This is a genomic window from Kribbella sindirgiensis, from assembly GCF_004331435.1.
Classification (GTDB): Bacteria; Actinomycetota; Actinomycetes; order Propionibacteriales; family Kribbellaceae; genus Kribbella; species Kribbella sindirgiensis.
Map to the genome: position 1 here is coordinate 560,867 of NZ_SJKA01000002.1, position 113,442 is coordinate 674,308.

The following is a 113,442-nucleotide window of genomic DNA, read 5'->3' on the forward strand; positions in this document are numbered from 1 at the left end:
GTGCTCGTGCTGTTCATCGTGATCAGCTTCGTGGTCCCGGGCAACGGGTGGATCGGGCTGACCGTGCAGATTCCGATGGCGGCCGGTGGGATCGCCGTCGCGTACTACGCGTGGCGCCGGGCCGCCGTCGGCACCGAGACCGTCTAGGCGCGGCCGTCGAACAGGCTGGTCACCGAGCCGTCCTCGAAGACCTCGCGGATGGCTCGGCTGATCAGCGGTGCGATCGAGAGTTCGGTGAGCTTGTCGAAGCGGCGTTCCTCGGCGATCGGCAGCGTGTTCGTGACGATCACCTCGCTGGCCTGGCAGTTCTTCAGCCGGTCCACCGCGGGACCGGACAGGATCGCGTGCGTCGCGGCGATCACCACGCCCGCGGCGCCCTCGGCGTACAGCGCGTCGGCGGCCTTGGTGATGGTGCCGGCGGTGTCGATCATGTCGTCGACCAGGATGCAGACCCGGCCCTTGACCTCACCGACGACCCGGTTCGCGACCGTCTCGTTCGGGCGGTCGATGTCGCGGGTCTTGTGGATGAAGGCCAGCGGCGCGTTGTTCAGCCGCGCCGACCACTGCTCGGCCACCTTGATCCGGCCGGCGTCCGGCGACACCACGGCCAGTTGCTGGTCGCCGTACTTCTCCCGGACGTAGTCGGTCAGGATCGGCAGCGCCATCAGGTGGTCCACCGGGCCGTCGAAGAAGCCCTGGATCTGCGAGGTGTGCAGGTCCACGCAGATCAGCCGGTTGGCGCCGGCGGTCTTGAACAGGTCGGCCATCAGCCGGGCCGAGATCGGCTCCCGGCCGCGGTGCTTCTTGTCCTGCCGCGCGTACCCGTAGAACGGGAGCACCACCGTGATCCGCTTGGCCGACGCCCGCTTCAGCGCGTCGACCATGATCAGCTGCTCCATGATCCACTCGTTGATCGGCGAGGTGTGGCTCTGGATCACGAACGCGTCGCTGCCCCGGACCGACTCCTCGAACCGGACGTAGATCTCGCCGTTGGCGAAGTCGTACGCCTGCGTCGGGACCAGACCGGACCCGAGTTCGGTGGCCACCTCCTCGGCGAGACCGGGATGCGCCCGGCCGGAGAAAACCATCAGGTTCTTCTCGGTGGTTCGTTTCATCCCGCTCATCGCCCGCGCCTCCCGTTGGTTCCGCTGCTCAGGACTGCTGTTCGTCCGGCTGGTCGGCCAGTGCCGCCTCGGCCGCCGCGGCGGTCTTGGTGCCGGCCCGCTTCCGCGCGACCCAGCCCTTGATGTTGCGCTGCCGGCCGCGAGCGACCGCGATCTCGCCCGGGCCGACGTCCTCGGTGAGCGCCGTACCGGCCGCCAGGTAGGCGCCGTCCGCGATCGTCCGCGGCGCCACGATCACCGAGTTGCTGCCGATGAACGAGTGCTTGCCGACGTGCGTCGGGTGCTTCGCGACCCCGTCGTAGTTGGCGAAGATCGTGCCGGCGCCGATGTTCGCGCCGTCGCCGATGGTCGCGTCGCCGGCGTACGTCAGGTGCGGGACCTTGGCGCCGTCGCCGATGGTGGAGTTCTTGGTCTCCACGAAGGTGCCGATCTTGCCCTTCACGCCGAGCTTGGTGCCCGGGCGCAGGTACGCGAACGGGCCGACGCCGGCGCCGTCGCCGATGATCGCGCTGGAACCGTGGGTGCGGATGATCGTGGCGCCGGCGCCGACCGTGACGTCGGTGAGCGTGGTGTCCGGGCCGATGGTGGCGCCTTCGTCGACCGTGGTCGCCCCGTGCAGCTGGGTGTTCGGCAGCAGCGTGACGTCGCGGGCGACCTGGACGGTCCGGTCGACCCAGGTGGTGTTCGGGTCGACGATCGTGACGCCCTCACGCATCAGGCGGGTGAGGGTACGGCGGTTCAGCTCGGCGCGCAGCGTGGCGAGCTGGACGCGGTCGTTGACGCCCTCGGTCTGCATCTCGTCGTCGGTGACGTGCGAACCGACCCGCTTGCCGTCGGTCCGGGCGATGCCGATCACGTCGGTCAGGTAGAGCTCGCCCTGCGCGTTGTCGGTGGTGAGCCGGCTGAGACCGTCCCGCAGGGTGGCCGCGTCGAACACGTAGATCCCGGCGTTGATCTCGTCGATCGCCCGCTGCTCGGCGGTGGCGTCCTTGTGCTCGACGATCGCCGCGACGGTGCCGTCCGGGCCCTGCACGATCCGCCCGTACCCGGTCGGGTCGGGGACTCGCGCGGTCAGGACGGTGACCGCGTTGCCGTGCTTGTCGTGCTCGGCGATCAGGTCGTGGAGCGTCTCCGCCTCGAGCAGCGGGACGTCGCCGGACGTGACGACCACCGAGCCGTCGAAGTCCTTGGGTACGGCGGTGAGCCCGGCTCGGACCGCGTCGCCGGTACCCAGCTGCTGCTCCTGGACGGCGGTGCGGGCCTCCGGGTCGACGGCCTTGAGGTGTTCCTCGACCAGTTCGCGGCCGTTGCCGACCACGACCACGAGGTGTTCGGGGCTGAGCGCCCGGGCGGTGAGCACAGCATGGCCGACGAGACTGCGCCCGCCGATCTCGTGCAACACCTTCGGGGTCGCCGATTTCATCCGGGTTCCGAGCCCGGCGGCCATGATGACGACCGCCGCGGGGCGATGGGAAGTCACGCGGTCTTCTCCTCGAGTTCCCTGCGAGTTCTTTCAACAAGTATCAGCACGGGCACCCGAAACAGCGCCCGCGCAAGCCTACTTGCTTCGCGGAGACCCGTTCGCACGGGGACGGCGAGACCGATGTCACCCCGGCCGGAACAACAACCGGTCAGGTTGGTGACTCTCAGTGATCTTCGTGGTCCGCCTCGCCGCGCTTCCAGTACCCGCGGATGACGGCGTCCGCCTTCGGCCAGGGGCGGAGCGGACGGAGCGCGTCGGCCTCGCCGGCCGCGAAGAGGAACGTCCGCGGCGGGACCGCGAGCGACAGGACGTGGGTGGCCAGCGAGCCGCGCGGGATCCAGTGGACCTTCGTGTTGGCGCGGGTGGCCAGCGGGTACGCCGACTCGTCCGGATGGTCGATCTCCACCACGACGTCGGCACTCAGGTGGCTCGGGGCCTCGTCGAGCCACCGGGCCGCCGCCGGCAGGCCGGTGGGATCGACCGCGAAGACGTAGTGCGGGTGCGTGTACGGGAACGCGCGGCCGCCGGGCGGACCGGCGATCGCGACCTTGTCCCCCGGGCGCAGCGCCTCGGCCCACGGCGAGGCGAGTCCGCTGTTGTGGACCACGAAGTCGAGGTCGAGATGCGTCCCGTCGTACCGCCGGACCGTGTAGCTCCGCGTCGGCGGGAACGGCCGGGGCCAGTCGAGCAGTTGACGGTCGTTCGGCACCGGCAGGCGGAGTGTGCCGTCGGGATCCGGGAACACGATCTTCACGTGGTCGTCGCAGTGGTACGAGTGGAAGCCGGCCAACCCCTCTCCGGTCAGCGTCACTCGCACCATGTGCGCCGTCAGGTACGTCGTCCGCGCGACGACCGCCGTACGGATGCCGATCGGGTACGGGATCCGCGTCACCCCTGCACCGGCCCGATGATGCGCCTCGACCCGCTCCCGCGGGTTGTCCCGGTTCACTGTGCATCCCGCAGCGGGGCGAGGGCCTCGTCGAGTGCGCCGAGGGTCTGCAGCGCCGTCTCGTACGTCGCCGCCTGCGTGTACCGCACGCCGATCGCGCGCCCCGCCTTCACTGCCGGCAGGCTCTTCCACAGCGGCGAGTCGAGCACGAACTGCACCGCCGGCCCCACGCTCCCGTCCGGCTCCAGCGTGTACGTGATCACGTCCGCGTCCTTGAACTCATCGGGCAGCAACTCGATCGACACCTGCTCGGCCACCGCCGCGCTGCCCTCCCCCGGATGCTTCGGCTGCCCCGGATACGTGACCCCGATGTCCTGCGCGATGTTCGTCCCCCACGACTTGTCGTACTCGCGCATGAAGCTGCCCTTCGCCACCTGCCCGTACCCGCCCACGTGCGCGAACTTCTTTCCCCGCAACACCTCGGCGTACTTCGTCTTCAACTCGGCAGCCCGCTGTTCGTACGCCGTCTTCGCCTTGCCGAAGTCCTCCGCCCGCCCGGCCGCGTCGGACTGCCGTTGCGACAAGGTCCGCCACGCGTCCGGCACCGTCGGACCGATCGCCGCCACCGGCGCGATCGCCGTCAGCCGCGCCAGGTCGATGTCCTTGAGCACCGGCTGCGGCACCCCGATCACGATCAGGTCCGGCTTCGCCAGCGCGATCTTCTCGTAGTCGGTCTCGGCGGCCGTCTCCCCGGCGATCTTGGTCAACCCGTCGTACGTCGCCTTGTCCGCGGCCGACATCATCGGCACGCTGCGGGCGAACAACGAGATCCCGACCAGCGGCGCCCCGGCCTCGATCAGCGCGGGGACGGCGTACCCGGTCGCGACCACCCGCTGCGGGGTCTTCGGGATCGTCACGTCACCGCCGTCGGCGCGGAAGACCCGCGTCTCGCCGGCCACCGGCCCCGGATCGGACGCACCGCACGCGACCAGCCCGATCGCCAGGAAGACCGCACCCAACGGGCGCAGGAACATGCCAACCTCCTCGTAACCCCAGTCATCGAAGTTAGGCTAGCCTTACCTGATACTGGCTGATAGCGCGCCGAGGACAGCGGATGTCGCGAGGAGGACACCTTGAGCCTGGTCACCGCGCGCGGCGCGGACCCCGACAACTGCGACGAGTTCGGCTACGGCATCGGCACTCCGGGCGGGATCCTGGTCCTGCGGTACGGCGCCGCGACGACGCTGGAGTTCGGCGGGATCCGGCAGGACTGGCTGCACCAGCTGTACTGGTCACCGGACGGGCTGATGGCAGTCTCGTACCAGGGCAACACCGAGTTCGTCGGCGCCGGCGAGGCGATCTGGGCGCAGCGGGCGGTCAGTCACTCGGTCCAGGCGAAACCCACCTCGATCCGGCCGACCCGTCACACGGTCTACCGGGTGTGCCTGCGGGAGGATCCGCCCGGGCTGGCCGGGTTGCGGATCGGGACGGCCCGCGTACCGGCGGAGGTGGCCGCCGCGATCCAAGGGCTCGCGGTGCGCGGGCTGCCCGAGCAGGACGGGCTGCGGCTGCGCGCTTCGGTGATGCACGGGCTCGCATCGCTCCGGGATCTGACCGAGCCGGCCGGCGACGGCAGCGGATTCGCGTTGCGGGTCGCGCGAGCCCTCACGAACGAGCCGGCCGACCCGACCAGTCTGGACGAATGGGCAGGCCGGCTGCATGTGAGTGCGAAAACGCTGCAACGGGACTTCCAGCGACAGTTCGGTCAGTCGTTCAGCACGTGGCGGGCGAGCCTCCGGTTGCGGGCGTCGCTGATCCTGCTCGACGCCTACCCGGTGTCGGAGGTCGCCCACCGGGTCGGCTACTCGAGCGCGTCGGCGTACATCGCGGCGTTCCGTCGTACCTTCGGCCGTACGCCGGGGCAGGTCAGCGACTGAACGCGGCCAGCGCGGCGAACGGGTCCTGCGCGGACGCCGCGGACATCCCGACCGTCCAGACGCGGTCCTTCGTCGTGGTGATGCCGGTGAGCGTGCCCGTCGCGGCCTTCGGAGCGGGGGCGGCAACGAGCTTCGAGCCGCTCAGCTGGAGGACGTACGGCGTCGCGGTCTGGCCGTCGGCGAAGCGTTCACCGACCACGACCGGCAGATTGTTGCGCAGAGCAACGTCGTACAGCTGGGCCATCCCGGCCGGTACGGCGACCTTGGTCCACTTGGCGCCGTTGTAGTGCAGGGCCAGCGGGGCGATACCGGACGCGTACTGGACGCCGACGAGCCAGATGTTGTCCGGGCCGGCGGACGCCATACCGGTCGGGATCTGGGAGCCGTCGGTCGGCAGGTCCTTGACCAGCGTCCAGCGTTCTCCGTCGAAGTGCGCGAGGCCGGCGTTCAGGCCGAGCCAGGCGTTCTTCGCGGACAGGACGGTCAGCACGTTGCCGTTGATCGATCCCTCCAGGCCAGTGTTGAGGGCCTGCCACTTGCCGGCGGCGTAGCGGTAGACGACGGCGCGTTCCTTGCCGCCGACGTTCGCCCAGCCCGTGACCCAGACCGAGGCGTCCGGCGCGATCACCACGTCGCCGAAGGAGCCCGTGGGTACGGCGGGAGTCTTCACGACCTGCCACTTGGTGCCGTTGTAGTGCAGGGCCAGCGGTTTCGGCTGGTCCGGGTTGGTGCGGTCCTCGCCTACCGCCCAGACGTTCTTCGCCGTACCGACCGCGACGCTTTCCAGGCTGGCGTTGGTCTTCACCGGTTGGGGTGTGGCTTTCCAGGTCTTGCCGTCCCAGCGCATCGCCAGCGGGCGCTGGTCCGCGAAGCCGTCCACCTGATCCCCGCCGACAGCCCAGGTCCCGCCCGCTCCGGTGGCCACGTCGTTGAACGTGGCCGGTTGCCGATGCGTCGCGGTTGTTGTCCACTGCAACGGTTCTTGGGCCGGCCGAGCGTCCGCCGTACCCGCCGTGATGGTGGCCGCCAGGGCTCCGGTCAGTGCTACCAGCATGCTTGTCTTCAGTCTCACAACGATCCCCTCCGAGTCAGCGTCTCCTACACCCCACCCGACGCTGCGGCACCCCTCCTGCGTTACACGCCGTTTTCTGTAACCCTGGAAGGCATGGCCCTCACACTCGGAGCAATCGTCCTCAACGTCCCCGACACCGGCCCAGCCGCCAACTTCTGGCGCGAGGCCCTCGGCCTCACCCCCGACCCCGACAACGGAGACTTCCTCGCCCCACCACCCGGAACACCGCCCACGCGCGTCCACCTGGACAGCACCGACCGCACCCACCTCGACCTCTGGGTGGACAAGGAAACCTCAACCCTGGAGGCCGAAGTGGCCCGCCTCACCACCCTCGGCGCCGAACAAGTAGAAGACTGGACCTACCCGCCCAACGCCGACTTCATAGTCCTCAAAGCCCCCGACGGCACCCTCTTCTGCCTCATCGGCTGAGCCGCCGTCGATCCGGCAGCCCAGCCGATCAGACGCTCAGCGGCAGCGAGTGAAGGTGCCCGACCAAACGGTCGCGCCCTCGACCTGGGCGATCTTGGCCGAGGCCTTGGCGCACTCCCCGCCGTTGGAGTCCAGATACTTCACCTTCCAACCGCGGCCCTCGCCGTAGCGGTCCCAGTCCGGGCTGGCGCCGTACGCTCCGTGCACCGTGACGAAGGAGATCGACTCATTCGCCTTCACCAGGAAGCACCAACGGGTCTGCACCGGGTTGTACTGGATATCCACGTACCCGAGGTTGACCGAACCACCCGGCCAGGTGGCCACAAGGTCCACCCGGCCCTTCCCGACGGAGTGGTAGTTCTCACCGCACAGCGTCGCGGCCTCGGCCGTCGAGACCTGGGTGGTGAGCAACACCGCAGGCAGCGCAAGGGCAGCCAGACCAACAGCAATTCGTTTGATATTCAACGCTTTTCCCCTCGTGGATGGTGCTTGGCGACGCCAAGATCCCATGCCTAGCGGGTCAGCAGCGTGGTGACTTGAGGGCTGTTGAACAGGCCGGCCGTGAGGGGTACGTGGGTGTCGCGGTTGTAGGGGTCTTCGTCGTGGGCGTTGGAGATGATGAGGGAGTAGGCGCAGCGGTAGGTGAGGAGGAGGTGAGGGTCGTAGCCGAGGTGGGTGGCGAAGGACTTGTCGAAGGCTGCTTCGATTTCGCGGGCTCGGGGCGACCACAGGTCGATGACGGTGGCGGTCGCGGCTGCTTCGAAAACCGGGTCGCCAGGCATGGTCAGGAGACCGAAGTCGAGGAGCGTGACAGGGCGGAGGTTCTCGTCGACCAGGATGTTGCCGGCGGTGACATCTCCATGGACCAGGCGGGTCTCCGGTTCCTTGAGGTCGGACAGCAGGACGAGGAGGTTCTCGATCTTCGCCTCGAAGTTGTCGATCACCGGGCTCAGCTGATCGCCGAAGCGCGCCACCCGTCGACGGACGAGACCCGACAGCGCGTCGCTCCACGACACCCCCTCCGGCCGGAACGGATCCGGTTCGTCGAGCACCGTCGTACGGCGAAGGACGGCCGGCGCCTCGACCTGCGCGACTGCCTCGACCACCTCGACAACGCAGTCCCGCATCCGCTCCCAGTCGACCTCACCGAACTGCGGCGCCACGGCATGCAGCGGAACCCCAGGCAGCTCTTCCTCGACCGACACCCAATAGGCCCCTGGGCGGTGCAGCTCCAGCACGCGAGGCGTCCGATAGGGCAGACGACCGTCGAGCGCGGCGTACAACTCCCCCAACGTTCGCAGCTCACCCTCGCCCGCGTGGAACCAGATCTTCGCGACCAAACCCCCACCGAGCCGGAACACCGCCCCCTGCATACCGATGGCAACCTGCTCCACCTCCCGATACCCCAGACCGTGAAGCTGTTCCCGCAGAAAAGCGTCCGACAACGACATGCCGCCAGACCCTAGCCGCCCTCCTCGCGGGGTGTCTGTCGATTTTGACCCGGATCGCACGTCATCGTTTCCGAAAGGAGATTCCATGGCTGATCTGACGCGGTACCTGATTCTGATGGCTGAGCCGGAGCACTTCGCGCGCTGGGACGCGGCCGACGAGGCGGAGCGGGAGCGGGTGTTCGCCGACTTCCGCGCCTTCACCGCCGCGGTGCGCGAGCGTGGGCGGTTCCGGGGCGGCGAGGCGCTGGTGCATCCACGGGACGCCCGCACGCTGCGGCCGGACGGCGACGGCCGCCGGCTCACCGAGGGCCCGTACGCCGAGACTGTCGAGCAGCTCGGTGGTTTCTATCTCGTCGAGCTGCCCGATCTCGCGACGGCGCTCGAGGTGGCGGCGCTCCTCCCTCGCGACTACGACATCGAAGTACGTGAGTGCCTCGACGTCGGCGTACCGGACGAGTGAACCCGCTCGAGACCGTCATGCGCGACGAGTGGGGCCGGCTCCTGGCCCTGCTCGCCGCGCAGTTCCGGCGTCTCGACCTGGCCGAGGACTCGCTCGCGGAGGCCTTCGAGTCCGCGGCACGGGCGTGGCCCGCGGACGGAGTGCCGGCCAACCCGCCGGCCTGGTTGCTGACCGCGGCGCGCCGCCGCGCGCTCGACCGACTGCGCGCCGAGGCCGTCGCCGCGAAATCCCTTCCGCTGCTCGCGGTCGAGGCCGAGATCACAGCGAACGCCCGCCGCGTACTCGTCGACGCGTCCGGCGAACTCGGTGCCGTCGACGAACGTCTCCGGCTGATCCTGCTCTGCGCGCATCCTTCGCTGCCCGCGGAATCGGCGGCCGCGCTAACGCTCCGGCTCGTGCTCGGCGTACCGACGGCCGACATCGCGCGGCTGTTCCTGGTGCCGACCGCGACGATGGCCGCGCGGGTGACCCGTGCGCGCAAACGGTTGTCCGGCGCGCGGTTCGACGTACCTGTCGGCCCGGCGCTGCAGGAGCGGGTCGAGGCAGTCGCTGATGTCGCGTACCTCGCGTTCACGGCGGCATACGCGCCCGGATCGGGTTCGGACGTCGTACGGGCGGCTGAGGCTGGGGAGGCGCTACGGCTGGTTCAGGTACTGCGTGAGGTCGCCCCGGCGGCGTACGAACTCGATGCCTTGCTGGCGTTGATGATGTTGCAGCACGCGCGGCGGGACGCACGAGTCGAGGACGGCAGGCTCGTGCTGCTTCCGGATCAGGACCGCTCCCGTTGGCGGATGCACGAGATCGCCGACGCGCTCACGCTCCTCACGCCGCTGATCCGAGATGCGCCGTCGACGCCGTACCTGCTCCAAGCACTCATCGCCGCGGAACACTCGACTGCGTTGCGGGCGGAGCACACGGATTGGGGGCGCATCAGCGAGTGGTACGACGAGCTTGAAGCGCTGACCGGATCGCCGGTCGTGCGTCTCAACCGCGCTGTCGCGGTCGCCGAGGCGGAGAGCCCTGAGGCCGGGCTCGAACTCTTGGATGGGTTGGACCTTCCGGGCCACCGGCTTCCCGCCGTACGAGCCGAGCTCCTGGTCCGTGCCGACCGCCTGCCGGAAGCCTTGGCTGCGTACGACACCGCGATCGCCGCTTGCGACAACGCTGCCGAGCGGGCGCATCTGACTCGCCGGTCAGCAAGTCTTAGGTGAATGAGCGTTCGGCGAAGCTGAGGCCGCCGCGTTCTGGTTGGGTCAGGTACTGGCCCTTGCTGTGGACGGGTGGTGTGCGGACGTACTGCGTGAAGCCGGGTGCGCGGAGGCGGAGGTCGAAGTTCTGGCCTTCGATATGCCAGAGCGGGTCGGGGCGGTCGTCGGGCGGGTCGAGTCGGTGCAGGTCGGCGATCTCGAGCAGGTCGTTCATCGGCTCGAGCGCACCCGAGATGTCCCACGCCTCGTCGAACACCAACGTCGCCGGCGCGACCCAGAACGTGAAGTGCCGCCGCGCGAACGCCGGATCGACCCACCGGACGATGTAGTCGAGATCCAGCAGTACGCGCTGCCAGGGAAACCCGTCGTCCTCGCGTAGGCCGATACTCACCGCGTGCACGCGGCAGTCGTGCCAGCCCATCACCTCGAAGTCGGCCGCCGTCCAGGTCGCCTTCTCCAGTTCCGTCATCGCATCAGTATTGTCGGAGGGGCCTGGAATCCTTCCGGTATGGGTGATTCGCTGGTGGATGTCGGGGGCGTCACGCTGTTCGTCCGGGAGCTCGGGCGGCGAAGCGATCGGCCTTCTGTGGTGGTGATGCACGGCGGGCCTGATGTCGGGCATGGGTATCTCGTGCCCGGGTTCGAGCCGCTGGCCAGGGACCATCACGTGGTGCTGTTCGACTTCCGCGGGTGCGGGCGGAGCAGTCGAGGGTTGCCCGCCGACGACCTGCAGCCGGAGTACGTCGTACAGGACACGCATCGGCTGATCGAGAGACTCGGGCTCGGGTCGGTCGACCTGGTCGGGTTCTCGACGGGTGGGCGAGCGGCGATGGAGTTCGTGCACCAGCATCCGGAGCAGGTACGGCGCTTGGTCCTCGCGTCGACGTCGGCGTACTCGTTGGCGGAGGGTGCGGTCTACCTCGCCGACTGGGACGAGTACCAGCGCCGTCAACGCGTCGAGGACGAGGCGAACGGTGCCCTGCGCAACTCGACGATCTTCGTGTGGGACCTCGCCCGCGCGCCGGCGTACCTGCAACTGCTCGAATCCCTCGACACCGACCTCGGCGACTGGTCGTACGAACGCGCGATGAACGGCCTCATGCACCCCTGGATCACCGGCGACCCCGAACAGATCCTCCGCACCTTCGCCAAACCCATCCTCATCCTGCACGGCGAAAAGGACATGGGCTTCCCTGTCCAGCTGGCCCACCGCCTCCACGCAGCCGTCCCCAGCCAACTGGCCGTCATCCCCAACACCGCCCACATGTGCCACTTCGAACAACCCGAAACCTGGTCCCAACACATCCGCGAATTCCTGGACAGCTGAAAACCCGCGTGCTGACCCGTCGCGGCGTCGGTACGATCGTCGGCTGAGTGTCAGGGCGTGGAGGAGGTGGTTGCTGTGCGCGTTTGCTGCGCGGTGCCGCCTCGGATCTTCTACTGGCGGCTCTGACTCTCACCGGGGCTCACCGCATCCGACCTCCATGCGACGGAGTCCCAAATGCCTTTCGAAGTATTGAACGCCGTGCGGGCGTTGTTCGCCGACTACCCCGGGCGCTACTGGATCGCCGGCGGGTGGGCGCTCGATCTGTTCGCCGATCGGGTACGGCGGCCGCACACCGATGTCGACGTACTCGTCCTGGCCCGCGACCTCGACCTGGTCGCCGCCACCTTCACCGACCCGCGGCCGACACTCGAGAACCCGAACACCGGCGCCCAACGCCCCTGGGAACCGGGCGAGACGTTGACGCCAGGCCCCGACGTACTGGCCTTCCCCGACGACCTGTTCCCGGCGCCGGTCCGCGTCATGCTCGCGGCCTCCGACGGCGACGACTGGGTCTACCACCGTGGCCGCGGCACCGTCCGCAAACCGCTCGACGAGATCACGCTCACGACCGCCGACGGTACGCCGTACCTCGCGCCGGAGCTCGTGCTCTTGTTCAAGTCCCGCAGCGACCGACCGAAGGACACCGAGGACTTCCACGATGTCGCCGCGGACCTCGACCCGACCCGTCGCGCGTGGCTGCACGACCGCATCGCCCCGCGCTTTCCCGACCACGAGTGGTTGCCTGCACTGACCTGACGTTGGCGGACCGGGAACACCCGGCGGGGTGTGTGAACAAGGTATTGCCTGTGCTCCGACCCCGCGGGGTGTTCCCAGTCCACGCACCCGCACGATTGCGTAAGCTGCGGTGCTGTGCAGGCGACGCGGCTCGACATGGATCGGATTCGTGCGGCTCGCGAGGTCGTCGATCCGGTGTTTCTCGACAGTCCCTTGTATCGCTGCGAGGCGCTGGAACCGGTGCTCGGCTGTGCGATCGACATCAAGCTCGAGACGGCGAACCCGGTCCGCAGCTTCAAGGGCCGCGGCACCGAGGTGGTCGCGAGTCAACTCGCCGGCAGCGACTCGAGAGCCGTGGTGTGCGCGAGCGCGGGCAACCTCGGCCAGGCCCTCGCGTGGTCCGGTCGCGATCGCGGCCTCGACGTCACGGTCGTCGCCTCGCGGTTCGCGACCACGGCCAAACTCGACCGGATCCGCGCCCTCGGCGCCAAGCTCGAACTCGTCGACGGCGACCACGAACTCGCCCGCGAACGAGCCGCCGCGATCGCCCGGTACGACGGAATTCGGCTACTCGAGGACAGCCTGGACCTCGAAACCTGCGAAGGCGCGGCCACCATCGCCCTCGAACTCGTACCGCGGATCCAGCTGAGCGATCGGCCCGTGGTGCTGATCGCGCTGGGTGGTGGTGCGCTGGCGACCGGGGTGGGGTACGTGCTGAAGGCCCTCACGCCGGCGGTCGAGGTGATCTGCGTTCAGCCGCTCGGCGCTCCGGCGTTGACGCGTTCCTGGCATCAGCGTCGCGTCGTCACCACCGACACGACCGACACGATCGCCGACGGCGTCGCGGGCCGCATCCCGATCCCGGAGGTCCTCGACGACCTGCTCGTCGTGGCCGACGACGCCGTACTGGTCCAGGAAGCATCGATCGTCACCGGCCTGCGCCTGCTGCTCGACCACGCCGGGCTGGTCGTCGAACCGTCGGCCGCGCTCGGTCTCGCCGCGGTCCTCGAAGACCGCGACCGCTTCGCCGGACGGCAGGTGTTCACGATCGTGTGCGGCAGCAATGTCGACCAGGACAAGTACCGGCGCTGGGTCGGCCTCTGATGGCGCGGCTCGTGGTGAAACTCCTGCTGCTGGACGAGAACGACCGCGTGCTCCTCATCCACGCCAAGGACCCGAAGAACCACGCCGAATGCTGGTACCCGGTCGGCGGCGGCGTCGAGCCCGACGAGTCCCTGCAGGCCGCCGCCGAGCGCGAGACGTACGAGGAGACCGGCCTGCGCAATCTGCCGACCGGCATCCACGTGTGGACCCGGGATCACACGCACGAGTTCAACGGCCAGAGCATCGACGTACGCGAGGAATGGCTCCTCCACCGCGTCGAACACTTCACGCCCGCGCCGGCACAACTGACCGAGTACGAAACCACCACAATCCTCGGCTTCCGCTGGTGGACAGCCGAAGAGCTGACCGAATCCACCGAAACAGTCTTCCCACCACAACTCCCCGACCTCATCACCGCGATATCCGTTCGCTAGTTCGCCGGATCCGACCGAGACTCGGTGCCATGGATGTGCGGTACGTCGAATACGCGCCCGGAGAGCTGCCGGCGGTACTGAAGGCTCAGGTCCTGTCGTTCCTGCGGATCGTCTGGCCGGAAGGATTCACCGGGGAACTCAGGTATCGCGACTGGATCACGAACCCGTCGTACGAACCGCATCACCTGCTGTACGTCGCCGGCGACCTGGTCGTCAGCCACCTGGAAATCGTCCACGTCGACCTGCCCCACCAAGGCACGACGTACAAGCTCGCCGCCCCAACAAGCGTCCTCACGTTTCCTTCGTTCCGCGGCGAAGGATGGGCAGGGCGACTGGTCGAATCAGCCTGCCGCCGGATCGAGGCAAGCAACGCCGACCTAGGCCTGATCTGCTGCGACCCGCACAACCAGCCCTTCTACGCGAAAACCTCCGGCTGGCCCACCGCACCCGAGGCAACAGTCGTCGCCGACGGCTTTCCCACAGGCCAAGCAGTCCTCATGCGCCTCTTAACCCCCAAGGCACAGCACCACCAGGCAGACTTCCGCCACTCCCCCATCCACCTCAAGGACGAGCTGTGACGTGCACGCTTGCCTGAACTGCGGTCAGGTCGGGCGGCGGCTGCCCCATTCGCGGTGCCAGTAGCGGGCGTCTTCGCTGCCGATGCGAAGGATCGCGTCGGGCTCAGCCGGGGCGGGCCACAGCTCGAGGAGATAGGCGTCGAACAGCCCGTCGGCGAACTCCCGATCCCGAGCAATGTCACGCCCGCGCGCGCTGACCCGCAACCGATAGCTCCCCGCCGCGACCCCATCGAGGTCGCCGCCGCTCTCACCGCCCCAGGACGTCCACCCGACGTCTTCCGACCGTACGTCGATCGACACCTCGACAACGTCCTCCCAGGACTCCTCGGGTACGCCGGGCGCCACGTCGGCCAGCACGATCCGCACCGGCGACCCACCGGACCGCCGACCGAAGTGCATGTAGACACCATCCCCGTGAGCGGCGCCCACCAGCCCATTCACCTGCCCGGCGAAGAACCGATCCGCATCCCCGTCGAATCCGAACCCACCGCCCCACACCAGATCAAACTGCCCGTAATCCGTCTCAACCACGTCATCCAGCAGAACCCGCTCCACCCCCGCACGCTAACGCCCACCAGGCCGACCGACCCGCAAGGCTGAACCGTCGTGAGTGATCAGGTGTCGTAGTCGAGGCCGTCCCAGGGGGCGTAGTAGGCGATGAAGTCGCCTGGTTCGATGTGGATCGAGTAGGTGCCTTCGAACTCGGTGCCCACCCAGCCGAAGGTCACGCCGTTCTTCTCGACGGCGAACGGCGCGACGTCGATCGGCTCGAGGACGTACTTTCCGAGTTCACCCAGCCGCGCGGCGATCAGCTGATCCGCACCGGCCGCAGCAGCCTGTCCGGGCGGCACGCCGTCAGGCCGACGTACCTCGTCGACCTTCACCTCGTCGAACGTCCCGTCCGCCTTCCACAGATACAACCCGACGTACGCCGCTCCGGGACCGAACAACTCGTCGCTGAGAAAGAACTTCCGTCCGTCCTCGGCCGTCCCGGCGTACGGCACGTGATAGTCGTCGGGAACGATCCGGAACCGCGCAGGCATCCGCTCAGCCTCCCCCGCAGACTCGACCGCACCCGCCCCACACCCACCCAAAGCAACCACCGCCCACACCGCAAACACCACACATAGCAGCCATCTCCCCCGCCCCATGCCGCACAACCTAGCTGCGACTGCCGGTTATGTCATCGCTGTCGGGTTACAAACGACCCGCTATCTCACACCTCGCGGGTGCGGGGGACGTACGACGGTTGCCGCTGAAGTCCGCGAGTGGGCGGAGAGCGCCGGGGAGAGGACCCGACCGACGCCCGCCTCGCCCGGGACTGGCTCAACGGCCCGCACCAGTCGAACCTGGATCAGGCTCGAAGCACCTAGAGCCAGGGCGGGTCGTACCGGCCGACGTACGCGCGTGCACGTTCTGTCGGATCTGCCCAGTACTGATGCGGTTGCCGGTGCACGTGCTTTTCACAGAACTCCCGAAGGTCGCTCGTGATCGTCTCCACCTCACGCACGGGACGGCCCTCGAAGTCGCTGTTGACCTGCAGGAGCTCGGCCTCAGGGTTCCAGCCCGACGCGTCGAACGCCCAGGTGCCCCACCTCGCGTACACGTGCAGCGGATGCTCGAAGTCCCCCAAGTACAACGCCGCCAAGGCGATCTCCTGCTCAGGATAGAAATCCCGGCACGTCCAGGCCAGCACATGACAAGCCCCACTCGAGAAGAACGCCTGATCCCCCCGTTCCCAGGAAACCCGCTGATCCGCCCGCTCAACCGCAGTACGCCGAAACACCCCAGAAGCCGTCACCGCCATGCCCAGATGCTAGCGAGCGAGACGGCAGAACCCCGGCTCAGAAACTCCCGAGCCGGGGTTGCGCTGCTCCCCCGCCAGGTTTCGATCCTGGTCTTCGAGATTCAAAGTCTCGCGGGCTGCCGATTACCCCACGGGGGATCGTGGTTGCCGGGACAGTTTGCCATGAGTGGGGTGGATGACACGCTGAGGGGTTCCTACCTACGGTCCCGTAGGTTACGGTTGCGTAGGTAAGGACACGCTGAGCTGAGGGAAAACAGATATGACTCCACCCGCCGTTGCCACTCCGGATGCGCCCACCCGTCCCGCGCCGGTCGACGAGGATGTGAACACCGGAACACTCGGCGGTGAGCAGAAGAAGCTCTGGGAGCAGGTCGCGCTGGCGCTGTTCATCGGTGTCCCGTTCCTGGCGGTGCTGGCGGCGGTGCCGATCGCGTGGGGCGGGTTCCTCGGCTGGCGGGACGTCGTTCTCGCGGTGGTCTTCTACACGGTCGCCGGTCACGGGATCTCGATCGGTTTCCACCGGCTGTTCACGCACAAGTCCTTCAAGCCGAACCGCCCGCTGAAGTACGCCCTCGCGATCGCCGGCTCGCTGGCGATCGAGGGCCCGGTGATCCGCTGGGTGGCCGATCACCGCAAGCACCACAAGTTCTCCGACCGGGACGGCGACCCGCACAGCCCGTGGAAGTACGGGAACACGCTGGGCGCGCTCACCAAGGGCTTCTTCCACGCCCACGTCGGCTGGTTGTTCGACACCGAGCAGACCCCGCAGCGGCAGTACGCGCCGGACCTGCTGAGGGACAAGGACATCGTCAGGGTGTCCCGTATGTTCCCGCTCCTGGTCGCCGTGAGCCTCCTCGCGCCGGCTGTCATCGGCGGCCTCTGGTCCTGGTCCTGGACCGGTGCGCTGACCGCGTTCTTCTGGGCCAGCCTGGTCCGGATCGCGCTGCTGCACCACGTCACCTGGTCGATCAACTCGATCTGCCACACGATCGGCGACCGGCCGTTCAAGAGCCGCGACAAGTCCGGCAACGTGTGGTGGCTGGCGATCCTGAGCCAGGGCGAGTCGTGGCACAACCTGCACCACTCCGACCCGACCTGCGCGCGGCACGGCGTACTCAAGGGTCAGCTCGACACGTCCGCCCGCTGCATCTGGTTCTTCGAGCAGCGCGGATGGGTCTCGGACGTCCGCTGGCCGGTCAAGGAACGCCTGGAAGCCCGTCGCGTGGACGCCTCGACGCGTACTCTGAAGGCTGCCTGAGACGGAAATCCTCCCCGTGCAACACCCCGAGTACGGCATGATGCTGACGTGATCACGACGTGACGGAACCCAAACCGCGGCGGTCCGGCCGGATCCGGATGACCAGTGCCGAACGTCGCGAGCAACTCATCACCATCGCCCGAGGCCTGTTCGCCCAGAAGGGGTACGAGGCCACCTCGGTCGAGGAGATCGCGCACCGTGCCGAGGTCTCCAAGCCGGTCGTGTACGAACACTTCGGCGGCAAGGAAGGCCTGTACGCCGTGGTTGTCGACCGCGAGGTACGGGCGTTGCTCGACGGTGTCACCGGCGCGCTGACGGCCGGCCGCGCGCACGAACTCGTCGAGCAGGCGGCGCTCGCGCTGCTCGACTACATCGAGAACAACTCCGACGGCTTCCGGATCCTGGTCCGCGACTCGCCGGTCGGGTCGTCGACCGGTTCGTTCATCTCGATCCTCAGCGACGTCGCGACCCGGGTCGAGCACATCCTGGCCGAGGAGTTCAAGCGCCGCGGGCTGGAGCCGAAGAACGCCCCGATGTACGCCCAGATGCTGGTCGGCATGGTCGCGCTCACCGGCCAGTGGTGGCTGGACGCCCGCAAGCCGAAGAAGCAGGACGTCGCCGCGCACCTCGTGAACCTCGCCTGGAACGGCCTGTCCGGCCTCGAGGTCAAGCCCGTTCTCGCGACCCGGCCGCACAAGTAACAGCCTCTGGTCGTACGCCGACATCCGACCGTGGAATGACCCCCGCCAGGACCGGGCCCCGTACCCTGGCCAGCATGACGGGGATGCTGACCGCGCGGCCGCTGCCTGCCCGGAGCAGGGCGTTCGACCTGTTCCTCGCCGGCGGTCTCTGCATGATCTTCGGCTTCCTGTCTCTCGCCCAGGCGCACTGGAGCGGCATCCTCGCGTTCGGCATGCTCGTCCCGCTGATCTGGCGCCGCACCCACCCCGAACTGGTGTTCGGCGCGGTCTGCTCGGTCGCGGTCCTGCAGTGGCTCGGCGGCTTCGAGCTGATGCCCGGCAACGTCGGCCTGCTGGTCGCGCTGTACGCGATCTCGGTGTACGGCGACGTACGGCTGAGCCGGATCGCGCTGGGGATCGGCGGTCTCGGCGTCCTGATGGCGACCTCGCGGTACTGGTCGAACTCGGACTGGAAGCAGCAGGTCACGATGATGGTCGCGCTCGGCGCGCTCGTCTTCGGCGTCTGGGCGTTCGGCGAGCGCCGCCGTACCCGCGGTCTGTACGTCGCTCAGCTCGAGGAGCGGGCCGCCCAGCTCGAAAGGGACCGTGACCGCGAGGCCAAACTGGCCGTGAGCAACGAGCGGACCCGGATCGCCCGCGAGATCCACGACGTGGTCGCGCACGGCCTGTCGATCATGATCGTCCAGGCCGACGGCGGGCTGTACGCCGCGGACCAGTCGCCCGAGGCGGCGAAGAAGGCGCTCGCGACGATCGGCGACACCGGCCGCGCGAGCCTGACCGAGATGCGCAAGATGCTCGGGCTGCTCAAGCAGGAGGAGCAGAACGAGCTCGACCCGAACCAGCCCCGCCCGCAGCCCGGCGTCTCCAGCCTGCCCGAGTTGATCGAGAACGTCCGCGAGGCGGGGCTCAGCGTCAGCTACGAGGTGACCGGAGTACCCCGCGATCTCCCGGCGCTGCTCGGTCTGACGGCGTACCGGATCGTGCAGGAGGGGCTGACGAACACGCTGAAACACGCCGGGCCGGGAGCGCGGACCTCCGTCAGCCTGGACTTCGGGCGCGAGATGCTGACCGTGGTGGTCACCGACGACGGCCACGGCGCCGGCGTCGCGCCGAGCACCGATCCGGGTCACGGCCTGGTCGGGATGCGGCAACGCGCCTCGGTCTCGGGCGGTACGGTGAGCGCCGGACCGAAGGCGGGCGGCGGGTACGAGGTGATCGCCAAACTGCCCTACAACTTGCCGACTGGAGAGTAATGGACGACGTGATCCGGGTGTTCCTGGTCGACGATCAGGAACTGGTCCGAGCGGGTTTCACGATGCTGGTCGACTCCCAGGCCGACATGCGGGTGGTCGGGCAGGCGGGTGACGGCGGCGAGGCGATCGAGAAGATCCAGGTGACCGCGTGCGACGTCGTGCTGATGGATGTCCGGATGCCCCGGCTGGACGGTGTCGAGGCCACCCGGCGACTCCAGTCGTTGCCGGAAGCACCTAAAGTTATCGTGCTGACCACGTTCGACCTGGACGAGTACGCGTTCGCCGCGATCAAGGCCGGCGCGGCCGGTTTTCTGCTCAAGAACACCCCGCCGGCCGACCTGCTGAACGCGATCCGCCAGGTGCACTCCGGGGACGCCGTCGTCTCCCCCAGTACGACGAAACGTCTGCTGGAGCACTTCGCCGGGGCCCTGCCCGACGAGCAGACCGAGCGCCCCGACCTCAAGGACCTGACCGCCCGCGAGCGCGAGGTGCTGGTCGAGGTCGCCCGCGGGCTGTCGAACACCGAGATCGCCAAGCTCTTCACGTTGTCCGAGGCAACGGTCAAGACGCATATCGGCCGGATCCTGGCCAAGACCGGCCTGCGGGACCGGGTCGCCCTCGTCGTCCTGGGGTACGAGACCGGGCTGGTCCGGCCGACCAAGTAATACCCAGGTAGTACGGGGAGTCCCGTCTGGAGTCCGACGAGATCGAGGGCTGCGCTCAATAAATTCTTCACCAACGTTCAGTTGAGTTGAGGAGTGACATGAGCTTGCAGACCGGAGAGCTTGCGGCGGGGCGGTTGCCGCAGGACGGGGAGCCGCGGACCGCGATCCGGGCGCACGAGTTGCGCAAGGTGTACGGACAGGGCGACACCGCGGTCGCCGCGCTCGACGGGGTCTCGGTCGACTTCGGGGTCGGCCAGTTCACCGCGATCATGGGCCCGTCGGGCTCCGGCAAGTCGACGCTGATGCACTGCCTGGCCGGGCTGGACACCCCGACCGAGGGCCAGGTACTGCTCGGCGAGACCGAGCTGACCCGGCTGCCGGACGCGGAGCTGACCAAGATCCGCAGGGACCGGGTCGGCTTCGTGTTCCAGTCGTTCAACCTGCTCCCGATGCTGTCGGCGAACGACAACATCCTGCTCCCGCTCGAGCTCGGCAACCGCAAGCCCGACCAGCAGTGGCTGAGCACGCTGATCGAGGTCCTCGGGCTGGCCGACCGGCTCACGCACCGCCCGTCGGAGCTGTCCGGCGGCCAGCAGCAGCGGGTCGCGGTGGCACGGGCCCTGGTCGGCCGCCCGGAGGTCGTGTTCGCCGACGAGCCGACCGGCAACCTGGACTCGCGATCCGGCGCCGAGGTGCTCGGGTTCCTGCGCCGCTCGGTCCGCGAGTTCGGCCAGACCGTGGTGATGGTGACGCACGACCCGCTCGCGGCGTCGTACGCCGACCGCGTCGTGATGCTTGCCGACGGCAAGCTGGCCGGCGAGCTGCGGCAGCCGACCCCGGAGAGCGTTCTCGACGCGCTGCGTCAGCTGGGGGCCTGACGTGCGACGTTCGATCCTCTCCTCGCTGCGCGCCCACCTGGGCCGCTTGATCGCCGCCTGTCTGGCGATCGTCCTCGGGGTCGGTTTCGGCTCGCTCGCGATGATCGTGCACGCGTCCGCGTCGCACGGCGTCGACGAGACGATCGGCGCGCAGTACAAGGGCGTCGACGCCATGGTCTACCCGGACCAGGTGACCATCTCGCCGGCCGATATCGCCAAGGTGCAGAAGGTCCCGCAGGCCGCCTCGGTCGTCACGCTGACGACGACGTACATGGATGTCGCGTTCCCCGATCTGGTCCGCGGTACGTCGATCCCGGTCGACGCGCTCTACTCCTCACAGCAGATCGCCGGTCCCAGCACCTCGTCGGGACGGTTGCCTACCGCGACGAACGAGATCGCGCTGCCGGCCCGGACCGCCACCAAGCACAAGGTCGGTGTCGGCCAGACCTTGCGGATCAGCTCGTACGACGACAAGTCGTGGACCGTGACGGTCGTCGGGCTGCTCGACGACTCGAAGGTCGTCGGCGGCGCCTCCGCGGTCGCGACCCCGGCCGCGGTGAAGATCTTCGACCCGGGTGCGTACACCCGCGGGATCGCGCTGGCCGCGAAGCCCGGTGTCACGCAGCAGCAACTGGCCGACGCCGCCCAGGCGGTGGTGACCAGCGGTCTGACCGCCTACACCGGTGAGGCGTTCATCGAGCACGAGGTGAAGGAGTACACCAACGGCATCGACGTCCTCGGCGGCGTGTTCGGGATGTTCGCCGTGATCGCGTTGTTCGTGGCCTGCCTGGTGATCGGCAACACCTTCACGATCGTGATCGCCCAGCGGACCCGCGAGATGGCGCTGCTGCGCTGCGTCGGCGCGTCCCGCCGGCAGGTCTTCTCCTCGGTGATCGCGGAGGCCACTGTGGTCGGCGTGATCGCCTCGGCGATCGGTGTGGTGTTCGGCGTCGCGCTCTCCGCGCTGGGGCTGGCGCTGTCCCGCGAGTTCGACTGGGGGATCCCGCCGGTGCCGCTGCACCTGGATCTGTCGTCGATCTTCCTGCCGCTCCTGCTCGGCACGCTGGCCACGCTGATCGCGGCCGTCGTACCGGCTCGGCGGGCGACGAAGGTGGCGCCGCTCGCCGCGCTCCGTCCCGAGGCTGCTCCGGCGGCCGCGACCAAGGCCGGCGTACTGCGGCTGGTCCTGGGCTTCCTGCTCCTCGCGGGCGGCGGGCTGCTGCTGGCGGTCGGGGCGAAGTCCCACGAGGTACTGATCGGTGTCGCGGGCGGCGCGATCTCGTTCCTCGGCATTCTCGCGGTCGGTTCGCTGCTCGTCCCGGCGCTGATCCGCGTGATCGGCGCACTCCCCGCCCGCGGCGGCGGCGTACCCGCCCGGATCGCCGTCGCGAACGCGATCCGCAACCCGCGACGTACGGCGGCCACCACGTCGGCGCTGCTCATCGGTGTGACGCTGATCAGCCTCACCTGTGTGGGGATCGCCTCGGTACGGAAGACGTTTGATGTCTCGATGGACGGTCAGTACCCGGTCGATCTGATGGTGACGACGTACAAGGAGAAGATGCCGGCCAGTGCCGAGCAGCAGCTCCGCGACATCAAGGGCGTCACCCAGGTCGTCCCGATCAGCAAGCTGATGGTGAAGTCCGGCGGTCAGGAGCTCGAGGTCACCGGCCTCGACGCGGCCAAGGCCGGATCGGTGATCCACAACCCGTCGCTCGCCGCGCAGGTCAAGGCCGGTACGGCGTTGCTCGACTACCCGACCATGCGGATGCTGAAGGTCGAGAACGGGAGCCCCGTGACGATCGTGGCGGGGCAGCACAAGCTGACGCTGACCGCCCAGCGCGGGAACGGACTCGACCCGTTCACGGTCACCTCGACCGATCTCGCGAAGCTGGCCCCGGGCGCGCCGGTGACCGGGTTCTGGCTGGCGTCGGTCCCGAAGGCGGACGGCGGGGACGTGATCGATGCCGTGCAGCAGTCGATCCCGACCGTCAAGGATCTGTCGGTGGAGGGCGGACTGGCCGAGCGGACCAGCTACACGAAGATCTTCGACGTACTGCTGATCGTCGCCGTGGGCCTGCTCGGTGTCTCGGTGCTGATCGCACTGGTCGGCGTCGGCAACACGCTCAGCCTGTCGGTCCTGGAGCGGACCCGGGAGAACGCGTTGCTCCGGGCGATGGGTCTGTCCCGCCGCCAGCTGCGCCGGATGCTCGCGGTCGAATCGTTGCTGATGGCACTGGTCGCGGCCGGGCTCGGGATCGTCCTCGGCCTGATCTACGGCTGGACCGGGACGAGCGCGCTGATGGGCGGCCAGACGGTCGACGGCGCCGTGGAGTACGCCGTACCCGGGACCCTGCTGGTCGTGATCGCGGCCGTCGCCGCGGTCGCGGGCCTGGTCGCCTCGGTGCTACCCGCCCGCCGCGCGGCCAAGGTCGCCCCGGCCGGCGCACTGGCGACCGAATGAACCAGCGGCTCGCCCGGCTTGAGGGGGCCGGGCGAGCCGCGTCGTCACACGATCTCCACCCGATTCCCGTGGCCGTCGGCGGTGTGAAACCGCCGGCGCCCCGGGATTGTTTCGTTGTCCCACGTCACCGGATAGCCCAGCGCCTCGAGCCGCGCGGCGAGAGCGTCCAGATCATCGACCGCCAGCGCCGGATGTGCCTTCTTTGCCGGCGCGAACTCCTTCTCCACGCCGACGTGGATCTCCGCCGCACCGGCGCGAAACCAGCACCCGCCGCGCGCCTTGAGCAGCTCCGGCTTCTCCACCTCGCTCATCCCGAGCGCCTCGCCGTAGAACGCCCGCGCCACGTCCTCGCCACCCGGCGGGCACGACACCTGCACATGATCGAGCCGCATGGTCATCCCTTCTTCTGCGCCACAGCAAAGATGCGCCGGAACGGCAGCAATGTCCCGTACTCCTTCTGCGGATACGCCTCCGCCAGCCGCGCGCCGTACTCCGCCTCGAAAGCAGGCCGTACGTCGTCCGGCAGCGACTGCAGTACCGGTCGCGCGCCGGTCCCCTTCACCCACTCCAGTACGGCGTTGTCGCCGGACAGCAGGTGGAAGTACGTCGTCTCCCACGCGTCCACCACGCAACCCTCCGCGCTGAGCGCATCGACGTACCCAGCCGGACCAGGTACGTCGGGACGCAGCGAGGTGTCCTTCGCGTACTCGGCGTACGGCTCGGTGCTTGCCAGCTCCCGCAGGATCGCGTGCGACGGCGCATCGCCGTTGCCCGGGATCTGGATCGCGAGCCACCCGCCCGGTCGCAGCGCCCGGACGAACCCGGGCAGCAGGTCGAGCTGCTCCGGCACCCACTGCAGCGTGGCGTTCGTGACGATCACATCCAGCGATGCGGGGTCGACGCTCCACTCGCGGACGTCACCGAGCTCGAAGCTCAGGTGGTCGTCGGCGTACTGCGCCGCCGCCTCGAGCATCTGCGGCGAGCTGTCGATCCCGCGGATCACGGCGTCCGGCCAGACCTGCCGCAGTGTCGCGGTCAACGCGCCGGGCCCGCAGCCGAGGTCGACCACGGTCCGTACGTCGGTCGCCCGCACCCGCTCGACCAGGTCCCGGAACGGCCGGGCGCGCTCGTCGGCGTACGTGCCGTACTGCTCTGGACTCCACACCGGTGACGTACGCATCGGACTACCCCTCTCAGACATTTTTATCTTGACGTCGAGATACTCTAGCCTCGCAACTTGTCTTGATGTCAAGAGTCTTGATGGGTACTCTCAGGATCATGGAGGACGAGGTCGATCGGCTGATCGAGGCCTGGCGCCGCGAGCGCCCCGATCTCGACGTGGCGCCGATGGAGGTGCTGTCCCGGGTCAGCCGGCTGGCGCGGCATCTCGACCGCGCCCGCAGCCAGGCCTTCGACACCCACGGTCTCGAGTCCTGGGAGTTCGACGTCCTCGCAGCACTGCGCCGGGCGGGTACGCCGTACCAACTGTCCCCCGGCAAGCTGCTCAAGGAAACCCTGGTCACGTCCGGCACGATGACGAACCGGGTCGATCGGCTGACCGCCCGCGGCCTGGTCGAACGGCTCCCGGATCCCCATGACCGGCGCGGCGTGCTCGTCCAGCTGACACCGGCAGGCCGGGACAAGGTCGACGCCGCGATGGCCGACCTGCTGACCCACGAGCGCGCGCTGCTCGGCGGCCTCAGCGACGACGACCAGCAGAAGATCGCCCGGGTACTGCGGGAACTGGTCCGCCCGTTCGACCTGGAAAAGCACTGACGGAAAACAACCGGTGTGCGTCGGCCACAAAACGTCCGGACAAAGCGCCGCCGAAATAGCCGGAATTATCCGAAAAGGCAACCCGTCACTTCTGCACCGGTCCGATCGTTGCTAGTTGCAACGAGATCGAGAGGCTGCTGTAGCCGACGACTATCGACACCGGCTGGGCCCGCTACTAGGGTCGTCACCGTCGGTCGCTGATCGACTACAAAATGTCAGAACACGGTGACTTCGGCGGCAAGAGGTGGTTCGCCGAAAGTGGCCGCGCGGTGTCCGGGGCTCGGGGCCCGAACAACGCCGGCCGGCACGGGGCCCGCTCACCCAGGAGCTCGGCGCCCCCTCCGAATCACAGGGGATCGGAGGGGCGCCGTGGCTCGAAACCCCTGCTGATCCGGGGGTTCCACGCGTCCTACTCCGCACGTTCCGCCGCCTCGAACCAGGCCGTTTCCAGCTCGCCGCGCTCATCGGCCAGCTTGCGGAGCTCGGCGTCCAGCGCGGAGAGCCGCTCGTAGTCGCTCGCACTCACGGCCAGCTGGTCGTGCAGTTTCGTCTCGGCCTCGGTGATCTTCGCGAGCTGCCGCTCGATCCGGTTCAGCTCCTTCTTCGCCGCCCGGGCCGCTGCCGCGTCAGCCATCGGACGTTCAATCAAATGGCCGTTTTCCGCCGTTGACAAATCGGTGGACACTTCCGTGGCCGGCGTCAACGCATTCGACGCCGTCCGTCGCGGAATTCCGGCCGCGAGTTCCTCGAGATACTGCTCGACACCGCGCGGCAGATGCCGGACCCGGGCGTCACCCATGATCGCGTAAACCATGTCGCTGACCCGCTCCAGGAAGTACCGGTCGTGGGTGACGGTGACGACGACGCCCGGCCAGCTGTCCAGGAAATCCTCGAGCACGGTCAGCGTCTCGACGTCCAGGTCGTTGGTCGGTTCGTCGAGGATCAGCACGTTCGGCTCGTCGAGCAGGATGCGCAGCAACTGCAGGCGGCGCCGTTCACCACCGGACAGGTCCGAGATCCGGGTCGTCAGCTTGTCGCCGGTGAACCCGAACCGCTCGAGCAGCTGCGACGACGTCAGCTCACCGCCCCGCCCGGCGAGCGCCGCCGTACGACGGATCGCGGTGATGTGGTCGAGGACGGTGACCGTGCCGTCGATCTCCTCGAGCGTCTGCGACAGGTTGGCGATCCGGACCGTCTTGCCCTGCTTGACCAGGCCCCGGTCCGGCGCGAGCTGCCCCGTGAGGACCTTCAGGAACGTGGTCTTGCCGGCGCCGTTCGGGCCGAGCAGCCCGATCCGGTCGGCCGGACCGAGCCGGAACGTGACGTGGTCGAGCATCTTCCGGTCGCCGAAGCTCAGGCTGACGTCCTCGACGTCGAACACGTCCTTGCCGAGCCGTGCGGTCGCCAGCTGCGACAGCGCGAGCTTGTCCCGCGGCGGCGGCACGTCCTCGATCAAGGCGTTGGCCGCCTCAATCCGGAACTTCGGCTTGGTGCTGCGGGCGGGCGCACCGCGACGCAGCCAGGCGAGCTCCTTCTGCAGGAGGTTCTGCCGCTTGGCCTCGGTGACCTGCGCGGTCCGGGCCCGCTCGGCCTTGGCGAGGATGTACGCCGCATACCCGCCGTCGTACGACGTCACGCGGCCGCCCTGCACCTCCCACGTGTCGGTGCAGACCGCGTCCAGGAACCACCGGTCGTGGGTCACGACGATCAGTGCGCCGGCCCGGTCGACCACATGTTCGGCGAGCCAGCTGACCGCCTCGATGTCGAGGTGGTTGGTGGGCTCGTCGAGAATCAGCAGGTCGACCTCGGTGAGCAGCAGTCGGGCCAGGGAGGCCCGACGCCGCTCGCCGCCGCTCAGGCTGCCGACCAGCGCCTGGTGGTCGACTTCGCCGAGCAGGTGCTCCATCACCGAGCGTGCCCGCGGATCGGCCGCCCAGGTGTAGGTCTCGACATCGCCGAGGACCGCGTGCAGCACGGTCTGGTCCGGGTCGAGGTCGTCGCTCTGACCGAGGTACCCGAGCCGCAGCTCGCGATTGTGGGTGATCCGGCCGCTGTCGGGCTCCTCACGCCGGGCCAGGACCTGCAGGAGCGTCGACTTGCCGTCGCCGTTGCGCCCGACCACGCCGATGCGCTCACCACGGCCTACGCCGAGACTGACCGAGTCGAGCAGTGTGCGGGTCCCGAAGCCCTTCGAAACAGCTTCCAGATTGACCAAGTTAGGTGCCGCCATAACGCGCCCAAGAGTAGCTGACCGTCGGCCTCGTGCCAGGATCGTCCAGGTGTTGACTACCGCCTGGCTCGAAGGCCTGTCCCTCGGCGACGCGATCGCCGCCGATCCGCTCGAAGGCGGCTACGCCAGCAAGACGTTCCGCGTGCGGACGACACTGGGCGAGTCGGTGGTAGTGAAGACGCAGGACGACCTGCCGGCGGACCTGTATGCGCTGGAGGCCGACGGTCTCGACGCGCTGCGTGCACCGGGCGGGTTCGCCGTACCTTCAGTTCTCCGGGTGACGTCGTCGTACATCGTGCTGACCGACCTCGGTACGTCGGAACCGTCGCCGACGTACTGGGAGGACGCGGGGCGGGCGCTCGCGGTGCAGCATCAGCAGACCGCGGACAAGTTCGGGTACCACCTGGACAACTACCTGGGCACGCTCCCGCAGCGGAACCCGTGGACGAGTGACGGGCACGCGTTCTTCGCCGAGCACCGCCTGCTCCGGTACCTGGAGGAGCCGAACTGCCACAACCAGCTCCCGTCAGAGGATCGTCGCCGCCTTGAACGGGTCGCCGGCCGCCTCCCCGAGCTGATCCCGCCGCAGCCGCCCTCCCTCCTGCACGGCGACCTCTGGCACGGCAACCTGCTCCCCGCCCCGGACGGTGGCCCGGCCATGATCGATCCCGCCGTCCACTACGGCTGGCCCGAGGCCGACCTGGCCACCCTCCTCATCTACGGGCACCTCTCCGACACGTTCTTCGACGCCTACGAAGAGGCCCACCCGCTCGCCCCGGGCTGGCGCGACCGCCTACCCCTCCTCCACCTCCGCGAACTCCTCTGCATCACCGCCCACTGGCCGGACCGCGCGGAAACCGTTTCCGAAATCTCGGCCATCCTCAAACAGTTCGACTGATCCCGGCCCACGCCGGCCCACCCCGCCCCGCCCCACCCCGCCCGTCCCCGCCCGTCCCCGCAGATTTGCTGGGTTGACCAGCCAAATTGGGGGTTCTACACCCAACCTCAGCGTGTGGAACCCCCAATTTGCCTGGCATACCCACCAAATTCGCTGGCTGCCCAGGCAAATGTGGTCAGTTGCAGCGGCTGGGCGGCCGGACGTTGATGATTGGTGCAGGTCCGCTCATACCTGGTTGAGGTTCAGGACGTACTGCTTCTCGTTGAGGGGGTTGCCGTCCGTCCGGGCACGGCTGGGCGCTGGGCCTGGGACAGGGCTGTAGCCGTGGAAGCTGGTGGCGAGGAGTGCCTCGCCCCGGCCGAGGGTGGGAAGCAGGGACTCGAAGGGGTGTGTGGTGGCGGCCGGGATGGTGCCTTCGATGTGTGCTTGGGTCTCGGTGAGCGTGGTCTGCGTGACGATGCCGCGGTGTTCGGCGACATGGGCGAGGACTCGGGACACGGTGTCGGACGGCACGTCCAGCTCGAAGTGATTGACCGGCTCCAGCACCGTCGTACCGGCCTCGGCGATCGCCTGCAGGAGAACGAGCGGCACCAGCTTGCGGAAGTCCCCGGCCACGGTCACCGGGCTCCAGTACGCCGTGTGCGTCAGATCCACCCGGATGTCCGGGATCTCCCACCCGAACAACCCTTGCTGCAACGTCTGCCGGACCGTCTCCTCGATCGCCGTGTGGAACGCCCGCGGCAGCCCGCCGAGCTCCACCTCCAGGTTGTACTCGATGCCCTCGGCAACCGGTGACACCCGGAAGCCGACCCCTGCGGCCCACGGTCCCTCGGTGATCTCGCGCATCGCGGCGCCCGTGCCGATCAGCCGCTCGACATGGATCGGCGTCGTCTCGCTGAAGGTGACGTCGACGTCGTACTCGGACTCGAGCAACGACGCGATCACCTCCTTCTGGACCTCGCCGTACAGGCTCACGGTGATCTCGCCGGTACCGCCCGTCTTCCGGACCCGGATCAGCGGGTCCTGCTCGGCGAGCTGCGTCAACGCCTGGAACAGCTTCACCCGATCCCGCGCACTCACCACGGTCTCCAGCGTCGGCGGCGCGAACAGCCGGTGGGCGTACGACGTACGCACGCCGAGCTGATCGCCGATCCGGATGCTCTTCAAGCCCCGCAACGCCACGATCTGACCGGCCTCGGCCCGATCCACCGCGTGCCGGCCGCCGTCCTCGAACACGTCGATCCCGCTCGGCCGCACCTGGTACGCCGGACCGTCCAAGGGATGCACCGGAACCGTCGCCCGCGCGGCCAGCGTCCCGCTGACGATCCGCGCGGACGCGATCTTCTGCCCGGCCGCGCCCCGCTCGACCTTGAACACCCGCGCCCGCAGCTCGTCGTCCGGCGCCGCGATCGCCCGCGGCAACCACGTGCGGATCCCGTCGATCACCTCGATGATCCCGACCCCGGTCATCGCGGACCCGAAGTACACCGGGTACATCTGGGCCGTCGCGACCTGACGGCGCAGCTCGGCCGCGTTGTCGACCTCGGCGCCCTCGAGGTACAGCTCCAGGAACGAATCATTGCGCTCGGCAAGCATCTCGCCGACCTCGGCGCGCTGTACCGGCAGCGGTACGACGGACGCCGACCGCAGGCCGAGATCGGTCACCGACTCCATCGGGACGGCGGCCGGCGTCAGCAACCGGCGGATGTCGGCGAGCAACGCGTCGTACCGCGCGCCCACCCGGTCGATCTTGTTCACGAACAGCAGCGTCGGGATCCGCAGCCGGTCCAGGGTGCGCATCAGCAACCGCGTCTGCGGCTGCACGCCCTCGACCGCGGAGATCACCAGCACCGCGCCGTCCAGGACGGACAGCGCGCGCTCGACCTCGGCGATGAAGTCGGAGTGCCCCGGGGTGTCGATCAGGTTGACCGGCAGGTCACCGAGCGCGAACGACACCACCGCCGAGCGGATCGTGATACCGCGTTTCCGCTCGAGGTCCATCGAGTCGGTCTGCGTGTTCCCGTCGTCGACCCGGCCGACCCGGTCGATGACGCCGGCGGCGTACAGCAGCCGCTCGGTCAGGCTGGTCTTACCGGCGTCGACATGCGCCACAATACCCATCGTCAGAGAGTTCAAGAGTCCTCGCGAATGCGTCGAAGCGATCAGTACCCATGGGGTGGATCGATCCGCGGCGCATCCCGGTCTCCTGTCTGGTTCGATGAGGGTTCTCGTGGCGAAGCTAGCACCGGCCGCCGCCGGTGACGAACGATTTTCAGGCTTCGAGGATCGGTACGTCGTACTTCTGGATGAACCGGTCGCGCGTCACGAGCGTCAGCCGCTCGACCAGCGCCTGCGCGACCAGCATCCGATCGAACGGATCCCGATGGATTGCCGGCAGCCGCCCCGCGAGCTCGGCATGCGACGTCCGGATCGGCAGTTCGCTCAGGCCGCTGTCCTCGACCACGTCACCGAGCTCCTCCGGCAGGTCGATCTTGCCGGCGGCGGCCTTGATCGACAGCTCCCATCTGGTGGCGGCGCTGACGTACACCTCGAACTCGGTGTCGATCCGATCCTTCAGGTCATCCGAGAGATCGCCGACGTCCTGCAGCCACCACAGCAGGACAGGTGTGTCCAGCAAGAGCCGCGCAGCGCCCGGCGCCGCGATCACGGCAGCATGCCGAAGTCGGCCGCAATCTCGGCGTTGGTCTCGGGCGAGTCCCAGTCGTCGGTGTAGCTGATCCGTCCGGCCAGTGAGCCACGGCCCGTCCGGCGCCCGACGTCGGCCAGCGGCACCACCTTGGCGACCGGATGCCCGGCACGGCTGATGACCACGACCTCGCCGTGTTCGACACGGTCGATGATGCGTGACAGCTGCGTCTTCGCCTCATGGATGTTGTACTGCGCGAGCTCGCTCACCACATCCCCCTTAGTCCACTTAGCTAAGTGTACTACCGGCTGACGATCGCAGGGAGGATTCTGGCGCCCGGGACGGGGCCTTCGGCCTGGCGGACCATGCGGCAGCGGCCGGACTCGGCGAGCTCCACGGCAAGGTCGACGGCGCTGCGGCTGTCGGCGGCGAGGAAGAGGCAGGTGGGCCCCGAGCCGGAGATCTGCGCGGCCAGCGCCCCCTGGTCGAGGCCGAACTGGAGCGTTTCGCCCAACTCGGGGCGCAGCGACAACGCCGCGGCCTGCAGGTCGTTGCTGAGCGCAACGGCGAGTGCGCCGGGCTGACCGGACAGCAGCGCCGACATCAGCTCCGGACGGACCTGCGGCGCCTCGACGCGGCGCAGCGGACGCATCCGGTCCAGTTCGCGGTACACGTCCGGCGTCGACAACCCGCCGTCGGCGATCGCGAACACCCAGTGAAACGTCCCGCGGGACATCACCTCGGTGACCTGCTCGCCTCGTCCCTGACCGAGCGCCGTGTGGCCGACCAGGCAGAACGGCACGTCGCTGCCGAGCTCGGCCGCATGGTGCTGCAGCTCGGTCTGGGTCAGCTGCAGGCCCCACAGCCGGTTGCAGGCCACCAGAGTCGCTGCCGCGTCAGTCGATCCGCCGGCCATCCCGCCGGCCACCGGGATCGTCTTGCGGATCGTCAGGTCGACGCCCTCGTCGACGTCGTACTCCGCCTGCAGCAACTGCGCCGCCCGCACCGCGAGGTTGGTCTCGTCGGTCGGTACGTCGTCCGCGAAGTCACCCGAGATCTCCACCGAGATCTCGCCGTCATCCTCGCGCAGTACGGCGGTCACGTCGTCGTACAGGGCAACGGCCTGGTACACCGTGGCGACCGGGTGGAACCCGTCCGGGCGCGGCGGACCGACCGACAGACCCAGATTGATCTTGGCCGGCGCCCGCACCGTGACCTCAGCAGAAGGTGGCACGTCGCACAGGCTAGGGCATTACGCAGTCCTCGCCGCACCAGCGAGCGCGGCGAACTCTGTGATGCCCAGCATCTCGCCGCGCACCCGCGGGTCGATCCCCGCGGCCCCGAGGACCTCGTCGAGGCGTGAACGGTCCGGCATCCAGCGGGCCAGCGCGGACCGGATCGTCTTACGCCGCTGCGAGAATGCGGCCTCGATCACCGCGAACACCTCCTCGCGGGTCGCCTCCGTCGCCGGCGGTTCGCGGCGCTCGAACGCGACGAGCCCGGAGTCCACGTTCGGCGCCGGCCAGAAGACGTTCCGTCCGATCGGCCCGGCGCGCCGCACGTCGGCGTACCACGCGGCCTTCGCCGAAGGTACGCCGTACGTCCGCGAACCCGGTCCGGCCGCCAGCCGGTCCGCGACCTCGGACTGCACCATCACCAGACCGTGCCGCAGCGAGTCCGAGACCTGGAGCAGATGCAGCAGCACAGGGACCGCGACGTTGTACGGCAGGTTCGCCACGCAGGCGGTCGGCTCGCCGATCTCCGCGGGCGTGACGTCCATCGCGTCCGCCTCGACCACGGTCAGCCGGGACGCCTGGTGCGGCGCGTACGACGCGACGGTCGACGGCAGCGCCTGCGCGAGCAGCGGGTCGATCTCGACCGCGGTGACCCGGTGCCCTTCCGCGAGCAGCGCCAGCGTCAGCGACCCCAGGCCCGGCCCGATCTCCAGCACGGTCTCGTCGGGCGTCAACTCGGCGACACGCACGATCCGGCGCACCGTGTTCGGGTCGATGACGAAGTTCTGGCCGCGCTGCTTGGTCGGGCGGACCCCGAGGGACGCGGCCAGGATGCGCACATCAGCCGGACCGAGCAGTCTCGGTCCGGCTGATGTCGATGAATCAGACGAGGTCACCCCGTCAGTTTGTCACTACGCGCGCTTGCCGCAGACCGGCCAGTCGCCGTAGCTGCCGCGGGCGGCCCGCACCTTCTCGGCGATCGCGATCTGCTGCGCCTTGCTGGCCAGGTGGGCGTTGTTCGCGTAGGCGTCGCCGCCGTACGCCACCCAGGTCTGATGGCTGAACTGCAGGCCACCGTAGTACCCGTTGCCAGTGTTCGCAGCCCAGTTGCCGCCGGACTCGCACTCGGCGATCCGGTCCCAGGCGCCGGTGTTGCCGCTGGTCGGCTCGTCCGTCTCCGAGGTCGTCGTCTCGGTCGGCTCCGCCGGCTTCGGCTTGGTGCCGACCAGGACCTGCTCGTCGACCGCCTTGGCGACCACCTTCGACCCCACCACCTTGGTGGCCGACAGCTTGCCGTCCAGGTAGGTGTACAGGTACGTGACGGACTTGGAGCCGTCCGTGCCCTTGGTCGTGGTCTTCTTGGTGCCCACTTCCAGCGTCGCCGACTTGGTCTCGTCGGTGCCGTGCGCGACTGCCTCGGTCTTGGTGACGGTCTTCTGCAGAACCGACACGAAACCGATCTTGTTCACGCCGAGCTTCAACGGGGTGGCCGCGGCCGGGGTGATCCGGTCGTCGGAGTCCCAACGGACCTTCGCCGCGGTCAGCGCCTCGCCGACGGTGCCGGCCAGCGACTTGATCGTCACGGTCTTGCCGAGGTGCACGATCTGCACGGTCTTCGGCGTCGTGATGGTCAGCTCCAGGCCCTGGCGGCCGAGCGGCGCGCTCCGGCTGGTGGACAGCTGGGCGCCGTCGTACCGCAGACCCAGATCGGCCAGCGCCTCGTGCACACTGTCGGCCGTGGTCCAGTACGCCTTCTTGGTGCCGTCCGCGTTGACAGTCAGCTGCCGCCCGTACTGCACGGCGATCTCCTGGCCGTCCTTCAGCTTCGAGTCCGCGCCGGGCGCGACGACGTCGTGCTCACCGACCTGAACTTTCTCGGCCTTCAGGGCGTCTGCCACGGTGGAACCGAAGGTGTGCACCTTCCGCACCTGGCCGTCGACGGAGAGGGTGACGGTCTTGCTCTTCGCGGCATACGCCACGGAGCCGCCCGCGACGGCGAACGCAGCCGTCGCACCGACGGCCACGATGATGGACTTACGCACTAACGCTCCCAGGTAGGGCTACCCGGGCACGGGGTGGGACAGCACAGGCACCGGCCGCGAGCGCCAGGCTGGCGGCCTGGAACCTGTGGTCGACGCCGAGGGGCGTGCTGTGCCCGGAACCTTCCCCGATCCCGGCCAACATCACGGGACCATAACGAAGAAGTCGCGGAAGCGCCAATCCCCTGGTCGGCGAGTCGCAAAAAGATGTAACGGCGCCCTTACACCGTGTGATGGCCCCACTGTCCCCGATGGACCACTTCGGCGGTCGTCCGGCGCCCCCGTTTCAGCGACGGCGACCGCTTGTCCGGGGCCCGGTGACCGACCGACAGCACCCCGACCAGATCGAACCCCTCGGGTACGCCGAACTCCTTCAGCAACCGGCCCACCTTGTCCGCGGGAGGCCCGAAAAAGCAGGCTCCCAGGCCTTCGTCGACGACCGTCTGCAACATCAGCAGGACCGCCATCCCGGTATCGACGTACCAGTACGGCGCCGTCCAGCGGCCCTCGTCCCGATCGGTCCAGCCCTTGTCCGCCTCGGTGTACCGATCGAGGTACGCGTCCTTGTGCGCGAACGCCAGAATCAGCAACGGCGCCCGGCGCAGCCCTGTGACCCATTCCACATACTTCGGATCCGGATCCTCGGCCGCAATCCGCCAGTACCGCTCCCGCTCGTCGCCTTCCAGCGTCAGGAACGCCCAACCCTGCGAGAACCCGCCGGACGGCGCCCGAAGTCCGTTCTCCAGGATCCGCTCCCGGACGTCGTCCAGCACCGCCCGATCCGGGTCGTAGTTCCGCACCATCCGCCGCCGCCGGACAACCTCACTGAACTCCATGAAGCCTGTCTATCAGTCGCGAATCTGCCCGGGCTGCTGCGGGCCGGATGGCCGCTTCGCGGCCTGCTGTCCCCGGGAGCCGCCGGCCGGTCGTCACAGCCCGCAGGCGCCTGAGGTCGGGTGGCAGGCGATCCTGAGCCTGACGAACAGCCTGGCTGCGCCGCGAGCTCGGCCGACTCGCCTGCTGTTGCGCTCGCTGCGCTTTCTCGACGCGATAGTGGCGTTCGATCCGGTTGAGTTCGTGGTCCAGTTCGGCGATCGCGTTCTTGGCTGCCTTCGCAGACTCGGTCGACTTCTCCGCATCTCCCAACGACTCGTCGGCCTCGACCTCGACCAGGCCGGCGAGCGAGTCGCGGAGCGGAGCGATCAACTCTTTCCGCACCTCGTCACGATGCGCCTCGGGCATCAAACCCGGCTTGACGAGACGTTCATCGATCAACAGGTCGACCGCGACGTTCCACCGTTGCAGGTCGTCGGCGCACATCAGCGTCTGGGTGACCTGCGTGCTGGTCAGCCCGCTGCGCTTCGCGAGCGCCCGATCAAGGTGCCGGGCGGCCGGCGTATACGCGGCGTACGCGTCATCGGTCTGCTGGGCCAGCACCGCCGCCACCGCGTGTTCCAGGCCGGCGTCGGGGAAGACGTCGCCAATGATCTTGTCGAGGTTTCGATGAGTCCAGTGCTCGGTGCGGCCTTCGTTGAAAGCCTCGGCCGCATCGTCGTACAAGTACGCGTCAGGTGCGTTCTCGTCGCCGTACTGGGCGAGCAGGTGCGCGGCCTCGTGAGTCAGCGTCGCCATCGCCTCGCGAAGCTCGAACGCCTCCTCGTCGGTCAGTGGTCGATCGAGGTCGCGAGCCCTGCGCAACGGCTCGAGAACGTTGGTGATCGAGACCGACATACTGCCGTCTGCCTCGGCAGAACCTACGAAGTCCGGATCCTCCTCCTCGAGCACCACCTGGTTCCACCGCGTTCGAGCCCCGTCGACCCGCTGCTCGACCGCGTAGACCACCGCGGCCACCAGCCGGTACTCCCAGGACTGCGGCGAGATCTCGACCGGGTCGTCGGTCACGATCCGTCGTTCCCGATCTCGCGCCGGCGGCGGTCGATCAGGCGCTTCAGGGTCGAGTTCATGCGCAGGATGGTGCGGGACTCGCGCGGGGGCGCCTGCCGGGCCAGTTCGCCGATCTCGGCCTTCACACGCTCGGCGTGTGCGATCTGGTCTGCCGCCGAGCCCTTGTCACTGATCACCTGCGCCAAGAGTGTGGATGCCCGCCAGTACTGCGGACTGGTACCAGGTTGTGGTCCGCTGATCAGCTCGGGCAGCTTGCCCGCTCGGATCAGCGCCAACTCCCGGGACCGCTCGTCCTCGATCTGCTCCGCCAATGCCTTCATACGGACGACCTCGGCCGCGACCGTGGCGTCGTCGGCATCCTCCAGTGAGTCCGCGAGCTCGAGCAGTTGCGCGTCGAATGCTTCGAAATCCACCATTACCAAGGCCCTCCGAAGGCGCGGTTGGCGTTGTTGTCGAGGGCTGCGCAGAGTTCGGGGACCGAGATGTTGAGGACGTCGGCCATTTTGCGGACCGTGTGGGGGATCAGGTACGACGCGTTCGGTTTGCCGCGGTACGGCGAGGGCGTCAGGTACGGGGCGTCGGTTTCGACGAGGATGCGGTCGAGTGGCGTGACGGCCAGGGCGTCGCGGAGGGACTGGGCGTTCTTGAACGTGACCACGCCGGCGAAGCTCAGGTAGGCGCCGCGGTTCACGCACTCGCGGGCGAACTCGGTGTCGCCGGAGAAGCAGTGCATCACCACCCGGTCCGGTACGCCCTCGCGGTCCAGGATCCGCAGGATGTCGTCGTGCGCGTCCCGGTCGTGGATCATCAGCGTCTTGTCCAGGCGCTTCGCCAGCTCGATGTGCGCGGCGAACGACTCGTGCTGCGGGGCCTGCCCGTCCTCGCCGGTCCGGAAGTAGTCCAGCCCGGTCTCACCGATCACCCGGACCTTGTCGCTGCTCGTCGCCAGCCGCTCGATCTCGGCCAGCGCACTCTCCAGCTCACCGGCCGCCTTCAGCTTCGGCGCCTCGTTCGGGTGCAGCGCAACACCGGCGATCAGGTTCGGGTACTGCGTGGCAGCCTCGACCGCCCACACCGCCCCCGGCAGATCACACCCCACCTGCACGATCCGCGTCACCCCCACCGACTTGGCCAGCCGAATCGCGTCCGCCGGACTCAGCCAGTCCCCGTCCTCCCCATCCGCGATATCCAGATGACAATGCGCATCAACCACACTCATCGGCAACGGATCCGGCACCCCCGGCCGCACCCGATCCCGAGACCGCCCGTCCTCCCCCACCGCAGCCCGCGCCCTCGTCGGCCGACCCACCTCCACACCATCACCCATGCGCCCCAGATTACTGAGTCACTAGCCGACTCTCCGGCCCGAGGTGCGGACGGCCGAGGGTGGCCAGGTCCTTGCGGATTTGTGCATGTCGACAGTACGTATACGTCCACTGTCCAGCGATCCGGACTACCGCCCGGTGCAGGATGGCAGGTAGTAGACACATACGTACTGTCGACCTGCAGTTCCGGCGAACGGCGGCAACCCGCGAGCCTGGTCAGCCGGTAGCCGGGGGAGGCGACACCTTCCGCGTGCTGCGGACAGGGAATATCAGGCTCTTGTGACCGATGTGTGGGTGGTCGGCGCGGCCCCGGGCGCCTGAGTGCGCGTTCTCGACGTGTGCAACGGCTGGGTAGTGCACCTGAACGTGATCACGCCCGCGCGCACGGCACCCCACCGGCACTCCACCTATCGAGCCACCCCGCACCCCCACAAACCCCGCCGCCGCTGTCGCTCCCCAAACCAGTTCGGGGAGCCCCACACCCCCACAACGGCACGTCATCGTCCCCAAACCGGTTTGGGGAGCTCTGCACCCCCGAGAAGTCGTGCCCCGGGGAAGTCGTGGGTGGGCAGGTGGTTCTGCTGTGCTGCCCGGACCAGGCGCGAACCCCACCACTCGACGCACCCGACCGATAGCAGCAACCGAGGACACGCACCAGGAACACGCACTGGGAACCGGGAACAGGCAATGGTGACTGGGGACAGGCAATACCAGGTGCCCACCCACCATTGCCTGTTCCCTGATCCCAGACCCGGTTGATCACCACCCACACATCGGACAGGAGAGCCGAATATCAGGTGCGCACCCACCAGAACCTGTCCCACGGCCCCGCAGTTCAGCGACGCGTCCGGCCGCCGGGCGTCGCGCAACGCGCTAGTCGGCGGATTCGGCGGCGTCCTTGACCTTGGCCACCAGTTGCTCCCACATGTCTTGCGAGTGTTTGGCTTCGTCTTCGGAGGCGTTGTTGTCTTGGGTCAGTTTCAGGTGGGTGTTGGCGGTGAGGGTGTAGGTGATGGTGTGGTAGTTCTCCGGTACGTCGGGTTGGCCCGTGAGGGGGCTGAAGTGAGTGAAACTCAGTAGGCGCCCGGGCTCCACGGCGAGGATTTCGCCCTTGTCCTGGTAGGGCTTGCCTTCCCAATCGCCGGTCCAGGTGATGGGGCTGCCGACCTGCCAGTCGGTCTTGACGTCCGCCCCGAACCACAGCTGCTTCAACTGCTCCGGACTCGTCAGCACATCCCACACGCGTGCGGCCGGTGCATCGATGTCGGTCTCGGCTACTGCCACGATCCCAGTCATTGTCGAACTCCTTTCTCCCCCGACCGTACGGTTCCCCACCCGCATGCGCTTGGAGAAAAGCGTCAGCCGGATCGTGCAGGAAGTCAGCAGTCGGGGACATGTTCTCCGCGGTACGGCGGCCAGTACGTTGCAGCGAGGTTCCGCCCGACCGACAGGAGCAGCCGAATGTCCCGGATCAGCTCAGTTCTCGCCCTTCTCGGCCTGGTGGTGGGGACCACCGCGCTACCGGCCGACGCCGCCGCACCGGTTCCGGTGCAGATCCTCAGCCTGACCGACCTGCACGGCTACCTGTCCGAGACAGAGAACCTGACAATTGCCGGCCCGTCCGGCACCCAGCAGGTGGGCGGTGCCGGGTATTTGAAGGCTCATCTCGAGCGGCTTCGGAAGCCGAACAGTTTTCTGATCGGGTCGGGTGATCAGTTCAGCGGCTGGCCGGACTACACGCAGGCGTTCGCGAACGAGCCGACGATCGAGGTGCTGAACGCGTTCGGGATGGACTTCGATGTCGCGGGCAACCACGAGTTCGATCGTGAGTTCCCGTTCCTGCGCCGGATGACGACCGGCGCCTGTTACGGCAAGCCCGGGTTCGACAGCTGTTTCAAGGACTCGACGGGCCGGAACTTCCACGGCACCGACTACGCGTACCACGCGGCGAACATCGTCGACCCGCGGACCAAGCGGCCGGTGCTTCCGCCGTACCGGATCGCGGAGGCCGGCGGGCAGCGGATCGGGTTCATCGGGCTGGGCTTCCCGGGGACGCCGACCGAGACGCTGTCGATCGAGGGGTCGGGGTTCGAGTTCCAGGGCATCGTCGACGCGGCGAACCGGGCCGCGGCCGCGCTGAAGGCGCAGGGTGTGAACGCGATCGTGGTCAGCATGCACGAAGGCGGTCAGCAGGGCGGGCTGTACAACGAGTGCAAGAACCCGACCGGTCCGATCTTCGACGCCGCGCGGGCGATGTCCCCGGAGGTCGACGTGATCCTCGGCGGCCACTGGCATACCGCGTTCAACTGCATGATCCCGGACCCGAACGGCGTACCGCGGCCGGTGCTCGAGGCGAGCAACCACGGGCGGGTCCTCGGCGAAGTGAACCTGGAACTCGACCCGACGACCGGAGACGTGATCCGCTCCAGGACCACGGCCACCAATCATGCGGTCACCAAGGACATCGCGCCGGATCCCGGGGTCCAGAAGATCGTGAAGTACTGGATGGACAAGTGGACCGCGCGGCAGCAGGAACCGCTCACCAAGCTCGACCGCGATCTCGACTTCGCGCGGACCGCGGAGAGCCGCACCGGCAACCTGGTCGCGGACCTCTCCGCGGCGGAGGCCGACGGCGACTTCGCGCTGATACCGGCGGATCTCGGCATCGACGTGATCGCCGCGGGTCTGGAAGCGGGAACGGTGACGTACGGCGAGGCGTGGCCGGTGGCCGGCATCTCGCCGATCACCACGCTGTCGATGAAGGGCTCGACGGTCGAGGCGGTCCTGGAGCAGCAGTGGATCCCGCCGGCGTACGGCTGCAGCCGGCTGTCCGCGCTCGCCACGTCGGCCAACTTCCGCTACACCTACGATCTCGGCCGGCCCGTCGGCGACCGCGTCGATCCGGCCAAGGTCCTGATCAACGGCAAGACCCTCCAACGCGACAAGACGTACCGCGTGACGACAAGTGCGGCGATGCCCTTGCACGGAACGCAGTACGGCTATCCGGGGTTCCAGCAGTACACGGAGCTGAAGAGAGCGCCGCGGATGGGCCAGGAGGTCTTCCTCAACTATCTGCGGACCCATCCGTTGCTCAAGGCACCTGACCTCGGACGCGTGACCGCGATCCCGGGTACGCCGCCACCCGCGGACGGACCGTTCGGGCCGCTGACCCTGCTGCCACAGAACGAGATGACCGCGACCGCGACCAGCCAGGGCTCCTCCGCCTACAGCGCATCCGCCGCGATCGACGGCAGCTGCACAACCATGTGGCACTCGAACTGGAGCCCACATGCCCCGCTCCCGCAGTACATCACTCTCGACCTGAAGACACCTCGCGCGATCGAGGCGCTCGTCTACACGCCACGCCAGGACGCCGCCGTACCGAACGGCCGGATCTCGTCGTATGACGTCCAAGCGAGCACCGACGGCACCACATTCACGTCGGTGACGAAGGGGTCCTGGGACGGCACGGTTGACGCGAAGATCGCGCGGTTCCCGGCGGGTACGACGGCACGCTACGTGCGGCTGGTGGGACTGGCCGGCGGGGCGGACTACGCGGCAGCGACCGAGCTCAATATAGCTCTAGCTCCGGGTTCCTGACCGCGGCGCGGTGGGCCGTCGGGGACATTCCGTACCGACGGCCGAACTGCCTGCTCAAGTAGTGCGGGGAGTCGAATCCGACCGCGGCCGCGATCTGTGCGACCGACATGTCGGTGGCGCCGAGCAGCTCGGCCGCGCGCTGCAGCCGGAGCGCGAGTACGACGTTCATGATCGAGTCACCGACCTGCTCCTTGAACAGGTGCGCGAGGCGCGACACCGACACCTGCGCGAGCCCGGCCAGTGACGTGAGGGTGTGCGGGCGGGCCGGGTCGGCGGTGATTGCCTCGAGCACCAGATGCACGCGCGCGTCCAGGTGCTGTGTCTCCCGGCGGAGGCTCGCGACCGCGGTCAGCAGCACCTCTTCGATGCCGTTCATGGTCAGCTCGGTTGCAACGCTCTTCTCGAGCAGGTGCAGCTCGGTGTCGCCGGTCGGCGACAGGCCGGCGCGTTGCGCGTCGCGGTGCAGCCGATCGAACGCCGACACGACACGGTCCGTCTCCGAAGACCTGGTCAGCCGCACGTAGGACAACCCGGGCATTGCCTGTGGCAACGACAACCACGAGTGCCACTCACGCCGCGGCTGGAAGTGCGCCCACCAGGACTCCCAGTACGTCCCGACGGTCCCGTAGTCGTGCGGCGTCCCAGGACTGACCAGTACGACGTCGCCGTGCCGCAGCGTCAACGTGTTCTGGCCGATCACGTACCGCCCCGTACCGGACGCGGTGTAGAGCAGGTACCAGCTGCCCACCCCGTCCGGCCGTACGACGCGATAGTCGCCGCCGCTGTGGAAGTGGCCGGTGACCAGCTTGCTCGGCGGCGGGATCTCGCTGTACAGCTCGATGAGCACCTGGGTAGCAAGATCGTGCTCGAAGTCAGCAGGCTCCGTCATGGTGGATCTCCTCGTAGGCACCCCAAGATTAGCGGAACGTCAGCAAGATCCTGCACCCGATGGAAACGAGGGATCCGTGCCTTTCAGCACCGTCGCCGAGCTCGCCTACGACGCCTCCACGCTGGTCTTCGAGCATGGCTGGCAGTCGTGGAGCCCGAGCGGCTGGTACCGGCTCGACGCGCGTCCACCGCGTCCGACGGCGCCGAATCATCACGTGATGGCGTACCGTCCCGGCGTCGACGCCGGCCGCTTCCAGGGCGAGGGTCTGCTCGCGGTCGCGACGGCCGGCGAGGTCACGATCTTCGCGGCGACGAGCCCCGACGACGTCCCGTCGATCCGCGCCGAGATCCGCGGTGACCGGCTGGTGATCTCGGCCGATGGCGCCGTACAGCAGACGACAACGACGCAGGCCAACCCGAACCAGGCGCTCGCCGACTGGGCCGACGCGTTCGCGGCCGGCGCCCCGCCGGTGCGCGTGTTCGGACCGTCTTGGTGCAGCTGGTACGCGTACTGGGGCAAGGTCACCGAGCGGGACGTGATGACCGACGTACGCCAGTTCGACGAGCACGATCTGAGCGTCGACCTGGTCCTCCTCGACGAGGGGTACCAGGCCGCGATCGGCGACTGGCTGACGCCACGGGACGACTTCGGCTCGACCGTCCGGCTCGCCGCTGACATCCGGTCCAGCGGTCGTCGGGCCGGCATCTGGGTCGCGCCGTTCCTGGTTGCGAGCGGCAGTGAGACGGCCCGGAAACACCCGGAATGGCTAGTTCCGGGCATTTCCGCCGGTACCAACTGGGGCCAGGAGCAACTGGTTCTGGACGTGACACACCCGGGCGCCGCACGCCATCTCCAGGACGTCTTTACCGAGCTCTGCCGTCAGGGCTACGACCATTTCAAGCTCGACTTCGTGTACGCCGGGGCAATCGACGGACCGCGCCACGAGCAGGTCGACGGCATCACGGCGTACCGGCACGGAATGCGGCTGCTGCGCGAGGCCGTCGGGCCCAACCGGATCCTGCACGGCTGCGGCGCCCCGATCCTCCCGAGTCTTGGACTCGTCGACTGCATGCGGATCTCGCCCGACACCGATCCGTTGGTCGACCCACCGTCCGGCGACATCAGCCAGCCCGGTCAGCGCGGCGCGCGGTCCACCTCGGTGGCACGCGAGTTCCTGCACGGTCGCTGGTGGGCGAACGACTCCGACTGCCTGATCGTGCGGCCCGACGTCCAGGAGCGCGAACTCTGGGCGCAGCACATCGAGGCGGGTCCCGGTCTGCGGATGTCGAGCGACCCGATCGGCGCACTCGACCGGTGGGCGCTCGATCGCACCCGCGAACTGCTCGTCCCCAGCTCGCCGCGCCCGCATCCGTTGAAGGATCCCGATGCTTAGGCCCGCGCCGCGGCGTACCCGGCAGGTCGGTAAGGCACAGCAGACCGCGGTCGCGTACGCGCTCCTCGCACCGAGCCTGGTCGGCGTCCTCGGCTTCCTGCTCGCGCCGGTGGTGATCGTGCTGGTGCTGAGCCTGTTCGACTGGAAGTTGCTCTCGACTCCCGAGTTCGTTGGATTGGCCAACTACAGCAGGCTGTTCGCCGACGAAGACGTCTGGCACTCGCTGCTGGTCACCCTGTACTACGTGGTCATCTGCGTGCCCGGCACAACAATTCTGAGCCTGCTCCTGGCGCTCCTGGTCGACCGGAAACTGCGCGGAATGAAGTATTTCCGGGCTCTGCTGGTGATCCCGTGGATGGCGACGCCGGTCGCGCTCGGCCTGGTCTGGAGCTGGATCTTCGACCCGGGCCGCGGTGCGCTGAACCAGTTCCTGGGCGTGTTCGGGATCGACGGTCCGGCGTGGCTGTCGTCGCCGGTGCTGGCGATGCCGAGCGTCGCGGCGGTGCACATCTGGCAGTTCGCCGGGTACAACATGCTGTTCTTCCTGGCCGGTCTCCAGAACATCCCGCGCTCGTTGCGCGAGGCCTCGTCGCTGGACGGCGCGTCCCCGGTCGCGCACTTTTTCACGATCACGCTGCCGCTGCTGCGGCCGACGATGCTGTTCGTGCTGATCACCAATGTGATCGGCTCGTTCCAGGCGTTCGACACGATCTTCGTGATGACCGAGGGCGGCCCAGGTGACAGCACCGAGGTGGCGACGTACCTGATCTACGACGAGGCGTTCCGCAAGTTCGACTTCGGCTACGCGTCGACGATCTCGGTGCTGCTGTTCGCGGTGGTGCTGTTCGCGACGATCACCCAGTTCGTCTACTTCGAACGCCGTACGACCTATGAGGTGTCCGGATGAGACTGCGCATCTTCACGTACGCCGTTCTGGTGGCCGGCTGCCTGTTCGCGATCTTCCCGTACTTCCTGACCGTGCTGACCGCGTTCAAGGGCCCCGGGCAACTGTCGGAAACGATGCCCTGGGAGCCTGGTCTGCCACCGAGTACGGCGGCGTTCGGGCGGCTGTTCGACTCGGGTTTCGGCGGGTACCTGGTCAATACCGCGCTCGTCACGGCCGGGATCACCCTCGGGCAGGTGGTGTTCGCGATCCTCGCGGCGTACGCGTTCGCGCGGCTCTCGTTCCCGGGCCGGGACGCGCTGTTCTGGGTGTATTTGTCGACACTGATGGTGCCGCCGGTGGTCACGATGATCCCGCTGTACCTGATGATGCAGAAGCTCGGGCTGGTGGACACGTGGGCCGGCCTGATGCTGCCGACGATGCTCGGCACGCCGTACGCGATCTTCTTGCTCCGCCAGTTCTTCCGCGGCATCCCCGCGGATCTCGAGGACGCGGCCCGGATCGACGGCGCCGGGCGGTTCCGGACGCTGGTGTCGATCGTGCTGCCGTTGTCGAAACCGATCCTGGTCACCGTCACGACCCTCGCCGTGGTGGCGAACTGGAACAGCTTCCTGTGGCCGCTGATCATCACCAGCAGCGAGGACAAGCGGCTGCTGTCGGTCGGGATCGCCTTGTTCAAGGGGGAGATCGGCGTCGACTACAACGCCGTGATGGCCGGCAGCCTGATCGCGCTGGCGCCGCTGCTGGTGCTGTTCATCGTCTTTCAGCGCTTCATCGTCCGCTCGGTCGCTGTTACCGGGCTCAAGTAGTTCGGAGGCTCTCATGTCTTTGTCCAGGAGGACTTTTCTGATCGGCGCGGGCAGCGTGCTCGCGCTGGCCGGCTGCGGCTCGTCCGACGACAAGGCGAGCGGTGGCGGCGGCAAGGTCGAGCTCGTGTACCGCCTGTGGGACGAGCAGCAAGAGGTCGGTTACAAGGCGGTGTTCGCGGAGTTCACCAAGCAGAACCCGGACATCACGGTCCGGATGGAGGTACTGCCGTGGGACCAGTACTGGACCAAGCTGACCACTGAGCTGGCCAGTGGCAAGGCGCCGGACGTGTTCTGGCTGACCGTCGACTACTTCCCGGACTTCGCGAGCAAGGGCGTCCTGGCGCCGCTCGACGACCTGATCTCGAAGGCCGGCCTGAAACTCGACTCGTACCACCCGAACGTCGTGCAGTCCTACAAGTTCGAGGACAAGCAACTGGGGATGCCGAAGGACATGGGCATCGTCGGGCTGCTCTACAACAAGGATCTGGTCGCGAAGGCCGGGATCACGATGCCGGCCGAGCTGACCTGGGCGCCGGACGGTTCGGGCAGCTTCCTCGAGGTGGCGCGCAAGCTGACCGTCGGCAGCAAGCAGTGGGGTTTCTGCTCCTGGAACCACAGCCAGACCCAGTGGCTGAACTGGATCGCCTCGAACGGCGGCCGCGCGATGGACAAACCGTACGGCGCCTTCGAGTTCGCGAACCAGAAGTCGGTCGAGGCCCTGCAGTTCGCGCGGGACCTGGTGTTCAAGTGGAAGGTGTCGCCGGACGGCACCCGCACCAACCCGCCGACCGGACAGGCGACCGAGATGTTCTACCGCGGCGAGGTCGCGATGTTCCCGGCGAACAACGCGCTGCTGCCGTTCGCGCTGCCCGAGGTGAAGTTCCCGATCGGGGTCGCCGCGATGCCGGCCGGCCCGAGCGGGCGGACGGTGGTGATCAACGGGCTCTCCGAGGCGATGTTCGCGAAGACGAAGCACCCGGACGAGGCCGGCAAGCTCGTCGCCTTCCTCGGCTCGGAGAAGGCCCAGAAGCTGATGGGCGACGCGGGCTACATCATCCCGGCACTCAACAACGCCGGCGCCGGCTACCAGGCGTTCTGGAAGCAGAAGGGCATCGACGTCCAGCCGTTCATCGACTCCGCCGCCGGCAGCACCGTCAACCTCCCGATCGCCGAAGGCTGGACCGCCAAGTCCCCCGAGATCAACAAGACCGTCAACGACCTCTACCTCGACAAGGTCCCCGTCGCGGACATCGCGGCCTCCATGGACAAGATCGGAAACGACAAGTGAAAGAACTGACGGACTCGTACGACGACTTCCAGGACGCCGGCGTACTGCGGGAGCGGCTGGCTGGTGACGGTTATCTGTTCTTCCGGGGGTTGCTGCCTCGGGATGTCGTTGCGGATGTTCATGAGCAGTTGGCGCGGATTCTTTACGACAGCGACTGGTTGGCGCGGGATGCAGATCCGCGGGAGCTGGTCGCGTCGGGGCGGGCCGTGGAGGAAGGGTCGGCGGGGTTCTTCGGGGCCTACACGGCGATCCAGAGCACCGAGGCGTTTCATCGGCTGGCCGTGCGGCCGGAGTTGCTGGAGCTCGCGGGCCGGTTGCTGGGTGAGGAAGCGTTCGCGCATCCGGCGCACATCTGCCGGATCGCGCCGCCGTCGCCCGGGGCGAACCCGACGCCGATCCATCAGGACTACCGGTTCATCCAGGGGAGCGTGGACACGCTCACCACCTGGTTGCCGTTGAGTACGGCGCCGCCGGAGATCGGCGGGTTGCGGGTGCTGGCCGGGTCGCCCCGGCTCGGCGTACTGCCGGTGAAGGCATCCGACGGCCCGGGGATGATGCGCGCCGAGGCGGACGAGGAGCATCCGGAGTGGCGTACGACGTCGTACCGGCCCGGCGATGTGCTGCTGTTCGGAAGCCTGACCGTCCACGGCGCAATGCCGAACCGGACGAAGCAGCTGCGCTTGTCGGCCGACTTCCGCTACCAGGCACTGAGCGCGCCAATGGCCCGCGACCTCCTCGGCACCGGCAAGCCGCACTACCACCCCGACGTCCCCGACTTCCCCACCCTCACCCGCGGCTGGACCTCGACGACCTGCGTCGAGGTCCCACCCAACGTGAACTTCGTGGACCGCTGGGACCCGCGCGTGGACGACGTACCGACGCCACCGTCACGGTTCGCGTACGTCTGAAAGCCGGACGATCAGCTTTCTTCGAGTCGCGGAAACAGCGGATCGCCCTTGGTCAGCGTCGCACCGGCCGGCAGCTGACCCCACGTGCCGGCGTCCTGCACCCGCTGGTCGGTGAGTGCGCCCAGCTTCTCCTCCGCGCCGAGGAGCTCCCAGAGCTTGGCGGACGTCTTGGGCATCGTCGGGTTGTGGAGTACGGCGACGGCGCGCAGGACCTCGGCGGCGGAGTAGAGGATGGTCGCAAGGCGGGCCCGCTGGGAGTCGTCCTTGGCGACCTTCCACGGCTCCTGCTCGGTGACGTAGCCGTTCACGGCGCCGACGAGCTCGTTGATCGCGGCCAGGGCGTCCTGGAACGCGAGGGTGTCCAGGGCCTTGTCCGCGGTCGCGACGGTCTGCGCGAGCTTGTCCGCCAGCGCCTGCTCGGCCGGTCCGTGGTCGGTCGGCTCCGGCAGCGCGCCGTCGAAGTACTTGCCGACCATGGCCGCGATCCGGCTGGCCAGGTTGCCCAGGCCGTTGGCGAGCTCGGACGTGTAGACCGCGCTCAGGTGCTCCCACGAGAACGAGCCGTCCGACCCGAACTGGATCGTGCGCAGGAAGTAGTACCGGAAGGCGTCCGAGCCGAAGTGGTCGGTGATCTCGTGCGGCGCGATCGCGGTCAGCTTCGACTTGCTCATCTTCTCGCCGCCGACCAGCAGCCAGCCGTGCGCGAACACCTGCTTCGGCGTCGCGACCTCGGCGGCCATCAGCATCGCCGGCCAGATCACCGCGTGGAACCGGAGGATGTCCTTACCCACCAGGTGGACATTCGCCGGCCACAGTTCCTCGAACCGCTCCGGGTCAGTGCCGTAGCCCGCGGCGGTCACGTAGTTCAGCAGGGCGTCGATCCACACGTACAGAACGTGGTCCTCGTCCCACGGCACCGGGATGCCCCAGTCGAACGTCGAGCGGGTGATCGACAGGTCCTGCAGACCCTGCTTGACGAACGCGATCACCTCGTTGCGGGCGCTCGACGGCGCCACGAAGTCCGGCTGCGATTCGTAGAGCTCCAGCAACTTGTCGCCGTACGCCGAGAGCCGGAAGAAGTAGTTGGTCTCGGAGACCGTCTCCAGCTCGGTGCCGTGGATCATGCACCGCTGGGTGCCGTCCTCGTCGGTGCGGATGTCCGCGGGGAGCTTGAACTCCTCGCACCCGACGCAGTACAGGCCCTCGTACTCGCCCTTGTAGACGTCGCCCTTGTCGTACAGCTTCTGCCAGAACTCGCGGACCCGCTCGGTGTGCCGCTGGTCGGTGGTCCGGATGAAGTCGTCGTACGCGATGTCGACGTCCACCCAGGCCGGCTTCCAGGACTCCTCGACGAGCTTGTCGGTCCACTCCTGGGGCGTCATGCCCTGGGCCTGCGCGCTGCGCATCACCTTTTCGCCGTGCTCGTCGGTACCCGTCAGGTACCACTTGCGCTCGCCACGCTGGGCGTGCCAGCGGGTCAGGACGTCCCCGGCCACCGTCGTGTAGGCGCTGCCGATGTGCGGCGGGGCCGTGACGTAGTAGATCGGGGTGGTGACGTAATAGGCCTTCTCGGACATGTCAACAAGGGTAGTGGCGTGCGCCAGTGTTATTTACCGGGGTCCCGAGCAGCGAGTACGGCGTCGTACACGGTCCGTTTCGGTACGTTGAAGCGCTTCGCGACGTCGGAGATCGCCTGTTTGCGCGGCGTACCGGCCTCCTCGTCCTGCGCCACCTCCCGCGCCAGGTCCTGCGGGGTCAGCACCTTGTCCGGATCCGCGCCCGCGACCACCACCGTGATCTCTCCGCGGACACCGTCCTTCGACCACGTGACCAGGTCGTCGAGGGGCCCACGCTTGACCTCTTCGTACGTCTTGGTGAGCTCCCGGCACACCGCCGTACGCCGGTCCGCGCCGAAGGCCTCCGCCATCGCCTCCAAGGACGCGGTGAGCCGGTGCGGCGCCTCGAAGAACACCATCGTCCGCGGCTCGTCCTTCAACTCCATCAGCCGCCGCCCGCGCTCCCCCGGCTTGCGCGGCAGGAACCCCTCGAACGTGAACCGGTCCACCGGCAGCCCGCTCAACGCGAGCGCGGTCAGCACCGCCGACGGCCCCGGTACGGCGGTCACGTCGACGTCGGCCTCGATCGCCGCCGCCACCAGCCGGTACCCCGGATCCGACACGCTCGGCATTCCCGCGTCCGTCACCACCACCACGGTCAGCCCCTGCTCAAGCGCTTCAAGCAGCTCAGGCGTCCGCTCCCGCTCGTTCCCCTCGAAGTAGCTGACCACCCGCCCGCTCAGCTGAATCCCCAACTCACCCGTCAACCGCCGCAACCGCCGCGTGTCCTCAGCGGCCACCACCTCGGCCGCGGCGAGCACCTTCCCCAACCGCGCCGACGCATCCGACACATCCCCGATCGGAGTCCCCGCCAACACCAGTCGCCCGCTCATCGGATCATCATCCCAGGCGGGCCGGACCGACGCGGGGAGGCGGTGGTACCGGGGCGTCCGTACGATGGCGGGCGTGGCTGCTGTGATCGAGGACGGAACGGTTCGGCGGAGTGACGTCGACACGGAGCGGGAGACGCTCGGGCGGGACGTGCTCGGGAGACGGCTGCCGCCGCTCAAGGAGCGGTTGTACCCGGCGATGCCGCGGGACTTCGACGGCGGCTGGATCGCGACGCTGGCGATCACCGTGCTGGCCGGCGTGCTGCGGTTCTGGCACCTCAGCAACCCGGTGAAGTTCGTCTTCGACGAGACGTACTACGCCAAGGACGCGTACAGCCTGCTCAAGTTCGGTTACGCACGGCAGTTCATCGACCAGCCGGAGGGCGCCGCCGACAAGGCGATCCTGGCCGGCAACCTGGACGTCTTCAAGGACACCCCGAGCCTGACCGTGCACCCCGAGGTCGGCAAGTGGATGATCGCCGCCGGCGAGCAGTTGTTCGGGATGACGCCGTTCGGCTGGCGGTTCATGCCGGCGCTGTTCGGCACGCTGACCGTGCTGCTGCTGATCCGGACGGTACGCCGGATGACCCGGTCGACCCTGATCGGCTGTATCGCCGGTCTGCTGCTCGCGGTCGACGGCCTGCACTTCGTGATGTCCCGGGTCGCGCTGCTGGACATCTTCCTCGCGTTCTGGCTGGTCGCGGCGGTCTCCTGCCTGGTCGCCGACCGCGACTGGACCCGTCGCCGGCACGCCGAGACCCTCGACAAGCCGGTCACCGACGGCGAGCGCCGTACCGTCGGCCGCTGGCTGCTGATCCGGCCGTGGCGGATCGCCGCGGGGATCTGCTTCGGCCTGGCGCTCGGCACCAAGTGGTCGGCGGTCTGGGTGCTCGCCGCGTTCGGCGTGATGGTGTTCGCGTGGGACTTCGGCGCCCGGCGCGCGCTCGGCGTCCGGTTCGCGTTCGTGAAGTCGGCGCTGGTCGACGGCGTCCCGGCGTTCGTCAGCCTGGTGCTGGTCGCGGTGGTCACGTACGTCGCAACCTGGACCGGCTGGCTGCTGCACGACAACGCCTATGACCACAACTGGGCCGCGAGCAACCCGGCGCACGGCGTGATGAAGGTGGTTCCGGACGACTTCCGGTCGCTGCTGGCGTACCACAAGGAAGTCCTCGCCTTCCACACCGGCGACTACATCAAGCACGCCACCCACCCGTACGCCTCGAACCCGGCCGGCTGGCCGATCATCGCCCGCCCGATCGGTTTCGACGCGGTCAACGACATCAAGCCCGGTACGCCGGGTTGCAACGCGCCGGCCGGGACCAACTGTCTACAGGTGATCTCTGCCCTCGGTACGCCGCTGTTGTGGTGGGGAGGTGCGCTCGCGCTGATCGCGGCGCTGGTCCTGTGGATAGGCACGCGCGATTGGCGGCTCGGCATACCGATCGTCGGGTTCGTGACGTGCTGGGTGCCGTGGTTCGCGTTCGACGACCGGCCGATCTTCTTCTTCTACGCCGTCACGATGATCCCGTTCACCGTGATGGCGCTGGCGCTGATCCTCGGCAAGGTCCTCGGCCCGGCCCGCACAGCGTCGAGTACCGGGATGAGCACGGCAACCCCACGCCGCCTGATCGGCACGGCGGTCGTCGGCGCCTTCGTCGTCCTCGTGGTCCTGAACTTCGCCTACATCTGGCCGATCCTGACCGACGAGGTGCTCCCGCACCCGGACTGGCTCAGCCGCATGTGGTTCAAGTCCTGGATCTAGCCAGTCATCATGAGAGTGAACCGCGGAGCCGAGAGACAGGTTCCGGGGGGATCGCACCTGCTATTCCCTGTCCCCAGCCCCCGGAACGAGTCGCCTCCCCCGGCAATCGGCTGACCGCGCTCACGCGGACCGTGGGATTTGGTCAGTGCAGTTCGTGGTGGCCCTTCGGCTTGTGTTTCTTGCCGTGGCGTTTGGCGGAGGACTGGCCACCGACGCCGCCGAAGAGGGCCAGGCCCTTGACCACGACGACGGGGGCGTTCGGGTCGGGGTCGTCGCTGCCGCGGGCGCCGAAGCCGCCGAAGATGCCGACGCCCTCGTTGCGGACCGTCACGCCTTCGGGGACCGTGATGTCGATGCCGCCGAACACGGCGAACGCGTAGATCGTCACCTCGCGGCCCTCGAACACCGCATCCGTCATGTCCAGGTCGTGCCCGCCGAACACCGCGAACGCGTTCGTCCGCCGCTTCACCCGCCAGCGGCCCTTGCGTTCGCCGCCGCCGAAGATCGCCACCATCGTGTCGAAACTCTGATCCGGGTCGGCCGGCTCCTCGATCGGCACCAGGCTGGTCGACGCGGCCGCGGCCGGCTGCGCCGTCGGCGCCGGCTGGCCCAGTACGACGAGGTCGCGGGTGATCGGTTCGAGCTCGCCGAGGGTCTTCGCCTCCAGGGTCTGCTCGAGGCGCTCGGCATGCTCCTCCTGCGTCAACCGGCCCGACATCAGGGCCTCCCGCAGTACGTCGACCACCTGGTCACGATCGATGTCGGACGCCCGCAGATGTGCGTGCGGATGCGGGCGATCGGGCAGGTTTTCCATAACACGCAACGATATATCGTAAGTGGCTCGGTGAGGACCCCGATTGGTCCCGGAACCACCCCTGACTGCACGTCCTCCTTGAGCACCCACCAACCGTTTTCAGGCTGCTCAAATGGTTGATGGGTGCTCAAGGACGCGGTTCACTCCGCGCGGTGGAGGCGGAGGGAGAGGAGGAGCGCGACGAGGGTGATGCCGGCGAACGTGATCGCCGCACCGGGGTAGCCGCCGAGGCCCAGGCCGAGGCCGCCGACCGCGGCGCCGAGGAACGTCCCGAGGCTCATGCCGGCCGCGTTGACGCTGAGCGCGGAGCCGCGGAGGTCACCGCTGCGGCGGACCAGCAGCGTGGTGACACAGGCGGCGACCGTTGCGTGGCTGGCACCCATGAGCGCGGTGAGGAGCAGCGTGAGCGGAAGCGTCGGCGAGAAGTAGAACGCGGAGACGGCCAGCAAGGCGGTGGTGACACCGACGACGAGCAGCCGTTCGGGCGTGATCCACGGGCGCTCAGTGGCGAGGTACCGGCCGGAGAGGAGGTTGCCCAGGAAGAAGGAGGCGCCGCTGAGCGACCAGACCAGGGCGAACCAGCCCGGCGCGAGCTCGAACTTCTCGTCGTAGAACGCGGCGAGATAAGCGAGGTACCCCATGAAGGCCGCGGTCCGCAGCATCGCGATGGCCAGCAGCGGAAGCGCCCCAGGGATGCGAGCGAGCTCGCGGTACGTCGCCAGGTAGCTCATCCGCTCCCGGTGGGTGATCGGCGCCTTCCGCCCGCGTCCGCGCCAGAAGAACGCCGCCGCCAGAGCGAGCGAGATCGCAGCGGCCGCGAGCAGGTTGCCGCGCCAGCCCCAGATCAGGCCCGGGCCGGCGAGCACCGGGGCGGCCAGCATCGCCATCGCCGACGTCGTCGCGGACACCAGCGTCGCCGCGCGGCCGGCCGCTGCCGGCGACCTGAACCTGTCCGCGGCCGCCGCCCCGATCGAGGGCGCCAGGATCGACGTCGACGCCCCGATCAGCAGGCAGAAGGCCGCCAGCGCAAACACGTTGCCCACGGCCCCCAATGCCGCCGAGACGCCGAGCAGCGCGAGCCCGCCCGCGGCGACCAGCTCGCGCGGCGCGCGGTCCATCAGCGGTGCGAGCAACACCCCGACGGCCAGGGCTGCGAGTCCCCCGAGACCCCGCAGACCGCCGATCTCCGCGACGCTGCCACCGGCGGCCTCGGAGATCGGCACCAGGTACATCCCGAACACCGTGAACGGGATCAGGCTCACGGTCGAGGCCAGCAGGAACGGCCACAGCCGCTTGGCCATTCGGAGGTCGCCGGGCACTTCCGTGCTGAGCGGCTGGGTTTGCGTCATGTGTCCGTCCTGTAGCGATAGAGGCTGCTCGGGCGGGAGCTGAACTGGGAAAAGGGAAAGGGTTCCGCGGACAGCGCGGTGACACCGTGGCCGAGGAACGCACGGGCCACGGCACTGCCGGTCTGAGCGTAGACGGCCAGCGGCTTCGATTGCTCACGGCAACGGTTGAGGAGAACGTCGAAGCTGCCGTTGGACAGGGTCATACCGGTGGCGACGACCGCGTCGGCGGCGTCGATCACCTCCGTCATGTCGCGGGACACGGGCAGACCGGAGGCGGTCTCCCGGAGGTTGAAGTCGCACGGGAGACAGATGCCGCCGCGCGCCGTGATCGCGTCGACGAGCGGGTTCACGACACCGATCAGCGCGACTTTGGTGCCTTCGGCAACATCGAGCAGCCCGGCAACGGCCGCATCACGGGCACGGGCGCGAACGTCCGGCGTACCGGCGGGGAGGACCACTTCCTCGGCGTACGGCGCGGCGTGGTGCGGCTCGACCGCGGCCAGGTACGCGTCGAGCGCGGCGATCCGGACGGGGAGCGGGTCGTCGGAGGAGAGTACGTCGGCGAGTGTGCGGCCGGAGGTGTCGGCGCAGTACGCCGGGTCGAGCTCGCCCGACTCGAACGAGCACGCGCCGAACACCTCGCCTACTCGCAACAGCACGTAGTAGTTGCGGTAGGTGACGTCAGCGCCGGGCAGGCGTGTGGTGTGGTGCAGCCAGAACGCACTGGTGATGTCGAAGTCTGCGGGCGACGGTGAGTCGGCGAGTACGGCTGCGATGAGTTCGTCCACGGAACCGGTCATGGGAGATCGGCCAGCCTTTCGGGGTTGTACTGCAGGGCGGACAGTTCGGGGCGGCCTGTGGGCTGGAAGCAGTACAGGAGCGAGCGGCGGTCGGTGGCCGTCCGATTCGGGGCGGAGCGGTGCACCATCAGGCCGGGAAACATCAGGACCGACCCGGCCGGGGCCTCGACCGTCACCGCCCGGGTCTCGTCGACGACCGTTGGATCCACCAGCAGTCCGGTCGGGTCCAGCGGATCACGGCGTACCGGACCCTCCGACGGGCTGCCTACGATCAGGGTCATCGCGCCGTTCGCGGCGGTGTTGTCGTCGAGCATCACGATCGCGGTCGCAATGTCGTACGCCGCGTCGCCGCAGCAGCCGTACCAGTACGGGAAGTCCTGGTGCCACGCGAACTCCGACCCGACGCCGGCCCGCTTGAAGTTCAGCTTCGCCACGAACCGTCCCGCCGTTGCCCCGATCAACGAACTCATCGGCTCGACCAACCGCGGCTCACTCCACAACGCCTCCAGGGCCGGATGCAGGTGCGCCACCGGCGACAGGCTGCGCACGGTCTTTCCGACCGCATCCGGCTCCCAGTGGATCGTTGTCCCGTGCACCGTTTCCAGCCGATGCCCGTCCGGCCAGACATTCACCGTCGTCTCGCCGGCTTCGGCCGCGGACACGACGTCCGCATGCACCTGCTCGACCACGGCGCGCAGCCGATCCACCTCGGCGGCCGTGAACAACTCCGGAAGCAGCACATACCCACTCACAGGAACACATCGACCACGGCGATCCGGCGGGCCGTGTCCAGATCGGCGGCCATCACGGCGAACGGTTTGTCGCCACGATCCTTCCGTTTCCGGAGGGTGCTCACCACGGCCTGGTCGCCGGCGTCGCAGACCAGATGGAAGCCGCCGAGCCCTTTCACAGCGACGATCGCGCCGTCGATCAGCAGCGCGTGCGCGGCCGCGAGCGCGTCCTCGCCGTACGCCGTCTCGAGGCCGGGCTGGATCAGCCGCAGCCGAGGGCCGCAGGCGGGACAGGCGATCGGCTGCGCGTGGAACCTGCGGTCGGCCGGGTCGGCGTACTCGCGGGCGCAGTCCGGACAGAGCGGGAAGCCGGCCATCGTGGTGGCCGGGCGGTCGTAGGGCAGGCCGCTGATGATCGTGAAGCGCGGCCCGCAGTTGGTGCAGCTGATGAACGGATGCCGGTAGCGCCGGTCGGACGGATCGGCGAACTCGGCCAGGCAGTCGGCACAGGTCGCCACATCCGGTGAGACCAGCGTCCGGCCCGCACCCGCCGTCGAGGCCGAGATGGCGAACTCGGTCCCGCCCAGCACCGGCAGCGACTCGAGCGTCACGGACGCGACCGCCGCCAGCGGCGGGGCGTCGGTCAGCACGCGCTCGCCGAAAGCGGCCACCGCGGCGGCCGGGCCCTCGACCTCGGCGACGACGCCGGCCGCGGTGTTGCCGACCTGTCCGGACAGCCCCAGCTCGCGCGCCAGTGCGTACACGAAGGGACGGAACCCGACGCCCTGGACGACCCCGGTGACCAGCGCCCGGCTGCGCACCCGTTCCAACTCGTTCGTGATGGTCACCCCGCCGGGCGAAGGATGGCGAATTCCGCGATCAACGGACGATTCGCACACTAAACCCGGATCCGGACGCACGCCAGACATCACGGACCGAAGATCTCGTGCACTCTGCGCAGATCCCGCAAGCGTGGTTCGGTATCGCCGCGCAACCACCGGCTGATGGTCCGCACCGAGACCCCGATCCGCTGCGCGGCCGCCTGCTGGGACACCCCCTGACCCCGCAGCACGCCGTTCAGCCAGTCGGCGAACGGTTCCGCGGCCGGCTGCACCCGCCGGACGCCCGCACCGTGCAGTACCTCGACCTCGACACCGTCCGGAAAGATCCGCACCGTCACGTCGAACACCCCGTCCTTCGGCCCGGCCGCGGCCAGCAGGGCGGAGGTGATCGCCTGGTACAGCGCCTGGCGCTCCTCCACCTCGAGCGTGATCGGCTCGAGCGCCTCCCGGACGAACTGCTCCGCGTCCGGCAGCGAACCCGGCCTGGCCGGGAAACTCTGGGATGCCACGACCACAGGCGAGACGAACACCTCGCGATCGGGATCGTCCATTGCACGAGAATACGGTGCGACGTGTCCGAAAAGACCCTCCCGGAATGTCCTGGAATCCAGGATTCGCGGATTTCCGGATACCGCCATTAATAGCTGACACATGTGTCTTTCGGACTGCCGGGTACCGAAGTACGGTTCGAAAAGGCCGGGCGATTTCGGCGAGGGAGGGCTGGTCGTGTCCACGACGCTGGAGCCGGAGCAGGCACGCGGCGACACCGACGAGGGTGTCGTCCACATCCTCTGGATGAACGGCGGACTCAGCTGCGACGGCGACTCGGTCGCCCTCACCGCGGCCACGCAGCCCAGCATCGAGGAGATCGTCCTCGGCGCCCTGCCCGGGCTGCCGAAGATCGCGGTGCACTGGCCGTTGATCGACTTCGAGTGCGGACCGGAGACCGGCGCGGACAACTTCATCGCCTGGTGGCACAAGGCCGACCGCGGTGAGCTGGAACCGTTCGTGCTGGTGGTCGAGGGCTCGATCCCGAACGAGGCGGTGCACGGCACCGACGGCTACTGGGCCGGCTTCGGCAACAACCCGGCCACCGGGCAGCCGATGAAGACGTCCGAGTGGCTGGACCGGCTGGCGCCGAAAGCCACCGCGGTGGTCGCCGTCGGCACCTGTGCGACGTACGGCGGGATCCACGCCATGGCCGGCAACCCGACCGGTGCGATGGGGGTTCCCGACTACCTGGGCTGGAGCTGGAAGTCGAAGGCGGGCCTGCCGATCGTCTGCGTGCCCGGATGCCCGATCCACCCGGACAACCTGTCCGAGACCCTCGTCTACCTGCTCTACCAGGTCGCGGGCCAGGCCCCGATGATCCCGCTGGACTCCGAGCTGCGGCCGCAGTGGCTGTTCGGCCGGACCGTCCACGAGGGCTGTGACCGGGCCGGCTACTACGAGCAGGGCGACTTCGCCAAGGAGTACGGCTCCCCCAAGTGCCTGGTGAAACTGGGCTGCTGGGGTCCGGTCGTCAACTGCAACGTGCCCAAGCGCGGCTGGATCAACGGCGTCGGCGGCTGCCCGAACGTCGGCGGCATCTGCATCGCCTGCACGATGCCCGGCTTCCCGGACAAGTTCATGCCGTTCATGGACGCACCGCCCGGCAGCAGGGTCTCGACCACCGCGAGCATGGTGTACGGCACCGTGATCCGGCGGCTGCGCAAATACACCCAGAACGCGAGCAACAAGGAACCCGGCTGGCGGCAGAAGAGCTCCGAGCTCACCACCGGGTACGAGAAGGTGTGGTAGGCCATGACCACCACCGAGTCCAAACTCTCCGCGACCGACGCGAAGAGCACCGACGTCGTCGAGATGGCGTGGGATCCGATCACCCGGATCGTCGGCAGCCTGGGCATCTACGCGAACGTGAACTTCAAATCCAAGACCGTCGAGGAATGCCACAGCACGTCGTCGATCTTCCGCGGTTACAGCATCTTCATGAAGGGCAAGGACCCGCGCGACGCGCACTTCATCACCAGCCGGATCTGCGGGATCTGCGGTGACAACCACGCCACCTGCTCGGTCTACGCGCAGAACATGGCGTACGGCGTCGCGCCGCCGCACCTCGGCGAGTGGATCGTGAACCTCGGCGAGGCCGCGGAGTACATGTTCGACCACAACATCTTCCAGGAGAACCTGGTCGGCGTGGACTACTGCGAGCGGATGGTCAAGGAGACCAACCCGGGCGTCCTCGAACTCGCGAACCGGACCGAGGCGCCGCACGCCGGCGACCACGGCTACCGGACCATCGGCGACATCATGCGCTCGCTGAACCCGCTCGAGGGCGAGTTCTACCGCGAGGCCCTGCACGTCAGCCGCTACACCCGCGAGATGTTCTGCCTGATGGAGGGCCGGCACGTCCACCCGTCGACGCTCTACCCCGGCGGGGTCGGCACGGTCGCGACCATCCAGCTCTTCACCGACTACCTCACCCGGCTGATGCGCTACATCGAGTTCATGAAGAAGGTCCTGCCGCTGCACGACGACCTGTTCGACTTCTTCTACGAGGCGCTGCCCGGCTACGAGCACGTCGGCGAACGACGGATCCTGCTCGGCTGCTGGGGCAGTCTGCAAGATCCGGCATACTGCGACTTCAGCTACCGCACGATGGAGTCCTGGGGCCGGAAGATGTTCGTCACCCCGGGCATCGTGGTCGACGGCAACCTCGTCACGAACAGCCTGGTCGACATCAACCTCGGCCTGCGGATCCTGCTCGGCAGCTCGTACTACGACGACTGGGCCGACGGCGGGCACGAGAAGTTCGTCGACGTCGACCCGCTCGGCAACCCGATCGACGTCCGGCACCCGTGGAACCAGCACACGCTGCCGAAACCGCAGAAACGCGATTTCTCCAACGCCTACAGCTGGACCATGTCGCCGCGCTGGTTCGACGGCACGGACCACCTGGCCCTCGACACCGGCGGCGGCCCGATCGCGCGACTCTGGTCGACGGCGCTGTCCGGCCTGGTCACCACCGACTACATCCAGGCCACCGGGCACAGTGTGAAGATCCAGCTCCCGCGGACGGCACTCAAACCGGCCACGGAGTACGAGTGGAAGATCCCGCGGTGGAGCAACGCGCTCGAGCGGAACCGGGCCCGGACGTACTTCCAGGCGTACGCCGCCGCGCTCGCGCTGCACTTCTGCGAGAAGGCGATGGCCGAGGTCAGGGCCGGCCGGACCGACACCTGGACGCCGTTCAAGGTGCCGGACGAGGCGATCTCGTGCGGGTTCACCGAGGCCGTGCGCGGCGTGCTGTCGCACCACATGGTGATCCGGGACGGCAAGATCGCGAACTACCACCCGTACCCGCCGACACCGTGGAACGGCAGCGTCCGGGACAGCTACGGAACCCCGGGCCCGTACGAGGACGCCGTCCAGAACACGCCGATCTTCGAGGAGAACCCGCCGGAGAAGTTCAAGGGCATCGACATCATGCGCGCGGTACGCAGCTTCGACCCGTGCCTGCCCTGCGGCGTGCACATGTACGTCGGCAACGGACGGGAGAAGACGCACCTGCACTCCCCGTCCATCGCCGTCAAGCCTTACTGACCCGGGGGACGAAATGGATCGGCACGACGTCCACACGCTGAGCGAGCGGATCGACGTACTGCTGGACGAGGTCCAGCGCAGCGCCGATCCCGCGCTCACGCGCAAGGTGGAGGAACTGATCCGCGCCGTGCTGACCCTGCACGGCGCAGGCCTCGAGCAGCTGCTGCACCTGCTCGGCGAGCCACAGGTTCGGCAGCTCGTCGAGGACGATCTGGTCGCCGGAATGCTGCTGCTCCACGATCTCCACCCCGACGACATCGCGACCCGCGTCCAGCAGGCGCTCGACTCGGTCCGCCCGTACCTCGGATCGCACGCGGGCGGGATCGACTACCTCGGCATCGATGCCGACGGGGTCGTCCACCTGCGTCTGCAGGGCAGCTGCGACGGCTGCCCCGGCTCGACCGCGACGGTCCGGCTGACCGTCGAGAACGCCGTCCTGGACGCCGCGCCGGAGGCGATCGCGGTCGACGTCGAAGGGATGGTGAAGGAGAAGGAGAGTCTGTTGACCATCCAGCCGTTCCGCCCCCACCGGGACAGCTGGCACCGGCTGGATCTGGTCCCACCCCCGGACCAGATCCAGCATCTCCCCGTCGCCGGCCTCGACCTGCTCGTCGCCAACCTGGCCGGCACGTACTTCGCCTACCGCAACACCTGCCCGAGGTGCTCGTCCGGCCTGCACCACGGCCGGTTGAGCGGCGAGCGGTTGACCTGTCCGCGGTGCACGGCCGAGTACGACGTACGTCTCGCTGGGCGGGCGCAGGACGGCCCGCCGCTCGAAGCCATCCCCTTGCTGCCGGACGGTTCCGGCTGGAAGGTCGCTGTCCCGGGGGTGCAGCCGGCGTGAGGCAGCGGTCGACTCTGCGTTCGCTGGCGCGATCCAAACCCTTGCCGGCCGTCGATCCGGTGGCGGTACTTCGCGAGTACACCGGTGGGGTGCGCGAGCAACTGGCGCCGGGTGAGCAGTGCGAGATGTGCGCCGTACCGATCGGTCCCGAGCACTCGCACCTGGCCGACATCCAGGATCACCGGCTGCTGTGCGCCTGCCGGGCCTGCTACTTGCTGTTCACCGACGGCGGCGCGTCCCGCGGCCACTACCGCGTGGTGCCCGAGAGCTACCGGTACAACGCGGACTTCGCCCTGTCACCGGCGCAGTGGGACGCGATGGGGATCCCGGTCAACCTCGCGTTTCTCTTCTACCAGTCCGATCAGGGCCGGTACGTCGCTTTCTACCCGAGCCCGGGTGGCGCCACCGAGTCGCTGCTCGACCTGGCCGGCTGGAACGAGGTCGTCGCCGGCGATCCCCTGCTGCAGGGGCTGGTCCCGGACGTGGAGGCCGTCCTGCTGCGCCGGCTGGACGACACGTTCGAGTGCCATCTGGTCCCCATCGACGCGTGCTACGAGCTGGTCGGGATCGTGCGCCAGTACTGGGAAGGCTTCGCCGGCGGCGAGGACGTCTGGCGGCGGATCGACGCGTTCTTCGCCGGCGTCCAGGAGCGCAGCCGTGGTTGACCTGGACTTCACCTGCACCGGCGCCGAGGCCGATCGGTACGCCGCGACCCCGTCGATCCGGCTGCGTCTGCGGATCGACGAGACGACCGGTACGCCGGTGCACGCCCTCGCGCTGCGCTGCCAGATCAGGATCGAGCCGATCCGGCGCCGGTACGACGACGAGGAGGCCGAAGGACTGGCCGACCTGTTCGGTGACCGGTCCCGCTGGGGCGAGACCCTGAAACCGCTGCAACTGGCCTTCGTCACCCAGATGGTCCCCGGCTTCACCGAAGCCACGGAGGTCGACCTCAACCTCCCGTGCAGCTACGACTTCGACGTCGCCGCCCACAAGTACCTGTACGCCGTCCGGGAGCACGGCGTACCGCTGTTGCTGCTGTTCAACGGGACCATCTTCACCGGCAGCCCCGGCACCCTCTCGGTCACACCGGTCGCCTGGCAGAAGGAGACGACGTACTCGCTGCCGGTGTCCGTGTGGCGGGAGGCGATGGACCAGCACTTCCCGGGTGCCGCGTGGCTGCGGCTGCGCCAGGACACCTTCGACCTGCTGTACCGCTACCGCACGCGGGAAGCGTTGCCCGGCTGGGACGACGCGATCGAGCGACTCCTGAAGGAACAGCTGGAATGAACAGGTACGACGCCGTCCAGGACCTCGCGGACGCGCTGTTGTTCGAAGGTTATGTGCTGTACCCGTACCGGGCGTCGGACGGAAAGAACCGGGTCCGCTGGCAGTTCGGCGTGCTGATGCCGCCGGACTACTCGCTGCTGGATCCGACCGAGCGGTCCTGGTCGCAGACCGAGTGCCTGCTCGACGGCGACAAGGCCCTGATCCGGGTGCGGCTGCGCTTCCTGCAGGCGCAGAGCCGTGAGGTCCTCGACGCCGATCGCGTCCTGGTCACGTCGCTCGAGACCGAGGACGCGACGTACCGGCCGTGGGACGAGGCCGTGGTGCGCACCGTCGACCTCGCCACGAACGTCTACCGGTTTCCCCGGCAGGTGACGTTCAGCCTGCCCGGCGGCACCGAGGTCGAGGCGGTCGGCACGGCCGGCTTCCTCCGCCGGACCAGGCTGCCGATCACCGGGACCGTGACCCTCACCGTCCACGATCTACCGGGCCCGTACACCGTGAGCCGCATCCGGGTGCGGGTCGAGAACACCACCCCGGACGGCAGTTCGGAGCGCGTCGGGGCCCTCCGGCAGGCGCTGATCGCGCACCACGTCATCGTCGCCGCCGACGGCGCCCGTTTCATCTCGCAGCTGGATCCGCCCGAGTGGGCCAGAACGTTCGCGGGCGAGTCCGAGAACGTCGGCCTCTATCCGGTGCTGGCCGGCGACCTGCTGCTGTCCTCGCCGATCATCCTGTACGACCACCCGTCGATCGCGCCGGAGAGCCAGGGCGACCTGTACGACGCCACCGAGATCGACGAGATCCTCAGCCTGCGCACGATGACGCTGACCGAGGAGGAGAAGCGCGAGGTCCGCGGTACCGACCAGCGGGCGGCCGAACTGCTGGACCGGGTCGACACCATGCCGCCGGAGTTCCTCGACCGGCTGCACGGCACCATCCGCTACCTGCGCAAGGTGACCGAGCCGCCGCCGGCCGACCAGCCGTGGTGGGATCCGGGCAACGACAGCACGGTCTCGCCGGAGACGGACACGGTCACGATCGGCAATGTTGCTGTGGGCAACGGCACCCGGGTCCGGCTGCGGCCGGGGATCCGGCGGGCGGACGCGCAGGACATGTTCCTGACCGGTCTCCTCGGCACCGTGGTCGCCGTACTGACCGACGTCGACGGCGAGACGCACCTCGCGGTCGCCCTGGACGGCGAGGAAGGCGAAGTCCAGCGATCCCACGGGCGCTACCTGTACTTCGGCCCGGACGAACTGGAGCCGGTCGAATGACCGTCCTGGTGGCCGGGCTGGGCAACATCTTCAGCTCCGACGACGGCTTCGGCGTCGCGGTCGTCGACGAGCTCTCCCGTCGGCCGCTGCCGGCCGGGGTCGAGGTGCGGGACTTCGGGATCCGCGGCATCCACCTGGCCTATCAGCTGCTCGAGCCGTACGACCTCGTCGTACTGGTCGACGCGGTCCAGCGGGGCGGTCCGCCCGGCACGGTCTACCTGATCGAGGCCGAGCCGAGCGCCGACCCCAGCGAAGAGGTGACGATGGACGCCCACGACCTCGGACCGGACGCTGTGCTCTCGCTTGTGCCGCGGCTTGGTGGCACCGTGGGACCTGTGGTGGTGATCGGGTGCGAACCGGCGGGTGTCGACGCCGGGATCGGACTCTCACCGGCCGTGCAGGACGCGGTCGGCACCGCCGTACAGCTGGTGATCGACGTGGTCACCGGCGCGATGGAGGGTAGAGCAGATGTGCCTGGGTATTCCCGGCCGGGTGGTTGACTGCCCGGACGGCGCGGACCTCGGTCGGGTCGAGGTGGCGGGCGTCGTCCGGGACATCAACGTGTCCCTGCTCGACGGCCCGTTCGTTCCCGGTGAGTACGTCCTGATCCACAGCGGCTTCGCGATCGTCTTCTTCGGGGCCGAGCTGTGAACGGCTCGGCGCTGTTCCTCCGGTACGCGTACGCGCCCAACCTGCTCGGGTACTGCGGGCCCGCCGACACCAGCGCCCTGCTCGAGTTCGGCGCACCGGGTCGGGCCGGCACCGGCTTCCGCGCGCTGGCCAAGCAGTTCGAGGGCGCCTGGCCGCAACTGCGGACGATCGCCGCGGCCACCGGTACGGCGGACCCGCTCGACGGCGAGGTGGTCGAGGCCTACTGGATCGGCAACCGCCTGCTGGACCGGGCCGGCGATGCCGAGGGCGGACTGCCCCATCACAGCTTCCAGGTGTTCTGCCTGTATCCGTGGGCCAACCTGCTGCTCGACGAACGCCGTACCGAGCACGCGCTCCAGGTGCTCGACCAGTGCCGGATCCGGTGGGGCCGGGTGATCACGGTCGGCGCCGACCAGGTCGTGGTGGAGTCGCGGCCGCTGGTGTGGAACGGCGCCCGCCTCACGCTCGGCGTGCCCGGCCGGGAGACGGTGAACCGGGGGTTCGACGGCGTCAGCCTGATCGGGCCGCTGCATCCGGGCGACTGGGTGTCGATGCACTGGAACTGGGTCTGCGACCGGTTGACCACCGCCCAACTGGTTGCCTTGCGCCACTATTCGGCGCACCACCTGGCGCTGGTCAATCAGCGCCTGGGCGGCCGGGCCGGGATGTCCGGGCCGAGGATCCAGTGAGCGTCCGGCCGGCTGACGAGCCCCGGTGAGTTCAGCACCGCGGGCCGCGCCACCGGGCGGTTGTCCGGCACCGCGGAACGATCGGGCTCCCAGCGGGCCGGGTCCTCGGTCAGGCCGAGCAGGTAGGTGACGGTGCAGTCGAGCGCACCGGCCAGCTCCGGCAGGCGTACGACGTCGACGCCGGTCCCGTGCTCGAAACTCGACAGTGTCTTGTTGGTGGTCCTGATCCCTCGCCGCGCCAGCCGGCTGACCAACTGCTTCTGCGTCAGCCCGAGCTGCAGGCGCCGCGCGCGCAACCTGCCGCTGACGACCAGATGCCGGTCGACGGCGAGGTCGCTGCGATCCTCGAACATTGGCTACCCCCTGCAGCCACGATCCCAATCGGCCGCGAGCGCGTCAATCAGCAAACGTTCGAACTCCTCGTGCGAGTCCCGTGCGAGCCGACCACGTGGTACCGCGACACTTCATGAGCGCAGGTGCAGCCGGCGGGCCGCTTCGGCCACGGAGCCGGAGACGGACGGGTAGACGGTGAAGGCCTGGGCCACCTGGTCGACCGTCAGGCGGGCACCGACGGCCAGGGAGATCGGATGGATGAGTTCGCTGGCGCGCGGGGCCACGACCACGCCGCCGACGACGATGCCGGTGTTGGGCAGGCAGAAGAGCTTCACGAAACCGTCGCGGACGCCCTGCATCTTGGCGCGGGCGTTGTCGGCCAGCGGCACCTTCACGACCATCGCCGTACTGCCGCCGGCGTCGACCACCGCCTGGGTCAGGCCGACCGTCGCGATCTCGGGGGCCGTGAAGACGTTCGCGGAGACCGTTGACTGGTCCAACGGAGTGACGGCGTCGCCGAGCGCGTGCGCCATCGCGATCCGGCCCTGCATGGCGGCCACCGAGGCCAGCATCAGTACGCCGGTGCAGTCACCGGCGGCGTAGACGCCACGGGCCGTGGTCCGGGAGACCCGATCGACCTGGACGAACCCGCCGTCGGTCAGCGACACGCCCGACTCGACCAAGTTCATGTCATCGGTGTTCGGCAGGGAGCCGACCGCGAGCAGGGCGTGCGACCCCTCGACCTTGCGGCCGTCGGTCAGCGTCACCACGACGCCGTCGCCCTGCCGCTTGACCGACTCGGCCCGGGACTTGCCCAGGACCGTCAGGCCGCGCCGCTTGAACACGTCCTCCAGGACCGCTGCCGCGTCAGCGTCCTCACCCGGCAGCACCCGGTCCCGCGACGACACCAGGACGACGTCGCTGCCGAGCGCGTCGTACGCGCTGGCGAACTCCGCGCCGGTGACGCCGGAGCCGACCACGATCAGCCGCTCGGGCAGTTCCTCGAGCTCGTAGACCTGCTCCCAGGTCAGGATCCGCTCGCCGTCCGGCTCGGAGCCCTGGAGGATGCGAGGCCTTGCACCGGTGGCGATCAGGATCACATCGGCGTCCAGGCGCTCGTCGCCGACCACCACGGTCTCCGGCCCGTCCAGGCGGCCGCGGCCCTTGACGATCCGGACCTTGTCGCGGTCCAGCCGGCGCCCGATGCCCTCGGACTGGGCGGTGGCCAGCGCCTTCACCCGTTTGTTGACGACGGAGAGATCGACACGCACGGAGTTCGCCGGGTCGTCGTCGCCGTCGTCCAGCCGGACGCCCAGCTCCCCGGCCTCCTCCACCTCGGTCATCACCTCCGCGGTGGCGATCAGGGTTTTGCTCGGTACGCAGTCGGTGAGCACGGCGGAACCGCCGATCCCGTCGGAATCGACGACCGTCACCTCCCCGCCCAGCTGGGCGGCCGCACTGGCCGCTTCGTACCCGCCTGGACCGCCTCCGATGATCACAACTCGCGCCACGGGAGGTCATTCTTCCGTATCCTCTGTTTCCGTGACCCTGTACGCCGCGTTTGCGTCGAATCTGGACCCGAACCTGATGTCCGAGCGGTGCCCGTACTCGCCACTGCGCGGGACCGGCTGGATCACCGGCTGGCGCCTCACCTTCGGCGGCGAGGAGCTCGGTTGGGAGGGCGCGATGGCCACCGTGGTCGAGGACCCGGCCGACCCCGCCAACCAGGTCTTCGTGGCGCTCTACGACATCCACCCCAAGGACGTCGAGCGCCTCGACGAGTGGGAGTGGATCGACCAGGGCGTCTACCGCAAGATCCAGGTCCGGGTGCAGACCCTGGACGGCGAGCAGCTGGCCTGGATGTACGTGCTGAACGCCTACGAGGGCGGCCTGCCCTCGGCCCGCTACCTGGGCATCCTGGCCGAGGCCGCCGAGGCGGCCGGCGCCCCCGACGACTACGTGGCGGACATCCGCTCACGGCCGTGTCAGTCGTCGGGTCACTAGGTCCTGTCTGGTGATCCAGCGCCGTAGCGAGGAGGTGCCGTGCCGAGTGCCCCGCAGTAGGCGATGGATCACCAGGCAGGGCCTTAGAGTGCCCATGTGACCGATGATCTGAAGGCCGCGGCCGAGGCCTGGCTGCGCGAGGACCCTGACCCTGACACCCGCCTCGAGCTGACCAAGCTCCTGGACGCCGCGGACTACGACGAGCTGTCCGACCGGTTCGACGGCACCCTGGAGTTCGGTACGGCGGGTCTGCGCGGTGCCGTCGGCGCCGGACCGAACCGGATGAACCGGGTCGTCGTGATCCGCGCCGCCGCCGGACTCGCGGCGTACCTGAAGGCCAAGGGACTCACCGACGGCCCGGTCCTGATCGGGTACGACGCCCGGCACAAGTCGGACGTGTTCGCGCAGGACACCGCGGCCGTGATGCGCGGCGCCGGCCTGGACGCCGTCCTGCTCGACCGGCCGGCCCCGACGCCGGTCGTCGCCTTCGGGATCGGGCACCTGCACGCGGTCGCCGGCGTGGTCGTGACCGCGTCGCACAACCCGCCGCAGGACAACGGTTACAAGGTCTATCTGGGCGACGGTTCGCAGATCGTGCCGCCGGCCGACGCGGAGATCGCGGCCGCCATCGCCGCGGTCGGATCGCTCGCGGACGTACCCCGCGGCGACGACTGGCAGACCACCGGGGACGACCTGCTGAACGCCTACCTGGACCGGATCGGCCAGCTGGTGCCGGCCGACGCGCCGCGGGACCTCAGCGTCGCGTACACGCCGCTGCACGGGGTCGGCCGGACCCTCGTCGAGGCCGCGGTCGCCCGGGCCGGGTTCGCCGTACCGCAGGTGGTCGCGGCACAGGCCGACCCGGACCCGGACTTCCCGACCGTCTCGTTCCCGAACCCGGAGGAACCGGGCGCGATCGACGCCGCGCTGGACCTGGCCCGGTCGATGAACGCGGATATCGCGGTGGCGAACGACCCGGACGCGGACCGGTGCGCGGTCGCCGTCCCGGACGCCGCGGCCGCGGGTGGCTGGCGGATGCTGCGCGGCGACGAACTCGGCGCGCTGCTCGGAGAGTTCCTGCTGTCGTCGAGGCCTGCCGGTGTGGCGGCGTGCTCGATCGTGTCGTCGTCGCTGCTCGGCAAGATCGCGGCGTCGTACGGCGTCCGGTACGTCGAGACGCTGACCGGGTTCAAGTGGATCGGCCGCGTGCCGGAGCTGGTCTTCGGCTACGAGGAGGCGCTCGGGTACTGCGTGGACCCGGCGGCGGTGAAGGACAAGGACGGCGTGTCGACGCTGGTCCGGGTGCTGCAGCTGGCCGCGCAGGCGAAGGCGGCGGGACGCACGCTGCTGGACCTGCTGGACGATCTCGCGGTCAAGCACGGGCTGCACGCGACCGACCAGTTGTCGGCGCGGGTCGAGGATCTGTCCCTGATCGCTCAGGCGATGGACCGGCTGCGCGCGCAACCGCCCACGACCCTCGGGTCGTACACGGTCGAGCGGATCGACGACCTGAGCAAGGGGTCGGAGTCGTTGCCCCCGACGGACGGGCTGCGGTACACGCTGTCCGACGGCGCACGCGTGGTCGTGCGCCCGTCGGGGACGGAGCCCAAGCTGAAGTGCTACCTCGAGGTGGTCGTCCCGGTCACGGCGGACGTCACCGCGGCACGCGCTCAGGCAGCCACCGCGTTGGCAGCCGTGAAAACCGATCTGGCTGCCGCGGCAGGTATCTAGCCAGGTATCTAGCTCAGAACACCTGGCGGGTGGTTCTGGAGCTCAGCGGGCGGCTGCGGCCGCTTCGGCTTCCTCGGCGTGCAGGGAGCTCTGCAGCGACGAGTGCAGGATGCGGAGCGTGCTGGTGGACTGCATCAGCGCGTCCCGCTCGTCCGGGTTCCGGTTGGCCAGCGCGGCGATGTCGCTGATGGCCGCGTCGATCCGGGCGATCCGGTCGGCGACCGAACCCTCCTGGCTGCTGGCCCGGCGGATCGCCTCGGACGTGACCGTCCAGACGTCCTCCTTGTCGTTGGTGCGCCGGGACATGTCCACCATCTGGCTCAGCGCGGCGAGGTCGTGGTCGACCTGGGTGCGCTCCACCGGCACGGTGATCCCCGCGGTCGCCTGCCGCAGCCGGGTGACGTGCCCGGACAGCTCCGACCAGGTGCTCCGGCCGCTCTTGATCTTGTCCAGCACCTTCGCGTACTCGGTGTTGAACTCGTCGTAGTTCACTGTGACTCCTGCCGTTCGAGGCTCGACTCAGAAACTCTAGGGCGTCCGCAGCCGAAACAAGTAACCACACGATCGCAGATCGTGCAGGTGTCGCCAAAACGCAACAGCCGCCCGGTACGCCAACGCGTACCGGGCGGCTGAGTTACGTACCGACGTCAGGCGACGTAGGTGGAATTCGCGTTCCAGGTGTTGCAGTTGCCCGCGACGGTGTAGCTGCGCGAGGCGTTGAAGCCGGCCTTCGACCAGAAACCGTGGTTCTTGGTCGAGCCGTGGTCACGCGGGTAGCCCGGCTGGTCGCCGGAGTTGTTGACGACGTACAGCCACTGCGTGTACAGGCCACCGCTCATCGGGTAGTAGCGCTTGTTCGCGCCGATGCTGGCGCCGCCGAGGCAGGACGCCTGCAGCTCACGACGACGGCTCTCCTCCATCTGCGCGGCGTACGTGCTGAACGCACGCTGACGCGCCCAGGAAGCACCCAGGATGCCGGTCAGCCACTGGACGTGGTGGCCGTACTCGTGCGCCGTCACCTGGGTCGCGTAGGCACGCGCCAGGGTCGGGCTCGAGCCCCAGAAGCTGATGATCTCGGGGGCGTAGATGTAGATCCAGGCCTTCCCGTTGTAACCGCAGAAGAACGAGGTCCGGGTGACCGCGCCACAGTACGAGTTCGCGGTCGGGGAGGTGTAGAAGACCAGCTTCGGGGCGACCTTGTACGCCGCGCCGGCCTGCTTCAGCGGCAGCGCCCACTCGGCGTAGGTGCAGCGGAAGTGCTGGGAGACGTAGGCCTGGACGCCCGCGAGCGTGCGCATCGAGACGTTGACCTCCTTGCACTTCGACGGGGTGATCGGCCCCGTCTTGTACAGGCGGTTGTAGCGCACGAGGTTCAGCGTCGACGACTTCGTGGTGACCGCGTCGCCCTGCGGCACGCTGCCGATCGAGAAGGCAGGGCCGCCGACCGGCAGCGGGTCGGCAGTCGTCGCGGTAGCAGCCGTGGCCGCCGTGTTGGTCGTGCTGGAGGTCTGCGCGGCCTGGGCATTCGGCAGCGCCGTCACCGCGAGCCCGGCCAGGGCAGCGACGGTGGCCATGCCACGCAGGGTGTAACGGGAGAGGTTGACCATGAGCTCCACTCTCGATGTGTCTAGGGACCTGTCGGGCTAATCCTGAGTGCACAAGGGTTCACTCAAGGGCTGAACACGGGCTCTGACGCCGCGATTCACGCCACAGTTCCGCTCACCGGCCCACTTTTTGGCCCAGAAATCGCAACTGGTCAGGAAGCATGCGCCGCCAGTAGCCGGGCGTGTGGACGCCGGCCTGCTGGCCGCCCGACGCCTGCAACTGCTCGCGGAGCTCGCGCGCGGCGTCGGCGAACGGGTCGTCGCGGCCGCAATCGATGCGGACGGCAACGTCTCGGAATCCGCTCGGCCGGTCGAACACCTGGCTGCGCTCGAAATCCGCGGCGTCGTCGAACGCCCCCGGCTGGACGTCGGCGTAGCTGCGCCACAACGCCGGGCTGAGCGCACCGACCGCGACCGCTCGCGCGGACGGCCCGACCCGCCGTTGCCAGTAGTGCAGGGCGACCCACAGCAGAGCGCCGTACCCGCCCATCGACCAGCCGAGGACGCCGAACCGGCTGGTCTGCAGACCGCGACGGGTCAGGAGGGGGAGGAATTCCTGGTCGAGCATGAACCCCGGGTCGTTGCCGTCGGCCCTTCGGTGCCAGTAGCTGTCCCGGCCGCCGTCCACGGTCGCCAGTGCGAACGGCGGCGAACCCGCGCGCACCGCAGCGGTCAGGTAGCGGTCGATGCCGAGGTCGTTGACCGCCGACGTGTGGTCGCCGCCACGACCGTGCAGGACGAGGACGACGGGCAGCTCGGCCGACGCGGCGTACCCGTCCGGGTAGATGACGCTGTAGCCGACCTTCGTGCGCCGGCCGAACGAGTCGAAGCTCCCCGAGACCACCGGACCCGCGGGTACGTCGGGTACGACGCCGTCCGGTCCGGTGAGGCCGAGAAACTCGTGCACCCGGGGACGGCCGGGGATGACCCCCGTTTCCAGGGCAGCCACCGCGGCGACACCCGTCACCGCGGCCGCGGCGCCGGTGCGGACGAGGGCGCGCCGGGTCAGCACGCGCCGGTCAGCGGACCACGGCCGCGACGACCGCGATCACGGCCAGGACGCCGACGACGATCAGCTCGGGCCGCGCCCACCCGCTGACCACGTCGCCCTCGGACTTCGTGGCGTACTGCTCCTGGTGGTGCTCGATCCGGTTCACGACGAAATCGGCCTTGGAGATCGAGCTGTCGGCGGCGAGCTTGCGGCCGCCGACACGCTGCTTGCGCAGGTCCCGCATGACCAGCTGGACGCCGGGGGCGCGGAACCGGTCGCCGTCGGTGTGCACCCGGAGAATGTCGGTCACGTCGACGCCGGTCACCTTCGACCACGGGATCTGGTGGTCGCGCAGGTGGTTACGCAGCAGCAGGTTCTCGGGGCTCAGGGTGACCGACGGCCGGATCAGGCCGACGTAGGCCAGCACCATGAAGATCCCGATGATGCTGCCGACCATCAGCCCGGTGGCGGTCCGCCACTCCAGCAGGATGTCGACCAGGCCGAGCGCCCCGATCACGATCACGATGGACCCGGTGATCCGGTTCGAGGCGGACAGGTACTGCTCGCTCTCCGGCGATTTCGACTTCACCCGCACAAAGTAACCGGCCCGCACTGCCGGCACTAGAATCGGCACTAGACTGCCGTGGGTGACCACACTCGACAGCGGCGTCGACAGCTTGGCCGACGTGACCTCGTCCGAGGACCGGCTGCGCCGGTTCCTGCTCGGGCTGCCGGGCGTCGACCAGGTCGGCGCGGAGGCCCGCGCCGCCACCCTGAGCACCCGGTCGATCAAGACCACGGCCAAGCAGTACGCGCTGGACCTGGCGATCCAGATGATCGACCTGACCACGCTGGAGGGACAGGACACCCCGGGCAAGGTGCGCGCCCTGTGCGCGAAGGCGAAACGGCCCGACCCGGCCGACCCGACGGCTCCGCAGGTCGCCGCCGTCTGTGTGTACCCGGACCTGGTCGCGACCGCGAAGCGCGAGCTGCAGGGCTCCGGTATCAACGTGGCGAGTGTCGCAACCGCCTTCCCCAGCGGGCGTTCCAGCCTCGCGATCAAGGTCCAGGACACCAAGGACGCGGTCGCGTCCGGCGCCGACGAGGTCGACATGGTGATCGACCGCGGCGCCTTCCTGTCCGGGCGGTACGCGATGGTCTTCGACGAGATCGCCGCGATCCGCGAGGCGGCCGGCGACGCGCACCTGAAGGTGATCCTGGAGACCGGCGAGCTGGTTACCTACGACAACGTCCGGCGGGCCTCCTGGCTGGCGATGCTGGCCGGCGCGGACTTCATCAAGACCTCCACCGGCAAGGTGTCCCCCGCGGCCACGCTGCCGGTCACGCTGGTGATGCTGGAGGCGGTCCGCGACTACCACGAGGCGACCGGGCTGCACATCGGCGTCAAGCCGGCCGGCGGGATCCGGACCGCCAAGGACGCGATCAAGTACCTGGTCACCGTCAACGAGACGGCCGGACCGGACTGGCTGGACCCGGAACTGTTCCGCTTCGGGGCGTCCAGCCTGCTGAACGACCTGCTGATGCAACGCACCAAGCTGGCCACCGGGCACTACCCGGGTCCCGACTACTTCACCTTGGACTGACAGGCATGAGCAGATTCGAGTACGCCCCCGCGCCCGAGTCGCGGGCGATCGTGGACATCAAGTCGTCGTACGGGCTGTTCGTCAACGGGCAGTTCATCGAGGCGACCGACGGGAAGCCGTTCAAGACCGTCTCACCGGCGTCCGAGGAGGTGCTCGCGGAGGTCAGCGAGGCCGGTCCCGCGGATGTGGACAAAGCGGTGAAGGCGGCCCGGAAGGCGTTCGACAAGGTCTGGGGCCCGATGAGCGGCAAGGACCGGGCGAAGTACCTGTTCCGGATCGCGCGGCTGATCCAGGAGCGGTCGCGTGAGCTCGCGGTGCTGGAGTCGCTGGACAACGGCAAGCCGATCCGCGAGTCCCGCGACGTCGACATCCCACTGGTGGCCGCGCACTTCTTCTACTACGCGGGCTGGGCCGACAAGCTCGAGTACGCCGGTGTCGGCGACGACCCGCAGCCGTGGGGTGTCGCGGGCCAGGTGATCCCGTGGAACTTCCCGATGCTGATGCTGGCGTGGAAGATCGCGCCGGCACTGGCGGCCGGCAACACCGTCGTACTGAAGCCCGCCGAGACCACGCCGCTGACCGCGCTCGCCTTCGCGGAGATCTGCCAGCAGGCCGATCTGCCGCCGGGTGTGGTGAACATCGTCACCGGCGCCGGCCGCACCGGCCAGGCCCTGGTCGAGCACCCGGACGTCGACAAGGTCGCGTTCACCGGCTCCACCGACGTCGGCCGCGCGATCGCGAAGTCGGTCGCGGGCACGCACAAGGCGGTCACGCTGGAACTCGGCGGCAAGGCGGCGAACATCGTCTTCGAGGACGCCCCGATCGACCAGACCATCGAGGGCATCGTCAACGGCATCTTCTTCAACCAGGGTCATGTGTGCTGCGCGGGTTCGCGGCTGCTGGTCCAGGAGAGCGTGTACGACGAGGTTCTCGCGCGACTGAAGCGCCGGATGGGCACGCTGCGCGTCGGCGACCCGCTGGACAAGAACACCGACATCGGCGCGATCAACTCGGCGGCCCAGCTGGCGAAGATCCGCGAACTGTCGCAGATCGGCGAGGACGAAGGCGCCGAGCGCTGGTCACCGGACTGTGAGCTGCCGGCCAACGGCTACTGGTTCCCGCCGACGGTGTTCACCGGGGTCTCGCAGGCGCACCGGATCGCCCGCGAGGAGATCTTCGGCCCGGTGCTGTCCGTGCTGACCTTCCGGACCCCGGCCGAGGCGGTCGAGAAGGCGAACAACACCCCGTTCGGCCTGTCCGCGGGGATCTGGACCGAGAAGGGTTCCCGGATCCTCTGGATGGCGAACCAGCTGCGCGCCGGCGTGGTCTGGGCGAACACGTTCAACCGCTTCGACCCGACGTCGCCGTTCGGCGGCTACAAGGAGTCGGGCTACGGCCGCGAGGGCGGTCGCCACGGTCTGGAGGCCTACCTTGCCCACTAAGGACACCGCGACGCAGAGGCTTGAGGTGCGCAAGACCTACAAGCTCTACATCGGCGGCGCCTTCCCCCGCAGCGAATCCGGCCGGTCGTACGTCGTGAACAATGCCAAGGGCAAGTTCCTCGCGAACGCGTCACAGGCCTCCCGCAAGGACGCCCGGGACGCGGTCGTCGCGGCCCGGAAGGCGTTCGGCGGCTGGCACGCGCGGACGGCGTACAACCGTGGTCAGGTGCTGTACCGGATCGCCGAGGTGATGGAGGGCCGGCACCAGCAGTTCAGTGCCGAGGTCTCCGCCTCCGAGGGGTTGTCGATCTCCAAGGCCCGCGCGGTCGTCGACGCGTCGATCGACCGCTGGGTCTGGTACGCCGGGTGGGCCGACAAGCTCGCCCAGGTGGTCGGATCGAGCAACCCGGTCGCCGGCCCGTACTTCGACTTCTCGTTGCCTGAGGCAACCGGTGTGGTCGCGGTCCTCGCCCCGCAGGACTCGTCGCTGCTCGGGCTGACGTCGGTGATCGCGCCGGCGATCGTCTCCGGCAACACGGTCGTCGCCGTCTCGTCGTACGAGCGCCCGCTGCCGGCCGTGACGCTGGGCGAGGTGATGGCGACCTCCGACGTACCGGGTGGCGTCGTCAACCTGCTCACCGGGTCGGCGTCCGAGATCGGGCCGTGGCTGGCGTCGCACGACGACGTCAACGCGATCGACCTGTGCGGCATCACCTCCGACGACGAGGCCCGCGACCTGGAGATCGCCGCGGCCGGCAACCTCAAGCGGGTACGCCGTCCCGCCGCGGAGGACTGGTCCGCGGACCAGGGCCTGTCCCGCCTCACGCAGTACCTCGAACTCAAGACCGTCTGGCACCCGATCGGCGTCTAGGACATGCTGAAGCCAGGTGACCGGGTGGCGATCGTCTCGCCGTCCGGAGGGTTGCCGGAGATCTTCCCGGGTCCGTACGAGCTCGGTCTGCGCCGGCTGCGGGACGACTTCGGGCTCGACCCGGTCGAGTACCCGACGACTCGGAAACTGCGGAGCACCCCGGCCGAGCGGGCCGCCGACCTGCACGCGGCCTGGTCAGACCCGTCGATCCGCGCGGTGTTCGCGTCGATCGGCGGATCCGACCAGATCACCGTGCTGAAGCATCTCGACCCGGCGATCTTCCAGGCCGACCCGAAGCCGTTCTTCGGGTACAGCGACAACACCAATCTGCTGAACTTCCTGCATTCGCTCGGCCTGCCGGGCTACTACGGCGGCAGCGTGATGGTGCAGTTCGGCCGCGGCGGCGCGATGCACCCCGACACCGAACGGTCGTTGCGGACGGCGATCTTCGGCGGCGGCGAGTTCGACCTGACACCGGCCGCCGGCTGGACCGACGTCGACCACGACTGGGCAGTCCCGGCGAACCTGGAGACCGAGCCGCCGCTGTTCCCCGGCACCGGCTGGACCTGGAGCGGCACACGCGAGGTCACCGGCAAGCTGTGGGGCGGCTGCATCGAGATCATCGACTGGCAGCTCGCCGCGAACCGCTGGATGCTGCCGACCGAGTCCTACAGCGGGGTGCTGTTCTGCGAGACCAGCGAGGAGATGCCGCCGTCCGAGCACGTCTACTGGATGCTTCGCAATCTCGGCGAGCGCGGTCTGCTGGAACGGTTCGACGCGATGCTCTGGGGCCGTCCGAAGTCCCGGTCGCTGGACCGGACGCTGACGCCGGAGCAGTCGGTCGCGTACGTCGCCGACCAGTACATCGCCGTCGATCGGGCGCTGGCGGAGTACAACCCCGGCGCGGTCGTCGTGAAGGGCCTCGACATCGGCCACACCGACCCGATGCTGGTCCTCCCGTACGGCGGCCAGGTCCACATCGACCCGACCGCCCAACGAATCACAGTCACCTACTGACCCAACCCCACCCCGCATTTGGCTGGCTGACCCACCAATTTCGTGGGTCAGCCAGCCAAATGAGGGGTTGCACACCCTGACTCACGGTGCACAACCCCTGATTTGGTGGGTCAGCCAGCCAAATGCGGTGAGCGGATCGTGGTGCGGGTCAGGGCGGGATTGGGATCGGGGTAGCACGAGACAGGGGCGGTGGTGGTGATGAACTTCCATTTGATCTTGGCCTGGAAGGTGAGGCCTGGGTCGTCGTAGCTGCTGCCTTTGAGCTTCGTTTCGATGGTGGTTCCGGCGCGGCCGGACTTGAGGCGGACGCTGAGTGTGGGGAGCTGGAAGGTGGCACCACCAGGGATCGGGCCGGCGACCTTGAGGACTGCGGTATTGCCCTCGAGCTGCACGGACGGCGTGGAGTTCAGGCCCGAGCCGCCGGCCAGGCCGGCGCTGACGTACGACGAGTTCGCCGGGATCGGCACCCGGAGCGTGAGGTCGCGGACCTCCTTGAGCTTGAAGCCCTTGACCTCGCCGGGGAGCGTTCCGGGTTGCAGGTGGACGGCGATGGTGAAGCGGGTGTTCGCAGGTACGACGGCCGGCGCCTGCGCGTCGACGGCCTGGCGCACCGAGATCGTGTGCCGGCCGAACTTGGTGTCGGCGCGACAGGCATAGGTGGCGATCGGTTGATTGGTCGCGATCGGTTGATTGGTCGGAGCCAGCAAGGCAAGAATCACCGCAAGACTGCTGACAGTAGCCATATGACTACTCTATGCAGTTACCGACCGAAGAGGAACCATCCGCCGGCACCCGCGGCGACGAACACCACCGGCAGCGCGAGCAGGAACCAGGCACGTCTGCGACGGCGTCGCCGGACCGGAGGATCGGTCGCGACGGTTGTGTCCAGGTCGTCGTCGGTGATCGCGGTGCGCTCGGCCGCCCGCAGCGGCGCCTCCTGCTCCAGCCGGTACGCCTCCGCCTCCAGCCGCTCGGCCAGCGTGTCCGCGCGTTCCCAGCGGTCGGTGACGCGGTAGGCCAGCGCCCGCGCGAAGACGTCGTCGAGTTGCCCCACCGAGTCGTGCAGCACCGAGCGCAGGCTCGGCGGCGCCAGGTCCGGGTCCCGGTTCAGTACGTCGCCGATCGAGCCGGCGGAGTACGGCGGATGCCCGGTGACGAGTGCGTACGTGACCGCGCCGACCGCGTAGATGTCCGCTCGCTCGTCGAACCCTCCGTCGCCGCGGCCCTGCTCGGGCGCCATGTACGACGGCGTACCGACGGCCTGCGTGAGACCGGACGCCTCGGCGGCCCGTTTCGCCAGACCGAGGTCGGCGAGCACGATCCGGTGGGTTCCGCCGCCGGCCTCGTCACCCGGTCGCAGCAGCAGGTTCGCCGGGGTGACGTCGCGGTGCACCACGCCCTCGCCGTGCAGCGCGGCCACCGCGCGCGCCAGGTCCGCGCCCCACCAGAGCGCGTCCACGGCGTCGAGCGGCCCTTGCCGCAGTACGTCGCCCAACGTGCCGCCGCCGACGTAGTCCATCACGAAGTACGGACGTCCGTCCGGCAGCTTGCCCAGGTCGAACACCCGCACCACGCGGTCGCTGGAGATCCGCCGCATCAACCGCGCCTCGGACAGGAAGCGTTCGCGGACGTCGGCCCGCGACGCCCAGTTGTCCGCGAGAACCTTGACGGCCACGTCGACGTCCAGGTCGTCGTCGTACCCCCGCCAGACAGTCGCGAACGCGCCCGCGCCGATCTTGTCCCGTAACCGGTACCGCCCGATGACATCCATCCCGGCTATTGTCGACCACAACCAGGTTTAAAAGGGGGAGCATGACCGAAGAGCTGGAAGAACTCGGGGCCCGGGCGGCGTCTGGGGACCAGACAGTGCTTCCACAACTTCTTCAGGCCATCCGGCCGCAGGTGCAGCGGCGGGTGGCCAAGTTCCTGCCGTACCGGGAGGACGCCGAGGAAGCGGTCCAGGACACCCTGCTGCAGGTGGTGAACAAGGTGCACACCTTCAAGGGCACGGGCAGCTTCGCGGGCTGGGTGACGATCGTGGCCACCAACCAGGCCCGGCAGACCTACCGGTCGCTGAAGCGCCGCGCGGTCGAGCAGTCGGCCGAGGTCATGCCGGAGTCCGTCGACCCGCGCACCACCTCGGTCATCGCCGGGTCGCGCCTCGACCTGCTCGAGGCCCTGGAGGCGCTCGAGTCCAGCCACCCGCAACTCGTCCAGCCGCTCGTGCTGCGCGACCTCGGCGCGATGACGTACGCCGAGATCGCCCACGAACTCGACGTCCCGCTCGGCACCGTCAAGGCCCGCATCCACCAGGCCCGCAAGGCCGTCGCGGAACGCCTCACCGTCCGCTGACAACGGGCCTGCCTCAGCCGAACGTACGGCGTACCTCGACCGCGCGGCGCAGGTCGTCGAGGAAGTCGGCCGTCTGGCGCCGGATGCCGGACACCACGGTCTCGTCCGCGATCAGCGCCTCGGCCGGGGCGATCAGGTCGGCGTCCACGACGAAGCGTGGCGCCATCCGGTGCGCGGTGAGTCCGAGGACCATGCCGGCCCGGATCTCGCCGGTGTGCGCGATGTCGGTGAAGAACCGGCGCGCGTACGGCGCGGTGACGGCGGCCTGCGCCGGGTGCCAGAACCCCTCGGCCGCGGCCAGCAACTCCTTCACGCCGACGCCCGGGTCCGTCATGATCCGTGTCCAGGCCGCCTCCTTGCCGTCGGGCAGCGCCGCACGGCAACGAGCGGCCTGGTTGACGCCTTCGGTCGACCGGTCGCGTGCGAGCTCGGCGTCGATCTCCGCGGCGCCGTACGCTCCGAGCCGCACCAACCGCAGGACCACTGCCCAGCGCAGGTCGGCGTCGATCTCCAGCCCGTCAGGAGCGCCGGTGCCCTGGAGCCAGGAGGTCAGTAGGCCGGCGTCGTCGGTCGTCGAGATCAGGCCGCGCGCGGTCACCAGTTGGAGGCTGCTGCCCGATGCTGTCGTCACCAGCTTGTCGCGCAGCGCGTCGGCCGCGAGACCGTGGTACCGGTCGTAGTCCAGGTAACGCCCGAGCAGACGCGTCTCGAGCCACTGCACGAGGGAGCCGACCGCGATGTCACTGGTTTCGTGCGGAAGCGCGGCCACGAACAGGTCCAGCGCCTGCCGGGGGTCCAGCTCGGCGTCCGCGACCGCGTCCCGGACCGAGTTCCAGATCACCGCCCGGGTGGTGCCGTCCACGATCGCAGGAAGCACCGCCGGAAGGTTGCGCAGACTGACCGCGTCCAACCGGATCTTCGCCCAGGTGTCGTCCCCCGCATCCGGCACCACCACACCGGCATCGTTGCCCAGCACAACTTCTGCCGAGTCGTCCGCGATCACCACGTCGACCGAGGCGCCCGACCCGTCGGCGTCGTACACCCCGACGCTCAACTTGTGCAACCGCCGCGACTCGTCCGGACTCTTCCGGTGCAGGACGACACCACCGGGCGTCCGCTCGACCGAGATCGTGTCAACCCCCGACGTCCGCAACCACTGGTCCGACCACGCGTCGAGGTCGTGCGCACCGGCCTCGGTCAGCTTCGCGAGGAACTCGTGCAGATCGGCGTTCCCGTACTCGTGCGCCTCCAGGTGCGCGTTGACGCCCTTCAGGAACACGTCGTCACCGAGATACTTGGCCAGCTGCTTCAGCACCGCCGCGCCCTTCGCGTACGAGATCCCGTCGAAGTCGTCCAGCGACTGCCGCGCGTCCTTGAGGCTGTCCGGCGCGACCGGATGGGTGGAGCTGGTCTGATCCGTCTGCAGCCCCCACCACTTCCGGACGAACGCGAAGTCGGTCCAGTTGTCCCCGTAGCTGGTCGCGTCCTCCGACACCCGTTGCGCCATGTACTCGGCGAACGACTCGTTCAGCCACATGTCGTTCCACCACTTCATCGTGACGAGGTCGCCGAACCACATGTGCGCCATCTCGTGCACGACGATCCGCGCCCGGGTACTGCGTTCCGCCTCGGTCGCCTGCCCGCGGTACACCAGACTGTCGGCGAACGTCACGCAGCCGGGATTCTCCATCGCGCCGAGGTTGAAGTCGGGGACGAACGCCTGCCAGTACTCGCCGAACGGGTACCGCTGCCGGAACAGCCGGTGGTACTCGTCGAACGCCTCGCGGGTGGTCCGGAACAGGTCCTCGGCGTCGCGCTCCAGGTGCTCCTTCAGCGACTGCCGGCAGGCGAGTCCGAGCGGAATCCCGTCGTACTCGCTGCGGATCTGGTGGTACGGGCCGGCGACCAGCGTGACGAAGTACGTCGACAGCGGCTTGGTCTCGGCGAGCGTCCACTCCCCCGGCGCGGTCCGGGTGGCCGCACCGTTGCCGAGGACGACCCAGTCCTCGGGGCACTTCACCGTGATCGTGTACGGCGCCTTGAGGTCGGGCTGGTCGAAGCAGGGGAAGTACCGCGGGGCGGACTCCAGGGACGACATGCCGTACGTGTAGACGCGACCGTCCGCGGCGTCGACGGATCGCTGCAGTCCTTCGCCGTCGGCGGCGTATCTCAGCTCCGCGCTGACGACGAGGTCGTTCTCGGCCTGCAGGTCGGTCAGCGGGAAACGGCCGCCGTCGAGTGCTTCGGCGTCGAGAGATTGGCCGTTCAGTTCGACGCTGATCAGTCGCTCGGGTTTCACGTCCACCCAGCTCGTACTGCTGGTGGCCCCGAACCGGATCCGGCTGGTCGTGACGAACGTGTCCCCGGTACCTGTCAGGTCGAACGCGATCTCGTACGACCGGAGGGCCAGGTCCGCCGCCCGCTGCCGGGCCTCTTCAACTGTCAACGCACGCATGGACGCAACGCTATCTCTACGTTCCAGGCGGCTTTCGGCGTGCGGTGTCTGCTGCCAGCGAAGCGACGGCGCGGACCTGGTCGTTCACCGGGTGCTCGAGCACTCCGGTGATCAGGCCGAGGTCGTCCGGCTCGGCGAGGATGGTCAACACGTTCAATGCACTGACGTGGTCGAAGCCGGCCGGGACGTCCGCGTCCGCCTCGACGGGTGGCCGGGCCAGGATCCCCCGCGCGACCTGCCGTACCTCGTCGGCCATCGGTTCGAGCGGGTTTCCGCCACTCACCTGCGTGTACGCCGCGGCCACCTGGTACATGTTCAGGGCCCGGCACACCATGCCGAGGTTCTGGCTGTGCAGCAACGCACCGAACGCCTGCAGGGGAATCGCCTCGTCCGGGTTCATACCCGAAACGCTAGTCGACGGGGTCAGGCTGGAAGAACCGCAGTACCTTCTCGGCGGCGTCCTGCCCGGAGATCATCTCCAGCGTCCGCGCGGAGAGCTTCGCGGCCTCGGTCGCGCGAGCCTGCATCACCGGCTCGTAGGCCGCCACCGCAGCGTTCAGGTCGCCCGGAGCCGCGGCGATCGCGAGGCGACCCCAAACCAGTTTGGGGAGTCCTGCCCTCCCGAATCGGGCAGTGCGGCTCCCCAGTCCACACACAGTCTCCCCAAACCGGTTTGGGGAGACTTTCGACCAGGACTGGGGAGAGCTACTGCCCGAATCGGGCGGGTAGGACTCCCCACATGCCCCCATCCCCTGTTGTACCTCGGCGGCGCGGGTAGCTGCTCCGGACTGTGTCGCGAGGTTCCACTCGGGACGCTAGCGGGTGGCGGCCGTGTGTAGGTGGGTCGCGAGCAGGTGGGCGGGCTCGGGGGCGTTCGCGGCATAGCAGAGCAGGTGCCGGCGGGTGGACCAGGAGTCCTGCAGTGGGCAGATCTCGACGGCGGTGCTGGCGTCGACCGCCCGGCGTGGCACGATCGCGAGACCCGCGCCCGCGGTGGCCAGGGTGATCAGCGCGTGCAGGGTGGGGACGACGGTCCGATAGCGCGGCGCCGGCGCGTGCGGTCCGAGGCGATCGTCCATCCATTGACTGAGCGGCGAGTTCGGCACGAGACCGACGAGGGGATGCTCGGCAACCTCGGCGTACGCGATCGACGTCCGTCCGGAGAGGGTGCCGCCGGCCTGACCGATCACCACCAGCGAGTCGTCGGCCAGCGGTTCGGTCCGCAACTGGGTCGGCTCGTCGTCGAGGATCACGCCGAGGTCCGCCTCGCCGGCCGCGAGCAGGCGGACGCTGCGGATCGTACGGCGCTCGCTCACGTTCACGTCGTACTCCGGGTGGTCGCGGAGGAACGTGGCGAGGGCGGCCGGGACGAGCTGGTGCATCGCGGACCCGCCGGCGACCAGGCGGATCGGCGCCGACCGCGACACGGCGTACGACGCGACCGCACTGTCCAACCGGGTGGTCTCGGCAAGGACCTCGCGGGCGTGCCGGGCCAGGGTCGCGCCGGCCGGGGTGAGCCGGACCCCCCGTCGCTCGCGCACCAGCAGGGGTACGCCGGCCTGCGCTTCGAGCGCTCTGACCCGCGCGCTCGCCGAAGGCAGACTGAGGTGCATCACGCGCGCGCCGCCGGTGATCGAGCCTTCCGCGGCGACGTGCGTGAAGAGCCTGAGGTCATCGAGGTCGTACCGCATGGGACCAGCCTACGGCTCAGACTAAGGCTGGCTACGGCGATCGCGCATTGTGGAGTGCACCCCGAACCCGGATCCTCGAAGGGTGCTGCTGATCCTCCTGGCCGGTGTCGCGGCCGGCGCGCTGAACGCCGTCGGCGGCGGCGGGAGTTTCGTGGCCCTCGCCGCCCTGGTCGCCGCTGGGATGCCGCCGGTCACCGCGAACGCGACCACGACCGTCGCGCTGCTGCCCGGGAACGCGACCAGCGCCTGGGTCTACCGCCGCGAGATCGAGGGCTTCAGCCGGCCGTCGCCGATCAGGCTCACTCTGGCCAGCGTCGCCGGCGGGGCGGTCGGGGCGGGCCTGTTGCTGTTGTTGCCTTCGGCCTCTTTCGACGCGGCGGTCCCGTGGCTGCTGGCGTTCGCGACCGTCGTCCTCGCCTTCGGCAAGCGGCTCACGGAGGCGCTCCGGCTCGGGCGACCGGGCCCGGTGGCGATCCTGGCCGGGCAGTTCCTGCTGGCGATCTACGGCGGGTACTTCGGCGGCGCGGTCGGGCTGATGATGCTCGCGTTCTGGACCGCGACGACCACCCTCGACCCGGCGCGCGGGAACCCGCTACGGGTCATCCAGGTCGCGGCGGTCTACCTGACCGCGGCGGTGATCTTCGTGTTCGCGGCCGACGTACTCTCACAGCCGTTGCATCTGGTCGCCCTGCTCGCGGGCGCGGTGATCGGCGGGTACGCCGGGGCGCACCTCGTCCGGCGACTGCCTCCGACGATGCTCCGCGGGCTGGTCCTCAGCACCGCCGTCCTGATGACCGGGCTGTTCTTCGTACGGGCGTTCGGATGACGCCCGGGCAACTGGCGATGGCCTACCAGGCGTGCGCGGTCGCGGACCTGGCGACCGAAGCGGTCGGGCTGGACGATCCCGCGGAGGCGGTCGCGCAGGCGGCTCGGGTGCTCGCCGCGGCCGAGCAACTGGTTGCCGCCGCCAACCGTCTCGGCTCGGGCGAGCCGCCCGCGGACCCGCTGCAGCGGTTCGCGTACGAGCATCCCGAGGAAGCGGCCGAGGACGTGGCCGACTGGGTCAGCCGCCGTCCGTAGCCCGCCGGCCGGTCGGCGGCTCGTGCGGGAGTTGCTCGCGTTCCTTCCGCAGGTAAAGACCCGCCGCGGTCGACACGCTCGTCAGGAGCCAGACGCCGACGCCCGCGTCGTCGGTGACACCAATGATCGGGAGCAGATCCGGGAGGATGTCGATCGGCGAGACGAGGTAGACGAGGGCCAGCAGCCAGAGGAACGTGCGGCTCTTCGGCAGGTCGGTGTAGGCGCCCCGGCGGACGTCGCGAAGCAGCCGCGGCAGTGCCTTGGCGCGATCGATCACGTTCCCGACCGGCACCGGCTCGCCGTTGGCGATCTTCCGCCGCCGGACCGCCCGGCGGCGCACCGCACCCAGCGCACCAACCCCGGCGCCGATCACCAGCAGCCCGATCCCGGCCGCAACGGCAGGCAGCCCGACGACGTCACCGTCCCGGAACAGCAACGTCAGCAGCCCGATCACCCCGAGCAACCCACCGAAGTACACCATTCACCAAGGGTAGGGCGAGACCTGCGGCGGTGCCTGGTTCGACGGGCCGCGAGGCCAGAGCGCGAGGACCAGGGCAGCCAGGCACAGGATGCCCCCGAAGCCCACCGTGATGTAGGTCGCCAAGTAGTCGAGCTCGCCGGCCACCTGCATCCGGGTGGGCTTCTCCGGGTCGTACACCACCCGGATCTTGTCCCCGACCGCGCGGGTCGTCGTCGAGTACCGAGTCGTCGCGGTGACCGGCTCACCGTCGCGGGTCGTGTAACTGACCGTGATCCGGGCCCGCTTCCCGGTCCTGATGTGGTCGATCGTCGCCTCGACGGCCACGCCGCGATGCTTCAGCACCTGGACCTCGTGCCACTCGTAGTAGCCGAACACGAAGAACAGCACCGCCGCGCCCAACGTCATGATGGCCTGGAGCTTCCGATCGGGGCGGCGCCGGCTCTCAGGCTGGAAGGGCTGGTACGGCTGGGTCGTCATCGAGGCATGACGCTACCGGTTGTAAGGGTCCGCCAGCAGGGAGCGCGTCTTCGTGAGGACCTGTCCGTAGTTGGCGCGGATCGCGGCGGCGTCGACGGTGATCGCCGGCTCGGGTTTGCCGACCGGGACCTGCCAGGTCGGCGGAGTGGCCGCGCCGGACAACGCCCAGGCCGCTTGGCGAGCGGCTCCGAGGGCGACGTACTCGGCAGGTTCGGGGAGGACGACCTCGGCGCCGAGGAGGGCCGGAGCGAGAGCCTGTACGGCGCGGGAGCGGGCGCCACCGCCGAGGAGCAGGACGCGGTGCACCGGCAGGCCCTGGTCGCGGAGCGCGTCGACGGCGTCGGCGAGGCCGCAGAGCAGACCCTCGACGGCGGCGCGGGCCATCGTCGCGGGCTGCATGGTCGCGCGCGTGAGGCCGTAGATCAGGCCGGTCGAGTGCGGGAGGTCCGGCGTACGTTCGCCGTCCAGGAACGGGAGCAGGACCAGGCCGTCGCTGCCCGCCGAGGTGATCGCGGCCTCGTCGAAGGCGGACAGGTCCAGGCCGAGCATCTGCGCGGTCGCGGACATCACGCGGGCCGCGTTCAGCGTGCAGACGAGCGGCAGGTACTCGCCGGTGGCGTCGGCGAAACCGGCCACCAGGCCGGTCGGGTCCGCGGTCGGGTGCGCCGAGCGCGCGAACGCCGTACCGCTGGTGCCGAGGGAGACGGCGACGTCGCCGGGCTGGAGATCGAGGCCGAGCGCGGCCGCGGCGTTGTCCCCGGTGCCCGCTGCGAGCGCGGCGCCGAAGGAGGTCTGGCCGACGACCTCCGCCGGCCCGGCAACCCGAGGCAAAGCAAGTTGGCGACCGAAGGCCAGCTCGACCAGGTCCGGCCGGTAGCTGTTGGTCGCCGGCGACCACCACCCGGTCCCGGACGCATCCCCTCGGTCGGTGGTGATCCCCTCGATCCCGGAACGGTCCGCCGCCAGCCGATGCGTCATCCAGTCATGCGGCAACACAACAGCAGCCGCCCGCCGCGCCGCCTCCTTGTCCCGTACCCAGCGGAGCTTGGTGACCGTGAAGGACGGTACGGGGACGGAGCCGACTGCTTCGGCCCAGGCTTCGGGGCCGCCCAGTTCGGTGATGAGTTCGGTGGTGGCGTCGGCGGAACTGGTGTCGTTCCAGAGGACCGCCGGGTGCACGACCTCGCCGGTGTCGTCCAGCAGGACCATGCCGTGCTGCTGACCGCCGATCGCCACCGCCTGGACGCCGTCGAGCAGGCCGTCGGACGCGATCTCCCACGCCTTCCACCACTCGGCCGGGTCCACCTGGGTGGCGTCCGGGTGCGGCGCCCGGCCCTCGCGAACGACCGCTCCGGTCTCGGCGTCGCACACCAGAACTTTGGTCGCCTGGGTGGAGCAGTCCACACCGGCGACCAGCCTCAGCTCATTGACTGCTCCCTGCCCTGATGAGCGAGGATTCCGCCCATCGGTAGCGCTGTTGGGATTCATGGCTCACGCTGCCTTTCCAGTCGGCGACTGAACGGGTCTTCCGCGATCGGCACCATCCGGGTTCAGACCTGCCCGGTTGAGCATCACACGCGCGGAGTTCTTGTCTCTTGGCGAGACCACTCCGCACACGGTACAGGTGTAGGTCCGCTCACCCAGCGGCAATGCGTGCTTGGCTCTCGCTCCGCATTGCGCGCAGTCCATCGTGGTGTGCGCGGGATGTACCAGTAGGACGGTCCTGCCGTGCTTATGGCCCATGTCGAGGAGTGCCTGTTTGGTAGCCGCGATGGCGGCGTCGGCAGCCTTCTTGGCCATCGTGGACTTGGCGAGAAACTTCGGACGGAAGTCCTCCAGTGCCAGCGCGTCATGGTCGCGGACAACCTTCTTCGCCCACTTGCGGGCGTAGTCCTGCCGCTGGCGGCTGACCTTCTTCAGTATCTTCGCGCGGCGCCTCCTCGCCTTCTTGTAGCCGTTGCTCTGCGGGTGTCCCTTCTGACTGCGACGCCGCGATATGGCCTTGTTGGCAGCCGCCAACTCTGCCGCTGCTCTCGTCCCGAAACCGGGGTGTGGCAAGTCGTGGTCATCGCTGGTGGTCGTCGCGATGTCCTTGACTCCCCAATCGATACCGAGGACGGCGCCCGTCCCAGGCAGCGGCTGTGTCTCGGTCAGCACCACGAACGACGCGTACCAGTGCCCAAGCGAATCTCGGTAGATGCGGACGCTCGACGGCACAGATGGCAATTTCCGTGACCACACCACAGTGACGGACAGGCCCCCGGCGAGGTTCAGCTTGCCGGCCTTCAGGCGGAAGCCGTTGCGGGTGTAGTTGAGACTCGGGTCTGTCAGCTTCTTCTTCTTGAAGCCCGGCATGCCCGACCGTCTGCGCATCGGGAGCTTGTCCGCGATGTCCTTGATCGCCTTGGCACGGGACTTGCCGAAGTCGCGGATAATTTGCTTCTGCGGGATCGACGCACCAGCCCGCAGCCACGCGTTGTCGGCACGCCACTGCGTGCACATCTTGTCCAGCGTCGCGGGACCGATATTTTCCCCGCGCTCGTACGCCGACCTGGACTCGGCGACGCATTGGTTCCACACCCAGCGGCAACGGTCCCACTCCGACAACAGCACCTGTCCAGCGCCGGAACCGACGCGCAGACGGTAGGTGTAACGCGCTGAACTGGCGGCGGTGTTCATGACTCCACATCTTGCACCTGGCCTACGACAGTTTCTGACGACGATCGACCGGTACATCGAGCAGCCGAACCGCCCGCTGTCGAACGCTCACTGCTTACCCCGACCTGAATGACAGGGCTTGCGCAGTGAGTCATGGGTGATGACCCCAAACTAGAGCGCTTCGAGGGTGGCGCGGGCGCCGATCTCGTGGAGCGACTTCAGGGCGGCCCTGTACGGCGTGACGAAGCGCTCGTCCGACGCCAGGTCCCCGAACAGGTCCGGATCCGAGATGAACACCAGCGGGTCCTCCCGGTTGTGCTGCGCCCGCTCGACGAGCTTGTCGCGCAGCCGGTCGACGACCTCGATCGGCTGCCCCTGCTCGTCGACGCCCTCGGCGTACCGCGCCCAGGACGCGACCACGAGCACCGACCGCTTGATCTCCCGGCCGGCCGCGAGCTGCTCACGCACCACCGGCAGCAGCCACTTCGGGATCCGGTCCGAACTCTCCGCGCACAGCCGCGCCAGCGTGTCCCGTACCTCGGGATTCGCGAACCGCTCGATCAGCTGATGCTTGTACCGGTCCAGGTCGACACCGGGCACCGGCGGCAACGTCGGCGTCCCTTCGTGGTCCATGTAGCCGAGCAGGAAGTCGACGTACAACTTGTCCTGGCACACCTCGTGCGCATACCGGTAGCCGTCCAGGAACCCGAGGTAGCACAACGCCTGGTGCGAGGCGTTCAGCAGCCGCAACTTCATGAACTCGTACGGTTCGACGTCCTCGACGATCTGGACGCCGACCTCCTCGTACGGCGGCCGCTCGCCGCCGAAGTCGTCCTCGAGCACCCACTGCGTGAACGGCTCGCACACCACCGGCCAGCCGTCCTCGACCCCGAACCGTTCGGCCAGCGCCGCCCGGTCGGCGTCCGCGGTCACCGGCGTGATCCGGTCGACCATGCAGTTCGGGAACCGCACCTCGTTCTCCAGGAACTCGGCCATCGACGGGTCCTGGAGCCGGGCGAACGACGCCAGCATCTTGCGCGCGACATGCCCGTTGCCCGGGATGTTGTCGCAGGACATCACGGTGAACGGCGGTACGCCGGCCGCCCGCCGCCGGCGCAACGCCTCCACGATGAACCCGAACGCACTGCTGGGGACCGCCCCGGGTTCCAGGTCGGCCTCCAACCCCGCGATGTCGAGCTCCCCCGTCACCTGGTTCACGTGGTACCCGCCCTCGGTGATCGTCAACGACACGATCCGGGTCGCGGGGTCGACCATCCGGGCCAGCACGGCGTCCGGATCGTCAGGCGCGAACAGGTACCCCACGATCGAACCGATCACCCGGGGCTCCAGCGTCCCGTCCGGGTGTTTGACCACCAACGTGTACAAGCAGTCCTGGGCCGCCATCACCTCCGCCATCCGCCGGTCGTGCGGCAGCACGCCGACGCCGACGATCCCCCAGTCCAGGGCCTTCCCGTCGCTCATCAGCCGATCCAGGTACATCGCCTGATGCGCCCGGTGGAACCCGCCGACCCCGAAGTGCACGATCCCCGGCGTCACCGCCGTACGGTCGTACGACGGCACCGCGACGTCATTGCCCAGAGCATCCACGGCGGCAGCGGACAGCCTCACTTGACCGCCCCCAGCGACAGCCCCTGGACGAGCTTGTCCTGGGCGGCGAACCCGGCGATCAGCACCGGCAACGACACCACGATGGACGCGGCACAGACTTTGGCGAGGAACAATCCTTGACTGGTCACGAACCCAGTCAAGAACACCGGAGCCGTCTGCGCCACCGTGCCGGTCAGCACCCGGGCGAACAGCAACTCGTTCCAGCTGAAGATGAAACAGATCAACGCCGCCGACGCGATCCCCGGTGTGACGATCGGGGCCACCACGGAGCGCAGGGTGCGGGACAGGGTCGCCCCGTCGACCGAGGCCGCCTCGAGGATCTCCACCGGCACCTCGGAAAGGAAGCTGCGCAGCATCCAGACCGCGATCGGCAGGTTCATCGAGGTGTAGAGGATGATCAGCAGCCAGACGTTGTCGAGGAACCCGACCGACTGCGCGAACAGGTAGATCGGCAGCAGGCCGGCCACCACCGGCAGCATCTTGGTGGACAGGAAGAAGAACAGCACGTCCGTCCACTTCTTCACCGGCCGGATCGACAGCGCGTACGCCGCCGGGAACGCGAGCAGGATGACCAGCGCCGTGGACAGGATGCTCGCGGTCAGCGAGTTCGCGATCGACGGCCACGGTCCGGTGTCGAAGAACGACTTGTAGCCGGCCAAGGTCAGCGGCGCGCCCAGGTCGGGCGGATTCTTCGCCGCGTCCTCCTCGCTGTGGAACGAGGTCAGCAGCATCCACAGCACCGGCAGCACGAACAGGATCCCGACGATCCACGCCAGCCCGCCCAGCACGAACCCGCCACCACGATTCTTCTTACCCGTCACGATCGTGACCTGCCCACTCATCGACCGGTCTCCTCTCGGAACAGCGTGGACACCGAGCGCAGCGCGAAGGTGGCGATGGCGATCGTGCCGATCACCACGATCACCCCGGCCGCGGACGCCCGGCCGTAGTCGTGCGCGGTGTAGAAGGTCTGGTAGATCGTGTACGGGAGGTTCGCCGTCCCGAGGCCGCCGGACGTGATCGTGAAGACCGCGTCGAAGTTCTGCACGACGTAGATCGACCCGAGCAGCGCGGACAGCTCCAGGTACTGGCGCAGGTGCGGCAGCGTCATGTAGCGGAAGATCTCCCACTGGTTCGCGCCGTCGATCCCGGCCGCCTCGATGACGTCCAGCGGACGGCTCTGCAGACCGGCCAGCAGGATCAGCATCATGAACGGCGTCCACTGCCAGACCAGCGCGAAGATGATCGACCACAGCGGCTGGTTGCTGATCCAGTCCGGCTGCGGCGCGTTGTCGCCGAACAACCACTTCAGCACGCCGTTGAACAGGCCGTACGTCGGGTTGTACAGCGCATGCTTCCACAGCAGGGCCGCGGCCACCGGGACGACCAGGAACGGCGTGATCATCATCGTCCGGACAATGCCCCGGCCGCGGAACTTGCGGTCCAGCAGCAGCGCGATCAGCAGCCCGAGCACCAGGCTGATCAGGACGACGCCCGCGGTCAGCAGGATCGTCACCCAGATCGCGTGCCGGGTGTTCGCGTCGGTGATCACCCGCCGGAAGTTGTCGATCCCGGCGAAGCCGCGCTCGTCGGGGTAGTACGCGTTCCAGTCCATGAAGGACACGACGATCGTGACCACGAACGGCAACTGGGTCACGATGATCATGAACACCAGCGCGGGCAGCAACGGCGCCCGCCGGGCCCAGTCGCCGGTCCTGCGCATCAGCGTGCCCTCGGAGCCCGGCGGCGGCGTGGCGTGGCGCCCGGCTGCCTTGGTGTCGGGTTTCGCTTCGACAGACATGACCTCGCCCCTCACTTCGCTTGCCGCGAGCGGTACCGCTCGGCGACGTCGTCGGCGAGCACCTGCCCGCGTTTCAGTGCTTCGTCGACGCTCATCCGCCCGGCGATCGCCGAACTCACGTCCTGGCTGACCTGGGTCCCGAGATCCGGGAACTCCGGGATGTCGATGAACTGGATCCCCGGCGCCGGCCGCGGCTGGGTGCCCGGATTCTCCGGGTCCGCGTTCTCGATCGCGCTCTTGGTCGGCTCCGCGAACGCCGACGCCTCCTTGACGTACTCCGGCAGCTCGTACGTCGACGCGCGCTTCCCGGCCGGAACGTTGGACCAGCCAACCTTCTCGCCGACGAGCTTCTCGTAGTCCTTGCCGGACGCCCAGGAGATGAACTTCCAGGCGTTGTCCTTCTTCTTCGAGGCCTCCTGGATGCCCCACGCCCACGCGTACAGCCAGCCGGAACTGTCGGTCTTCACGACCGGCGCGGGCGCGTAGCCCATCTTGCCCTTGACCGGCGAGTTCGGCGCCTCGAGCGAACCGGCCGCCGACGTGGCGTCGTACCACATCGCGACGTTGCTCTGGATGGTGTTGTTCAGGCACTCGGTGAAGCCCGCCTGCGGCGCGCCCGCCTCACCGTGCGCGCGGACCAGGTCGACGTAGAACTTGGTCGCCTCGGTGAACTCCGGCGAGTTGACCTGCGCCTGCCAGTCCTGGGTGAACCAGGTGCCGCCGAAGGTGTTCACCACCGTGGTGAGCGGCGCGAACAGCTGGCCCCAGCCGGGCTGGCCACGCAGGCAGATCCCGCGCATCCCCGGTTGCGCGTTGTCCACCTTGGCCGCGATGTCCGCGACCTCCTGCCAGGTCGGCTTGTCCGGCATCGTGACGCCCTTGGCGGCCAGGATGTCCTTGCGGTACATGAGGAACGACGACTCGCCGTAGAACGGTTCGCCGTAGATCTTGCCGTCGTCCGCGGTCATCGACTGCGTCATCGGCTTCAGGACGTCGTCCTGGTCGAACGACGGATCCTCGGCGATGTAGTCCGACAACGGCGCGATCCACTTGCTCTTGGCATAGATCGGGATCTCGAAGTTGCTCACCGACGCCACGTCGTACTGACCCGCCTGGCTGGAGAACTCCTGGCTGATCTTGTCCCGGACGTCGTTCTCCGGCAGCACGGTGAAGTTCACCTTGATACCGGTCTGCTTGGTGAAGTTGTCGGCGGTGAGTTTCTGCAGATCGACCATCTGCGGGTTGTTCACCATCAGCACGTTGATGCTGTCCGCACCGCCGCCACCCGCGCCGCCACCCCAGCCCGCACAGCCGCTCACCGCACTCACCAGGAATGCGACGGCGACCGCTCCGATGCGTTTGCGCCTACTCAGCACATCTGCCTCCGCTCATTTGAGCACGCCTCCGCTCACACCATGAGTGAACCGGGAAGGGGGTTGACCTGTCAAGGGTCTGTGCAACACTTGGGGGCAGGTGTGCTCATATGAGCGGGGAGGCGTTGGATGGAGACGTTCGGGCCGGCACAGCTGGTGCTGACGGCGTCGATCGCGCGGCGGTACTACGTCGACGGCCGATCGAAGGTGGAGATCGCGGACGAGTTCCGGCTCAGCCGGTTCAAAGTCGCGCGGTTGCTCGACCAGGCGCGCAGCAGTGGGCTGGTGCGGATCGAGATCAGCCATCCCGGCGCGATCGATCTCGACCTGTCCGCCCGCCTGCAGGAGGCCTTCGGGCTGCGCCGGGCGATCGTGGTGGACACCCCCGAGATCGACGAGCCCGCTCTGCGGACGCAGCTCGGCAAGGCCGCGGCGGATCTGCTGTCGGAGATCGTCACACCCGACGACGTGCTCGGGCTGGCCTGGGCGCGGGCCGTGACCGCGATGACCGAGCAGCTGACCTCACTCGCCCCGGTGCCGGTCGTGCAGCTGACGGGTGCGCTGACCCGTCCGGACGTCGAGGCGAACTCGGTCGAGCTCGTCCGGCACACCGCGCGTCTGTCGGGTGGACCGGCGTACCTGTTCTACGCGCCGCTCGTCGTCCCGGACGCCGCGACGGCGCGCGCGTTGCGGCAGCAGCCCGAGGTCGCGGAGGCGATCAGCCATTTCGACTCGGTGTCGAAGGCGGTCGTCGGGCTCGGCTCGTGGTCGGCCGGCCAGTCGACGCTGTACGACGCAATGGACGAGAAGGCCTGCGAGCAGTTGCAGAAACGCGGCGTCGTGGCGGACATCTCCGGCGTTTTCGTCGACGCGGACGGCGTACCGGTGCAGAGCCGGGTCACCGACCGGGTGATCGCGATCAACGCCGAGCAGATGGACACGATCGACGAGGTGATCGCGATCCCGTACGGATTGGCCAAGGTGGAGGCGGTGCGGGCGGCCGTACGCAGCGGGCTGGTGAACGCGATCGTTACCCACGCACCCCTGGCGAAGGCCCTGCTGCAACAGTCAGACTGACCCGCGATGCCTGCTCCTGAGGTCGAGTTGGTCGGAGGTACGGCGAACCGCGGGTTGGTGGTGCGGGTCGGGGATACCGTCCGGCGGCCGCTGCGCGCCAGCAGTACGGCGACGCATGCGCTGCTACAGCACCTGGAAAACGTCGGATTCAAGGGTGCTCCGGCGTTCCTCGGGGTGGATTCGCAGGGGCGGGAGGTGCTCTCGTACCTGCCCGGGGAGACCGTGACAGCGCCGTACCCCTCCTGGTCCACGACGGATGCGGCCCTCGACAGCGTGGCGGTGCTGCTGCGGTCCTACCACCAGGCGGTGGCGGATTTCCGGCCCGCTGGGCTCGAGTGGGCCGAGCCGGTGCCGGCCGGGTACGTGACCGGGCTGATCAGCCACAACGACCCGAACCTCGACAACGTGGTCTTCCGGGACGGCGTCGCGGTCGCCCTCATCGACTTCGACCTCGCGGGACCCGGGTCGGCCCTGTGGGACGTCGCCACCGCCGTCCGGCTGTGGGCCCCGTTGCGCCCGGACGCGGACATCCACGACGTACGGCGTGGGCAGTCGCTCGCCCGGCTTCGCCGCTTCGCGAACGCGTACGACCTCACGGACGCCGACCGCCTCCGCCTGGTCGACGCCGCCGCCGACAACCACATCTGGTGCATGGACTACGTCCGCCGCGGCTCGGAAGCGGGCCATCCGTGGTTCCGCCAACGCTGGACCACCGGCGAGGCGGAGCTCACCGACCGCACCAACCACTGGTTCAAGCAGTCGGAGGCCGCACTTCGTCAGGCGCTTCTGGACTGAGCTCCCGCTCAGCCTCGTCCCGGCCCTCGTAGTACTTCTCCTGCGCCCGCTTGATCCACGGCGGGAACAAGACCGTCGCGATGCTCGGGAACGTGCCCCATTCACCGCCCACCGCGTACACCACGAACTCAGCACCTACCAGGGCGAGCAGCACGACCCAGCCCCGGCGGCAGATTCGCGGCCCCTCGTCGGACATCAGCCCGCGCCGCGTGACCGCTCCGACGGCGAACATCACCCCGATCAGCAGGAACAGCACCGCCCTCACGATCAGGTACCACCGGTCCGCACCGGTATACCTGCTGTCCCCGCGCAGGATCAGCACCGCGGCCACCACCGCCCCGACCGCGATCAGCCCGTAGAACGCGGCGCCCAGCTTCATTTTCGGCACACCTGATTATCGGAGGCCGGGATTGGCTGTTACTGCAGGAAGTGGAAGAGAATATGCCGGTGCGTTCACGGGTGGTACTGCTGGCGGGGCCTTCGGGGGCGGGGAAGTCGCGCCTGGCGGAGCAGGTCGGGCTGCCCGTCGTACGGCTGGACGACTTCTACCGCGACGGCGACGACGAGGCGATGCCCCGCTCGCCGCTGGGGATCGTCGATTGGGACGACCCACGCTCCTGGGACGGCGACCGCGCGGTCGCGGCCCTGGAGCGGTTGTGTACGTCGGGAACCGCCGACCTCCCGATCTACGACATCGCGGCCGACGGCACTGTCGGTCACCGTCCGGTCACCACCGGCGGCTCTCCGCTGATCGTTGCTGAAGGCATCTTCGCCGACCGGATCACCGGCGCGCTCCGCGACCGCGACCTGCTGGCGACCGCGATCTGCGTGTACCACCACCGCGTCGTCACGTTCGTCCGGCGGTTCCAGCGGGACCTCCGCGAGCACCGCAAACCCCCGCTGACGCTGCTCCGCCGCGGGCTGCTGCTGCTCCGCGACGACCCGCAGGTCGTCCGCCGCTGCGTCGCCGCGGGCTGCGAACCGCTTCATCCCAAGGCCGCCCGGGCCCGGATCGAGACGCTTCTCACGCACGCGGCATCTCAGTAGCACCAGGTTGTTCGCTTGAAGTTCACCAACTTCTGCTGGGATCGGTGTCGTGAGACGGAATGCGTCAGGCGTTGCCGTTGTAATGAGCGCGGTGCTGCTGGGTGTGACCGCCTGTGGGAGTGAGGACGGCGCATCGGCGAGTGCTGCCCAGACGCCGACGGCGAAGCACTCCGCACTGTCGGGTACGGCGGACAAGTCGGCGAAGAGCCTCCTCGCGGGACTCGTCGCGCTCCCCCGCGGGTACGTCGCGGATCCGCGCAACGTCACCGGTCCGTTCACCGCGACGTCGTATCTGACCACCTGGTCCGCCGACCCCGCGCTGGACCGCGCACTGCTGCTCAACGCGAGCTTCGTCGAGGGCTACCGGGCGACCCGGCTCAGCCCCGACAAGAAGAAGCGCTACACCGTCCAGCTGTTCAAGACCGGCTCGGCCGCCAAGGCGAAGGCTCTCCAGAACGGCCTCTGGAACCAGGACGTCCACGACCACTCGTTCAGCATCCCGAACGCACTCTCCGACGCCGGCGTCGAGTACGACGGCGGCACCGACCAGTCGGTCGCCCTGGCCGAGGCCAGCCTCGCGGTCGGCCCGATCGTCGTAGAACTCAGCGTCCGGGAAACCGGCGCCCTGGGCTCCAACCTCACCCCGGACACAGCCCTCATCACCGCACTGGCCAAAGAACAGCGCACCCGCCTGACCACCACGTCCAGCTGACCTGCTGGGTCGGGTCAGGCAGTGATCCGGTCGATCACCAGAGGGCCGGGCTCGTAGGAGCCGGCGACGGCGATGGCGTCCGTGAGGGACTCCAACGCGCGCTCGATGCGGGTCGGGTCGTCGGTGTGGAGGGTGAGCAGCGGCTGGCCCTCCTGGATGCGGTCGCCGGGCTTGGCGTGCATCTCGACGCCGGCCACCGCGGACACCGGGTCCTCCTTGCGCGCCCGGCCCGCGCCGAGGCGCCAGGCCGCGACACCGACCGCGAGGGCGTCGAGCTTGGACAGTACGCCGGACGACGGTGCCGGTACGACGTGCTGCTCGGGAGCGACCGGTAGCTCGGCGGAGGGGTCGCCGCCCTGGGCCGAGATCATCGCCCGCCAGGCGTCCATCGCCGTACCGTCCCGGAGCTTCTCGGCCGGGTCGACGCCGGTGACACCGGCCGCTTCGAGCATCTCGTTGGCCAGGGCAACGGTCAGTTCGATCACGTCGGCGGGTCCGCCACCGGCCAGCACCTCGACCGATTCGCGCACCTCCAGGGCGTTTCCGGCGGTCAGCCCCAACGGAACGGACATGTCGGTGAGCAGCGCGACGGTCTTCACGCCGGCATCGGTGCCCAGGGCAACCATGGTCTCGGCCAGCTCGCGGGCGTCCTTCAGGTCCTTCATGAACGCGCCGGACCCAACCTTCACGTCCAGCACCAGCGCGCCGGTCCCTTCGGCGATCTTCTTGCTCATGATCGAGCTGGCGATCAGCGGTATCGCCTCGACGGTCCCGGTCACGTCGCGCAGCGCGTACAGCTTCTTGTCCGCCGGCGCCAGGCCGTCACCGGCCGCGCAGATCACCGCGCCGACGTCCTCGAGCTGCCGCATCAGCTCGTCGTTCGACAGCGACGCCCGCCAGCCGGGGATCGACTCCAGCTTGTCCAGCGTGCCACCGGTGTGCCCGAGACCACGGCCGGACAGCTGCGGTACGGCGACCCCGCAGGCCGCCACCAACGGGGCCAGCGGCAACGTGATCTTGTCGCCGACGCCACCGGTCGAGTGCTTGTCCGCGGTCGGCCGCGACAGCTTGCCGAAGTCCATCCGCTCGCCGGACGCGATCATCGCCGCGGTCCAGCGGGCGATCTCGCGCCGGTTCATCCCGTTCAGCAGGATCGCCATCGCCAGCGCGGACATCTGCTCGTCGGCGACGTCGCCCTTGGTGTAGGCGTCGATCACCCAGTCGATCTGCCCGTCGCTCAGCTCGCCCCGGTCGCGCTTGGCCCGGATCACGTCCACCGCGTCGAAACTCATCATTCCTCCAGAAACTCGGGCCCGAACGCGTCCGGCAGCAGTTCGCGCAGCGGCCGGACCCCGGTCGCGGTCTCGATCAGCAGCCCCGGGCCGCCGTTCTCGTGCAGCAGTTGCCGGCACCGTCCGCACGGTGTCAGCAGATGTTCGTGCTGGTCGACGCACGTGAACGCGACCAGTCGTCCGCCGCCGGTCCGGTGCAGGTCCGACACCAGCCCGCACTCGGCACACAACGTCAACCCGTACGACGCGTTCTCGACGTTGCACCCGGCAACGATCCGCCCGTCGTCGGCGTACGCCGCGGCGCCCACCGGGAAGTGCGAGTACGGCGCGTACGCGCGGCGCATCATGTCGACGGCCACCGTGCGCAACGCGTCCCAGTCGACCTCCACCGTCCCAGCATCCCTCACTCCCGCCCCCATTTGGCCTGACCCCATTTGGCTGGCAGACCCACCGCCTTGGGGGTTTGCCACCCACTTCCAGGGTCACAAACCCCCCAGTTGCCTGGCCTACCCAGCAATTTCCCTGGCCTACCCAGCAAATGGGGACTCGGGTGGAGGAAGGGGAGGTGGGGGTTACTCGGTGACGTAGGGTTCACCGTCCGCCTTCGGTGCTCTGACTCGGCCGACCAGGCCGGCGACCGCGATGATGGTGGCCAGGTACGGCGCCATCAGCAGCAGCTCGCCCGGGATCGGGGTCTGGATGATCTGGAGCTGGGACTGCAGCTGGGTCGCGAAACCGAAGAACAGTGCCGCGACCGTCGCGCCGATCGGGTGCCAGCGCCCCATGATCAGCGCGGCCAGCGCGATGAACCCGTTGCCCGCGGTCATCTCCTTGGCGAACGAACCGGCGTACCCGACGGTGAAGAACGCGCCGCCGAGACCGGCCAGGACGCCGGCCGTGAGGACGGCGGAGTACCGGATCCGCTTGACCTTGATGCCGACCGTGTCGGCCGCCTTCGGGTGCTCGCCGACCGCACGGATCCGCAACCCCCAGCGGGTCTGGAACAGCACGAACGTGACGACGGCGACCGCGAGGTAGGTCAGGTAGACCAGGATCGTCTGGTTGAACAGGATCGGCCCGATGAACGGGATGTCGGCCAGACCCGGGATCTTCACCGCCGACAGCACGTTCGGCGTGTTCAGCTTCTCCGCGTCCGGCTGCATGAACTGGTCGAACAGGAAGCCCGTGATGCCGGTCGCGAACACGACCAGGACGACGCCGAGCACGACCTGGTTGACCAGGTACTTGATCGAGAACACGGCCAGCAGCGCGGCCATCAGCACACCGCTGGCCGCCGCGGCGATCAGGGCCGCGGTGGCGCTGTTCGTCGTGCTCGACACGAGCGCCGCGGTGAACGCGCCGACCAGGAACTGGCCCTCGATCGCGATGTTGATGACACCGGCCCGCTCGCACAGCACACCGGCGAGCGCGCCGAGGATCAGCGGTGTCGCGAAGTTCAGCGTGCCCTGGAACTGGTTGGCCAGCGGGAACGTCTTGCCCGCGGCCGCCCAGCACAGGAACGCGCCGATGAAGGCGACTCCCAGGACGGCGGCCAGCCAGCCGGCGTACCGCTGCGGGACCTGGCGCAGGACGTACGCGACCGCGGCGCCGACCCCGAGGATCCCGAGGACGATCGCCACCGGCTGCGCTGGCACTCCGAGCAGGTTGTTCTCCAGATCGCCCGAGACCAGCTGGAACGTCGCCTTGCCGCCCTTGGTGACCGCCGCGAGCGCGAGGCCGATCAGCGCGAAGACGAGCATCACACCGCCGACCCGCAGCCGGCGGGTGCGATCGGCCGGTGCCTCGATGACCTGCGGCTTCGCGGGCGCCGCCGGCACCGCGTCCGGAGTAGTGTCGGTCATCCGTTCCAGCCTTTCGCGAGAACCGCGCCCGCTCCGCGTTCCTTCGGCAGGAAGCGGAAGATCGAGCGCACCAGGGCCGGGGCCGCGACGAACAGCACGATCACGGCCTGCAGGACAGTGGTCAGAGTCAGCGGCGTCTGCGTGATCAGCTGCATCTGCAGACCGCCCGCGTTCAGCGCGCCGAACAGCAGGCCGGCCAGGACGGTACCGAGCGGCGTACCGCGTCCCAGCAGCGCGACCGTGATCGCGTCGAACCCGACCGAGGCCGCGACCCCGTCGGTCAGCGGCAGGTCGGTGCCGAGCACCTGCTGGGTCCCAGCCAGGCCGGCGAGCGCGCCGGCCACGACCATCGCGATCACGTACGCGCGGCCGACCGACATACCGGCCGTCCGGGACGCGTCCGCGTTCGCGCCGACCGCGCGGAGCTCGAAGCCGATCGTCGAGCGGTTCAGCAGCCACCAGACGAAGACCGCGGCCACCAGCGCCAGCACGAAGCCGAGGTGCAACCGGGTGTCCCCGAACTTCGGGTACTGCGCGTTGTTGTCGACGATCGGGGAGATCGGGTCGGTCCGCCCGGGCCGCTGGAACGTCTTCGTGGTCAGCAGCCAGGCGAGCAGGTAGATCGCGACGTAGTTCAGCATGATCGTCACGATCACCTCGTGGGCGCCGGTCCGGGCCTTCAGCAGACCGACCACGCCGCCCCAGATCGCGCCGCCGACCAGACCGGCGACGATCGCCAGCACGAGGTGCAGGACCGGCGGCAGGTGCCACGCGAAGCCGACGTACGACGCGAGGATCGCGCCCGCGATCAGCTGACCCTGGGCGCCGATGTTGAACAGTCCGGTGCGGAACGCCAGCGAGACCGCGAGACCGCCGCAGATCAGCGGCGTTGCCTGGGTCAACGACTCGCTGATCGGCGTCCAGCCGCCCAGCGCGCCGACCGCGAGCGACTTGTACGCCTCGCCGACCGCGCTCAGGGCGGCGGAGACGGTGTCCATCGGCGCGGCGCCGAAGTACCCGACCGCCTTCTGCACCTGCTCGTCGCCGACGATGATCAGGATCGCCCCGACCAGCAGGGCGAGCACGATCGCGCTCAGCGAGACCAGGCCCTGGACCGCCCACGACGGCAGGCCCGACCGCCGCTCCGGCTCCTTGGCCGGCGGCACGGGCGCCGGAGCGGCCTCTGTCTCAGTGCTCATCAGATGGTTCCCAAGGTCGTCGGGTTCTCGATCGCCACATCGTGCGCCTCCGACTTCGAGGCACCGGCCATCATCAGGCCCAGTTCGTCGCGGGGAGTGTCGGCCGGTACGACGCCGACCACCTTCCCGCGGTACATCACCGCGACCCGGTCGGCCAGCGCGGCGATCTCGTCCAGCTCGGTGGACACGATCAGCACCGCCGTACCGTTGTCGCGCTCCTTCACGATCCGTTGGTGCAGGAACTCGATCGAGCCGACATCCACACCGCGGGTCGGCTGCGAGGCGACCAGCAGCTTCAGCGGACGGGACAGCTCACGGGCCAGCACGACCTTCTGCTGGTTGCCGCCGGACAGCGACGACAACGGGTCGTCGACACCCTGGGTGCGGATGTCGAACTCCTCCACCCGGGCTTCCGCGTTCTTCTCGATCTCGTCGGTGTGCAGCGTCAGCCCGTTGCCGAACGGCGGCTTGCGGAAGAGGTCGAGGACCAGGTTCTCGGCCACCGAGAACGATTCCACGAAGCCGTCGTGCCAGCGGTCCTCGGGAACGTAGCCGATCCCCGCGTCCAGTCGCTGCCGGGTGGTCCGGCCGGTCAGGTCGCGCCCGTCCAGCGAGATCGTCCCGGCCGCGATCGGCGTCAGCCCGAGCAGCGCCTCGGCGAGCTCGGTCTGACCGTTGCCCTGGACACCGGCCACGGCGAGGATCTCGCCCGCACGCACCTCCAGGTCCACGTCGTCGACGGCGGTGAACCCGCGCTCGTCGATCACGGTCAGCCCCTCGACCCGCAGTACGGCGTCCTGCGGGTCGGCCGGGTCCTTGTCCACGACCAGGTCGACGGCGCGCCCGACCATCAGCTCGGCGAGTTCCTCCTCGGACGCGGACGGCTCCGCCTGCCCGACCACCTTGCCGCGGCGGATCACGGTGATCTTGTCCGCGATCGCCTTGACCTCTTTGAGCTTGTGGGTGATGAAGACGATCGAGGTGCCGTTCTCCTTGAGCCGGCGCATGACGCCGATCAGCTCGTCGATCTCGGCCGGCGTGAGCACCGCGGTCGGCTCGTCCAGGATCAGCACCCGGGCGTCGTTGGTGAGCGCCTTGATGATCTCCACCCGCTGCTGGACCCCGACCGGGATGTCCTCCACCAGCGCCTCGGGGTCGACCTCGAACCCGTACCGGTCGGACAGCTCGGTGACCAGCGCGTGCGCCTTCTTCCGGTCCAGGACGCCGGCGGCCCAGGTGTTCTCCCGGCCGAGCATGATGTTCTCGGCGACCGTGAACACCGGGACCAGCATGAAGTGCTGGTGCACCATGCCGATCCCGTGCTTGATCGCGTCGCTCGGCGAGGTGATCTGCACCTTCTCGCCGTCGATGACGATCTCGCCCGAGTCGGGCTGCAGCAGCCCGTAGAGCATGTTCATCAACGTGCTCTTGCCGGCCCCGTTCTCACCGAGCAGGCAGTGGATCTCACCCGGCTCGATGACCAGGTCGATGTGGTCGTTGGCGACCAGCGAGCCGAAGCTCTTGGTCAGGCCTGACAGCTCGAGGTGCATGCGGGCACCCTCCCCTTCAGACGGCGAGCCAGGAAGGCGACGACCTGTAGGTCTGCCTTCCTGGCTCGCACCGTACTACGCAACTGCCTGTGTTTGTGCCGGGTTCAGGATGCCTTCGGCTGAACCTTCGACTGCACGGTGATCTTGCCGCTGATGATGTCGGTCTTGATCTGGTCCAGCTCGGACTTCACGTCCGCCGGGATCTTGCTGTCGAACTCGTGGAACGGCGCGAGCTTGGTGCCGCCGTTCTCCAGCGTGCCGATGAACTGGGTGTTGTCGAACTTGTTGTCGACGACCGAGACGATGGCGTCCTTGACCGCGACGTCCATGCCCTTCGCGACGCTGGTGAGCAGCACCGAGCAGTACTCCGCGGCGCTCTCGCAGCCGTCGGTGTCGACCCAGATCGCGTTCACCTTGCCGTTGCTGGCCTTGGCCGCCTGCAGACCGCCGAGACCCGACGGGCCGGCCACCGGGAAGATCACGTCGGCGCCCTGGGTGATCAGGTTCTGCGCGTTGTTCTGGCCCTTGGCCTTGTCCTCGAAGTCACCGGTGAACAGACCCGCCTGCTTGGCGTCGTCCCAGCCGAGCACCTGGACGTTCTTGCTCTTCTGCGTGTTGTAGTAGCGCACGCCCTCGGCGAAGCCGTCCATGAAGATCGTCACGGTCGGGATCTTCAGGCCGCCGAACGTGCCGACCTTGCCGGACTTGCTCATCGCGGCGGCCAGGTACCCGGCCTGGAAGCTGGACTGCGCGGTGTTGAAGGCCAGCGGCTTCACGTTCTCGATCGGCTTGGCCGGCGCGGAGTCGACGATCGCGAACTTGATCGACGGGTTCGCCTGGGCCGCCTTGTCGGTGGCGTCCTCGAGCTTGAAGCCGACCGAGACGATGATGTTGCACTTGGCACTCACCATCGCGGTCATGTTGGTCGGGTAGTCGTTGTCCGACTTCGACTCCGCCTTGACCTCGGTCAGGCCCTTTTCCTTCACCGCGTCCTGCAGACCCTTGTACGAGGTCTGGTTGAACGACTTGTCGTCGAAGCCCCCGGAGTCCGAGACCATGCAGGCCTTGAAATCCTTGTTGGCGCTACCGCCTGCGTTCTCCTCGGTCGGCTTGCTGCCACACGCGGCGACGGCGAGCGTCAGTACGCCCACGATCGCCGTTCCCCGCACGTACTTCTTCACCGGAAGTCTCCTTCGTCGACCAGATACGGTTGCCGCCGCACGCCTTCCCCCACGTGCCGCATCCGCAGACTATAGGGCGCGGTCAGTGTTTCTTTGAACGTCAAGCAGGCCTCGATACCGGAAAGTGACCGGCATCCGCGTCACATTTCGACAACTTCTCCGGTGTGGTCACCGCCCGCGCTCCCCACGTCACGGTGTGCACGCTCCGTGGTCGCGCTCACCGAGCGTGGCGGTCACGGCTGGTGAGGAGCGGTAGGCTCGGCGCGTCCCGGCGTACCCGTGCTGTCACAATCTCGGGATGAGTCATCAGCTACTGGTCGCGGACGTGCTGGCGCGGGTCGAAGCAGTCCGTGAGGACATGGTCGACGTACGCCGCGATCTGCACGCGCACCCGGAGCTCGGGTGGCACGAAGTGCGGACGACCGAACTGCTCGAGAAGCGGCTCGTCGGGGCCGGGCTGTCACCGCGGGTGCTGCCGACCGGGACCGGGCTGATCTGCGACATCGGGTCCGGCGACACCTGCGTCGCGCTGCGCGCCGACATCGACGCCCTGCCGGTGCCGGACGGCGTGGACGCGCCGTGGCGGTCGACCCTCGACGGGGTGGCTCACGCGTGCGGTCACGACGTACACACCGCCGCGCTGCTCGGTGCGGCGCTCGTGCTGGCCGGGATGGCGCGCGACGGGCAACTCGACCGGCGGGTCCGGGTGATCTTCCAGCCCGCCGAGGAGGTCATGCCCGGTGGTGCGCTCGGCGTCATCGCGGCGGGCGGTTTGGACGGCGTACGGCGTATTTACGGTCTGCACTGCGATCCGCGGCTGCAGGTGGGCGAGGTCGGCCTGCGCGTCGGCGCGCTGACCGCCGCCGCCGACCGGCTGCTCGTCCGGCTCACCGGCCCCGGCGGCCACACCTCCCGGCCGCACCTGACCGCCGACCTGGTCTACGCGCTGGCGACCCTGGTCTCGGCGCTTCCCGCTGCGCTCTCCCGCCGCGTCGACCCGCGCGCCGGCATGTCCCTCGTCTGGGGCCGCATCACGTCCGGCTCCGCCGCCAACGCGATCCCGTCCCGCGGCGAGGCCGAGGGCACCCTGCGCTGCCTCGACGTCAACGCGTGGCGACTCGCCGAGGAACTCATCCCGTCACTGGCCGCCCAGATCGTCACGCCGTACGGCGTCGAGGTCGACACCGAGGTCACCCGCGGCGTACCGCCCGTGATGAACGACCCGCACGCGATCAACGTCCTGCAGAACGCCGTCCACCAGACCCTCGGCTCCAGCGCCATCGCCCCCACCGACCAGAGCCTCGGCGGCGAAGACTTCGCCTGGTACCTCGATGACGTCCCCGGCGGCATGGCCCGCCTAGGTGTCCGCCCACCCACCCAGGAAACCGCCGCCGACCTCCACACCCCCGGCTTCGACCCCTCCGAAGAAGCCATCACAGTAGGCACCACCCTCCTCACCACCACCGCCCTCCTGGACTGAATGACACCGCTCCGCGGAGCGGTGTCGGTCAGAAGGTGTCGGCGGGGATGTAGATGCCCCAGACTTCTCGGAGGGTGTTGCAGACTTCGCCGACTGTGGCCCGGGCTTTGAGGGCCTGTTTCATGGGGTGGAGGCAGTTGTCGTTGCCTTGGGCAGCTTTTTTGAGGGCGGTCAGGGCCTCGTCGACCGCGGTCTGGTCGCGGGTGGCTCGGAGGGTGGCGAGGCGGGCTACCTGCTGGGCCTCGATGGCGGGGTCGACGCGCAGCGGTTCGTACGGCTCCTCGTCGGTGATCTTGAACTTGTTCATCCCGACGACCACTCGCTCGACGGAGTCGATCTCCTGCGCGATCCGGTACGCCGAACGCTCGATCTCCTGTTTCTGGTACCCCTTCTCGATCGCCGCGACCGCTCCGCCGTACTCCTCCACCTGCTCCATCAACGCGACCGCCGCCTCCTCGACCTCGTCGGTGAGCGACTCGACCACATACGAGCCGGCGAACGGGTCGACCGTGGCGGTGACGTCGGTCTCGTAGGCGAGGACCTGCTGCGTCCGCAGCGCGAGGCGGGCTGCCTTCTCGGTCGGGAGCGCGATCGCCTCGTCGTACGAGTTCGTGTGCAGCGACTGGGTCCCACCGAGTACGGCGGCCAGCCCCTGGATCGCCACCCGTACCAGGTTCACCTCAGGCTGCTGCGCCGTCAGCTGCACTCCGGCCGTCTGGGTATGGAACCGCAACATCAACGACTTCGGATTGCGCGCGCCGAACTCCTCCCGCATCACCCGCGCCCAGATCCGCCGCGCCGCCCGGAACTTCGCGACCTCCTCCAGCAACGTCGTACGGGCGACGAAGAAGAACGACAACCGCGGCGCGAACTCGTCCACGTCCAGCCCGGACGCGACCGCGGCCCGGACGTACTCGATGCCGTTCGCGAGCGTGAACGCGATCTCCTGCGCGGGCGTCGCCCCGGCCTCGGCCATGTGGTAGCCGGAGATCGAGATCGTGTTCCAGCGCGGCAACTCGGCATGGCAGTACGCGAAGATGTCGCTGATCAGCCGCAGCGACTCCTTCGGCGGGTAGATGTAGGTGCCGCGGGCGATGTACTCCTTCAGTACGTCGTTCTGGATCGTGCCGGTGAGCTTGTCACCGGAGACGCCCTGCTCCTCGGCCACCAACTGGTAAAGCAGCAAAAGCACGGACCCGGGCGCGTTGATCGTCATCGACGTGGACACCTGGTCCAGCGGGATCTTGTCGAACAGCACCCGCATGTCGTCGATCGAGTCGATCGCCACCCCGACCTTGCCGACCTCGCCGTGCGCGATCGGGGCGTCGGAGTCGTACCCCATCTGGGTCGGCAGGTCGAACGCGACCGACAGTCCCATCGTCCCGTGGTCGATCAGCTGGTGGTACCGCTGGTTCGACTCGGCCGCCGTCCCGAACCCGGCGTACTGCCGCATCGTCCACGGCCGCTGGGTGTACATCGTCGGGTACACGCCGCGGGTGTACGGGAACTGCCCCGGCTCCCCCAGCTTCGCGTCGGCGTCGAACCCGTCCAGCGGCCCGTACACCGGCGCGAACTCGAACCCCGACTCGCTCCGATGACTCATTCTCCCACGGTAGGCCGAACCACGCTCCCACTGGTATGCACAGCCCGGGTGAGATCGAGCACGCCAGGTGATCGCGGGCGATGGGCTGTTGACTTGTGATCTGGCTCACAGGAGGCTGCGACTCAGTATGCACCGTCGACCGGGGAGGGGCGACATGCGTAGATCTCCTGTTCTCATCACAGGACTAGCAGTACTGGCAGTCGTAGCGGGGGCGCTGGCCGCAGGACCGGCAGCGACCGCAGCACCAGGGCCAGGGGGTGACGGCCTGGAGGTCTACGTCGGCGAACTGGATCCGCAACAGCTGCAGAAGCTGGCGGACATCGGCGTGGACCGCGAGGGCCTGACCACCGGGCGGACCGCCGACGGCAAGGCCAAGGTCGAAGTCGTCATCACCGACCGGCAGGCCGACAAGCTCCGGTCCGACGGCGTCGACCTGAAGGTCAAGCAGGTGAAGGGCCGCGACGCCTCGGACGAGGCCGCCCGGCTCGCGCTCGTCGGCCCGACGGTGTTCCGCCCTTACAGCGGCGCCGGTGGGCTCGCCGAAGAGCTGAGCACGACAGCGGCCGCCAATCCGGCACTGGCCAAGTTGGTTCGGATCGGTACGACGGTGCAGGGCAAGCCGATGCTCGCCGTCAAGGTGACCAAGGACGCCCGCACGCTCACCGACGGCGCGCGCCGCTCGGTGCTGTACATGGGCGCGCAGCATGCCCGCGAATGGATCACCCCCGAGATGGTCCGCCGGCTGCTCCACCACGTCCTCGACAACTACGGCAGCAACGCCGAGATCACCAAGCTGGTCAACACCACCGAGCTGTGGTTCCTGCCGGTCGCCAACCCCGACGGCTACGACTACACGTTCACCGGGGACCGGCTGTGGCGGAAGAACCTGCGCGACAACAACGGCGACGGGACCGTCGCCCCCGGCGACGGCGTCGATCTGAACCGCAACCTCGCGACCAAGTGGGGTTACGACAACGAGGGCTCGTCCCCCGATCCGATCAGTGACACCTACCGCGGCAGCGGCCCGAACTCCGAGCCGGAGACCAAGGCCCTCGACGGGCTGTTCAACCGGGTCCGCTTCACCGAGCTGATCAACTACCACTCGGCCGCGCAGCTCATTCTGTACGGCGTCGGCTGGCAGGTCAGCACGCCTTCGCCGGACGACGTCATCTCCGCGGCGATGGCCGGCGACGACGCGAACCCGGCCGTCCCGGGCTACGACCCGGACATCTCCGCCGAGCTCTACACCACCAACGGCGAGACCGACGGGCACGCGACGAACAGGTACGGCACGCTCGCGTTCACGCCGGAGATGTCGACCTGCCAGGCCGCGTCGGCCGTGGATCCCAACGACCAGTGGAAGCCCGAGGACTGCGTCAGCGTCTTCACGTTCCCCGACGACGAGACCTTGATCCAGGGCGAGTTCGCCAAGAACATCCCGTTCGCGCTGTCGGTCGCGAAGTCCGCCCAGGACCCCGACGATCCGGTGTCCGTGGTCGGCCAGAAGGCCGCCGACCTGGTCGCCGACCCGTTCACGGTCTCGTACGGCACCACCCAACCGGTCGCGGTGACGGCCAAGCGGGCGTTGAAGAACCTGCGGATCAACTACCGGATCAACGGCGGCGCCGCCATCGACGACAAGGTGGCCGAGTGGCAGGGCGGCGAGCGGTACGGCGACTCCGACGACCACTACTACGCCGAGTTCCGCGGGACTGTCCGTCGTACCAAGCCTGGTGACTCGGTCGAGGTGTGGTTCACCGGCAGCAAGGTGGGGACCGGCGCGGTCTCCAGTGAGCACTTCACCTACAAGGTCGCCACCGACATCGGCGGGCAGGTGCTGATCCTGGCCGCCGAGGACACCACCGGCCTCAGCCCGGTCCAGGGCGTCGCCACCGCCAAGTACGCCGACGAGTACGCCGCAGCGCTCGCCGCGAGCGGGATCTCTTCGGACGTGTACGACGTGGACGCGAACAACCGGACCGCCCCGCACCACCTCGGCGTTCTCTCGCACTACAAGGCGGTCGTGTGGGAGACCGGCGACGACATCATCACGCGAGAGGTCGGCCAGGTCCCGGGTACGGCGGCTGAACTGGCCCTCGACCTCGAGCTGTCCGTCCGCGACTACCTCAATGAGGGCGGGAAGCTCCTGCACACGGGCAAGTACGCCAGCTACGCAAGCAGTCAGGACGGCGCGTACTGGTACAACCCGTTCGAGGAGCAGCAAGGTGAGTGCACCACGCCAACGCTGTATCCGTGCATCCAACTGCTGAACGACTTCGAGCAGTACTGGCTGGGCGCCTACAGCTACGTCGACAACAGCGGTAGCGACGCCAACGGGGACCCGTTCCCGATCCGCGGAGTGTCCGGCGCCTTCAACGGGTACGCCGGGACTCTCAACGGCGGTGACTCGGCGAACAACCAGGACCACACGGCAGCGTTCGTCCTGACGTCGAGTGTGTTGCCCACGGCACAGTTCCCGCAGTTCGCCAGCTCGGCGCCGCTCAAGTGGGATCGGCCTGGTGCTGCGCCGTTCGAGCCGGTCACAGGTTCGCAGTACGTGTACAGCCAGCGCGGCGACATCAGCTACAAACGGTTGACCCGCACGGTCGATCTGACCAGCGTGACCGCTGCGACCCAGCCGTCCTTGGCGTTCAAGATCTCCTACGACACCGAGGCGAACTGGGACTACGTGTTCGTCGAGGCCCACACTGTCGGTCAGGAGGACTGGACGACGCTGCCGGACCTGAACGGCCACACGGCGCAGGACACCGGCCAGAGCTGCCCGGCCGGTTGGGTGACGGCTCTGCATCCACAGCTCGGGCACTACCAGGGCACCGACTGTTCACCGGTCGGTACCTCCGGAACCTGGAACGCGGCATCCGGTTCCAGCGCGGGCTGGCAGGACTGGAAGGTCGATCTCGCGCCGTACGCCGGGAAGCAGATCGAACTCTCGATCAGCTACGTGAGTGACTGGGGAACCCAGGGCCTCGGCGCGTTCGTCGACGACACCACGGTCACGGCCGGCACGACCGTGACGACGTCGTTCGAGACCGACCTCGGCGGCTGGACCGTGGCCGGACCGCCACCCGGCTCGGCGGCGAACCCGAACGACTGGATCCGCACCACCACCGCCTTCCTCGAAGGAGCCGGCGTCACGACCAGAGACACCGTGTACGTCGGATTCGGCGCCGAAGGCCTGACCACGCAGGCGATGCGCACCGACCTGGTCCGCCGGTCGATGATTCACCTGTTCAGTACGCCGTAGCCGATCGGCCGCCCTGGTCTCCACGACCAGGGCGGCCGGTCCCTACCAGCGGAACGTGAGCGTCTCCGCCGGCAGCCGCTCGCGCACGTCGCACACCAGGTCGGTCAGCGTGTCGGCCAGTTCCTGGTCGGCGAGACGGCCATGGGTCATCACGCACAGTTGCGCGCGGTAGTTCTCGCCCTTGCAGACGAGCATCGCGCGGAGCGCCCGCGGATCGTTGGCGAGGAAGTCGGTGAACTGCGGGGTGAACAGCACCTTGGCGAATCCGGGCTGCGGCGTGCCCGTGGCGAACAGTTCGTCGTACGCCGGATCGCCGGTCAGGTACTCGTCGTCGAACCGCGGACTCACCCCGGACGGCACCAGCGCCTTCGAGGCCGACACACAGACCGGCCACACCCAGGGCACATCGATCTTGACCACGATCGCCCAGTTCTTCTGCTGCCACAGCTCCGAGACGTGCTCGTACCGCTCGATCTGGTGCCCGCGGTACTCGAGTTTCTGCAGGAACGCGATCGCCCCGGACGGAGGCTCGCCGAGGAGCTCGGGCGGCATCGTCGAGATCGGACGGTCGCCGGCCGATCCCCCTTCGAGCGCGAACGCGGGGATCAACTCCAGGAGGCGTCCCGCGAACTCGGCCAGCTCACGCAGGACCTTGACATCGGTCACCTTCCCGTCCCGCCAGACGACCAGCGTCGGCCCTTCGATCCGGAACGTCGGCGCGGCCGGGTCGTCCAACAGCAGTTCCATGACCCGCGGGTTCACCACGTCGTGCGCGAACTTCAGGTCCGCGCACTCCACCCGGAACGCCTCGTTGAACCGGCCGCTCTCGAAGTCGATACCTCCGCCGAGCGCGGAACGCCGTACGGACAGAGCGGGTAACGAGGTCGGCAGCTCGACCACCGCCGCCGCGCACACTCCGCTGCGCAGGCCGCTCGCACCGGTCTCCTTGCCCTGCGGCAGGTCCGGCGTGTGGTACCAGCTGAACTGCATCAGCAGCGCGGGCCGGCCAGCGATCGTGCTTCCGGACAGCAGGTCCTGGACGTCGTGGCTGGTGCCCTCGTCGAACGGCGCGCCGTGGAAGCGATCAAGGAGCCCATCGGTCCCGTTCGTGTACCGCCAGCCGTTCCGCGTGCCCCACCAGCTGATCGAGCTCTTGCTCTGGTCCCGTTCGACCGCGCGTCCGGCCCACCACCAGACCAGAGACCCCAGCACGACGAGTACGGCCGCCACCGCGACGACGATCCCCAGAGTTCGCATGCGACTAACCAAGCACAGCCCGGTGGCAACCTGAAGGACACTTCAAGGCCCCGCACCTGTCGACAGGGCATCGACGCCGTGTCACGGACGCGTCGCCCAGAGTTCATGGTCGGTGAGGAACCTTCGAAGTGTGCGAATCGTGATGGTGGCCGAGACCTTCCTGCCGCAGATCAATGGCGTGGCGAACACGGCTCGCCACGTCGCCGACCGGCTGCGTGCCCGCGGGCACGACCTGCTGATCATCGCCCCCGGACCGGGTCCCGACAGCTACGGCGACGTCCCGGTACTCCGGGCCCGGAGCTTCCGTACGCCGGGCTACAAGGAGTACCCGGTCGGCCTGCCGGACCCGTCGATCGAGCGGGCGATGGCCGACTTCCGGCCCGACCTGGTGCATCTCGCCTCGCCGTTCATCATCGGCGCGTACGGGCTGCGCGCGGCCCGGAAACTCGGCGTACCGACGGTCGCGATCTTCCAGACCGACATCGCCGGCTTCGCCCGCCAGTACCCCTGGTACGCCGCCGCGGACCGCGGGATCTGGCGCTGGGTGACCCGCACGCACTCCCGCGCCGACCGCACCCTCGCACCGTCGACCTCGGCCGTCGACGCGCTGGTCCAGCGCGGCGTACCGCGGGTGCACCGCTGGGGCCGCGGCGTGAACCTCGACCTGTTCGACCCGTCGAACCGGGACGAACGGTGGCGCCGGGGGATCTCCCCGGACGGCCGGCCGATCGTCGGGTACGTCGGCCGGCTCGCCGCCGAGAAGAAGGTCCGCCGGCTCGCGGAACTGACCGAGCTGGACTGCCGGATCGTGATCGTCGGCGACGGCCCGGACCGCGCCGCCCTGGAACACGCGTTGCCGACGGCAACCTTCCTCGGGATGCGCCGGGGCGCCGACCTGGCGTCGATCTTCGCCGGGCTGGACGTGTTCGTGCACACCGGCGAGCACGAGACGTTCTGCCAGACGATCCAGGAGGCGCAGGCCTCCGGCGTCGCGACCGTCGGCCCGGCCGCGGGCGGCCCGCTCGACCTGATCAACCCGGGCGAGAACGGCCTGCTGTTCGAACCCGGCCGGTCCGGCTCCCTGCGGGATGCGGTCAAGACCCTGCTGGACCACCCGACGGCGCGCGGGCGGATGGCCGCGAACGGTCTGCAGCGCGTGCAGTCCCGCACCTGGCCGGCCGTCGTCGACGACCTCGTCGACCGCCACTACGCCGAAGTACTCCAAGAGGCCGCGGCCGTACGGCGGGTGGCATGACGGGGTTGCGGATCGCCCAGCTGGCCAACTTCGTCGGGCCGACGTCCGGTGGGATGCGGACCGCGATCGAGCACATCGGCCAGGGGTACGTCGAGGCCGGCGCCGAGCGGATCGTGATCACGCCGGGCGAGAAGGACTCCGTGACCGAAACCGAGCTGGGCACGATCGTCCGGGTCAAGGCGCCGAAGGTGAGCGGCGGGTACCGGCTGATCACGACGCCGTGGACCGTGGTCGACGTACTGAAGCGGTTCCGGCCCACCACGGTCGAGATCTCCGACAAGTCGACGCTGCTCCCGGTGGCGCGCTGGGCCCGCAAGAACGACATCGGCACGGTCCTGTTCAGCCACGAGCGGCTGGACGCGATGCTCGCGCTCGGCGCGGCCCGTCCGGGTCAGCTCGGCGGCAACGACGTACTGCGTCCCGGCCGGATGCTCGGCGAGCGGCCGGTCAAATGGGGTGCTGACGGGGTCAAGTACAGCCAGCTCGGCATGGTCGCGACCGTCGCCGCGCTGTACAAGATCCTCGGCCGCACGTACGACGCCGTCGTGGTGACCTCGCGCTACGCGGCAGCCGAGTTCGACGAGGTGACGACACCACTGGTCCGGATCCCGCTCGGGGTCGACCTCGACACGTTCCACCCGTCGCTGGGTGAACCGGTCGACGACGGCGTACTGAAGCTGGTGCACGCGGGCCGGCTGTCCCGCGAGAAGAGCCCGCACCTGGCGGTCGCCACCGCCGCCGAGCTGCACCGCCGCGGCGTGAACGTGCGGATGGACGTCTACGGCACCGGCCCGCACCTCGACGAGCTGATCGAGATCGCCGGGGACGCGCCCGTCACGTTCCACGGGTACGTCGACGGCCGCCGTACGCTCGCCAGGCACCTCGCCGAGGCCGACATCGCCCTGTCCGTCTGCCCCGGCGAGACCTTCGGCCTGGCCGTCCTCGAAGCCCTCGCCGCCGGCACCCCGGTCGTCACCGCGAACACCGGCGGCGCCCGCGAACTCGTCGACGAAACCTGCGGCCGCTGGGCCCCCGCCAACCCCGCAGCCCTCGCCGACGCCGTCCTCGCTCTGGCCGACCTCCCCCACCGCCGCCCCGCCGCCCGCCACCGCGCCGAGCTCTACCACTGGCAAGCCTGCGTCGACCACATGCTCGCCCTCCACACCCGCCTGACCCAGTCCCGCCTCGCTGCGTAAGCACACCGCAACAGCCCGCTGATCCCGATTGCACGAAGTGGCAAGAGGGTTGCGGTCAGGCCCGGTATGGCTGTATTTCTTTCCCTTTCGCCGGTGTCGCTCGGGGTGCGCCGGAGTCCCCTTGCCCTGGAGATTCAATGCGCCGCGCCCTGAAACCCGCCCTGGCCGCTGCCCTGGCCGCGATCACCGTCCCCTTCCTGGCCCACGCAGCCTTCGGCGACGACACTGCCACCGCCCCGACCGCCCAGGTCTTCCCGACCCGGACGGGCATCGGCGTCACCTGGAACGACGTCGAGGCGTCCAGCTATCGCGTCGAACGCAAGGAAGGCAACGCCGACTGGGGCAACGTCAGCGGCCCGCTGAGCGCAGAGACGGCGAGCTGGGTCGACGACATCATCGCCCCCGGCACCACGGCCTCCTACCGGGTCGTCGCCACCACCGACGCCGAAGCCGCGACGAGCACCCCGGTCACGGCCACCCGGAACACCACGACACCGGCCGTCGGCGATATCGACCGGCTCGCTCTCGACGTGGACCCCGGCAGCACCTGGCCGCACGACGAGAGCGCCGACGCAGTCACGGTATCCGCGCCGGCCGACGGATCACGCACGTTGTCTGCGGGCACGATGAAGGTGCGGCTTCCGGCGTTCATCAGCGGCCCGGGCAACTACACGCTCACGCCGTCGGAGCTCGAGTTCACCCAAGGCGACCACAGCTGCACCGCGAGCGGAATCCTGTCCGTCACCGCCGTCGCCTACACCGGCACGCTCGCGCTCGACACCTTCGCTGCCGGCCTGCGCATGTACGACTGCGACGGCAACCCCCTCCGCCGCGGGATCGATCTGCGCTACCACAGCACCTTCGGATACCAGGCGCTGT

The 113,442-nt window shown here is 68.8% G+C and carries 115 protein-coding genes and 1 tRNA gene (2 of these 116 only partly in view); 52 read left to right on the forward strand and 64 right to left on the reverse strand.

The genetic code is table 11. The features are described from left to right. Positions 1–147, forward strand: the end of a protein-coding gene (locus E0H50_RS07330) for a hypothetical protein (RefSeq protein WP_131285822.1). Its footprint begins 543 nt before the window's first position; only the last 147 of its 690 coding nucleotides appear in the window; the start codon falls outside the window, past its left edge; its stop codon occupies positions 145–147. Here the strand turns inward: E0H50_RS07330 and E0H50_RS07335 are convergent. The 4 genes from E0H50_RS07335 to E0H50_RS07350 all read right to left on the reverse strand — a co-directional run bounded on the left by E0H50_RS07335 (position 144) and on the right by E0H50_RS07350 (position 4,530). After that, a complete protein-coding gene (locus tag E0H50_RS07335) occupies positions 144–1,124 on the reverse strand; it encodes a ribose-phosphate diphosphokinase (protein WP_131285823.1) in 981 nt (326 codons plus the stop codon). The genes E0H50_RS07330 and E0H50_RS07335 overlap by 4 nt on opposite strands. Positions 1,125–1,152: 28 nt before the next feature. Then, positions 1,153–2,604, reverse strand: a complete 1,452-nt coding sequence (gene glmU / locus E0H50_RS07340; RefSeq protein ID WP_131285824.1) for a bifunctional UDP-N-acetylglucosamine diphosphorylase/glucosamine-1-phosphate N-acetyltransferase GlmU — start codon at positions 2,602–2,604, stop codon at positions 1,153–1,155. Between the two features lie 166 nt (positions 2,605–2,770). Next, on the reverse strand, positions 2,771–3,556 hold the full coding sequence (locus E0H50_RS07345) for a siderophore-interacting protein (RefSeq protein ID WP_131285825.1): 786 nt from the start codon (positions 3,554–3,556) through the stop codon (positions 2,771–2,773). Continuing rightward, a complete protein-coding gene (locus tag E0H50_RS07350) occupies positions 3,553–4,530 on the reverse strand; it encodes an ABC transporter substrate-binding protein (RefSeq protein WP_131285826.1) in 978 nt (325 codons plus the stop codon). Before E0H50_RS07350 ends, E0H50_RS07345 begins: the two co-directional genes overlap by 4 nt. A 99-nt stretch (positions 4,531–4,629) precedes the next feature. Here E0H50_RS07350 and E0H50_RS07355 point away from each other — a divergent pair, with 99 nt between their 5' ends. Beyond that, on the forward strand, positions 4,630–5,433 hold the full coding sequence (locus tag E0H50_RS07355) for a helix-turn-helix domain-containing protein (RefSeq protein WP_238150825.1): 804 nt from the start codon (positions 4,630–4,632) through the stop codon (positions 5,431–5,433). Here E0H50_RS07355 and E0H50_RS07360 read toward each other — a convergent pair. Beyond that, positions 5,423–6,505: a hypothetical protein gene (locus tag E0H50_RS07360; RefSeq protein WP_131285827.1), complete on the reverse strand. Its 1,083-nt coding sequence runs from the start codon at positions 6,503–6,505 to the stop codon at positions 5,423–5,425. The two genes, E0H50_RS07355 and E0H50_RS07360, sit on opposite strands and share 11 nt — an antisense overlap. A 93-nt stretch (positions 6,506–6,598) precedes the next feature. On the opposite strand from E0H50_RS07360, the gene E0H50_RS07365 reads away from it, so the two are divergent. Next, positions 6,599–6,934, forward strand: coding sequence for a VOC family protein (locus E0H50_RS07365; RefSeq protein ID WP_131285828.1), 336 nt, complete (start codon positions 6,599–6,601; stop codon positions 6,932–6,934). 36 nt (positions 6,935–6,970) lie between these two features. Here E0H50_RS07365 and E0H50_RS07370 read toward each other — a convergent pair whose 3' ends face one another. Together E0H50_RS07370 and E0H50_RS07375 are read right to left on the reverse strand one after the other, a co-directional pair. Beyond that, a complete protein-coding gene (locus E0H50_RS07370; protein ID WP_131285829.1) occupies positions 6,971–7,348 on the reverse strand; it encodes a hypothetical protein in 378 nt (125 codons plus the stop codon). A gap of 98 nt (positions 7,349–7,446) precedes the next feature. After that, positions 7,447–8,385 (reverse strand): phosphotransferase family protein, encoded by a 939-nt coding sequence (locus E0H50_RS07375; RefSeq protein WP_165547023.1) that lies wholly within the window; start codon positions 8,383–8,385, stop codon positions 7,447–7,449. Positions 8,386–8,470: 85 nt separating this feature from the next. Here E0H50_RS07375 and E0H50_RS07380 point away from each other — a divergent pair, with 85 nt between their 5' ends. Further along, positions 8,471–8,845 carry a YciI family protein gene (locus E0H50_RS07380; protein WP_131285831.1) on the forward strand — a complete coding sequence of 125 codons (375 nt, stop codon included), beginning with the start codon at positions 8,471–8,473 and terminating at the stop codon, positions 8,843–8,845. Between the two features lie 17 nt (positions 8,846–8,862). Next, positions 8,863–10,056, forward strand: coding sequence for an RNA polymerase sigma factor (locus E0H50_RS07385; protein ID WP_165547024.1), 1,194 nt, complete (start codon positions 8,863–8,865; stop codon positions 10,054–10,056). Here E0H50_RS07385 and E0H50_RS07390 read toward each other — a convergent pair. After that, positions 10,049–10,522, reverse strand: a complete 474-nt coding sequence (locus E0H50_RS07390; protein WP_131285833.1) for a hypothetical protein — start codon at positions 10,520–10,522, stop codon at positions 10,049–10,051. The genes E0H50_RS07385 and E0H50_RS07390 overlap by 8 nt on opposite strands. A 39-nt stretch (positions 10,523–10,561) precedes the next feature. Here E0H50_RS07390 and E0H50_RS07395 point away from each other — a divergent pair, with 39 nt between their 5' ends. The 5 genes from E0H50_RS07395 (at position 10,562) to E0H50_RS07415 (ending at position 14,231) form a co-directional block, all read left to right on the forward strand. Beyond that, positions 10,562–11,380 carry an alpha/beta fold hydrolase gene (locus E0H50_RS07395; RefSeq protein WP_131285834.1) on the forward strand — a complete coding sequence of 273 codons (819 nt, stop codon included), beginning with the start codon at positions 10,562–10,564 and terminating at the stop codon, positions 11,378–11,380. A gap of 174 nt (positions 11,381–11,554) precedes the next feature. Further along, a complete protein-coding gene (locus E0H50_RS07400; RefSeq protein WP_131285835.1) occupies positions 11,555–12,136 on the forward strand; it encodes a nucleotidyltransferase domain-containing protein in 582 nt (193 codons plus the stop codon). A gap of 114 nt (positions 12,137–12,250) precedes the next feature. Then, positions 12,251–13,219, forward strand: coding sequence for a threonine ammonia-lyase (locus E0H50_RS07405; protein WP_131285836.1), 969 nt, complete (start codon positions 12,251–12,253; stop codon positions 13,217–13,219). Next, the gene (locus E0H50_RS07410; protein WP_131285837.1) at positions 13,219–13,653 is read left to right on the forward strand and encodes an NUDIX hydrolase; all 435 of its coding nucleotides are present in this window, start codon (positions 13,219–13,221) and stop codon (positions 13,651–13,653) included. Before E0H50_RS07405 ends, E0H50_RS07410 begins: the two co-directional genes overlap by 1 nt. A gap of 29 nt (positions 13,654–13,682) precedes the next feature. Next, positions 13,683–14,231, forward strand: coding sequence for a GNAT family N-acetyltransferase (locus tag E0H50_RS07415; RefSeq protein ID WP_165547025.1), 549 nt, complete (start codon positions 13,683–13,685; stop codon positions 14,229–14,231). 24 nt (positions 14,232–14,255) lie between these two features. Here E0H50_RS07415 and E0H50_RS07420 read toward each other — a convergent pair whose 3' ends face one another. From E0H50_RS07420 to E0H50_RS42800, 4 genes are all read right to left on the reverse strand, one after another. Further along, entirely contained in the window at positions 14,256–14,786 is a 531-nt protein-coding gene (locus tag E0H50_RS07420) for a hypothetical protein (RefSeq protein WP_131285839.1), read from the reverse strand. Between the two features lie 59 nt (positions 14,787–14,845). Beyond that, a complete protein-coding gene (locus tag E0H50_RS07425) occupies positions 14,846–15,274 on the reverse strand; it encodes a hypothetical protein (protein ID WP_131285840.1) in 429 nt (142 codons plus the stop codon). A 326-nt stretch (positions 15,275–15,600) separates the two neighbouring features. Then, positions 15,601–16,038: a hypothetical protein gene (locus E0H50_RS07435; protein WP_131285841.1), complete on the reverse strand. Its 438-nt coding sequence runs from the start codon at positions 16,036–16,038 to the stop codon at positions 15,601–15,603. A 66-nt stretch (positions 16,039–16,104) separates the two neighbouring features. After that, positions 16,105–16,176, reverse strand: a tRNA-Gln gene (locus tag E0H50_RS42800). A gap of 121 nt (positions 16,177–16,297) precedes the next feature. On the opposite strand from E0H50_RS42800, the gene E0H50_RS07440 reads away from it, so the two are divergent. The 6 genes from E0H50_RS07440 to E0H50_RS07465 all read left to right on the forward strand — a co-directional run bounded on the left by E0H50_RS07440 (position 16,298) and on the right by E0H50_RS07465 (position 23,257). Beyond that, a complete protein-coding gene (locus E0H50_RS07440) occupies positions 16,298–17,296 on the forward strand; it encodes an acyl-CoA desaturase (RefSeq protein WP_131285842.1) in 999 nt (332 codons plus the stop codon). Positions 17,297–17,355: 59 nt separating this feature from the next. Further along, positions 17,356–17,997 (forward strand): TetR/AcrR family transcriptional regulator, encoded by a 642-nt coding sequence (locus E0H50_RS07445; RefSeq protein WP_131285843.1) that lies wholly within the window; start codon positions 17,356–17,358, stop codon positions 17,995–17,997. Positions 17,998–18,071: 74 nt separating this feature from the next. Next, on the forward strand, positions 18,072–19,250 hold the full coding sequence (locus tag E0H50_RS07450) for a sensor histidine kinase (RefSeq protein WP_238150826.1): 1,179 nt from the start codon (positions 18,072–18,074) through the stop codon (positions 19,248–19,250). Continuing rightward, positions 19,250–19,915 (forward strand): response regulator transcription factor, encoded by a 666-nt coding sequence (locus E0H50_RS07455; protein ID WP_131285845.1) that lies wholly within the window; start codon positions 19,250–19,252, stop codon positions 19,913–19,915. Before E0H50_RS07450 ends, E0H50_RS07455 begins: the two co-directional genes overlap by 1 nt. A 98-nt stretch (positions 19,916–20,013) precedes the next feature. Beyond that, on the forward strand, positions 20,014–20,793 hold the full coding sequence (locus E0H50_RS07460; RefSeq protein WP_131285846.1) for an ABC transporter ATP-binding protein: 780 nt from the start codon (positions 20,014–20,016) through the stop codon (positions 20,791–20,793). Between the two features lies 1 nt (position 20,794). Further along, a complete protein-coding gene (locus E0H50_RS07465; protein ID WP_131285847.1) occupies positions 20,795–23,257 on the forward strand; it encodes an ABC transporter permease in 2,463 nt (820 codons plus the stop codon). A 44-nt stretch (positions 23,258–23,301) separates the two neighbouring features. Here the strand turns inward: E0H50_RS07465 and E0H50_RS07470 are convergent, their stop codons facing one another. Beyond that, on the reverse strand, positions 23,302–23,649 hold the full coding sequence (locus E0H50_RS07470) for a VOC family protein (protein WP_202868038.1): 348 nt from the start codon (positions 23,647–23,649) through the stop codon (positions 23,302–23,304). Between the two features lie 2 nt (positions 23,650–23,651). Continuing rightward, entirely contained in the window at positions 23,652–24,437 is a 786-nt protein-coding gene (locus E0H50_RS07475) for a methyltransferase domain-containing protein (RefSeq protein ID WP_131285849.1), read from the reverse strand. A 98-nt stretch (positions 24,438–24,535) separates the two neighbouring features. Between E0H50_RS07475 and E0H50_RS07480 the strand changes: the two genes are divergently transcribed. Continuing rightward, on the forward strand, positions 24,536–25,033 hold the full coding sequence (locus E0H50_RS07480; protein ID WP_131285850.1) for a MarR family winged helix-turn-helix transcriptional regulator: 498 nt from the start codon (positions 24,536–24,538) through the stop codon (positions 25,031–25,033). 409 nt (positions 25,034–25,442) lie between these two features. Here the strand turns inward: E0H50_RS07480 and E0H50_RS07485 are convergent, their stop codons facing one another. Continuing rightward, complete coding sequence (locus E0H50_RS07485) at positions 25,443–27,263, reverse strand: ABC-F family ATP-binding cassette domain-containing protein (protein WP_131285851.1); 1,821 nt, start codon at positions 27,261–27,263, stop codon at positions 25,443–25,445. Positions 27,264–27,312: 49 nt separating this feature from the next. Here E0H50_RS07485 and E0H50_RS07490 point away from each other — a divergent pair, with 49 nt between their 5' ends. After that, on the forward strand, positions 27,313–28,161 hold the full coding sequence (locus E0H50_RS07490; protein WP_165547026.1) for a fructosamine kinase family protein: 849 nt from the start codon (positions 27,313–27,315) through the stop codon (positions 28,159–28,161). 225 nt (positions 28,162–28,386) lie between these two features. Here E0H50_RS07490 and E0H50_RS07495 read toward each other — a convergent pair whose 3' ends face one another. The 11 genes from E0H50_RS07495 to E0H50_RS07545 form a co-directional block, all read right to left on the reverse strand. Beyond that, entirely contained in the window at positions 28,387–30,282 is a 1,896-nt protein-coding gene (locus E0H50_RS07495) for an elongation factor G (RefSeq protein WP_202868039.1), read from the reverse strand. 151 nt (positions 30,283–30,433) lie between these two features. Next, positions 30,434–30,829, reverse strand: coding sequence for a type II toxin-antitoxin system VapC family toxin (locus tag E0H50_RS07500; RefSeq protein ID WP_202868040.1), 396 nt, complete (start codon positions 30,827–30,829; stop codon positions 30,434–30,436). Continuing rightward, entirely contained in the window at positions 30,826–31,077 is a 252-nt protein-coding gene (locus E0H50_RS07505; RefSeq protein WP_238150827.1) for a type II toxin-antitoxin system Phd/YefM family antitoxin, read from the reverse strand. Before E0H50_RS07505 ends, E0H50_RS07500 begins: the two co-directional genes overlap by 4 nt. 32 nt (positions 31,078–31,109) lie before the next feature. Beyond that, positions 31,110–32,042 (reverse strand): 4-(cytidine 5'-diphospho)-2-C-methyl-D-erythritol kinase, encoded by a 933-nt coding sequence (locus E0H50_RS07510; protein WP_131285855.1) that lies wholly within the window; start codon positions 32,040–32,042, stop codon positions 31,110–31,112. 18 nt (positions 32,043–32,060) lie between these two features. Continuing rightward, positions 32,061–32,939, reverse strand: coding sequence for a 16S rRNA (adenine(1518)-N(6)/adenine(1519)-N(6))-dimethyltransferase RsmA (rsmA, locus tag E0H50_RS07515; RefSeq protein WP_131285856.1), 879 nt, complete (start codon positions 32,937–32,939; stop codon positions 32,061–32,063). A gap of 15 nt (positions 32,940–32,954) precedes the next feature. Next, positions 32,955–34,085 (reverse strand): resuscitation-promoting factor, encoded by a 1,131-nt coding sequence (locus tag E0H50_RS44190; protein ID WP_131285857.1) that lies wholly within the window; start codon positions 34,083–34,085, stop codon positions 32,955–32,957. A 218-nt stretch (positions 34,086–34,303) separates the two neighbouring features. Next, positions 34,304–34,918, reverse strand: a complete 615-nt coding sequence (locus E0H50_RS07525) for a nitroreductase family protein (protein WP_131285858.1) — start codon at positions 34,916–34,918, stop codon at positions 34,304–34,306. Then, entirely contained in the window at positions 34,905–35,984 is a 1,080-nt protein-coding gene (locus tag E0H50_RS07530; protein ID WP_131285859.1) for a hypothetical protein, read from the reverse strand. Before E0H50_RS07530 ends, E0H50_RS07525 begins: the two co-directional genes overlap by 14 nt. Beyond that, the gene (locus tag E0H50_RS07535; protein ID WP_131285860.1) at positions 35,981–36,403 is read right to left on the reverse strand and encodes a hypothetical protein; all 423 of its coding nucleotides are present in this window, start codon (positions 36,401–36,403) and stop codon (positions 35,981–35,983) included. The genes E0H50_RS07530 and E0H50_RS07535 overlap by 4 nt, the downstream gene beginning before the upstream one ends. Then, positions 36,403–37,206: a TatD family hydrolase gene (locus E0H50_RS07540; protein WP_238150828.1), complete on the reverse strand. Its 804-nt coding sequence runs from the start codon at positions 37,204–37,206 to the stop codon at positions 36,403–36,405. Before E0H50_RS07540 ends, E0H50_RS07535 begins: the two co-directional genes overlap by 1 nt. A 979-nt stretch (positions 37,207–38,185) precedes the next feature. Further along, the gene (locus E0H50_RS07545) at positions 38,186–38,596 is read right to left on the reverse strand and encodes an SRPBCC family protein (RefSeq protein WP_238150829.1); all 411 of its coding nucleotides are present in this window, start codon (positions 38,594–38,596) and stop codon (positions 38,186–38,188) included. 177 nt (positions 38,597–38,773) lie between these two features. Between E0H50_RS07545 and E0H50_RS07550 the strand changes: the two genes are divergently transcribed. Beyond that, complete coding sequence (locus E0H50_RS07550; RefSeq protein WP_131285863.1) at positions 38,774–40,912, forward strand: discoidin domain-containing protein; 2,139 nt, start codon at positions 38,774–38,776, stop codon at positions 40,910–40,912. Here E0H50_RS07550 and E0H50_RS07555 read toward each other — a convergent pair. Further along, positions 40,884–41,801 carry a helix-turn-helix domain-containing protein gene (locus E0H50_RS07555; protein WP_131285864.1) on the reverse strand — a complete coding sequence of 306 codons (918 nt, stop codon included), beginning with the start codon at positions 41,799–41,801 and terminating at the stop codon, positions 40,884–40,886. The two genes, E0H50_RS07550 and E0H50_RS07555, sit on opposite strands and share 29 nt — an antisense overlap. 76 nt (positions 41,802–41,877) lie before the next feature. Between E0H50_RS07555 and E0H50_RS07560 the strand changes: the two genes are divergently transcribed. The 5 genes from E0H50_RS07560 to E0H50_RS07580 are packed head-to-tail and all read left to right on the forward strand — an operon-like array spanning position 41,878 to position 47,103. Further along, complete coding sequence (locus tag E0H50_RS07560) at positions 41,878–43,194, forward strand: glycoside hydrolase family 36 protein (RefSeq protein ID WP_202868041.1); 1,317 nt, start codon at positions 41,878–41,880, stop codon at positions 43,192–43,194. Continuing rightward, on the forward strand, positions 43,187–44,101 hold the full coding sequence (locus tag E0H50_RS07565; RefSeq protein WP_131285866.1) for a carbohydrate ABC transporter permease: 915 nt from the start codon (positions 43,187–43,189) through the stop codon (positions 44,099–44,101). The genes E0H50_RS07560 and E0H50_RS07565 overlap by 8 nt, the downstream gene beginning before the upstream one ends. Further along, positions 44,098–44,907: a carbohydrate ABC transporter permease gene (locus tag E0H50_RS07570; RefSeq protein ID WP_131285867.1), complete on the forward strand. Its 810-nt coding sequence runs from the start codon at positions 44,098–44,100 to the stop codon at positions 44,905–44,907. Before E0H50_RS07565 ends, E0H50_RS07570 begins: the two co-directional genes overlap by 4 nt. Before the next feature lie 13 nt (positions 44,908–44,920). Next, positions 44,921–46,195, forward strand: coding sequence for an ABC transporter substrate-binding protein (locus tag E0H50_RS07575; RefSeq protein ID WP_131285868.1), 1,275 nt, complete (start codon positions 44,921–44,923; stop codon positions 46,193–46,195). After that, complete coding sequence (locus E0H50_RS07580; RefSeq protein WP_131285869.1) at positions 46,192–47,103, forward strand: phytanoyl-CoA dioxygenase family protein; 912 nt, start codon at positions 46,192–46,194, stop codon at positions 47,101–47,103. Before E0H50_RS07575 ends, E0H50_RS07580 begins: the two co-directional genes overlap by 4 nt. 11 nt (positions 47,104–47,114) lie before the next feature. Here E0H50_RS07580 and metG read toward each other — a convergent pair whose 3' ends face one another. Both metG and rsmI read right to left on the reverse strand, forming a co-directional pair. Further along, a complete protein-coding gene (gene metG, locus E0H50_RS07585) occupies positions 47,115–48,680 on the reverse strand; it encodes a methionine--tRNA ligase (RefSeq protein ID WP_131285870.1) in 1,566 nt (521 codons plus the stop codon). Between the two features lie 29 nt (positions 48,681–48,709). Then, positions 48,710–49,552, reverse strand: a complete 843-nt coding sequence (gene rsmI / locus E0H50_RS07590) for a 16S rRNA (cytidine(1402)-2'-O)-methyltransferase (protein WP_131285871.1) — start codon at positions 49,550–49,552, stop codon at positions 48,710–48,712. Positions 49,553–49,748: 196 nt separating this feature from the next. On the opposite strand from rsmI, the gene E0H50_RS07595 reads away from it, so the two are divergent. After that, the gene (locus E0H50_RS07595; RefSeq protein WP_337590366.1) at positions 49,749–51,311 is read left to right on the forward strand and encodes a dolichyl-phosphate-mannose--protein mannosyltransferase; all 1,563 of its coding nucleotides are present in this window, start codon (positions 49,749–49,751) and stop codon (positions 51,309–51,311) included. Positions 51,312–51,453: 142 nt separating this feature from the next. Here E0H50_RS07595 and E0H50_RS07600 read toward each other — a convergent pair whose 3' ends face one another. From E0H50_RS07600 to E0H50_RS07625, 6 genes are all read right to left on the reverse strand, one after another. Further along, a complete protein-coding gene (locus E0H50_RS07600) occupies positions 51,454–52,125 on the reverse strand; it encodes a DUF1707 SHOCT-like domain-containing protein (RefSeq protein WP_131286058.1) in 672 nt (223 codons plus the stop codon). 140 nt (positions 52,126–52,265) lie between these two features. Further along, on the reverse strand, positions 52,266–53,474 hold the full coding sequence (locus E0H50_RS07605) for an MFS transporter (protein WP_238150830.1): 1,209 nt from the start codon (positions 53,472–53,474) through the stop codon (positions 52,266–52,268). Continuing rightward, positions 53,471–54,274: a Rossmann-like domain-containing protein gene (locus E0H50_RS07610; RefSeq protein ID WP_131285873.1), complete on the reverse strand. Its 804-nt coding sequence runs from the start codon at positions 54,272–54,274 to the stop codon at positions 53,471–53,473. Before E0H50_RS07610 ends, E0H50_RS07605 begins: the two co-directional genes overlap by 4 nt. Then, positions 54,271–55,026 (reverse strand): phytanoyl-CoA dioxygenase family protein, encoded by a 756-nt coding sequence (locus tag E0H50_RS07615; RefSeq protein WP_131285874.1) that lies wholly within the window; start codon positions 55,024–55,026, stop codon positions 54,271–54,273. The genes E0H50_RS07610 and E0H50_RS07615 overlap by 4 nt, the downstream gene beginning before the upstream one ends. After that, a complete protein-coding gene (locus E0H50_RS07620) occupies positions 55,023–55,853 on the reverse strand; it encodes an acylphosphatase (RefSeq protein WP_202868042.1) in 831 nt (276 codons plus the stop codon). The genes E0H50_RS07615 and E0H50_RS07620 overlap by 4 nt, the downstream gene beginning before the upstream one ends. A gap of 80 nt (positions 55,854–55,933) precedes the next feature. Then, on the reverse strand, positions 55,934–56,398 hold the full coding sequence (locus E0H50_RS07625; protein ID WP_131285876.1) for a helix-turn-helix domain-containing protein: 465 nt from the start codon (positions 56,396–56,398) through the stop codon (positions 55,934–55,936). A 175-nt stretch (positions 56,399–56,573) separates the two neighbouring features. Here E0H50_RS07625 and E0H50_RS07630 point away from each other — a divergent pair, with 175 nt between their 5' ends. Genes E0H50_RS07630 through E0H50_RS07670 form a run of 9 tightly spaced genes read left to right on the forward strand, consistent with a single transcriptional unit; the run spans position 56,574 to position 64,198 of the window. Further along, positions 56,574–57,647: an NADH-quinone oxidoreductase subunit B family protein gene (locus E0H50_RS07630; RefSeq protein ID WP_202868043.1), complete on the forward strand. Its 1,074-nt coding sequence runs from the start codon at positions 56,574–56,576 to the stop codon at positions 57,645–57,647. A gap of 3 nt (positions 57,648–57,650) precedes the next feature. Continuing rightward, positions 57,651–59,450: a nickel-dependent hydrogenase large subunit gene (locus E0H50_RS07635; protein ID WP_131285878.1), complete on the forward strand. Its 1,800-nt coding sequence runs from the start codon at positions 57,651–57,653 to the stop codon at positions 59,448–59,450. 13 nt (positions 59,451–59,463) lie between these two features. Beyond that, complete coding sequence (locus E0H50_RS07640) at positions 59,464–60,294, forward strand: NifU family protein (RefSeq protein ID WP_131285879.1); 831 nt, start codon at positions 59,464–59,466, stop codon at positions 60,292–60,294. Then, positions 60,291–60,959 carry a DUF5947 family protein gene (locus E0H50_RS07645; RefSeq protein WP_202868044.1) on the forward strand — a complete coding sequence of 223 codons (669 nt, stop codon included), beginning with the start codon at positions 60,291–60,293 and terminating at the stop codon, positions 60,957–60,959. The genes E0H50_RS07640 and E0H50_RS07645 overlap by 4 nt, the downstream gene beginning before the upstream one ends. Then, positions 60,952–61,584, forward strand: coding sequence for a DUF6084 family protein (locus E0H50_RS07650; protein WP_131285880.1), 633 nt, complete (start codon positions 60,952–60,954; stop codon positions 61,582–61,584). Before E0H50_RS07645 ends, E0H50_RS07650 begins: the two co-directional genes overlap by 8 nt. Beyond that, entirely contained in the window at positions 61,581–62,858 is a 1,278-nt protein-coding gene (locus E0H50_RS07655) for a hypothetical protein (protein WP_131285881.1), read from the forward strand. The genes E0H50_RS07650 and E0H50_RS07655 overlap by 4 nt, the downstream gene beginning before the upstream one ends. After that, a complete protein-coding gene (locus E0H50_RS07660; protein WP_131285882.1) occupies positions 62,855–63,358 on the forward strand; it encodes a hydrogenase maturation protease in 504 nt (167 codons plus the stop codon). The genes E0H50_RS07655 and E0H50_RS07660 overlap by 4 nt, the downstream gene beginning before the upstream one ends. Beyond that, positions 63,351–63,509, forward strand: coding sequence for a HypC/HybG/HupF family hydrogenase formation chaperone (locus tag E0H50_RS07665; protein ID WP_202868045.1), 159 nt, complete (start codon positions 63,351–63,353; stop codon positions 63,507–63,509). Before E0H50_RS07660 ends, E0H50_RS07665 begins: the two co-directional genes overlap by 8 nt. Next, positions 63,506–64,198, forward strand: a complete 693-nt coding sequence (locus tag E0H50_RS07670; protein ID WP_131285884.1) for a DUF6390 family protein — start codon at positions 63,506–63,508, stop codon at positions 64,196–64,198. Before E0H50_RS07665 ends, E0H50_RS07670 begins: the two co-directional genes overlap by 4 nt. Here the strand turns inward: E0H50_RS07670 and E0H50_RS07675 are convergent. Continuing rightward, complete coding sequence (locus tag E0H50_RS07675) at positions 64,150–64,551, reverse strand: helix-turn-helix domain-containing protein (RefSeq protein WP_131285885.1); 402 nt, start codon at positions 64,549–64,551, stop codon at positions 64,150–64,152. The two genes, E0H50_RS07670 and E0H50_RS07675, sit on opposite strands and share 49 nt — an antisense overlap. Positions 64,552–64,662: 111 nt before the next feature. Then, on the reverse strand, positions 64,663–66,042 hold the full coding sequence (locus E0H50_RS07680; RefSeq protein WP_131285886.1) for an NAD(P)H-quinone dehydrogenase: 1,380 nt from the start codon (positions 66,040–66,042) through the stop codon (positions 64,663–64,665). Positions 66,043–66,073: 31 nt separating this feature from the next. Here E0H50_RS07680 and E0H50_RS07685 point away from each other — a divergent pair, with 31 nt between their 5' ends. Together E0H50_RS07685 and E0H50_RS07690 are read left to right on the forward strand one after the other, a co-directional pair. Further along, positions 66,074–66,535, forward strand: coding sequence for a gamma-glutamylcyclotransferase (locus E0H50_RS07685; RefSeq protein WP_130382731.1), 462 nt, complete (start codon positions 66,074–66,076; stop codon positions 66,533–66,535). A 96-nt stretch (positions 66,536–66,631) separates the two neighbouring features. Continuing rightward, the gene (locus tag E0H50_RS07690) at positions 66,632–68,266 is read left to right on the forward strand and encodes a phospho-sugar mutase (protein ID WP_131285887.1); all 1,635 of its coding nucleotides are present in this window, start codon (positions 66,632–66,634) and stop codon (positions 68,264–68,266) included. 42 nt (positions 68,267–68,308) lie between these two features. On the opposite strand, the gene E0H50_RS07695 is transcribed toward E0H50_RS07690, so the two are convergent. The 4 genes from E0H50_RS07695 to E0H50_RS07710 form a co-directional block, all read right to left on the reverse strand. Beyond that, a complete protein-coding gene (locus E0H50_RS07695) occupies positions 68,309–68,758 on the reverse strand; it encodes a hypothetical protein (protein WP_130382735.1) in 450 nt (149 codons plus the stop codon). Positions 68,759–68,913: 155 nt separating this feature from the next. Continuing rightward, entirely contained in the window at positions 68,914–69,840 is a 927-nt protein-coding gene (locus E0H50_RS07700) for a neutral zinc metallopeptidase (protein WP_165547027.1), read from the reverse strand. A 145-nt stretch (positions 69,841–69,985) separates the two neighbouring features. Next, positions 69,986–70,882, reverse strand: a complete 897-nt coding sequence (locus E0H50_RS07705) for an alpha/beta hydrolase (RefSeq protein ID WP_238150831.1) — start codon at positions 70,880–70,882, stop codon at positions 69,986–69,988. Between the two features lie 7 nt (positions 70,883–70,889). Then, complete coding sequence (locus E0H50_RS07710) at positions 70,890–71,450, reverse strand: PH domain-containing protein (RefSeq protein WP_131285889.1); 561 nt, start codon at positions 71,448–71,450, stop codon at positions 70,890–70,892. A gap of 58 nt (positions 71,451–71,508) precedes the next feature. On the opposite strand from E0H50_RS07710, the gene deoC reads away from it, so the two are divergent. From deoC to E0H50_RS07730, 4 genes are read left to right on the forward strand one after another with little or no spacing between them, the layout of a single operon-like run. Continuing rightward, on the forward strand, positions 71,509–72,465 hold the full coding sequence (deoC, locus tag E0H50_RS07715) for a deoxyribose-phosphate aldolase (protein ID WP_131285890.1): 957 nt from the start codon (positions 71,509–71,511) through the stop codon (positions 72,463–72,465). Positions 72,466–72,470: 5 nt separating this feature from the next. After that, positions 72,471–73,907 carry an aldehyde dehydrogenase family protein gene (locus E0H50_RS07720; protein WP_131285891.1) on the forward strand — a complete coding sequence of 479 codons (1,437 nt, stop codon included), beginning with the start codon at positions 72,471–72,473 and terminating at the stop codon, positions 73,905–73,907. Beyond that, positions 73,897–74,778: an aldehyde dehydrogenase family protein gene (locus tag E0H50_RS07725; protein ID WP_131285892.1), complete on the forward strand. Its 882-nt coding sequence runs from the start codon at positions 73,897–73,899 to the stop codon at positions 74,776–74,778. The genes E0H50_RS07720 and E0H50_RS07725 overlap by 11 nt, the downstream gene beginning before the upstream one ends. A gap of 3 nt (positions 74,779–74,781) precedes the next feature. After that, positions 74,782–75,795, forward strand: coding sequence for a S66 family peptidase (locus tag E0H50_RS07730; protein WP_131285893.1), 1,014 nt, complete (start codon positions 74,782–74,784; stop codon positions 75,793–75,795). A gap of 110 nt (positions 75,796–75,905) precedes the next feature. Here the strand turns inward: E0H50_RS07730 and E0H50_RS07735 are convergent, their stop codons facing one another. Beyond that, the gene (locus E0H50_RS07735; RefSeq protein WP_131285894.1) at positions 75,906–76,538 is read right to left on the reverse strand and encodes a hypothetical protein; all 633 of its coding nucleotides are present in this window, start codon (positions 76,536–76,538) and stop codon (positions 75,906–75,908) included. Positions 76,539–76,555: 17 nt separating this feature from the next. Then, a complete protein-coding gene (locus E0H50_RS07740; RefSeq protein ID WP_131285895.1) occupies positions 76,556–77,566 on the reverse strand; it encodes a serine/threonine-protein kinase in 1,011 nt (336 codons plus the stop codon). Between the two features lie 41 nt (positions 77,567–77,607). On the opposite strand from E0H50_RS07740, the gene E0H50_RS07745 reads away from it, so the two are divergent. After that, the gene (locus E0H50_RS07745; protein ID WP_131285896.1) at positions 77,608–78,147 is read left to right on the forward strand and encodes an RNA polymerase sigma factor; all 540 of its coding nucleotides are present in this window, start codon (positions 77,608–77,610) and stop codon (positions 78,145–78,147) included. Positions 78,148–78,160: 13 nt separating this feature from the next. On the opposite strand, the gene pepN is transcribed toward E0H50_RS07745, so the two are convergent. From pepN to E0H50_RS07765, 4 genes are all read right to left on the reverse strand, one after another. After that, a complete protein-coding gene (gene pepN / locus E0H50_RS07750; RefSeq protein WP_131285897.1) occupies positions 78,161–80,602 on the reverse strand; it encodes an aminopeptidase N in 2,442 nt (813 codons plus the stop codon). 16 nt (positions 80,603–80,618) lie between these two features. Beyond that, on the reverse strand, positions 80,619–81,002 hold the full coding sequence (locus E0H50_RS07755) for a hypothetical protein (protein ID WP_131285898.1): 384 nt from the start codon (positions 81,000–81,002) through the stop codon (positions 80,619–80,621). 10 nt (positions 81,003–81,012) lie between these two features. Beyond that, the gene (locus E0H50_RS07760; RefSeq protein WP_131285899.1) at positions 81,013–81,150 is read right to left on the reverse strand and encodes an oxidoreductase; all 138 of its coding nucleotides are present in this window, start codon (positions 81,148–81,150) and stop codon (positions 81,013–81,015) included. A 267-nt stretch (positions 81,151–81,417) separates the two neighbouring features. Next, complete coding sequence (locus E0H50_RS07765) at positions 81,418–82,293, reverse strand: LysR family transcriptional regulator (RefSeq protein WP_131285900.1); 876 nt, start codon at positions 82,291–82,293, stop codon at positions 81,418–81,420. An 82-nt stretch (positions 82,294–82,375) separates the two neighbouring features. On the opposite strand from E0H50_RS07765, the gene E0H50_RS07770 reads away from it, so the two are divergent. Both E0H50_RS07770 and E0H50_RS07775 read left to right on the forward strand, forming a co-directional pair. Next, entirely contained in the window at positions 82,376–83,119 is a 744-nt protein-coding gene (locus E0H50_RS07770) for a sulfite exporter TauE/SafE family protein (RefSeq protein WP_131285901.1), read from the forward strand. Next, positions 83,116–83,373 (forward strand): hypothetical protein, encoded by a 258-nt coding sequence (locus E0H50_RS07775; RefSeq protein WP_131285902.1) that lies wholly within the window; start codon positions 83,116–83,118, stop codon positions 83,371–83,373. The genes E0H50_RS07770 and E0H50_RS07775 overlap by 4 nt, the downstream gene beginning before the upstream one ends. Here the strand turns inward: E0H50_RS07775 and E0H50_RS07780 are convergent. The 8 genes from E0H50_RS07780 to E0H50_RS07815 all read right to left on the reverse strand — a co-directional run bounded on the left by E0H50_RS07780 (position 83,357) and on the right by E0H50_RS07815 (position 91,795). After that, positions 83,357–83,854 carry a YkvA family protein gene (locus E0H50_RS07780; RefSeq protein ID WP_131285903.1) on the reverse strand — a complete coding sequence of 166 codons (498 nt, stop codon included), beginning with the start codon at positions 83,852–83,854 and terminating at the stop codon, positions 83,357–83,359. The genes E0H50_RS07775 and E0H50_RS07780 overlap by 17 nt on opposite strands. Beyond that, positions 83,855–84,331 (reverse strand): DUF3592 domain-containing protein, encoded by a 477-nt coding sequence (locus tag E0H50_RS07785; RefSeq protein WP_131285904.1) that lies wholly within the window; start codon positions 84,329–84,331, stop codon positions 83,855–83,857. Positions 84,332–84,343: 12 nt separating this feature from the next. Then, positions 84,344–85,735, reverse strand: a complete 1,392-nt coding sequence (xylB, locus tag E0H50_RS07790; RefSeq protein ID WP_420323235.1) for a xylulokinase — start codon at positions 85,733–85,735, stop codon at positions 84,344–84,346. A gap of 87 nt (positions 85,736–85,822) precedes the next feature. After that, complete coding sequence (locus E0H50_RS07795) at positions 85,823–87,010, reverse strand: RNA-guided endonuclease InsQ/TnpB family protein (RefSeq protein ID WP_131285905.1); 1,188 nt, start codon at positions 87,008–87,010, stop codon at positions 85,823–85,825. 150 nt (positions 87,011–87,160) lie between these two features. Next, entirely contained in the window at positions 87,161–88,618 is a 1,458-nt protein-coding gene (locus tag E0H50_RS07800; RefSeq protein ID WP_131285906.1) for a mannitol dehydrogenase family protein, read from the reverse strand. Next, on the reverse strand, positions 88,615–89,460 hold the full coding sequence (locus E0H50_RS07805) for a carbohydrate ABC transporter permease (protein ID WP_131285907.1): 846 nt from the start codon (positions 89,458–89,460) through the stop codon (positions 88,615–88,617). The genes E0H50_RS07800 and E0H50_RS07805 overlap by 4 nt, the downstream gene beginning before the upstream one ends. Then, complete coding sequence (locus E0H50_RS07810) at positions 89,457–90,419, reverse strand: carbohydrate ABC transporter permease (protein WP_131285908.1); 963 nt, start codon at positions 90,417–90,419, stop codon at positions 89,457–89,459. The genes E0H50_RS07805 and E0H50_RS07810 overlap by 4 nt, the downstream gene beginning before the upstream one ends. Positions 90,420–90,430: 11 nt before the next feature. After that, positions 90,431–91,795 (reverse strand): ABC transporter substrate-binding protein, encoded by a 1,365-nt coding sequence (locus tag E0H50_RS07815; protein ID WP_131285909.1) that lies wholly within the window; start codon positions 91,793–91,795, stop codon positions 90,431–90,433. Positions 91,796–91,921: 126 nt separating this feature from the next. Here E0H50_RS07815 and E0H50_RS07820 point away from each other — a divergent pair, with 126 nt between their 5' ends. After that, the gene (locus E0H50_RS07820; RefSeq protein WP_202868047.1) at positions 91,922–92,869 is read left to right on the forward strand and encodes a sugar-binding transcriptional regulator; all 948 of its coding nucleotides are present in this window, start codon (positions 91,922–91,924) and stop codon (positions 92,867–92,869) included. Between the two features lie 6 nt (positions 92,870–92,875). After that, the gene (locus E0H50_RS07825; protein WP_131285910.1) at positions 92,876–93,664 is read left to right on the forward strand and encodes a phosphotransferase; all 789 of its coding nucleotides are present in this window, start codon (positions 92,876–92,878) and stop codon (positions 93,662–93,664) included. On the opposite strand, the gene E0H50_RS07830 is transcribed toward E0H50_RS07825, so the two are convergent. Beyond that, complete coding sequence (locus tag E0H50_RS07830; RefSeq protein WP_131285911.1) at positions 93,621–94,043, reverse strand: hypothetical protein; 423 nt, start codon at positions 94,041–94,043, stop codon at positions 93,621–93,623. The genes E0H50_RS07825 and E0H50_RS07830 overlap by 44 nt on opposite strands. Positions 94,044–94,105: 62 nt before the next feature. On the opposite strand from E0H50_RS07830, the gene E0H50_RS07835 reads away from it, so the two are divergent. Together E0H50_RS07835 and E0H50_RS07840 are read left to right on the forward strand one after the other, a co-directional pair. Further along, complete coding sequence (locus tag E0H50_RS07835; RefSeq protein WP_131285912.1) at positions 94,106–94,711, forward strand: uridine kinase family protein; 606 nt, start codon at positions 94,106–94,108, stop codon at positions 94,709–94,711. A gap of 91 nt (positions 94,712–94,802) precedes the next feature. Beyond that, on the forward strand, positions 94,803–95,423 hold the full coding sequence (locus tag E0H50_RS07840) for a hypothetical protein (RefSeq protein ID WP_165547029.1): 621 nt from the start codon (positions 94,803–94,805) through the stop codon (positions 95,421–95,423). Between the two features lie 14 nt (positions 95,424–95,437). On the opposite strand, the gene E0H50_RS07845 is transcribed toward E0H50_RS07840, so the two are convergent. From E0H50_RS07845 to E0H50_RS07870, 6 genes are all read right to left on the reverse strand, one after another. Next, positions 95,438–96,718 (reverse strand): thymidine phosphorylase, encoded by a 1,281-nt coding sequence (locus E0H50_RS07845; RefSeq protein WP_202868049.1) that lies wholly within the window; start codon positions 96,716–96,718, stop codon positions 95,438–95,440. After that, the gene (locus E0H50_RS07850; RefSeq protein WP_202868050.1) at positions 96,715–97,104 is read right to left on the reverse strand and encodes a cytidine deaminase; all 390 of its coding nucleotides are present in this window, start codon (positions 97,102–97,104) and stop codon (positions 96,715–96,717) included. The genes E0H50_RS07845 and E0H50_RS07850 overlap by 4 nt, the downstream gene beginning before the upstream one ends. Positions 97,105–97,287: 183 nt before the next feature. Beyond that, on the reverse strand, positions 97,288–98,577 hold the full coding sequence (locus tag E0H50_RS07855) for an ABC transporter permease (protein WP_131285916.1): 1,290 nt from the start codon (positions 98,575–98,577) through the stop codon (positions 97,288–97,290). After that, positions 98,574–99,776, reverse strand: coding sequence for an ABC transporter permease (locus E0H50_RS07860; RefSeq protein ID WP_131285917.1), 1,203 nt, complete (start codon positions 99,774–99,776; stop codon positions 98,574–98,576). Before E0H50_RS07860 ends, E0H50_RS07855 begins: the two co-directional genes overlap by 4 nt. Continuing rightward, the gene (locus E0H50_RS07865) at positions 99,776–101,326 is read right to left on the reverse strand and encodes an ABC transporter ATP-binding protein (protein WP_131285918.1); all 1,551 of its coding nucleotides are present in this window, start codon (positions 101,324–101,326) and stop codon (positions 99,776–99,778) included. The genes E0H50_RS07860 and E0H50_RS07865 overlap by 1 nt, the downstream gene beginning before the upstream one ends. A gap of 104 nt (positions 101,327–101,430) precedes the next feature. Further along, on the reverse strand, positions 101,431–102,507 hold the full coding sequence (locus E0H50_RS07870; protein WP_131285919.1) for a BMP family lipoprotein: 1,077 nt from the start codon (positions 102,505–102,507) through the stop codon (positions 101,431–101,433). Between the two features lie 298 nt (positions 102,508–102,805). On the opposite strand from E0H50_RS07870, the gene E0H50_RS07875 reads away from it, so the two are divergent. Then, positions 102,806–103,987, forward strand: a complete 1,182-nt coding sequence (locus E0H50_RS07875; RefSeq protein ID WP_131285920.1) for an amidohydrolase — start codon at positions 102,806–102,808, stop codon at positions 103,985–103,987. 28 nt (positions 103,988–104,015) lie between these two features. Here the strand turns inward: E0H50_RS07875 and E0H50_RS07880 are convergent, their stop codons facing one another. Further along, positions 104,016–105,590 carry an acyl-CoA mutase large subunit family protein gene (locus tag E0H50_RS07880; protein ID WP_131285921.1) on the reverse strand — a complete coding sequence of 525 codons (1,575 nt, stop codon included), beginning with the start codon at positions 105,588–105,590 and terminating at the stop codon, positions 104,016–104,018. A 154-nt stretch (positions 105,591–105,744) separates the two neighbouring features. On the opposite strand from E0H50_RS07880, the gene E0H50_RS07885 reads away from it, so the two are divergent. Further along, positions 105,745–108,855, forward strand: a complete 3,111-nt coding sequence (locus E0H50_RS07885; protein ID WP_131285922.1) for a M14 family metallopeptidase — start codon at positions 105,745–105,747, stop codon at positions 108,853–108,855. A 42-nt stretch (positions 108,856–108,897) separates the two neighbouring features. Here E0H50_RS07885 and E0H50_RS07890 read toward each other — a convergent pair whose 3' ends face one another. After that, positions 108,898–110,112 carry a hypothetical protein gene (locus E0H50_RS07890; RefSeq protein ID WP_131285923.1) on the reverse strand — a complete coding sequence of 405 codons (1,215 nt, stop codon included), beginning with the start codon at positions 110,110–110,112 and terminating at the stop codon, positions 108,898–108,900. A 130-nt stretch (positions 110,113–110,242) separates the two neighbouring features. Here E0H50_RS07890 and E0H50_RS07895 point away from each other — a divergent pair, with 130 nt between their 5' ends. The 3 genes from E0H50_RS07895 to E0H50_RS07905 form a co-directional block, all read left to right on the forward strand. After that, positions 110,243–111,367: a glycosyltransferase family 4 protein gene (locus tag E0H50_RS07895; RefSeq protein WP_202868051.1), complete on the forward strand. Its 1,125-nt coding sequence runs from the start codon at positions 110,243–110,245 to the stop codon at positions 111,365–111,367. Continuing rightward, positions 111,364–112,563, forward strand: a complete 1,200-nt coding sequence (locus tag E0H50_RS07900; RefSeq protein WP_131285924.1) for a glycosyltransferase — start codon at positions 111,364–111,366, stop codon at positions 112,561–112,563. The genes E0H50_RS07895 and E0H50_RS07900 overlap by 4 nt, the downstream gene beginning before the upstream one ends. Positions 112,564–112,700: 137 nt before the next feature. Further along, a protein-coding gene (locus tag E0H50_RS07905; RefSeq protein ID WP_131285925.1) for an Ig-like domain-containing protein crosses the window boundary here: on the forward strand, positions 112,701–113,442 show its 5' portion. The gene runs 2,246 nt beyond the window's last position; only the first 742 of its 2,988 coding nucleotides appear in the window; it begins with the start codon at positions 112,701–112,703; its stop codon lies off the right edge, out of view.

Excerpts from the sequence above, each read along its gene's own strand:
- E0H50_RS07335 (WP_131285823.1), bottom strand. The coding sequence starts at position 1,124 with ATGAGCGGGATGAAACGAACCACCGAGAAGAACCTGATGGTTTTCTCC.
- E0H50_RS07350 (WP_131285826.1), bottom strand. The coding sequence starts at position 4,530 with ATGTTCCTGCGCCCGTTGGGTGCGGTCTTCCTGGCGATCGGGCTGGTC.
- E0H50_RS07365 (WP_131285828.1), top strand. The coding sequence starts at position 6,599 with ATGGCCCTCACACTCGGAGCAATCGTCCTCAACGTCCCCGACACCGGC.
- E0H50_RS07375 (WP_165547023.1), bottom strand. The coding sequence starts at position 8,385 with ATGTCGTTGTCGGACGCTTTTCTGCGGGAACAGCTTCACGGTCTGGGG.
- E0H50_RS07380 (WP_131285831.1), top strand. The coding sequence starts at position 8,471 with ATGGCTGATCTGACGCGGTACCTGATTCTGATGGCTGAGCCGGAGCAC.
- E0H50_RS07385 (WP_165547024.1), top strand. The coding sequence starts at position 8,863 with ATGCGCGACGAGTGGGGCCGGCTCCTGGCCCTGCTCGCCGCGCAGTTC.
- E0H50_RS07390 (WP_131285833.1), bottom strand. The coding sequence starts at position 10,522 with ATGACGGAACTGGAGAAGGCGACCTGGACGGCGGCCGACTTCGAGGTG.
- E0H50_RS07395 (WP_131285834.1), top strand. The coding sequence starts at position 10,562 with ATGGGTGATTCGCTGGTGGATGTCGGGGGCGTCACGCTGTTCGTCCGG.
- E0H50_RS07400 (WP_131285835.1), top strand. The coding sequence starts at position 11,555 with ATGCCTTTCGAAGTATTGAACGCCGTGCGGGCGTTGTTCGCCGACTAC.
- E0H50_RS07410 (WP_131285837.1), top strand. The coding sequence starts at position 13,219 with ATGGCGCGGCTCGTGGTGAAACTCCTGCTGCTGGACGAGAACGACCGC.
- E0H50_RS07415 (WP_165547025.1), top strand. The coding sequence starts at position 13,683 with ATGGATGTGCGGTACGTCGAATACGCGCCCGGAGAGCTGCCGGCGGTA.
- E0H50_RS07425 (WP_131285840.1), bottom strand. The coding sequence starts at position 15,274 with ATGCCTGCGCGGTTCCGGATCGTTCCCGACGACTATCACGTGCCGTAC.
- E0H50_RS07435 (WP_131285841.1), bottom strand. The coding sequence starts at position 16,038 with ATGGCGGTGACGGCTTCTGGGGTGTTTCGGCGTACTGCGGTTGAGCGG.
- E0H50_RS07440 (WP_131285842.1), top strand. The coding sequence starts at position 16,298 with ATGACTCCACCCGCCGTTGCCACTCCGGATGCGCCCACCCGTCCCGCG.
- E0H50_RS07450 (WP_238150826.1), top strand. The coding sequence starts at position 18,072 with ATGACGGGGATGCTGACCGCGCGGCCGCTGCCTGCCCGGAGCAGGGCG.
- E0H50_RS07455 (WP_131285845.1), top strand. The coding sequence starts at position 19,250 with ATGGACGACGTGATCCGGGTGTTCCTGGTCGACGATCAGGAACTGGTC.
- E0H50_RS07460 (WP_131285846.1), top strand. The coding sequence starts at position 20,014 with ATGAGCTTGCAGACCGGAGAGCTTGCGGCGGGGCGGTTGCCGCAGGAC.
- E0H50_RS07470 (WP_202868038.1), bottom strand. The coding sequence starts at position 23,649 with ATGCGGCTCGATCATGTGCAGGTGTCGTGCCCGCCGGGTGGCGAGGAC.
- E0H50_RS07475 (WP_131285849.1), bottom strand. The coding sequence starts at position 24,437 with ATGCGTACGTCACCGGTGTGGAGTCCAGAGCAGTACGGCACGTACGCC.
- E0H50_RS07480 (WP_131285850.1), top strand. The coding sequence starts at position 24,536 with ATGGAGGACGAGGTCGATCGGCTGATCGAGGCCTGGCGCCGCGAGCGC.
- E0H50_RS07485 (WP_131285851.1), bottom strand. The coding sequence starts at position 27,263 with ATGGCGGCACCTAACTTGGTCAATCTGGAAGCTGTTTCGAAGGGCTTC.
- E0H50_RS07495 (WP_202868039.1), bottom strand. The coding sequence starts at position 30,282 with ATGGGTATTGTGGCGCATGTCGACGCCGGTAAGACCAGCCTGACCGAG.
- E0H50_RS07525 (WP_131285858.1), bottom strand. The coding sequence starts at position 34,918 with ATGGAGTTCAGTGAGGTTGTCCGGCGGCGGCGGATGGTGCGGAACTAC.
- E0H50_RS07535 (WP_131285860.1), bottom strand. The coding sequence starts at position 36,403 with ATGGTGGATTTCGAAGCATTCGACGCGCAACTGCTCGAGCTCGCGGAC.
- E0H50_RS07540 (WP_238150828.1), bottom strand. The coding sequence starts at position 37,206 with ATGAGTGTGGTTGATGCGCATTGTCATCTGGATATCGCGGATGGGGAG.
- E0H50_RS07550 (WP_131285863.1), top strand. The coding sequence starts at position 38,774 with ATGTCCCGGATCAGCTCAGTTCTCGCCCTTCTCGGCCTGGTGGTGGGG.
- E0H50_RS07555 (WP_131285864.1), bottom strand. The coding sequence starts at position 41,801 with ATGACGGAGCCTGCTGACTTCGAGCACGATCTTGCTACCCAGGTGCTC.
- E0H50_RS07565 (WP_131285866.1), top strand. The coding sequence starts at position 43,187 with ATGCTTAGGCCCGCGCCGCGGCGTACCCGGCAGGTCGGTAAGGCACAG.
- E0H50_RS07570 (WP_131285867.1), top strand. The coding sequence starts at position 44,098 with ATGAGACTGCGCATCTTCACGTACGCCGTTCTGGTGGCCGGCTGCCTG.
- E0H50_RS07575 (WP_131285868.1), top strand. The coding sequence starts at position 44,921 with ATGTCTTTGTCCAGGAGGACTTTTCTGATCGGCGCGGGCAGCGTGCTC.
- metG (WP_131285870.1), bottom strand. The coding sequence starts at position 48,680 with ATGTCCGAGAAGGCCTATTACGTCACCACCCCGATCTACTACGTCACG.
- rsmI (WP_131285871.1), bottom strand. The coding sequence starts at position 49,552 with ATGAGCGGGCGACTGGTGTTGGCGGGGACTCCGATCGGGGATGTGTCG.
- E0H50_RS07595 (WP_337590366.1), top strand. The coding sequence starts at position 49,749 with ATGCCGCGGGACTTCGACGGCGGCTGGATCGCGACGCTGGCGATCACC.
- E0H50_RS07600 (WP_131286058.1), bottom strand. The coding sequence starts at position 52,125 with ATGGAAAACCTGCCCGATCGCCCGCATCCGCACGCACATCTGCGGGCG.
- E0H50_RS07605 (WP_238150830.1), bottom strand. The coding sequence starts at position 53,474 with ATGACGCAAACCCAGCCGCTCAGCACGGAAGTGCCCGGCGACCTCCGA.
- E0H50_RS07610 (WP_131285873.1), bottom strand. The coding sequence starts at position 54,274 with ATGACCGGTTCCGTGGACGAACTCATCGCAGCCGTACTCGCCGACTCA.
- E0H50_RS07625 (WP_131285876.1), bottom strand. The coding sequence starts at position 56,398 with ATGGACGATCCCGATCGCGAGGTGTTCGTCTCGCCTGTGGTCGTGGCA.
- E0H50_RS07635 (WP_131285878.1), top strand. The coding sequence starts at position 57,651 with ATGACCACCACCGAGTCCAAACTCTCCGCGACCGACGCGAAGAGCACC.
- E0H50_RS07640 (WP_131285879.1), top strand. The coding sequence starts at position 59,464 with ATGGATCGGCACGACGTCCACACGCTGAGCGAGCGGATCGACGTACTG.
- E0H50_RS07655 (WP_131285881.1), top strand. The coding sequence starts at position 61,581 with ATGAACAGGTACGACGCCGTCCAGGACCTCGCGGACGCGCTGTTGTTC.
- E0H50_RS07660 (WP_131285882.1), top strand. The coding sequence starts at position 62,855 with ATGACCGTCCTGGTGGCCGGGCTGGGCAACATCTTCAGCTCCGACGAC.
- E0H50_RS07675 (WP_131285885.1), bottom strand. The coding sequence starts at position 64,551 with ATGTTCGAGGATCGCAGCGACCTCGCCGTCGACCGGCATCTGGTCGTC.
- E0H50_RS07700 (WP_165547027.1), bottom strand. The coding sequence starts at position 69,840 with ATGGCCACCGTCGCTGCCCTGGCCGGGCTCGCGGTGACGGCGCTGCCG.
- E0H50_RS07720 (WP_131285891.1), top strand. The coding sequence starts at position 72,471 with ATGAGCAGATTCGAGTACGCCCCCGCGCCCGAGTCGCGGGCGATCGTG.
- E0H50_RS07730 (WP_131285893.1), top strand. The coding sequence starts at position 74,782 with ATGCTGAAGCCAGGTGACCGGGTGGCGATCGTCTCGCCGTCCGGAGGG.
- E0H50_RS07735 (WP_131285894.1), bottom strand. The coding sequence starts at position 76,538 with ATGGCTACTGTCAGCAGTCTTGCGGTGATTCTTGCCTTGCTGGCTCCG.
- E0H50_RS07740 (WP_131285895.1), bottom strand. The coding sequence starts at position 77,566 with ATGGATGTCATCGGGCGGTACCGGTTACGGGACAAGATCGGCGCGGGC.
- E0H50_RS07745 (WP_131285896.1), top strand. The coding sequence starts at position 77,608 with ATGACCGAAGAGCTGGAAGAACTCGGGGCCCGGGCGGCGTCTGGGGAC.
- pepN (WP_131285897.1), bottom strand. The coding sequence starts at position 80,602 with ATGCGTGCGTTGACAGTTGAAGAGGCCCGGCAGCGGGCGGCGGACCTG.
- E0H50_RS07755 (WP_131285898.1), bottom strand. The coding sequence starts at position 81,002 with ATGAACCCGGACGAGGCGATTCCCCTGCAGGCGTTCGGTGCGTTGCTG.
- E0H50_RS07765 (WP_131285900.1), bottom strand. The coding sequence starts at position 82,293 with ATGCGGTACGACCTCGATGACCTCAGGCTCTTCACGCACGTCGCCGCG.
- E0H50_RS07775 (WP_131285902.1), top strand. The coding sequence starts at position 83,116 with ATGACGCCCGGGCAACTGGCGATGGCCTACCAGGCGTGCGCGGTCGCG.
- E0H50_RS07780 (WP_131285903.1), bottom strand. The coding sequence starts at position 83,854 with ATGGTGTACTTCGGTGGGTTGCTCGGGGTGATCGGGCTGCTGACGTTG.
- E0H50_RS07785 (WP_131285904.1), bottom strand. The coding sequence starts at position 84,331 with ATGACGACCCAGCCGTACCAGCCCTTCCAGCCTGAGAGCCGGCGCCGC.
- E0H50_RS07795 (WP_131285905.1), bottom strand. The coding sequence starts at position 87,010 with ATGAACACCGCCGCCAGTTCAGCGCGTTACACCTACCGTCTGCGCGTC.
- E0H50_RS07805 (WP_131285907.1), bottom strand. The coding sequence starts at position 89,460 with ATGAGTGGGCAGGTCACGATCGTGACGGGTAAGAAGAATCGTGGTGGC.
- E0H50_RS07810 (WP_131285908.1), bottom strand. The coding sequence starts at position 90,419 with ATGTCTGTCGAAGCGAAACCCGACACCAAGGCAGCCGGGCGCCACGCC.
- E0H50_RS07820 (WP_202868047.1), top strand. The coding sequence starts at position 91,922 with ATGGAGACGTTCGGGCCGGCACAGCTGGTGCTGACGGCGTCGATCGCG.
- E0H50_RS07825 (WP_131285910.1), top strand. The coding sequence starts at position 92,876 with ATGCCTGCTCCTGAGGTCGAGTTGGTCGGAGGTACGGCGAACCGCGGG.
- E0H50_RS07830 (WP_131285911.1), bottom strand. The coding sequence starts at position 94,043 with ATGAAGCTGGGCGCCGCGTTCTACGGGCTGATCGCGGTCGGGGCGGTG.
- E0H50_RS07835 (WP_131285912.1), top strand. The coding sequence starts at position 94,106 with ATGCCGGTGCGTTCACGGGTGGTACTGCTGGCGGGGCCTTCGGGGGCG.
- E0H50_RS07845 (WP_202868049.1), bottom strand. The coding sequence starts at position 96,718 with ATGATGAGTTTCGACGCGGTGGACGTGATCCGGGCCAAGCGCGACCGG.
- E0H50_RS07855 (WP_131285916.1), bottom strand. The coding sequence starts at position 98,577 with ATGACCGACACTACTCCGGACGCGGTGCCGGCGGCGCCCGCGAAGCCG.
- E0H50_RS07860 (WP_131285917.1), bottom strand. The coding sequence starts at position 99,776 with ATGAGCACTGAGACAGAGGCCGCTCCGGCGCCCGTGCCGCCGGCCAAG.
- E0H50_RS07865 (WP_131285918.1), bottom strand. The coding sequence starts at position 101,326 with ATGCACCTCGAGCTGTCAGGCCTGACCAAGAGCTTCGGCTCGCTGGTC.
- E0H50_RS07875 (WP_131285920.1), top strand. The coding sequence starts at position 102,806 with ATGAGTCATCAGCTACTGGTCGCGGACGTGCTGGCGCGGGTCGAAGCA.
- E0H50_RS07880 (WP_131285921.1), bottom strand. The coding sequence starts at position 105,590 with ATGAGTCATCGGAGCGAGTCGGGGTTCGAGTTCGCGCCGGTGTACGGG.
- E0H50_RS07885 (WP_131285922.1), top strand. The coding sequence starts at position 105,745 with ATGCGTAGATCTCCTGTTCTCATCACAGGACTAGCAGTACTGGCAGTC.
- E0H50_RS07890 (WP_131285923.1), bottom strand. The coding sequence starts at position 110,112 with ATGCGAACTCTGGGGATCGTCGTCGCGGTGGCGGCCGTACTCGTCGTG.
- E0H50_RS07900 (WP_131285924.1), top strand. The coding sequence starts at position 111,364 with ATGACGGGGTTGCGGATCGCCCAGCTGGCCAACTTCGTCGGGCCGACG.